This is a genomic window from Flavobacterium anseongense, assembly GCF_021608185.1.
In the GTDB taxonomy this organism is placed as follows: domain Bacteria; phylum Bacteroidota; class Bacteroidia; order Flavobacteriales; family Flavobacteriaceae; genus Flavobacterium; species Flavobacterium anseongense.
The window spans coordinates 57,672-173,014 of record NZ_JAKIHN010000001.1; the positions used below are offsets into that span (position 1 = coordinate 57,672).

A 115,343-nucleotide genomic window follows, 5' to 3' on the forward strand; every position below is an offset into this window, starting at 1 on the left:
TTCAATCGCAACAAACTATAAAAAACAAAAACTGAAAATTGAAGAAATCAATTTCATTTCGAGTTACTATACACAAGATGGAGACAATTCGGCCGTAACGGGTGGTGTTGGAACTGAAAAACTAACCGATATCGCAACCAATCTTGAAGTTATTTTATCGAAAAAAGATAAAAAGAATAACATTCATAGTTTTGATCTCAACCTTGGTGTAGACAGTTATACTTCGGCTTCTTCAGATAAAATTGATCCAAACTCCGTTTCATCAGCCTCTTATCAAGATGTTAGAGTTTATCCTTCTGCCGATTATAATTATACGAATTTGGAAAAGAATTATGGCTTGCATGCCGGCGTTTCTTTCTCAGCTGAGTATGATTATACGTCAATTGGTGCCAATATCGGATTTACAAAAACTTCTAAAGATAAAAATCGGGAGTTTTCAGTAAAGGGAATGGCATTTTTTGATACCTGGAAAGTAATCCTGCCCATTGAACTGAGGAACAATCCATCAGATAACGAAGCCGATCATTTGGATACAAAACCAAGGACTTCCTATAACTTAGGATTAACTTTGTCCCAAGTCATTAATAAGAAATTTCAAATTGCACTCTTAGCAGATTTAGGCTATCAGGAAGGATTATTAGCAACCAAATTCAACAGGGTTTACTTTGATAACCTGAGTGTAAACTCGGAAAAATTGCCTTCAAACCGTATTAAAATTCCGGTTGGTTTAAGAGCAAATTACTTTTTAAATGATCGAATTATTCTGCGTACTTTTTACAGATACTATTATGACAACTGGGGAATTAATTCACATACAATTAGTTTGGAACCAAGTATTAAATTAACCGCGTTTTCTTCCTTGTCATTGCCTTATCGTTTTTATGCCCAGAGTGAAGCCAAATATTTTAAGCCAATCTATCAGCATCAGGCAATTGATGAGTTTTACACCAGCGATTATGATTTGTCTAAATTCAGCAGTAATATGATTGGATTAGGCTATCACTTAACCGATAGTGATAAAGGTATTTTTAATATAAAACGAATACATAGCCTGGAATTGCGATATGGTTACTACACCCGAAATAATGGTCTGGATTCTCATATCATTACGTTAGCATTGCAGTTTAAGTAGTTAGCTTAAATATAAATTACAAAGTTAAAAGTATACTGATTTCTGCTTTTAACTTTGTAACTTAGCTACTTTGCAACTCAGCTACTTCAAAAATGAAATTCCAAGTCGTATCCGATTATAAACCTACCGGCGATCAACCACAAGCTATTGAGAAGCTTTCCAACGGAATTCTCAATAATGATAAATACCAGACTTTATTGGGTGTTACCGGTTCGGGGAAAACGTTTACCGTTGCTAATGTGATACAAAACATTGACAAACCAACTTTAGTTTTGGCACATAATAAAACTTTGGCAGCCCAATTATATTCCGAATTCAAACAGTTTTTTCCAAATAATTCGGTGCAGTATTTCGTTTCTTACTACGATTATTACCAGCCTGAAGCTTTTATTCCGGTAACGGGAACGTATATCGAAAAAGATTTATCCATCAATGCCGAATTAGAAAAGCTGCGTCTGAGCACAACTTCTGCCCTGCTTTCAGGTCGTCGTGATATTATTGTGGTTTCTTCGGTTTCGTGTTTATATGGAATTGGAAATCCGGTTGAATTTCAGAAAAATGTAATTTCGATTGCCAAAGGAGAAGTCATATCGCGTACCAAATTATTACACCGTTTGGTACAAAGTTTATACTCCAGAACCGAAGCCGATTTTACGCCTGGAACGTTCCGAATTAAAGGCGATACCGTTGATGTTTTTCCGAGTTATGCTGATGAACCGTATCGCGTGCATTTCTTTGGTGATGAAATTGAAGAAATAGAAGCCTTTGATGCCAAAAGTTCCAAAGTTTTAGAACGCTACGAAAAACTGAATATTTATCCGGCGAATATGTTTGTAACATCGCCTGATGTTTTGCAGGCTGCGATTTGGGACATCCAACAGGATTTGGTAAAACAAGTCGATTACTTCAAAGAAATCGGTAAACATCTCGAAGCGAAACGTTTAGAAGAACGCACCAATTTTGATTTGGAAATGATACGCGAATTGGGTTATTGCTCCGGAATTGAAAACTATTCCCGCTATTTAGACAGACGTCTTCCCGGAACACGCCCTTTCTGTTTGCTGGATTATTTTCCTGATGATTATTTGATGGTTGTGGACGAAAGCCACGTAACGATTTCTCAGGTTCATGCCATGTATGGCGGCGATAGAAGCCGGAAGGAAAATTTAGTCGAATATGGCTTCCGATTGCCTGCCGCAATGGACAATCGTCCGTTGAAGTTTGAGGAATTTGAAAGCATGCAAAACCAAGTCATTTATGTTTCGGCAACGCCTGCTGATTACGAATTAGAAAAATCTGAAGGAATTTATGTTGAGCAGGTTATTCGTCCGACAGGATTATTAGACCCAATTATAGAAGTGCGCCCGAGTCTGAATCAGATTGATGATTTAATAGAAGAAATTCAGGTAAGATGTGAAGCCGACGAAAGAGTTTTGGTAACGACTTTAACCAAAAGAATGGCGGAAGAACTAACCAAATACCTAACTAAAGTTTCGATTCGTTGTCGCTATATTCATTCGGATGTCGATACTTTGGAGCGTGTAGAAATTATGCAGGATTTGCGTAAGGGTTTGTTTGATGTATTGATTGGTGTGAATTTATTGCGTGAAGGTTTGGATTTACCAGAAGTTTCACTTGTGGCAATTTTAGATGCTGATAAAGAAGGTTTCCTGAGAAGCCATCGTTCGTTGACACAAACCGTTGGTCGTGCCGCGCGTAATGTAAATGGAAAAGCCATTATGTATGCCGATAAAATTACGAACAGCATGCAAAAAACCATAGACGACACCAATTACCGTCGCGAAAAGCAAATTGCCTACAATACTTTGCATAAGTTAGAACCAAAAGCACTGAACAAAAGTTTGGGAAGCGCTTTGGGAAGTAACTCGGTTTCTACACAATACTTTGAAGACAAAATTGCCAAAGCTGCCGAACCCGAAAGTTTGTATTTATCCAAACCTGAAATCGAAAAGAAAATCCGTGATGCCCGAAAAGCGATGGAAAAAGCTGCCAAAGATTTGGATTTTATGCAGGCTGCAAAACTTAGGGATGAAATTAAAAGTTTGCAGGAAAGAATCTCATAAAATAAAAGCCATGACAAAAACTATCTCCTATTTTCTACTTTTAATTTCACTTGGAGTTCATTCACAGGAATTAAAAAAAACTGAAACAAAAAAGAAGAATACAATTTCGGTTGAATTTTATCAGCCTATACAAAATTCGATAAGGGAATTTTACAATGATGATTGGGTAATAAATACTTATCCAACAGAAAAAAACAATTATTCCAGAAGCTCATTTTCAAATGCATTTGGAATCAGCTACGAAAGGATTAAAAACAATGCTGTTTTTAGAGTTCGATTGGGAATTACCATAAGAGACATCAAAGAACACCAGGATTTTGAAACTATAAATACAGCAGATAATTACAGAACAGAAGTCAATCAAAACTTCAAATACAACCAAAACCATATCAATGTTTTTGTAGGTATTGCCAAAAGAATTCATCTGGCCAATAATTTTGATTTTGATTTTGGAATCGACTTAGCTTCTATTTATTACCTGAAAGGAAAAAGCGATTATAGTTATTCTATTTATCAGGAAACCATTTCAGACAACAGCCCTTTGTATGAACAAACAATAACTGTTGATGATAGGATTGGTAATATTTATAGCTTTGGATTAGGTCCGGTTTTTAAACCACAATATAGCATTACCAAAAACTTAGTTGTTTCAGCCGAATTACAAGTCTATTTTATGAAAACATTTACCAATGATAAATCTACAAGGCTTGAGATAAGCGATAGAGTTGTTCCTCAGGAAAACATCACTGAACATGTTGAAATATATGGAGATATAAAATATGATGTAAATCAATGGAATTGGACAAAAGTTTCCCCTTTGATAAGAATTGGGTATCAATTTTAAGCATATGAATTATAATTTCAGAAAAGCTACTTTATTGGAAATCCCTCAAATATGGACTATCATTCAGCAAGCCATTGTCCGCAGAAAAAATGATGGAAGTCAGCAATGGCAAGATGGCTACCCAAATGAAAATGTAATTCGAACAGACATTGCAAAAGGCATAGGTTATGTTTTAAATGACAATGATACAATCGTAGGTTATGCTGCTATTGTTTTTAATGATGAACCTGCTTATCAACATATAAAAGGAACTTGGCTGACCAATGAAGATTTTGTAGTAGTGCACAGAGTTGCCATTTCTGATGCTTATTTAGGGAAAGGTTTGGCACAGAAAATTTTTCTTTTTACCGAAGATTTAGCAATAGATAACAAAATCTACAGCATCAAAGTCGATACTAATTTTGATAACATTCCGATGCTTAAAATTCTTGAAAAATTAGGATATACCTATTGTGGCGAAGTGATATTTAGAGGTGGAATCAGAAAAGCTTTTGAGAAAATAATTAATTAAAACCAAACGAAATGAACAAAAAACCTATTTTAATCGTGCTCGTAATCCTTAATTTCATGGTTCTTCTTGGTCAGCTTTGGCCGGAATTTGCTCCTCCGTTTGCCTCGATAGTAAATATTATTTTCCTGATATTCAGTTTACTTTTCTTTATTGGAGAAATTGTGAGAAAACCCAGAATTTAAGCCTACCGGCTGGATTAATTCAGTTGTTCCTGGAAAACTTCCAATAAAAATTCCGGAGAAATCATTTTGGTTGGTGAATCCTGCATCGCTTTCAAAACACGTTTAATAGCGTGTGGATTTAATCCCATGTTGATGCCAATTTCATGGATTTTGTTTTGTTCACGTTCGTGTAAAACGCCATCACAATGCATGAGTAAAGCCAAACGATAGAATTGTTGGATACGTTCAAACTCCGATTTAATGACAACAGGATATTCTTCCTGATGAAAAAGATTCATAAAATCGCCTTTGTCAACTTGAAGTTCTTCGGCAATCATGGTCAAAAAAAGATACTCTCTTTCATGCAGTCTTCCGTCAATAACAGAAAACGCAATCATTTCGGATAAAAGAGACAATCTTTCTTTGTAATCGTTCATGCTCATATAATTTTTCAGCTAAAATATAATTTTTTGTGAAATACTAATAATTTATTCATTTGAAATGCAATCTTTATGTTTCGTCATACGTTTTAAAAAATGATGAAAGGAATATTTTTGTACTTTTACTTCTTTAAAAAACGTAGTTCATGAATACTTTTAAAATGGCGCTTTTTGGTTTGTTGCTTACTTCTGTAACTGCATTTTCGCAATACAACGATTATTATAACTATAATAGATTAGGGCGCAATAATAGAGATATTGCCAGAGATTACTCAAACACCTCATCACAGCCTTCAGCGGAGCAAATTGAAAAAGCTAAAACTAAAAAAATTGATGAAATAATGGCTAACTTAAAAACGGAGTTAGCATTAGACGAACTTCAGGCTATTGCTATAAGAAATGAAATTGCTTCAAGTATTAAGAACATAGATATTGTCTCTAAAAAGGAATCATCTCAGGAAGAAAAATCAAAAGAAATAAAAGCACTTACGGATAGAACAGAAGCCACTATCAACTCTTATTTAAATCCGGCACAAAAAGAAAAATATAAAGCCTTAATCTCCGAAAGCAAGAGTAGCAAAAAAGACAAAAAAGATAAAAAGAATCGAGGCAATTCAGAAGCTTCGAAAGAACAGAGCGAAGCTAAAGACAAAACGGTCGAAGAATAAATCTAACAATTACCATTTTGAAACAGTTTTCAGCATTCCTTTTTTTATTTGTTCTTTGTACAGCAAATGCACAACAAAGCACAGCCAGTAAGCAAGTTTCTACATTTACGATTGATGCTCCACAACTAAAAATTTCGAAAAAAATTTGGGTGTATTTGCCAAAAAACTATACCACTTCCACCAAAAAATATCCTGTAATATATATGCACGATGGGCAAAATTTGTTTGACGCAAAAACTGCGGCCTACGGCGAATGGAACATAGATGAAACCTTAGACAGCATCAGCGCACAAGTCATTGTAGTTGGCATTGAACATGGTGGCGACAAACGAATAGAGGAATTGACTCCATATAAAAATGCCAAATATGGTGGCGGCAAAGCCGATGATTATTTGGATTTTATTGTCAAAACCTTAAAACCAAAAGTGGATGCAACTTACAGAACCAAAACTAATGCAAAAAACACAGCCATTTTTGGAAGTTCGCTTGGCGGATTGGTTTCGTTTTATGCTGCCATAAAATATCCTGATGTATTCGGAAAAGTGGGTTGCTTCTCGCCTTCTTTTTGGTTTGGTAGAAATGAAATGAATGATTTATTGACGAAAACCAAAGACTTTCATACCAAAGTTTATTTCCTCTGCGGCGATAACGAAGGTGATGATGATGTTATTCGCGATATGAAAAACATAGAACACTGGGTAAACACCAAACGTTGTGAATGCAAAAAACTAAACAAAGAAGTAATCGTCAAAGGCGGACAGCACAACGAAAAATTGTGGCGTGAGAGTTTTAAAAAGGCGTACCTTTGGCTATTCTAAAAAAGTAAAAAATGAATAACAACGATGTCTTTAAAAAACTACGTGTGGCCTTGCAACTTCGTGATGACCAGATTGTAGAAATTATGCAATTGGTAGATTTCAGGATTTCTACGTCAGAGATTGGAGCTTTTTTCAGAAATGCCGATCATCCAAAATATATGGAATGTGGCGACCAAGTGTTGCGCAATTTCCTAAACGGATTGGTAATTCATCTTCGTGGTACGAAAGAAAATCCAAAAAATGCTATGGATGTCATCAGGCAAAATCAGGAAATTGTTAAGAAAAATATAGCTGAAAAATCTAAAGTTGAGTTCAAACCGAAAACAGAATTCAAACCGAAAACGGATTCCAAGAAAAAACCATTCAATCCAAAAGATAAAAAGCAAACGCCAAAAGTTCAAGTTGTTGAAAAGGTTCAATATAAAAACGGAAAAAATAAAAAATAATTTTTTTATATTAGGGTAAAGTATATATTTACTTGTTCTTAAACCAATTAACCAAACCAAAACCAAATGAATTTATTTAGCAAAATTGTAATTGCAAGTTTCGCAATTATATCATTTTCTTGTGATAAAGAAAATGAAACAAATGCTTCTTCAAAAGCTACGACAACTGCTGCCATTACCGCAGTTACTCCAAAGAAATTTTTATTTGATGCTACTAAAGCCGAAACTGCAGGAAATGCGGATTGGGTTTTAGATGCTGATACTTCTCCGCAACGTTTCCCAACTCCGGCACAATCTAATGTTACAGCTACCACTACCGAAAGTTTTTGGCGTGGCGGATTGTCTGCATGGGGAATTGCATTAGCGAAATTAGGACATACAGTAGAAACCTTACCTTCGGGCACAGCAATTACTTACGGTGGAACAGGTGCACAAGATTTAAAAAACTATGATGTTTTTGTTGTGGATGAACCGAATACAAGATTTACAGCTGCACAGAAAACAGCTATCTTAAACTTCGTAAAAAATGGCGGTGGATTGTTCCTGATTGCAAACCATTCTGGTTCAGATAGAAATAATGATGGCTGGGACTCTGCTTCCATATGGAATGACTTAATGACAACAAATTCCGTAAAAACTAATCCATTTGGTATTAGCATTACTTTAAATAATATATCTGAAACTACTTCTAATAGATTGAGTGCAACAACCAACCCTATTTTGAATGGTTCTCAAGGAACTGTATCTCAATTGAAATATTCAAGTGGCGCTACTATATCTATTAACACAACAGCAAATGCAACAGCTCAAGGACTAATATGGAGAGGAAGTTCATCACAAGGTACGTCTAATATTATGTGTGCTACTTCCACCTTTGGAACAGGTAGAGTTGTCGTAATTGGTGATAGTTCACCTGCTGATGATGGAACCGGAGCAAGCGGTGACACACTTTATCCGGGTTGGACAGAATTAGCTTCACACGCAATATTGCATATGAATGCTTCTCTTTGGTTAGCGAAGTTGTAAAAACTTAATTATAAAAAATAAAATCCTGAGCTTTAACTCAGGATTTTTTTATTCTTGTCTTAGCCTTTTTTGTTCTCGTGCCAATAAGGTATTTTTCAACAACATTGCAATAGTCATTGGACCAACGCCACCAGGGACTGGCGTTATATAAGATGCTTTTTTGGAAACCGCATCAAAATCTACGTCACCTGTAATTTTGTAACCTCTTGGATCGGTTTCATCAGCCATACGTGTAATTCCAACGTCAATTACGACTGCATCATCTTTAATCATTTCGGCTTTCAGATAATTAGGAACACCAAGTGCTGTTATGATAATATCTGCTTGAGTTGTGATTTGGGCAATGTTTTTAGTATAGCTATGTGTTAGTGTAACCGTTGAATTTCCCGGAAATCCTTTTCTTCCCATCAAGATGCTCATTGGTCTTCCTACAATGTGGCTTCTACCAATGACAACTGTGTGTTTTCCTTTGGTTTCGACATTGTATCGTTCTAACAATTCCAAAATTCCAAATGGTGTTGCCGGAATAAAAGTGGTCATATCCAAAGCCATTTTTCCGAAATTCTCCGGATGAAATCCATCGACATCTTTACTTGGATCGATTGCCATCAAAACTCTTTGTGTATCAATTTGCTCAGGTAAAGGCAACTGAACGATGAATCCATCAATATTATCATCTTCATTGAGTTCGGCAATTTTTTTAAGCAATTCCGTTTCCGAAGTGGTGCTGGGCATTTTGACTAAAGTCGATTCAAATCCGACTAATTCACATGCTTTTACTTTGCTCCCAACGTAGGTTAAACTCGCTCCGTCATTCCCGACAATAACTGCCGCCAAATGCGGAACTTTTTCTCCGTTAGCTTTCATTTTGTTGACCTCAGCCGTGATTTCGGTTTTGATGTCGTTAGAGATTTTTTTTCCGTCTAATAATTCCATTTTGTATGTGTTGTGTTGTTGTTGTTTATAAAAAAAGACGCGATAAATCGCGTCTCTACTTATTATCTCATTCCGCCCATCATCTTCATCAGATTCTTTCCGCCACCACCTTGCATCATCTTCATCATTTTGCTCATTTGGTCGAATTGTTTCATCAATTGATTTACTTCTTCTATTTTTCTACCCGAACCTTTTGCGATTCTGGTTTTTCTTTTCATATCGATAATAGCAGGTTTGCTTCTTTCCTTTGGTGTCATCGAGTAGATAATGGCTTCAATATGCTTGAAGGCATCATCTTCTATCTCAACATCTTTTAGTGCTTTTCCGGCACCGGGAATCATTCCGACAAGGTCTTTCATGTTACCCATTTTTTTCACCTGCTGAATTTGAGCTAAGAAATCATCGAAACCAAATTCGTTTTTGGCTATTTTCTTTTGGATTTTTCTGGCTTCTTCTTCATCGTATTGTTCCTGAGCTCTTTCTACCAAGGAAACAACGTCACCCATTCCGAGAATTCTTTCCGCCATACGTGATGGATAGAACACATCGATAGCTTCCATTTTTTCTCCGGTCCCAATAAACTTGATTGGTTTATCTACAACCGATTTAATAGAAATGGCAGCTCCACCACGAGTATCACCATCTAATTTGGTTAAAATAACTCCGTCAAAATTTAATCTATCGTTAAAAGCTTTTGCTGTATTCACTGCATCCTGTCCGGTCATTGCGTCAACAACAAACAAAGTTTCCTGAGGTTTTACAGCAGCATGAACATTGGCAATCTCGGTCATCATCTCCTCATCAACTGCCAAACGACCAGCGGTATCTATGATTACTACATTAAAACCATTTGATTTAGCGTAAGCGATGGCTTTAAGTGAAATATCAACCGGGTTTTTATTTTCAGGTTCAGCATATACTTCAACGCCAACCTGACCTCCAACAACCTGTAACTGATTAATCGCCGCAGGACGATAAATATCACAAGCTACTAAAAGTGGCTTTTTATTCTTTTTAGTTTTAAGATAATTGGCTAATTTTCCTGAGAAAGTTGTTTTACCCGAACCTTGCAAACCCGACATTAAAATCACAGTTGGATTCCCCGAAAGGTTAATTCCTGTTGCATCACCACCCATTAATTCGGTTAATTCGTCTTTTACGATTTTAACCAACAATTGTCCCGGTTGTAATGTCGTTAATACATTTTCACCGATTGCTTTTTCTTTAACTTTTGTGGTAAAGTCTTTGGCGATTTTAAAATTAACATCGGCATCAAGCAAAGCACGACGTACTTCTTTCAAAGTTTCGGCTACATTGACTTCGGTAATTTTTCCGTGTCCTTTTAGGATGTGGAATGCTTTATCTAGTTTATCACTTAAATTATTGAACATAGGATGACTTTGCTTTTATGAAGTGCAAATTTAAGGATTTGATTTAGAAATTCTATGATAGAACAAATAAAAAAACCATCCTTTTTGGGATGGTTTTTAACTATTCTTTATTCATTTTCATATCCTCATTAATTCTTTGTAAAGACCAAAACATCTGTTCCGCCATTTCCACCGCTCACATCAATCAAAGAGATTGTTGTTTCTGTATGACTAACGACATCCCAATCATCGGTTAAATCGGCAAAATCGACCGGAGTTGTGAACGCAATATTAAAATCTAAATCACTGCTTGGATTATCATCGTTACTGTCGTCTGAAGTTACCGACCAAGTTCCGGTGTAAGTGTTGGTTCCGTTTGTTGCAGTCAATACATTTCCAGTAGCAAAGGTGAAATTATATCCTGTAAAATGATTGGTTTCATCAGTTCCTGAATCTATGTAACTGGTAACTCTCCATGTGCCACTTCTAGCCGTATTAATCACCGGTGTTGGGTCAGAAGAAGATGAGCTATCATCATCTGAGCTACACATTGAAGCGACATTCAACATAAAAAGGCAAAACAATCCCGGAATTAAAATTAATTTTTTCATATTTTTTAGTTTTTGGTTTTTAAAATTTTGTTTTGAGTGCGACCTCATTTATAGAACAAAAAAAAAACAGAATACCCTACTCAGAAATTCGAAATTTCCGGAAAATTTTCTGCCCTATATTTGATAAAGAATGAAAATAAAAAAACCAGCACAATGGCTGGTTAAAAAGTCTTTTAAAATTGTTACTGACTTACAAAGTAAATTTTAAGATAAAGAAAATCACAAAAAAGATTAAACCCCATATCAGAAACTGATTTACAAAATAATTAATTCTTGCTTTTTTGTTTGAGGCAATGCTTTCTGAGTTATCCTTGAAGTTTTCTTGTTGATTTAAAAACTTCTTATGAAATAATTTCATTTTCAGTTTTAATTTAGTTTTTTGTAAAATTCAAATAGTGATTATCACTTCCGTCACCGCTTTCATCTTTTAATCTTATGCTGGTAGCTGTAAACTCAAGTACTTTCCAACCTTCTTCCATTTCATCTAAAGCAGAACCATCAAAATGTAAATCAAGTCTATGATAACCACCACTTTCATCATGTATGTCCCAATCTCCATCAGTAATAATACTGTTTTTTATCGCAGTACAATTTCCGTTAGGATTAAAAGTAAAATTATAACCATTGTAATAATTCGTTTGGTCATTACCATCTCCGTAATAATACGAAACATACCACGAACCACTGGTCAAAACATCTGACAAGATTAAAGTTCCTGAGCTTGTACTACTACAATCATCGATGACACTTTCTATGGCTGACTCGAGTTGGGAATTATTGGCTACAGTAATAGTATCACCATCCGAATTGGTTAAAGTTATCGGGAACACAAATCCAACTATTTCGCCATCTATCAAATTATTTACAAAAGTATAGAGCTGATTATCATTCTGCAAAGTGACAGAACTTGCCACCTGATTATTAGAATTATAAATGTTAATTGAAATCGGATAATTAAAATTAATACAGGAAATGTTATGATAAAGACTATCATCTCCGTATTCTGCAAGGATAGTTTCAAATTCTGTTTCGTTTGCTACATCATGTTCCTGATAATTTGGATAAACAATCGTAATAGGAAAACCGAAGTGAACTATATCATCATCAGTACTGCTCAGATTTTTTATATCCTGAACTGTTTGAAAATCTGCGGCCGAAATCACATAAACATATTGACCATTAACCGTAACGTGTGCCGGTAATTTTATACTGCAATTACTTGTTCCGTCTAAAACATTATCGTCGGTTGTTTCATATTGAGAAACTCTGGAAATAAGTGATGTAATTGGTGATGATTTTGCAAAACTGTTTTGAGTATTAAGTCTAATAGTTTCTGTTTCGTCCTGACACGAAAAAAAAGCTAACACGAACAAATAAGGCAACAATAAATAACTCTTTCTCATAATATCATAAGCACTTTTGACGTAATTAAAACAAAGTTGCAATAAAAAACCCTACTTAGGAAAAAAAAATTAAATTTAAACTCTCGAAAAATTCAAAAAAATAAATGGAAGAAACCAATTCTAATGGCATCTGTGAAGAATTAATTTTTTCAGGTTTTTTTAAAGCTAACGTAAAATCATTGCGAAATTACTTGTATTTCAAATTTGGAAACGAGGAAAAGGCCAATGATATTACTCAAGATTCCTTTATAAAGCTATGGGAAAACTGTAAAAAAGTACCTTTAGAAAAAGCCAAATCCTATCTATATACTATTGCTAACAATGCTTCATTAAATGAAATAACACATCAAAAAGTAGTTTTAAAATACGCACAAAACAATACAGGCAATGACAAGACTAACTTGAATCCGGAATATTTGTTGGAAGAAGAACAATTCAAACAAAAATTGGAGAAAGCAATAGATAAACTAACCGAAGCACAACGAACTGCCTTTCTTTTGCACAGAATAGAAGGAAAAAAATACCACGAAATTGCAATTATGCTCGATATCAGTGTTAAAGCAGTTGAAAAAAGAATTCATGGCGCATTAGTTTCTCTGCGAACAGAAATCGAACAGTTCAGGTAGGGTTTTTAAAATTTAAAATGTTTTTAAACAAATGAATGCAATGGAAGAAAATTACGAATTAGCAAAATGGTTGGCCGGTGAAATGTCTGAAAAGGAACTAAAAACTTTTCAGGAAACTCCGGAATATGCAACTTACGCCAAAATTGCGGCCTATTCAAGTCAGTTGAAAGCTCCCGATTTTGATGCTGATTTGTTATATCAAAATACCATCGAGCATAAAAAATCGGCACCAAAAGTTATTCCGTTTTATCAATCGAAATGGATGCGAATTGCTGCTGTTTTTATGGTTTTGCTTGGTTTGTCTTTATTCTTCAGAACTACAATTACTTCAACAGAAGTTGCCGAGAACGGTCAGAAAACAACTTTTTCTTTGCCTGATGATTCGCAAATTGTTTTAAACAGCGGTTCTCAAATTCAATACAAAAAATGGAATTGGGATAACAACCGTAAACTGAATTTAGATGGTGAAGCCTATTTTAAAGTAGCGCACGGAAAGAAATTTCAAGTCAATACCACTCTCGGAACGGTTACCGTTTTAGGAACGCAATTTAATGTCAAAGCCCGAAAAAATCGCTTTGATGTAACTTGTTACGAAGGAAAAGTAAAAGTAAACTACAGCAATAAAGAAGTAATTATAACCCGAGGAACTTCGGTAACTTTTGACAACGACTATTTCGATAGAAAAAATATTACGGTTCAAAAACCCGAATGGACAACCAATGAAATAGTTTTTCAAAAAGAAAATCTTCAAAGCATTGTTGATGAATTACAAAGACAATACGGTTGTGAAATTGTCCTAAACTCTAAAGAAAACGCGCAACTTTTCACCGGAACCTTACCAACAAATGATATTAAAACAGCTTTAGATGCTGTGTGTTCTATATTTCATTTAAAAATTTCTAAATTTGATAGCAAGAAAATTATTCTAGTGGATTTTTAATGTCTGTCAAAAAAAAACTCTTTTCATTACTTCTTTTTTTCTTTTTTTTGTTTGCTCATGCACAACAGGAGAAAGGGCTTTTTCCATTAAAAGTAATTTTAGATGAAATCAGTACTCAACATCAAATCAAATTCAATTATATTGACGAAGAGTTAATTATCTATCAAATTGCTCATCCAAAACCAGACTTATCACTTGCTGAAAAAATTATATATATCGAATCCAAAACCGGATTGAAAATCAAAAAAATCAGCGAAAGTTATTATTCCGTTTACAATAATCAAAAGTTAGACAAACCGCTTTGTGGTTATTTGGTCGACTCTGAACTTGGTCTTCCTGTTGAAAATGCCACTATTAAAATTCTGAAGGATAATGTCAGTGTTTTTTCAGATGAAAAAGGCTATTTTGAATTACCGCTTATTTCTGCCAATGCCATTGAAATATCGCATTTAAACTTTGAAAAAAAAGTAATTCCACCAACCGAATTATATGTTTTAGGCTGCCCCAAAATAAAGCTTGTTCCTTTAGTTCAAAAATTAGATGAAATAGTTACACAGCGTTATTTAACAACGGGAATTTCTGTAAAACCAGGCGGATTACTCGAAATTAAACCCCGCAAATTTGGAATCTTACCCGGATTAATTGAACCCGATGTTTTTCAAACTATGCAACAAGTTCCGGGTATTATCAGTGTTGATGAAACTATTTCAAATATCAATGTTCGCGGCGGAACGCATGACCAAAATCTTTTTCTTTGGAATGGCATCAGGATGTTTCAAACAGGGCATTTTTTCGGATTAATATCGGCTTTCAATCCTTCACTAGCCCAAACCATTTCTATTACCAAAAACGGTAGCTCAGCTTTTTTTGGCGAAAGCGTTTCTAGTTTGGTCGATATTTCATCTAAAACCAATACAATTGAAAAAACCAACAGCAGTTTTAGCAGCAATCTTATCAGTGCCGAATTATATACCAAATTAAAGGTTTCCAAAAATGCCAACCTTACTTTGTCCGCAAGACGTTCACTTACCGATTTTTTCAAAACGCCGACTTATCGAAATTATAGTAACAGAATCTTTCAAAATACCGTTATCACTGACTTAAACACTAATGAAATTGTTGATTACAAGAGCAATGTCGAATTTTATTTTTATGATGTTACTACACAATTTCAGCAAAAAATTGGTCTAAAAAACGAATTGAATATTGATGTTATTGCTATAGAAAACACACTAAAATTCAATCAATCCACATCTGATTTGAACAAAAATAGCGCTTTGGAACAGGAAAATTATGGCGCCACCATCCGATGGAAAACCAATTGGAATACAAAACACAATACTGAATTTAAAGGTTATTTTTCGAACTATGATTTGAATTCAATAAACGAAACGCTTGAAAGCAATCAGATTTTGACTCAAAAAAACTTAGTTCTTGATATCGGATTTCAAGTTAGAAATTCAAATGTAATATCAAATAAAATCACTCTTAATTCCGGCTATCAATTCAATGAAATAGGTGTTACTAATTTTGATGAAATTAACCTTCCATTATTCTCAAGAAATATTAAAAATGTATTGTTGACACACGTTGGCGTTGTAGAAGGTGTTTTTGAAACCGAAAATAAAAAGACATTTTTCAGAGGCGGTTTGCGTGCTAATTATTTCGAGAAATTCAGTTTCTTTCTTGTAGAACCGAGAGTACAATTCAATCAGGCATTGACATCTGTTCTGCGTTTGGAAATTTTGGGTGAGCAAAAAAACCAGACACTTTCTCAGGTTATCGATTTGCAGCAGGATTTTTTGGGTGTAGAAAAACGAAGATGGACATTGGCTAACAATTCAACAATTCCCATTCAAAAAAGCAATCAGGTTTCCTTGGGTTTTAATTTTAAAAAGAATAATTGGCTCATAACTCTGGATAATTTTTATAAAAAAATCACAGGAATTACCAGTAACAGTCAGGGTTTTCAGAATCAATTTGAATCGGAAAAAGCAGTTGGCGAGTATCAGATTATTGGCTTAGAATTTTTGATTCAAAAATCTTTTAATCAATTTTATACTTGGCTGAGCTATAGTTATAATGACAACAAATATACTTTTGACCAATTATCGAGTACTTCTTTTCCTAACAATTACGATATTACACATGCCTTTTCCTGGGCCGGAATTTATGAATGGAAAAAACTAAAATTAGCTTTGGGAGCCAAATGGCATAGCGGAAAACCGATTACGACACCAACGTCATTTACAGTATCAAATACTAATCCGGTAATTAGTTATAATTCGCCTAATAATTCCAGATTGAAGGATTATTTTCAGGTTAATTTTTCAGCTTCTAAAGACTGGAAATTTAAAGATACTATGACTTTGCAAACCTCGTTATCGGTTCTGAATCTGCTCAATACCAGCAATAGTCTGAATCGTTTTTATAGAGTAAACACTGCAGACAACTCGGTAGAAAGCGTTGATACTTATTCACTTGAAATGACACCAAACTTTAATGTAAAGTTCAGTTTTTAGTATAAAAAAGGTTGGAAAATTCCAACCTTACTTTTTACATTCTTTCCGGAACTTCTATTCCGAGTAGCTTGAATGCTGATTTTATAGTATCGGCCACTTTTTGGGAAAGCTGCACTCTGAAAACTTTCTTCGAGAAATTTTCTTCTCCCAAAATAGAAACCGATTGATAAAACGAATTGTATTCTTTCACCAATTCATAAGTATAATTGGCAACCAATGCCGGCGAATGATTATTGGCAGCGTTTTGAATTACTTCGGGATAAAGTTCTATTTGTTTTAGTAGTTCTTTTTCTTTTGGATGCAATTCTGTTGGGTTGTTTACACTATTCAAATCGAAATCTGCTTTTCGTAAAATCGACTGAATTCGGGCGTAAGTATATTGGATAAACGGACCTGTATTTCCGGCAAAATCAACTGATTCTTCAGGATTAAAAAGGATTTGTTTTTTTGGATCGACTTTCAAAATATAATATTTCAGAGCGCCAAGACCAATTGTTTTGAAAAGTTTTGCTTTTTCTTCTGTTGAATAGCCTTCTAATTTTCCTAATTCGGTTGAAATTCTTCCGGCGGTTTCTGTCATTTCTATCATCAATTCATCGGCATCAACAACAGTTCCTTCACGGGATTTCATTTTTCCTGATGGCAATTCCACCATTCCGTATGACAAGTGAAATAAGCTTTCAGCCCAATCAAATCCGAGTTTTTTCAGAATTAAAAATAAAACTTTAAAGTGATAATCCTGCTCGTTTCCTACGGTGTAAACCATTCCGCCAACATCGGGAAAATCTTTGACACGCTGAATTGCTGTTCCGATATCCTGAGTCATATAAACCGCTGTTCCATCAGAACGCAATACAATTTTTCGGTCTAAACCATCAGGTGTCAAATCAATCCAAACTGAACCATCAGGATCTTTTTCAAAAATACCTTTTTCCAATCCGAATTGCACGACTTCTTTTCCTAATAGATAAGTATTGCTTTCGTAATAATAAGAATCGAAATCGACACCTAAATTTTTATACGTTTGAGCAAAACCATCGTAAACCCATTGGTTCATTGTTTTCCATAGTTGGATAACTTCAGGGTTTCCGGATTCCCAGTCGAGCAGCATATGTTGCGCTTCCTGAATAATCGGAGCTTGCTTTTTGGCTTCGTCTTCGGTTTTTCCTTGAGAAATTAATTCAGCTATTTGAGTTTTATATTCCTGGTCAAATTTCACATAAAAATTTCCAACCAGTTTATCTCCTTTCAAGCCGGCACTTTCAGGTGTTTGCCTGTTTCCGAATTTTTGCCAGGCCAGCATCGATTTACAGATGTGAATTCCACGGTCGTTTATGATTTGGGTTTTATAGACTTTTTTGCCTGAAGCTTTTAAGATTTCGGCAACGGAATATCCTAAAAGATTATTACGAACATGTCCAAGATGTAGTGGTTTATTGGTGTTTGGCGAAGAATATTCAACCATTATTGCCTTATCATTTGGCGAAACAGATACAAAACCGAAGCTCTGATTATCTTTTATTTCATTAAAAAAGTTAAGATAATAAGCGTCAGAAACCACAATGTTTAAAAATCCTGATACAACATTAAAGCGGATAACTACATCAACATTTTCAACTAAATAGTTTCCGATTTTAGTTCCGATTTCTATTGGGTTGCCTTTGATAACCTTTAATAGTGGAAAAATAACCATTGTAATATCGCCTTCAAATTCTTTACGGGTGATTTGAAATTCAACTTTGTCAATTGAAGCATCAAATAATTGTTGCGTTGCTTTTTGAATCGGTAAAGTAAGAATTTGCGAAAGCTTCATGGTAATTTCATTTAAGTTGGCAAAGATAAACATTACAAAATAATTTTAATAGTAAGAACAATTTATAAAAACAAGTGTCATAAAATCTGTAGGAAAATTAATTTTGTAAGTATTTTATTCATTAAAATATAAATATTATGTATTTCATCGATATTATTTGCTTTTAAACGATATTTGTATCAATATTTGCTTTGTCAAAATCCCCAGATTATGAAAAAGTTATTACTCTTAACCTCAATCATGCTATCTACCATTGGCTTTTCCCAGCCAATCACGGTAAGCACAACCAGTTACACAGTGCCCCAATTGGTAAACAATGTTTTAATTAATTCACCTTGCGTAAACGCTACGAATATAACGTGGAGCACGGGAACAAATTTTGGTTCTTCTAATGGAATTGGTTTTTTCCAAAACACTAATCCAGGCTTTCCAATGCAAAGTGGCGTTGTTTTAAGTACCGGAAACGCATTGAATGCGGCTGGTCCAAATACATCGTTGCTAAATGATGGCTCGGCTGCCTGGCCTGGTGATACTAATTTAGAAGCAACATTGGCAGCAGCAGGAATTTCGATGACATCGAAAAATGCTTCTGTTTTGGAATTTGATTTTACACCAATTTCTTCAAATTTTAGTTTTGATTTTATTTTTGCTTCTGAAGAATATGGAAATTTTCAATGTTTATATTCTGATGCTTTTGCCTTTTTATTGACTAATATGACAACCGGTGTAACCACAAATTTAGCTGTTGTCCCTAGTACAAATACACCTATATCAGTTGTTACCATTAGAGATTTCTCATATAACTCTTCTTGTCCATCAGTAAATGCTAATTATTTTGGTGCATTTAATGGTGGTTCCGGCGCGGCAAATTCAGCTACTAATTTTAATGGTCAAACTAAAGTTTTAACAGCTGCAGCTTCACTAACTGCCGGTGTTCCTTATCATATTAAATTAGTAATTGCCGATAGATCAGACCCACAATCAGATTCATCAATATTTATTTCCTCTGACAGTTTTAATATTGGTCAAGACGTATTAGGTTTAGATTTGACCATTGCTGGTGGTAACGCATTATGTTATGGAACAAGTCATACTTTAGATACCGGATTAAGCACATCTAATCACACGTTTGTTTGGAAAAGAAATGGTGCTGTTTTACCTGGTGAAGTTGGTCCGACTTTAACGGTTAATCAAGCTGGTACTTATGAAGTAACTTATACTAATATTTTTAGTACCTGTTTACCTGTTACCGATTCAGTTGTTGTTGAATACTATCCTCAAATAACTTCACCAAATCCGAATAATCTTTACAAATGTGATTCGGGTGCTTCTTCCTATACTTACAATTTAGATTTAAATACAACAAGAGTAAAAACAGGTTTAGATCCATTGACTAGCGTTACCTATTTTTTATCTCAAAGTGACGCAGATAATAATGTAAACCCACTTCCTTTGATGTATAACAGCCCAAGTGGACAAACAATTTATGTTAGAATTCAATTACCAAACAGCAGTTGCTTTATTGTTAAATCTTTTCAATTGCTGGTATCTCCTGGTCCAGTTGCTAATACTGCGCCAAATTTAACATCATGTGAAATTACGCGAGGTCAGAATAGAGCTCGTTTTAGTCTGGAGCAGCAAACAGCTGTAATTCTAAATGGTCAATCTGCAACTATTAATAATGTCACTTATTACACATCATTAAATGATGCTAACAATGGGATTAACAGTATAACCGGTACAAGTTCATTTGTCTCTTATGGTCAAACTATTTATGTGAGAGTTCAAAATGTTAGTGACTCCTCATGCTTTAGCATTACAAGTTTTGACCTTATTGTTAATCCGTTGCCTCTTGTAGATGTTCTTGAAGATGTATTAGTTTGTACAGGTTATACTTTACAGCCTTTAACTAACGGAAACTATTTTACGTTAATAAACGGTGGAGGAACTCCATTACATGCCGGAGATGTAATTACAGTAACATCAACTATATACATATATAATCAGCCCGGAGGGCCAGGCAGTTGTGGAGCCAATAGCTCTTTTAAAATTACTATTGTAAATGAAACCGATTTAACACCTCCAAATGTAACAAGTTGTGGTAATTATACATTGCCAAGTTTAGAGTACGGAAAATATTATACAGCACCAGGCGCTACAGGTACAGAAATACCTGCTGGAACTGTAATAACTTCATCGCAAACAATATATTATTATTTTATTACCGAAACACCTCCTATTTGTAACGTTGATTCTAGTTTCACAGTTACAATTGTTCCCAATCTTGAAGTTGGCACTCGATCAGATGTATTTGAATGTACTTCATATACTTTACCTTCTTTATCTTTAGGTAATTATTTTACAGGATCTGCAGGAACAGGAACTCAATTAGCAGCAGGAACTGTTATAACAACCAGCCAAACTATTTATGTTTATGCATCTACAAGTGGGACAACGCCATGTAGTGATGAAGATGCTTTTGATGTCTTTATTGGAATACCTCAACCGGCTGATATTTCACAATGTAATGGCTATACTTTACCTGCACTTCCTATAGGAAACTATTATACAGGTCCAAATGGAACCGGAACTCAAATCCCTTCCGGTACTGTGATAAATGATAATTCTACCATTTACATCTATGCGCAAACAACAAGCGGAACCGGTAATTGTACTGATGATTTACATTTTACACTAACTTTTGCTCAACCTCAAATAGATACTTTATCGGATGTTGCTGTTTGTGAAACTTATACTTTACCTACACTAACAAATGGCGAATACTTTACCGATGTCGAAGGTGGCGGAACAATGCTATATCCTGGCGATGTCATCCTTTCAACACAGACAATCTATATTTTTAAAAGATTAAATGCAACTTGTTTTAATCAAAATAGTTTTACTGTTACTATTAACCCATTACCTGCTATTGACTCTCGTTCGGATATTGATATTTGCGACCAATATGTATTGACACCTTTGACAGTTGGAGATTATTACACCGGACCTAATGCAACCGGAACATTAATTGCGCCAAATACTGTTATAACTTCTTCACAGGAAATTTATATTTATGCCATTTCGAACACGACACCGGCTTGTAGCATTCAGAATACTTTTCAAATAAACATCTTTTCAACAACTGCTGATTCAATGCCGAACGTTACAGCCTGTGATAGCTATACTTTACCTGCCTTAACCCCTAACAATCGCTATTTCACTGCCTCTGGTGGACCAAACGGCACCGGAACAGAGATTCCTGTTGGTACTACAATCACTTCAAGTCAGACTATATATATATATAAAGAATCTTTAATCAGAACCTCTTTTTCATGTCTTGATGAAACCTCATTTACAGTAACTATTAATAGCACTCCGGTAATTCCTCCTATTGCCAATGTCCAAGTTTGTAATTCCTATACTCTGCCTCCTTTGGCTATTGGTGATTACTATACAGATATAAATGCATCCGGAACTTTACTACACGCAGGTGATGTTTTGACTTCTTCACAAACACTATATATTTATGCACATACTGCAACTTCACCTGATTGTTCAAGTGAAAGACGTCTAACAGTTACTATATATAACGTAGATGAATTGCCAAATGTTACTACTTGTGAAAACTATACGCTACCAACTTTGACTGTAGGCAGATTTTTCACCGGTCCAAATGGAACAGGATCAATGCTGGCTTCTGGCTCAGTTGTTAATACCTCTATGACTGTTTACGTCTATGGCTCATCTCCTTTTGACCCGAAATGTAGTGATGAAACATCATTTACAGTGACTATTATTGATACACCTGTCGCTAATTCTGTTCCTGCAAGTTTGAGAACTACATGTGATACAGATGGTACTAATGATGGAATAGTTAGTTTTAACTTGTCGACCTTATCAGCTGCAATTCTCGGAACTCAAACCGGGTCTGAATTTAGTGTTACTTATTATGAAAGTCTGGCAAATGCAACAACGGCTACTAGTCCGGTAACAACCTCTACTCAAACGCTTGTTTACACTAGAGTGAGTAATTCATTAGCACCAAATTGTTATGATGTAAAACCGATAACTATTATTGTAAATAAACTTCCGGAACCAACACCTGCTGATGGAATAATTTGTATAGATAGTGAAACCGGAGCATTACTAAACGCCTATACAATATATAGTGGTTTACCAACAGCAACGCATAGATTTGTTTGGACAAATGAAGCCGGAAATACAGTTGGAACCGCAAGCAATTATCAGGCAACTTTACCCGGAGTATTTACTTTAGTTGCGACAACTAATGCTACAGGTTGTGCTTCAGAACCCGTAAGTGTTACTGTTTCTCCATCTGAACCGGCTATCGTAACCTATGAGGTTAGTGAAGATTTTGCAGACAACCAATCTATTACAGTAACGGCAACAGGTCAGGGAAATAATTTTGAATACCAATTAGATAATGGTCCGTTTCAGGACAGTAATGTTTTTGAAAATGTTTCATCCGGAATCCATACAGTAACCGTTAGAGATAAATATGGTTGTGGAAGCACTTCTATTCAAGCTTTGGTTGTAAACTATCCAAAATACTTTACTCCAAATGGTGATGGATACAACGACTCTTGGAATATTCAAGATTTATCAGGACAATCAACTGCCAATATTACAATTTATGACCGCTACGGTAAAATACTTACCCAAATAAAACCAAATAATAGTGGCTGGGACGGAACGTATAATGGTCGCTTAATGCCTTCAGACGATTATTGGTTTAGTGTTTCTTATACCGATGAAAATCAGGTTGACCAGGAATTTAGAGCCCATTTCGCCATGAAGCGATAACCTACATAATACCTACTTTATTAAAACTCCTGAAAATATTCAGGAGTTTTTTGTTAAAATATGTAACAAGTTAAAACTTTTAAAGTCTACTTGTACATTAAATAAATTATCATCAATACATCATGAAGTTTAAAATCTTACTACTTTGCTTACTAAGCACCATTTCTTTTCTGCATGCTCAAACCTCAAATCAAGGAACATTCGCATTGGGAAGTATTTCAGGAAAAGTAATCGACAAAAATTCAAAAGAACCTATTCCTTACGTTAATGTTAGTGTTAAATTAGACGGAAAAGTTATTACCGGTGGAATTACACAAGACAATGGAAGTTTTTCAATAAAAAACCTTGAACTAAAAGAGTATGTTGTAGAGTTCCTTTTTATGGGTTACAAAACACAAACAGTCACTGCAAATTTAAATGACGCTACTAAAAACGTTAATCTAAATACTATTTCACTTGAAGAAGAAGCTGTACAACTTAAGGACGTTGAAATTGTTAGCGAACGTTCCACTGTTGTTCAAAAAATAGACCGAAAAGTAATCAATATTGGAAAAGATTTGATTGCTTCGGGAAATACCGCTTCCGAAATCATGAACAATATTCCAACCGTTAGTGTCGACCCACAAACAAAGGAACTTAGTTTAAGAGGAAACTCTAATGTAAGAGTTTTGATTGACGGAAAACCATCTAACATTGATGCAGCACAACTGTTACAACAAATTCCATCTTCTTCCATCAAACAAATCGAATTAATTACGAATCCTTCGGCTAAATACAATCCGGAAGGAATGAGCGGAATTATCAATATCATTTTACATAAAAACTCTCAGGAAGGCTTTAACGGAAGTATCAATTCAGGTGTTACTTTTGGTATAACTCCAAAAGTAAATTCTGCTTTGAATCTTAACTATAAAGTGGGGAAAGTAAATTTCTACACCAATTATGGTTTCAATCACGGGAAAAATGAGAATCATGGTTATATTGATAGTTTCAGACCTACATTAGAAAACCATCAGGATTTTGGCGGTTCTAATCTGAACACTTCACACCTGATTAAATTAGGAATGGATTATTATATCAATGAAAAAAATACCATTTCTTTTTATACCAGCCAAAACATTGTAAATGGCGGTGGTATTGGTTTCACGAATGTTGATTATGAAAATTTACTTCTAAGAAGTTCCAGACAAACTTCTGATTCTGATACTGAAAACTATACACAAACTTATGACCTAGCCTATAAGCACGACTTTACTAAAAAAGGCGAAACATTAGATTTTCAGGCTAACTTTTCAAATACTAAAAGCCCGGAAAATACAGATTATAATTTTGCACAAACCAACCCAACTTCAACAAGATTCACCAATAACGACATCGAACGCGATACAGATTATTTACAAATCAACTTTGATTATGTGAATCCGTTATCTGAATCGGTTAAATTGGAAATTGGTGCCGAAACACGTCTTCAAAAAATCACAAACGATTTTGATGAAACTATCAGCGAGCCTTCAGCATCCTACAACAGACAAGGAAATTCTAATTTTGAATTCACCAGAAACATCCATTCGTTTTATACTAATATAGGAAAACAATGGAAAAAATGGAGCGTTCAAGCCGGTGTACGTTTAGAGCAATATGAAATAGACGGCGATTTTGAAAATGTTGTTACTTCATCAAATCCAACTGAAAACATTAACGACCAAAGTACCATCAAAGACGATATCTTTTCGGTATATCCATCTTTGTTTTTCAACTACAAAGCGAGTGATAAAGACTCTTTTAATTTCAACTTTTCAAGACGTGTTGACCGACCAAGTATCGGACAAATAAGCCCAATCAGAGAATGGACAACACCATTAGTAGAATCAAGAGGAAATCCTGCTTTAGAACCACAGTTTACCAATTCATTCGAAGTAAATTATACCAGAACTACCAAAATAGGTTCGGTTACCTCTGGAGTATTCTACAGACAAATTAATGATGAAATTGGTAGAATTATATACAAAAACCCGGACAACAACAATCAGGATATTATCTCTTATGACAATTTTGATGACAATCACACTGTTGGAGCGGAAGTTTCTGCAAATTTGAAATTAGCCAAATGGTGGTCTGTAAATGCCAGTACTGATGCTTACTTCAAAACCGTTAGAGGAACTGTTCAAAATGCTAACTCCGGTTTACAAGAAAGAGCTGAAGCAGATGTAGTTATTTTCAATGCCCGAATGAACAATAACTTTGTGGCAACAAAAAAATTGAGATTCAATTTATTTGCCATGTACAGAGGAAAAGATCTAGGTTTACAATTCGAAAGAAAACCAATGTACAGAATGGATGTTGGCTCAACTTACACCATCCTTAAAGGAAAAGGAAGCATTACAGCCAGAGTAAATGATGTTTTTGAAACCATGAACTTCGCCTTTGACGGAAGCATTCCTTATCGTCAGGTGGGAGCATTTTACTGGGAAAGCCAAACTTTCTACCTAGGATTTAATTATATGTTTGGTGGTGGCAAAAACAGCGCAATGCAGCGTAAACAAAGAGATCAAAATGAAACACAAGGCGGTGGTGGCCTTTTATAAATATCACAAATTATTTGAATAGTTAGAAACGAAAAAGCCATCCGTAAAAAAATGGCTTTTTTTATTTTTAAGGAGCACAGCATCCGCTACTTAAGGACGCTCACTCCCGCTATCCGCGCTACACGGTAGCTTGCTCCTATCAGGGCTAAAGACAACTTACCACTTAATTATAGCACTTGCCCAGGTAAATCCACTACCAAAAGCAGCCAAAACAACGGTATCACCTTTCTTTATCTTTCCTTGTTCCCAAGCTTCAGTCAAAGCAATCGGGATAGAAGCTGCCGTTGTGTTTCCGTATTTCTGAATATTATTAAAAACCTTGTCATCACTTAAACCAAATTTCTTTTGGATAAACTGTGAAATCCTCAAATTCGCCTGATGCGGAATCAACATATCTATATCAGACACCTCTAAATTATTCGCCTGTAATCCTTCGTTAATCACTTCACTAAAACGAACCACCGCATTTTTGAAAACAAATTGTCCGTTCATATATGGAAAATAACTTTCATCATCCGGATTGTTATCTGCCAAAATATCTGTAACCCATCTTCCTCCCATTCCCGGAGCTAAAACTGCCAATTCCTTAGCATGTTCTCCTTCTGAATGCAAATGTGTGGAAAGAATTCCGCTATCGTCATCGCTTCTGCTCAATACTGCTGCTCCTGCTCCATCTCCAAAAATCACCGAAACAGCTCGACCTCGATCAGTCATATCCAATCCAAGTGACTGCACTTCGGAAGCAACGACCAAAATGTTTTTATACATTCCGGTTTTAATAAATTGATCCGCCACAGAAAGTGCATAGACAAAACCCGAACATTGATTCCGAATATCTAAAGCGCCAACAGTTTTTAAACCCAATTCCTTTTGCAAAGCAACGCCCGGCCCCGGAAAATAATAATCGGGAGAAATGGTGGCGAAAACTATAAAGTCGATATCGTCATACGAAATTTTGGAGCGTTCAATAGCAATTTTCGATGCTTTTACACCCATTGAGGTTGTCGTATCCTGACCGCGAACAATGTGTCTTCTTTCCTGAATCCCTGTTCTTTCCTGAATCCATTCATCATTAGTATCCATTATTTTGGATAAATCATCATTGGTAACTACATTTTCCGGAACATAAAATCCTAAACCTGATATTTTGGAATGAAACATATTTTCTATTTAATTGTTAAAAAACGTTATGCTAAATTAAACATTTTTAAGGCTTCTTTCTCAAGTAAATTTCACTGCCTATTGAAACCTCAACCTCGCTTTCAAAAAATATATTTTTATTGTTATGAATAGCTTCAATCAGATAATGGTTTCCCAAAAAATATGCATTAGTTACTACAACATTAAGCTTTGATTTTTCGACAATCATCAATTGATTTGGATAGACAAGTGCTGTTTTTCCATCAATTTCAATTTCATTTACATCGCCAAAAAGAGAAGCAATGTATTTGTTTTTTGGATTGTCGTAAATATTTTTTGGGCTTCCTTCATCGATAATTTTTCCATCTTTCATAACCAAAACGTCATCCGCAAAAGAAAGTACATCCGAACTGTCATGTGTAGCAAAAATAGTAGTGATTTGTTTTTCTTTTAAATACCCAAAGAGTTTTCGACGCAAACTATTTTTTCTGAAATTATCAATATGACTAAAAGGTTCATCTAACAATAAAACTTCGGGTTCAAGTGCTAAGACTCTTGCTAATGCTACGCGTTGCATCTGTCCGCCACTTAAATTTTTTGCTTTTATATTGGCATACTCCGTCATTTCGACAATTGCTAATAGTTCGGCAACACGCTCATTTTTTTGTTCGGGATAAAAATTCGAAAGGTATTTGCCTACATTTTCGGCTACGGTAATAAATGGCATTAAGTCAAAATCCTGTGCCAAGTATTTCATGAAATCCATTCCGGGAATAAGATTGTATTTTGGACCTAAAACTTCGGTATCATTCCAAAATAATTGCCCTTCATCTAAATCATACAATCCATAAATAAGTTTCAGCAATGTACTTTTCCCGCAACCACTTTCTCCAATAATTGCCATGTTTTTCCCTCTCTCTAATTCAAAAGAAATGGAGTTGATGGTTGGTTTTTCCTGATAAGAAAATGAAATGTTGCTGACGTTTAGCATAGTTTTACTTGATTTACAAAATTGAACAATCTAAAATGAAATAAAAAATATATTTGACAAACAGTTTATGATTCTCAATGCTATTTTTACACAAGTGATAGATTTTAGCTTGTTTTATTATGCATTTTATGAAATTAGATTTACTTTTACATACCCGTTGTCGTTTAATTTAGAGTGACTTATGAAATTGAAAATCTACATATATATCTTTTTACTTTTAATAATAAATGCATCTTATGCTCAAGTCGGCATTGGAACTACATCTCCAAACGCCTCTTCTATGCTGGACATTACTTCAACCAATAGCGGTCTGTTAATTCCGAGGGTTGCTTTAGTAAGTGCCAGTGATGTGACAACAATTACTACACCTGCAACTTCCTTATTAGTTTACAATTCTGGTTTTGCTCCAAATGGTTATTATTATTGGAATGGTTCGCTTTGGGTTCAATTAGCTGTTGGCTCCAATACAGATTGGTCACTAACCGGAAATACAGGAACAAGTTCTTCTACAAATTTTTTGGGAACTACTGACGATGTTGATATAGTTTTTAAAAGATTTAATGTCAGAGCCGCATTTATAGGAAATCCGAATACTACTTCAGGAAATATGAATACTTCATTTGGAGCCAATTCATTATTGAATCCTTCAGGAACAAGGAATGTAGCCGTTGGAACCAATGTCTTGCCTTCCAACAGTACCGGAAACAGAAATACCTCCGTTGGAGAACGTTCTATGTTTACAAATACTACCGGCTCTTTTAATACCGCTTTTGGTGCAGGCACACTTTTTTCAAATCAAAGTGGTGATTTTAATACTGCTATTGGAAGACAATCTTTAACGAGCAATGCTTTTGGATTATATAATACAGCTCTGGGTAATGATTCCGGTTATAGTTTGACTAATGGAAGTAATAATATTTTTATTGGATACCGAGCAGGTTATAATGAAACCGGAAGCAATAAACTTTATATAGAATATGCTAACTTAACTACCGATTCGAGTCAGAACAATGCCATAATTTATGGAGATTATGGAGTTTCACCAAAAGTTTTAAGGGCTAATGCACAACTTCAGGTTGGAAATCCTTCTGTATCCGGTTATTCTTTCCCCACAACAAGAGGAACTGCTGGACAGGTTTTACAAACAGATGGTGCTGGAGCAACAAGTTGGGCATCGGCTTCCTCTAATGACTGGGGTATTTTGGGAAATTCAGGATTGTCCGGTACCACAAATTTTTTAGGAACAACTGATGCCGTTGATGTAGCTTTTAGAAGAAGTAATGCCGCTGCGGGTAAGATTGGAGCCACAAGCACTTCATTTGGTGTTGGCGCATTGAATTCAGGAGTAGCTACTAATAGTACCGCTTTTGGTAACAACGCCTTATCTGTCAGCACAGGAAATAACAATGTTGCAATTGGTCAAAATGCATTACAAAATTCTGCTTCAACTGCACAATGGAATACCGCCGTTGGAACAAATGCTTTAAGGGGAATCAATAATGCTGCTGCACAAGACAATGTGGCAATTGGTTTTGAAGCCATGGGATTAGGCACAGGAAATATTAGTAATACTACTGCTGTTGGTTCAAAAGCGATGCAAAATAGTACAGGTGCAAATAATACCGCTGTTGGTAATTTTGCACTTGCCGGTGCGGCTGGTACACAAACCGGAACAGAAAATACTGCAATTGGAATAAGTTCCATGAGGGAAAACGTTAGTGGTGCTTCAAATACCGGAGTTGGTTCCGGTTCTCTCCAATTTAACCAATCAACAAGTAATAATGTAGGTATTGGCTTTAGAGCATTAAGATCAGGTGGAGGAAATTCTGTAGCTGTTGGAAATAATGCCCTTCTATCAAACACAGGTGCTAATAATACAGCATTGGGTCACCAAGCATTAGGTGCTATAACTAACGGTACAGGAAATGTCGCTATAGGTAATCTGGCCGGGTCATCAGAAACTGGCGCAAGTTCCAATAAATTATATATTGAAAATTCTAATGCTGACGCTTCAAATGCGTTGATTTATGGTGAATTTGATAATAATATTGTTAGGGTAAATGGTACTCTACAAATTAGCAATCCTGCTTCTGCTCCGGGATATGCTTTACCAAATGTCAGAGGAACTAATGGACAAATATTACAGACAAATGGTGCCGGAACAACATCATGGGTTGACGGAACTACTTTATCTATTACTGAAACAGACCCACAAGTTTCATCGGCAACTTCAAATGTTGTCCCAAAATGGAACGGAACTACTTTAGTTGATGGTGTAATGATAGATAACGGAACCAATGTTGGTGTTGGAATAACACCTTCGGTAGGAAATAAATTGGAAGTTAATGGTAAAACTAAAACTACTAATTTTCAAATGACAACTGGCGCAACGGCTAACTATATATTACAAAGTGATGCAACAGGTAATGCTTCATGGGTTAATCCAACTACACTAACTATAACAGAAACTGACCCTCAAGTTTCATCGGCAACTTCAAATGTAGTCCCAAAATGGGATGGCACTACTTTGGTTGATGGCGTGATGACCGACGACGGAACTAATGTCGGAGTTGGAGTTACTCCAAGTGTAGGAAATAAATTGGAGGTAAATGGAAAAACAAAAACCACCGATTTTCAAATGACAACAGGTGCGACTGCTAATTATGTACTTCAAAGTGATGCTTCGGGAAATGCTTCTTGGGCACTGCCAAACAACACACTTTCTGTTGTGAGAACAAATTTAAGTGGCGCACAATCTTTAGGAACCGGAGGTTGGCAACTAGTGAATTTCAACACCATAGTTTTTGATTCAAATACTGAATTTAACACAGGAACCAACAGATTCGTGGCTGCAAAAACAGGATATTATGAAGTAAATGCCGGTTTTCACACCGACAATCAAAGCAACACGCAATTCTACTCTATTGGTGTTTATAAAAATGGTTCATTGTACCAACAAAACTCAGGCAATCATTCGAATCTTGGTCCGGTATCCAGAACTATCAACTGTATTGTTTCTCTAGGTGCAGGAGATTATATAGAAATTTATGCAGAAAACTACCAATCCGGAGTTAACATAGATTCCTATATAGGGAAGACTTTTTTTGAAGTAAAACAGATTAGATAAAAAAATAAGAGCAAAACTTATATAAAAAGAATCGCTCTTATTCACCTAACCAATAACATTTTATTATTCAATATATTTCTCGAATGACTTAGTATCAATTCGTGCTTTTAAATCGTGTAATAAATTATATAGCCCAAAAAAAGTTCTGTTGATGTATAAAAAATGTTTTGAACCTCTATTCCCATTCATTTTTCGCAATTGTGAATCTTTTGCAAACTCTTCTCCCATTTTAGCAATTTTCCCAAAGAAGTCTTCATCAGAAAAATCAAAATAATCGCCATGAAATGGTTTGGTAAACAAACTCAGTAATTCATGAAATATTTTCGTAAAATAAGCCATTTCATTTTCTGAATCATCTGCTCTCAAAATTTCTAATTCATATAATTTTTCGACAAACAATTTCGGATTATCAATAATTTCAGGTTTTGCCAATTCGAAATAGGGAATATAAAATTCCTCCGGAACCTTCTTCATACATCCAAAATCTATAGCTACCAAATTAGAATCGGAATCAATCAAAAAATTTCCGGGATGCGGATCAGCGTGCACTTGTTTTAAATGATGCATTTGATACATATAAAAGTCCCAAAGTGCCTGTCCTATTTTATCACTTTTAACTCTATCTTCATTATGTGCAGTAAATTCGGAAAGGTGTTCGCCTTCAATCCATTCCATGGTTAAAATCTTTTCAGATGATAATTCAGGATAATATTTTGGGAAACGCAAATACTCAATTTTTCCACACAGAGCTGAGACTTCTAAACTTTGTTTTAGTTCTAAAACATAATCTGTTTCTTCTAATAGTTTGTCTTCAACTTCTTTGAAATACTTCTCAGAATCTTTACCTTTTAGATTAAACATTCTTGTTGCAAAAGGCTTTACCAAAGCCAAATCAGAACTTATACTATCCGAGACTCCCGGATATTGAATTTTCACAGCAAAATTTTTCCCATCTTTGGTTGCTTTGTGTACCTGACCGATACTTGCAGCATTCGTGGCATCCGGAGTGAAGGTGTCAAATATAGCTTCCGGATATTTACCTAAATATTTTTTAAATGTTTTTCGAACCAATGGCGCTGACAATGGCGGCACTGAAAATTGCGACAACGAAAATTTATCGACATAGGCTTGAGGCATAATACTTTTATCCATACTAAGCATCTGAGCTACCTTCAAAGCACTTCCCTTCAGGTTTTTTAAACCATCGTAGATATCGTCGGCATTGTTTTCATTTAATTTATCTCGATTCAGATTCGGGTTAACTATTTTTTCGCCATAATAAGCAACATAGTTTCCACCTACTTTAATGCCGGTTTTGACTAATTGTCCGGCACGTTCTAACTTTCCTGTTGGAATTTTATCTAATGTTTTCATTTATGCTGAATTAATTTCAGGATTATTGCATTTTTTCTTTCCAAAGGAATTTACCCAAATCAAATAAACTTTCTAAAGGCTTAGTATCTAATAAATCAACAACCGTATTCACTGATTTCTCAATCAAAACATCTGTTTTTTCAAAACCTTTTGATGTATCATCAATCCAAAATTTCAATAAAAATAAGAACTGAAGCCATGCACCTTCAGAGAAAACGGGTTCGGTTACTTTCGCTACTTTCCCGAAAGGCTCTGAAGGTTTTGACTTTATTTTAGTTACGATATACTCTTTAAAATGGTTTCGAAAAGTGGTCAAACTCTTTAAATTCTTTAGTCCTTCCTTATTTTCTTTTAAAGAAAACAAAATATAACTTCTGTTAAGAGTGAGTATCTCAAACAACGTAAAGTAAAGAGTAAGTAATTTGTTTTTATCGGAATAGGTTTCAAAAGTTGGTTCCTTTTCAATAGTGTCTACTGCATTTTCAAAAAACTTTACCCATATATCTTGCTTTAATGCATCAACAGAACCAAAAAAAGAGTAGAAATCACTTTCTTCTATATTGTGTTTTTTGCAAAAAGCAAAAACGTTTTTGGGCGCTTCATTCATTTCTAAAACATCATTCATATACAAGGAAATAATCTGAAGATCATTCAACTGCTTTTTCTTTGCTTGTGTTGTTTTTGTTGTTGCCATACTGTCTCTAATTTATTAGAATGTAAAGTTACAAACTGTTTAATAATTATTACAAATACTTAAACAAAAAGTTTTGTTAAAGTTTGTGCAAAAAAAAACGTCCATTTGTAATGAACGTTTTTTTTTATATTTTAAAACCGAGAATTATTTCCCAGCTTCTTTTTGAGCATCTTGCACCATTTTCTCATTGGCAGTAATAGCAAATTCTACACGACGGTTTTGACTTCTTCCTTCCGCAGTATCATTCGTAGCAATCGGATCGGCTATTCCTAAACCTGTGGTTGTAAAACGACCGGCACTAATTCCTTTTCCGGCTAAATAACTTTTAACCGAAGCCGCTCTTTGCCCTGAAAGCGTTAAATTATATTCAGGCGTTCCCGTACTATCTGTATATCCATAAATTTGAATGTTAGTATCAGGATATTGATTAAAAACCGGAACCAATTTATCTAAATTAGCTTTTGCTGCTGCAGTTAAAGTTGATTTATTCGTATCAAAACGAACAGCGTTTTCGCCTAATACTAATTTAATTCCTTCTCCAACTCTTTCTACTTGTGCGCCAGGTAAAGCCGTCTCGATTTCACGAGCCTGCTTGTCCATTTTGTTTCCAATTACTCCACCGGCAACGCCACCAATTACACCGCCAAGAACAGCACCAAGTGCGCCATTTCCTCCTTTACCGATATTATTCCCTAAAACCCCACCAATTATAGCTCCACCAACTGCGCCAATTGCAGCACCACGTTGCGTTTTATTTGTATTTTTTACTGCTTCACAACTCGTAAAAATCGTTGATAGCATCAGTAAACCAGTCAATAAAATTGTACTTGTCTTTTTCATATTTTTTAATTTAATCGTTCAAATTGATATACAACATCTGTTAATTTTCCCGCAACATTAATTTTGTCAATAAGTTGGAAAGAGTTTTCCGTTTGATTGGCAACTGTCAAAACATAACCGGTCTTGATTGTTTTTGCTTTAGCTTCATCCAGAATTTTTAAAACAAACTGCCCTTCATTATTAATAAACCAAGTAATTGGTGTACTGTAAGCTGTACATTTTGGACTGTTTAAAGCAAAATTCCCTTTGTTGTTGTTAGAAATAAATTTCCATGTACTTCCGATAAAACATTTTGAATCGGCCAAATCGAACGAAGTAACTTTAATTACATCTGAACCCGGATAAGTGACTGCCGAAATTTGCCAATTCCCTTTAATAGCAACTTGAGAATTTAAATCTCTCTTCGTACTTGTTGCCGAATTTGACTTACAGGATAAAACCAAAACGGATAATAAACTTATTAAAATAATTTTTTTCATTCCTATAAAAATTTAGAATTAATTACTGCAAATATACGTCGATTTTTACTTTGGGATTTACAATATATCGTAGAATTGTTTCAGAATTACTGTAGAATTGTTACTACGTCAATTTGTCATAACTTTTACAATTGGTATTAGTTTTGACTAGTCAGGTTTAAAAATCGTTTAACCCGCCTGCCGGCTGGCTGGCATAAAAAATATAAATATGACAACAGGAAAAATTAATGTATCCGTAGAAAACATCTTTCCATTAATTAAGAAGTTTTTATACAACGACCACGAAATTTTCTTGCGTGAATTAGTATCAAATGCCACTGATGCTACACTAAAATTAAAACATTTAACCAGTATTGGTGAAGCCAAAGTCGAATATGGCAACCCAATTATCGAAGTTAAAATTGACAAAGAAGGCAAAAAACTCCACCTCATCGATCAAGGTTTAGGAATGACAGCCGAAGAAGTTGAAAAATACATTAACCAAATTGCTTTTTCAGGTGCCGAGGAATTTCTTGAAAAATATAAAGACTCTGCCAAAGATTCAGGTATTATCGGTCATTTTGGACTTGGATTTTATTCCGCATTCATGGTCGCTTCAAAAGTGGAAATTATCACCAAATCATACAAAGACGAACCGGCTGCACATTGGACATGTGACGGAAGCCCTGAATTTACTATAGTTCCATCTGACAAAACTGAGAGAGGAACCGAAATCATCCTTCACATAGCTGAAGATTCATTAGAATTTTTAGAAGAATTTAAAATCCGTGAATTGTTGACCAAGTATAATAAGTTCATGCCGATTCCAATTAAATTCGGAACAAAAAAAGAAGCATTGCCAAAACCTGAAGATGCTCCTGATGATTATAAAACTGAATACAAAGAAGTTGACAACATCATCAACAACCCAACACCGGCTTGGACAAAACAACCGGTTGATTTAACAGATGAAGATTATAAAAACTTCTATCATGAATTGTATCCAATGCAGTTTGAAGAACCTTTGTTCAACATTCATTTAAATGTAGATTATCCTTTCAATCTGACCGGAATTTTATATTTCCCAAAAATGTCAGCCGATTTGCAGCTGCAAAAGGACAAAATTCAAATGTATCAAAACCAGGTTTTTGTAACTGATAATGTTGAAGGAATTGTACCTGAATTTTTAGTGATGTTGAAAGGTGTGATTGATTCTCCTGATATTCCGTTGAACGTTTCGCGTTCAGGTTTACAGGCTGATAGCAATGTGAAGAAAATCTCGAATTACATCACAAGAAAAGTAGCCGATAAATTGAAATCATTATTCACCGAAAACCGTGAAGATTTCGAGCAAAAATGGAATGACATCAAAATCGTATTGGAATACGGAATGCTTTCGGAACCAAAATTCTATGAAAAAGCAGGAGATTTCATTTTGTATCCATCGGTTGACAATAAGTACTACACTTTGGCTGAATTAAAAGAAGCTATTTCGGCAAACCAAACCGATAAAAATGGAAAAACCGTTGTGTTATATGCTTCCAACAAAGAGGCGCAACACGGTTATGTTGAAATCGCCAAAGAAAAAGGATATGAAGTTTTATTATTGGATTCTCCAATTGTGTCACATTTGATTCAGAAACTGGAAAGCGATAACGAGAATTTGACTTTCGTTCGTGTCGATTCTGACCACATTGATAAACTGATTCAAAAAGAGGAAACTCAAATTTCGAAATTATCAGAAGACGAATCAACACAATTAAAAACCGTTTTGGAAGAAATTGTACCAAAAGCAAATTATTCGGTTCAACTAGAACCTATGGACAGCACTGCAGCACCATTCATCATCACGCAACCTGAATTCATGCGAAGAATGAAAGAGATGAGTCAAACCGGTGGCGGTGGAATGTTCGGCATGGGTAATTTCCCTGAAATGTATAATTTGGTGGTTAATACTAATTCCGAATTAGCAACGACAATTCTAAACACTTCCGACAAATCAGCTCAGGAAAGTTTGGTAAAACAAGCTTTAGACTTAGCAAAAATCTCGCAAGGATTATTGAAAGGTGAAGAGTTGACTGCTTTTGTGAAAAGAAGTTTTGAACTTATAAAATAGTCCTTCGACAAGCTCAGGACAACATAAGATTAAAGTATTAAGACCTGTGAGTGAAAGCTTGCAGGTTTTTTTATATTTTAGCTAAAGTTAAATCAGTCAAAATGAAAAAAGTATTCTTATTTCTAATCCTTATCCCTTTTTTGTCATTTGCCAAATTTTATAAAGGAACAGTGAATTACAATGATGGCACAACCAAAAAAGGTTTTATTGAATTGCCTGATAATCCAACTGAACAAAAATTAAAATTCAGAAGCGAAGAAAATGGCAAGACCGAAAAGTTGAGTATTGATGAAATTGCCGGATTTGATATTGTAAACAATCAAGATATAACCATCAATTTTATATCAATCTATCTCGCATCCGGAAGATTATTCTCAGGTAAAAATTATAAGATTGACAGCAAAAAATCTTGGGTAAGAGTTGAAAAAGTTGGAAAAAAAATAGATTTGGTTTCCGCGTATTATACTTCGTCTGCCGTATTGGGCGCAGCGGGACAAACTTCATCGTCAGGAAGAATGCTGTATTTACGCAGACATGAAAATAATTTTGCTCTTATTTTAATTCCCATAAATGAATACGGATTAGGTGTAGATGTAAATTATTATAGTACGGTTATGAAAATCTTAGGCTATCATTTTGAAGATGATTGTCCAAAAGTATTGCCCTTAATTACCAAAGAGAGACTAAAAAACGAAGGCTTGGGAGTTATCGTTGACTTGTTCGATGAAAACTGTGGCGCTAAATAATTTAACTAATAAATTGTAATTCAAATGACTTTAAACATCGAAACTCCGGCATTACTCTTCTCGGCAACTTCCCTGATTTTATTGGCCTATACCAATCGGTTTTTAACTATTGCCCAAATCGTGCGTAGCCTTAAAAAACATTACGACGAAGTACATACGAAAAGCATTTTGCTGCAAATCAAAAATCTAAACCTGAGACTTTCACTCATTCGATACATGCAACTTTTTGGAGTTTTGTGTTTGTTTCTTTCGGTGTTTGCGATGTTATCGTTATTCCTAGAACAACAGACTATGGGCATTTACCTTTTTGGTGCAAGCTTATTGACTTTACTTATTTCACTTGGAATATCTTTTTGGGAAATCAGTATTTCGGTTACTGCATTGCGACTTCATTTAAGTGATTTGATGGAAGGTGAAGAAGAAAAATAATTTTACTATTTTTGAATAAAACCAAAGACCATGAAATTCCAACTCGAAAGAATACTTCTCTTTAGCGATGCTGTCTTTGCCATCGCCATTACCTTAATGATTATTGAAATAAAGCCACCACATCTCGAACATGGAAGTACGTTTTGGCAAGGCTTTAGCGCCTTTCTAAAGCTGAGTCCCATCATAATGGGAACTGTTCTTAGTTTTTATCTCGTTGGTTTGTTTTGGTATCGGCATCATGACCTGATGAAGCATTTGGTAAACTGTGATGGTAAATTTTTAGCCCTTAATTTAAGTTTATTGCTTGCTGTTGCTTTCATTCCGTTTTCCACTGCTTTCGTTTTCGAGAACGAACCCTCACCTTTTCCTCTATTGATTTACAATATGAATTATGCCATAGCCTCGCTACTTTATTACAAACTATGCAGCTATGCTTTCAATCCTAACCATAATCTTGCTAGTTCAGATGTTTCTGTAGAAGTCAGCAAAATGAAAAGGGAAACCATTTATTCACTGGGAGTTTATACGCTAACTACAATACTTGCCTTTTTTACACCTTTGGCTCCAATTGGATACGCCGCTTTTGCATTTCAGCATAAGGTGGTAAATAGAAAATAAAAAACCGTCTCGTTAAATAAAACGAGACGGTTTTTAATTTATTTCTAAAAATTACTTGCTCAAGTACATTTTACGTCTCGAATACAATTCGTAAAACTGATCGTCTTTCAAATCATCTATGAACAAAATGCTTTCGCCTGTTGATTTCATTTCCGGACCAAGTGCTTTGTTTACATCTTTGAATTTACTGAAAGAGAAAACAGGTTGCTTAATCGCAAAACCTTTTAATTTTGGAGTATAGGTAAAGTCGGTTACTTTGTTATGACCAAGCATTACTTTTGTGGCATAATTTACATAAGGTTCGCCATACGCTTTTGCAATAAAAGGCACTGTTCTCGAAGCTCTTGGATTGGCCTCAATGATGTAAACGATATCGTCTTTTATGGCAAACTGAATATTGATTAAACCAACAGTTCTCAACGCTAATGCGATTTTCTTTGTATGGTCTTTGATTTGCTGCATAACAAATTCACCCAAGTTAAACGGCGGTAATGTTGCGTTACTATCGCCCGAATGGATTCCGCAAGGCTCTATATGTTCCATGATTCCGATGATGTAAACATTTTCTCCATCGCAAATTGCATCGGCTTCGGCTTCTATCGCTCCGTCTAGATAATGGTCCAATAGCAATTTATTTCCTGGAATATTTTTCAGCAAATCGATAACATGCTCTTCCAATTCTTGTTTATTAATGACAATCTTCATGCCTTGTCCGCCTAAAACATAGGATGGACGAACCAATAACGGAAAATCTAAAACATCTGCCAATGCTGAAGCTTGGTCTGCATTTTCAGCAATTCCAAATTGTGGAAATGGAATTTTTAGATCGGTTAACAATTCTGAAAATCTTCCTCTGTCTTCGGCTAAATCTAAGGCATCAAATGAAGTTCCGAGGATTTTTATTCCGTATTTTGATAATTTATCAGCCAATTTCAATGCAGTTTGTCCTCCTAACTGAACGATAACACCTTCAGGTTTTTCATGTCGAATGATATCATAAATATGCTCCCAAAAAACAGGTTCGAAATATAATTTATCTGCCGTATCAAAATCGGTGGAAACGGTTTCGGGATTGCAGTTAATCATGATGGTTTCGTAACCACACTCTTTGGCTGCTAAAACACCGTGAACACAAGAGTAATCAAACTCAATTCCCTGTCCGATTCTGTTTGGTCCTGAACCTAGAACCACCACTTTCTTTTTATCGGTAACAATGCTTTCGTTGTGAACATAACGTTCTCCATTGGCAGTTTCAATTTCAGCTTCAAAGGTTGAGTAATAATAGGGTGTTAGCGCTTTGAATTCGGCCGCACAAGTGTCAACTAATTTATACACCCGCTTGATGTTCATTTCATCGCGCAATTTATTCACTTGGCTTTCCAAACATTTTAGCATGTGAGCAATTTGTCGGTCGCCGTAACCTTTTTGCTTAGCTTCCAATAATAATTCTTTTGGAAGATTGGTAATGTTATATTTTGAAATCTCTTTTTCTATCGTATATAATTCTTCGTATTGCTTCAAAAACCACATATCAATTTTAGTGATTTCATGGATTCTGCTTAATGGAATTCCCATCGCAATCGCATCATAAATCACGAAAACTCTGTCCCAACTTGCATAGGTAAGCTTCTCGATAATTTGCTCGTAATTTTTGTGCCCTTTTCCGTCAGCACCAAGTCCGTTGCGTTTTATTTCTAATGATTGCGTTGCTTTGTGCAAGGCTTCCTGAAACGAACGCCCAATTCCCATAACTTCACCAACTGATTTCATTTGAAGTCCTAAAGTTCTGTCTGCACCTTCAAATTTGTCGAAGTTCCAACGTGGGATTTTTACGATTACATAGTCTAAAGTTGGTTCGAATAAGGCTGATGTTGATTTTGTAATTTGATTTGGCAATTCATCTAAGTGATATCCTAAAGCTAATTTAGAAGCTACTTTCGCAATTGGATACCCTGTTGCTTTTGATGCTAATGCTGATGAACGCGAAACTCTTGGGTTGATTTCAATCGCAACGATATCCTCCTTTTCATCAGGTGAAACAGCGAATTGTACGTTACAACCACCGGCAAAATTCCCAATGGAACGCATCATCAAAATCGCCATATCACGCATTTTTTGGAAAGTTGTGTCCGATAAGGTCATTGCTGGTGCAACGGTAATCGAATCTCCTGTATGGATTCCCATTGGATCCATATTTTCGATAGAACAGATGATTACTACGTTGTCGTTTTTATCGCGGAGTAATTCTAATTCGTATTCTTTCCAACCAAGCAAAGCTTTGTCAATCAAAACTTCGTGGATTGGTGACATTTCTAATCCATAGGTTAGTTTTTCGTCGAATTCTTCTTTGCTGTGTACGAATGCTGCTCCGGTTCCACCAAGCGTAAACGATGGACGGATTACTAACGGAAACCCAAATTCCTGTGCAATTTCTTTTCCTTTTAAGAATGAGGTTGCGGTTTTGGCTGGTGCGGCCGGTACGCCAATTCTTTCTAACAATTGCTTGAATTGTTCTCTGTCTTCGGTAATGTTGATGGCGTTAATATCGACACCTATTAGTTTTACTCCGAAGTCTTCCCAGATTCCTTTTTCGTCCGCTTCCAAACAAAGGTTCAATGCTGTTTGTCCACCCATTGTTGGCAGCACCGCATCAATTTGTGGATGCTCTTTTAGGATTTGGATGATTGATTTTGTAGTTAATGGCAATAAGTAAACATGATCGGCCATACTTGGATCGGTCATAATCGTTGCCGGATTGGAATTGATAAGGATTACTTCTATTCCTTCTTCGCGGATTGAACGTGCTGACTGGGAACCGGCATAATCAAATTCGCATGCTTGTCCGATTACGATTGGACCTGAACCTATGATTAAAACCGATTTGATTGAATTGTCTTTGGGCATTGTAGTTAGTGTTGTAAGTTATGTGTTATAAGTTGTATGTGTTGTGCATGCTTTTGTTTCTAGCCCCGATTGCAGCGGAAATCCTTTTTATTTTTTCTTTAAAAATAAAAAGATTGCAGTGGAAAGCGGGAAATAGCTCCTAAAAATTATCAATATTTATGAACAAGTTCAAAAAAAAGCCGCTACTAATAAAAGTAACGGCTTGATATTGATTAATTGCTAATCATTATTTTTTGTGTCTTGGTTCAGAAGATACAGTCAATTTATGTCTTCCTTTTGCTCTACGACGCGCAAGGACTTTTCTTCCATTTGCAGAAGCCATTCTGTCCATAAATCCGTGTTTATTTCTTCTCTTTCTTTTCGATGGTTGAAACGTTCTTTTGCTCATTGCTTTGTATCTTTAAAATCGTGTACTATTCTCTTTTAATTTGGTTCTTTCAAAACCGAGTGCAAATATACAACGATTTTTATTTCCTGCAAGTAGTTTTTTAAAAATATTTTCAATTCAATTTATTACCTTTGCGGCACAAAAATTATAACTTATGTTTCACAGATTTATCAAATTAATTATAGCGGCATTATTAGTAGCAACAGCCATTTGGCAGTTTTCGGAAAGCAATATTGGTAACGGAATCTTTTTGATTCTGCTCACGGCGGTTCCGATTTTCCTTTATTATAAAAATGAATACATTCTTTTGGCCTTTTTAAAATTGAGAAAACAGGATTTTGCAGGTGCGAAAGTTTGGTTAGATAAAATTAAAAATCCTGAGACTGCTTTGGTGAGAAAGCAACAAGGTTACTACAATTATCTTCACGGTTTGATGATGTCGCAAACGAATATTCATCAATCGGAGAAATTTTTTAAAAAAGCGGTTGAATTGGGTTTGAGTATGGATATGGATTTGGCTGTAGCCAAATTAAATTTAGCCGGAATTGCCATGTCGAAAAGACGTAAATTGGAAGCTACAACTTTATTAAACGAAGCCAAAAAGTTGGACAAACAAAATATGCTGAATGATCAGATTAAGATGATGAAGGAACAGATGAAGAAAATTTAGTGTTCGGTATGCAGTAGCAGTTGGCAGTATTATCCTTAAATAAAAACGTCCTGAAATTCTCAGGACGTTTTTTATGACTTAACCAATCAGTTGGGCGTATAAATCTTCTTTTTCGTTTAGATATCTGTATTCAAAGCCGTGATCCTGCATTCTTGATTTTATAGCATGGACATCTTCTTTATTTTTTAGTTCTAAACCTACTAATGCCGGCGCGATTTCTCTGTTGTTTTTTTTAGTAAATTGGAAAAAAGTAATGTCGTCGTCCTTGCCCAATATCTTGCTTACAAACTCTTTCAGAGCGCCGGGACGTTGCGGAAATTGTATCATGAAATAATGTTTTAGACCTTCGTATAAAAGCGAACGCTCTTTTATTTCCTCTGTTCTTTCGATGTCATTATTGCTTCCACTAACGATACAAACTACATTTTTCCCTTTTATTTCTTCCTTATAAAAATCTAATGCAGCGATTGAAAGTGCACCAGCCGGCTCAACAACCATGGCTTCTTCGTTATATAATCGCAAAATGGTCGTGCAGACTTTACCTTCAGGAACGAGTACAACATCATCAAGATTCGCTTTGCAAATTTCAAAATTTAACTGCCCAACCTGCTTTACAGCGGCGCCATCAACAAATTTATCGATAGTCTCTAAATACGTATTTTGGCCGTTAGCAATGGAAGTTTTCATCGCGGGTGCACCTAATGGCTCGACACCAATGATTTTAGTTTTGGGACTTAATTCGGCAAAAACAGTAGAAAGTCCGGCTGACAATCCGCCACCGCCAATAGGAACAAAAACATAATCTATTGGTTTTTTTGTAGCTTCTAAAATTTCTAAACCTACTGTTCCTTGCCCAGCGATAACTTTGATATCTTCAAAAGGATGAATGAAAACTTTATTGTTCTCGTTGGCATTCTTTATGGCTTTGGCGTAAGCATCATCAAAAGTATTTCCAGTCAAGACGATTTCTACAAATGATTTTCCGAACAATTGCACTTGTTTAATCTTTTGTTTCGGAGTGGTTCTCGGCATGTAAATAATGCCATTTATTTGGAGTAAATTACATGAATAAGCAACGCCTTGAGCATGATTTCCAGCACTGGCACATACGATCCCCTGCTTTTTTTCTGCCTCAGAAAGTGAACTCATTTTGTTGTAAGCACCACGAATTTTATAGGAACGAACCACCTGCAAATCTTCTCTTTTTAGAAGAATTGTAGCTTCAAATTCATCCGATAAATTTAAGTTTTCAGTCAATGGCGTAACCTGAACGACTCCATTTAACTGATTTTTTGCTTGTGCTATTTCCTGAAATAAATTCATGATTTCTCCTATTTGGATTTCTTATTCTACAATTTTTTTCATTGCTGTCATGGCGTTACGAAGTTCGGCACCACAAATTTCAATGGAATGATTTCTAATGGCTGCATTAATTTTTACCAATTCGAAATTATCTGTGGTAGCATTTTTATCAGCGTTGAAGTTTTTTCCAATTAAATTGGTATCGACTTTTTTCATAAAATCAGCTAATAACGGTTTGCAGGCGTGATCAAATAAATAGCAGCCATATTCAGCTGTATCCGATATTACACGGTTCATTTCGAATAATTTTTTTCTGGCTATTGTATTTGCGATAAGCGGTGCTTCGTGCAATGATTCATAATAGGCTGATTCATTTTTAATTCCTGCAGAGGTCATAGTTTCATAAGCCAATTCAACTCCAGATTTTACAAAAGCAACCATCAAAGTAGCGTTGTCAAAATATTCCTGTTCCGGGATTTCCATTGTTCCGGCAGCGGTTTTTTCGAAATGAGTTTCGCCTGTAGCTTCACGCCAAGTCAGTAGATTTTTATCTCCATTTGCCCAATCTTCCATCATGGTTTTAGAAAATTCACCCGACAAAATATCGTCCATATGCTTTTTGAACAAAGGCGTCATAATCGTTTTTAGTTCATCAGCCAATTTAAAAGCTTCTATTTTTGCCGGATTTGAAAGACGGTCCATCATGTTCGTAATTCCGCCTATTTTCAAAGCTTCAGTAATTACTTCCCAACCGTATTGCACAAGTTTTGAAGCATAGGAAGCATCAATTCCTTTTTCTATCATTTTGTTAAAACTCAAAATCGAACCTGTTTGCAGCAAGCCACAAAGAATGGTTTGTTCTCCCATCAAATCCGATTTTACTTCGGCCACAAACGATGATAATAAAACACCCGCTTTGTGTCCGCCTGTTCCAACGCAATAGGCTTTTGCGATTTCCAAACCATCACCATTTGGATCGTTATCCGAATGCACCGCAATTAATGTTGGTACACCAAAACCACGTAAATATTCGGCACGAACTTCTGACGCTGGTGATTTTGGAGCAATCATAATAACAGTTAAATCTTTACGGATTTGCATTCCTTCTTCCACAATATTAAATCCATGTGAATAAGATAAACAGGCACCTTGTTTCATCAAAGGCACAATTTTATTGATAACCGGAGTGTGCTGCTTATCCGGAGCCAAATTGGAAACCAAATCGGCAGTTGGAATAATATCTTCAAAAGTTCCTACTTCAAATCCGTTTTCGGTAGCATTAACATACGAAGCTCTTTTGTTGTCAATAGCTTCCTGACGCAAGGCATACGCCACGTGAAGCCCACTATCGCGGAGATTTTGTCCTTGAGCTAAACCTTGAGCACCACAACCAATGATGACTATTTTTTTACCATTTAATTTTGAAACTCCGTTTGCAAATTCGCTGCTTTGCATAAAATCACATTTTCCTAATTCCTGAACTTTTAAACGATGAGGAAGTGAATTGAAATAATTTGACATTGTTTTTATAATTTGCTTTAAGCTTTATGCAATAGGCTTTAAGCGGTTAGTATTAGATTTAATTTTTAAGTATTACTATTTTACATTTCGAAAATCATGCTCTTATGATTCAAAAATTCGTTGTTTATTGGTTTTTTGGTTGGATCATTTCTCTCCATATCCAAAACTTTTTTGTGAACACCTTCACTTGATTTTATAATGGCAATTCGAGAGCTTTTTACAAATTCTATCAAGCTGTATTTTGATAATTCGGTTAATAAATTATCGACTTCATCGTCTTGTCCTGTAGTTTCAAAGACGGTATAGTCATCCCGAATAACTACTGCTCTTGCTCCAAATTCCCTAAGCAACCGCTCCACCTTTACCTCTCTCATTATAACGGATGTCGGAACTTTATAAAGTGCTATTTGTTGCCAGATAATTTCATCATTGGTGTTGTAAAAAACCTTGAAAACTTCAACATTTTTTTCTAACTGACGAACAATATTTTTAACTACAGTTTCTGTTTCTCTAATTACAATTGTAAATCGGTAGATGTTTTCTATTTCGCTTGGCGAAGAATTAAAACTGTCCAAACTTATTTTTCTTCTTGAAAAAATGATGGCAATTTTATTGAGCAATCCAACTTGATTTTCGGTATATACGGTTAATGTGAATTCCTGTTTCATAATACAATTTTTAAATTTCTTCTTTGCTCAAAACGATTTCGGCAACTCCTTTTCCTTGCGGAACCATTGGAAACACATTGTCTTCGTGCAATACAGCAACTTCTAATAGAAACGAACTCGGATTATCCAACATTTGTTTCAAACCTTCGCGAAGTTCTTCCCGTTTCGAAATTTGTCTTCCGTCTATATTGTACGCTTTCGCTACCTGAACAAAATTTGGGCTGTGAATATCGGTAAACGAATAGCGTTTTTCATGAAATAGTTCCTGCCATTGACGTACCATTCCAAGATAGCTATTATTGAGAATTAAGATTTTTACGTTTGGCTGAAACTGCATTATTGTTCCCAATTCCTGAATATTCATTTGCGCTCCGCCATCTCCCATAATAGCTATAACCTCACGTTCAGGCGCTCCGAGTTTTGCTCCAATTGCAGCTGGTAGTGCATATCCCATCGTTCCTAAACCACCGCTTGTAATATTGCTTCGGGTTTTATTTTGCTTTGAATAACGACAAGCCACCATTTGATGTTGCCCAACATCGGTTACAATTACAGCTTCACCATCAGTTAACTCATTAAGAACTTTTATCACTTCACCCATTGTCAAACCGCCTTCGGTTGGATTGAGTTCTTTTTCTATTAACGTTATGGTTTCTTTTTCTTTTTTAATTTCAAATTCTTTGAACCATTCCGGGCGAGGTTTAGTTTCAATTAAATTAGTAAGCAAAGGCAAAGTTTCTTTACAATCGCCCCAAACAGAAACTGTCGTTTGTACGTTTTTATCAATTTCTGCCGGATCAATATCTAAGTGAATAATTTTTGCTTGCTTGGCGTATTTATCTAATCTGCCGGTTACACGATCATCAAATCGCATTCCGACAGCAATTAAAACATCGCATTCATTTGTTAAAAAATTAGGGCCGTAATTGCCATGCATCCCCAACATACCAACACCTAACGGATGATCTGTTGGAATTGCACTCATTCCCATAATTGTCCACGCGGCCGGTAAATTCCCTTTTTCAATAAAATTTTGAAACTCCTTTTCCGCATTTCCTAAAATGATTCCCTGACCAAATACTACAAATGGTTTTTTAGCCTCATTGATTAATTTTGCCGCTTGTTCTATATATTCAGGTCTGACAATAGGATTTGGTCTGTAACTTCTAACATGAATACAAGGTCTGTAGCCAATATAATCGAACAATTGCAATTGTGCGTTCTTCGTGATGTCTATTAAAACCGGTCCGGGACGACCACTTTTAGCGATATAGAATGCTTTAGCAAGTACTTCCGGAATTTCATTAGCGTCTGTAATTTGATAATTCCATTTTGTGATTGGCGTAGTGATGTTAATTATATCTGTTTCCTGAAAAGCATCAGTTCCCAATAAATGGGCAAAAACCTGACCCGTAATACAAACTAGCGGTGTGGAATCTATCAAAGCGTCTGCCAAACCTGTAACCAAGTTTGTTGCTCCGGGACCGCTTGTTGCAAATACAACTCCTGTTTTTCCGCTAACTCTTGCATAACCTTGTGCAGCATGAATGGCACCTTGCTCGTGACGAACCAAAATGTGATTTAGCTTTTCATTAAAGTCAAAAAGAGCATCATAAATTGGCATGATTGCTCCTCCGGGATAACCAAAAATAGTAGTTACGCTTTCAGATAATAAAGCATCAATTACGGCCAAACTTCCTGTGGTAGAAATAGGTTGTCTTCCTGCTTTTTCGATTTTATCTAATTCTAATGTTTTCATAGTTTTATTTTTTAATCTTCATCGGTAACACAACCTTCTGAAGCGTCTTTAACCAATTTTACGTATTTATAAAGCACTCCGTTTGTCACTTTTAAAGGAGGAATGACTAGTTTTTTTCTTCTTTCTTCCAACTCAGCATCGGAAACTTTTAAATTAATAGCGTTTGTGACCGCATCAAGTTCGATAATATCGCCATCATTAACGAGAGCAATATTTCCTCCATCGAAAGCTTCCGGTGTGATATGACCGACGACAAATCCGTGGGTTCCACCGCTAAATCTTCCGTCGGTAATTAGAGCAACACTTTTTCCTAAACCTGCACCAATAATGGCAGATGTTGGCTTAAGCATTTCGGGCATTCCCGGACCGCCTTTTGGACCAACATATCTGATGACAATTACATCACCCGCTTGTATTTTTTTATCTTCAATGCCTTGAATAAGTTCTTTTTCACCATCAAAAACTTTGGCTGGTCCCACGAATTTTTCACCTTCTTTACCTGTAATTTTTGCTACAGAACCTTTGGTTGCCAGATTTCCATATAAGATTTGAAGATGCCCGGTTTCTTTAATCGGATTTTCGATAGGACGAATTATATTTTGATCTTCAAAATCAATTTCAACCACATTTTCTAAATTTTCGGCCAATGTTTTTCCGGTAACGGTTATGCAATTTCCGTGAAGCATTCCTTTGCTCAACAAATATTTTAAAACCATTGGAACGCCTCCTTTTTCGTGGAGATTTTGCATTAAATAATTTCCGCCTGGTTTGAAATCAGCTATCAATGGTGTTTTGTTGCTGATTCTTTGAAAATCGTCCTGCGTAATTTTAACACCAACGCTTTTCGCCATGGCGATAACGTGTAAAACCGCATTTGTACTTCCGCCAAGTGCAATTAACGTGGTAACTGCATTTTCAAAAGCTTCAAATGTCATAATATCTTTTGGACAAATATTTTTTTCTAACAGTAGTTTTATATAATGAGCAGCTTGCTTGCATTCTTCAATTTTTTCATGGCTAACAGCCGGATTAGAACTCGAATATGGCAAACTCATTCCGAGCGCTTCAATAGCGATTGCCATTGTATTAGCAGTATACATTCCGCCACAGGCTCCAGCACCAGGGCAGGAATTTTTGATAATTCCTTTAAATTCTTCTTCGGATATTTTTCCGGCTATTTTTTCACCCAAAGCTTCGAAGGCGGAAACGATATTCAAATCTTTTCCTTGGTATTTGCCCGGAGCAATGGTTCCACCATATACCATTATTGACGGTCTATTTAATCTTCCCATGGCAATTATAGAACCCGGCATATTCTTGTCGCAACCCGGAATGGCAATTACGCCATCATAATAATGTCCGGCAACAACACTTTCAATACTATCCGCAATGATTTCACGACTTACTAAGGAAAAACGCATTCCATCTGTACCGTTAGTAATACCGTCGCTAATTCCGATAGTATTAAAAATCAATCCCACCATTTCATTTTCATTTACCTCAACTTTGATATAAGAAGCCAAATGATTGAGGTGCATATTACACGTATTTCCATCGTAACCCATTGAAGCAATTCCGATAAATGGTTGCGCCAATTGCTGGTCGTTCAATCCTATTCCGTACAACATTGCCTGAGCAGCAGGTTGTGTTGGATCTTGAGTTACCGTTTTACTGTATTTATTTAATTCCATTAGTAGTTTGTTTCTTGTAATTCTTGTTGCTTTAAGCTCAGTAAATTTATAAATGAAATGTATTTTTATAATATCTGCATTTATTTTTTTTACAGTATCCGATTAATTTTTTATTAGGATAATTAATTGATATTCATTGTTTTAAATTTATTTTTTTACGACGTCAATTACTTAATTATTAACTTCATTTTTCTTCTGAACTTAGAATAAATGTCATTTACAAAAGGTTTTTATCAACATTGTATTAAATAAAAAGACCTCCCAAATAATTTAGGAGGTCTTTTTATTTACAACTAACAAAATCTCCTATCCAAATTTTGGAATGATAATAATTGAGACAATGTTAATAATGTTCGTATCTGAATACATCTTTTTATTTTTGAATTTATATACTCATTTATAAATATATAAAATAATTTAATTAAAAATTAATAACCCGAAAGCGGAATTTCTATTTCGTATTTTTTCTTGGATGGATTGAGCAATTTTTTGTCGCGCAACCAAGGGTTATGGATTTTTAGAATTTTATAATTGATGCCTTGTGTTTTGGCGAAATTAGCTAAATCGTTGATGGTACTGTCGACTTCTATTTTTTTAAATGGAATTCGTGCATACAAATCACTTTCATAAATATTAAACCCATAAAGAGCTGGGTTTTTCATTATTTCCTTAAGTGCTAAAATTCTAAAAACATAGCGTGCCGTTTCTTCGGTCAAACCTAAATCGTAATAATTGGAAACTTTTTGTTCCTCAATTCTTTTACCAACTCCGGACATTCCTCCGTTATAGGATGCTGCTGCCAATGTCCAGGAACCAAATTTTTCTTTGGCTGCCAATAGATATTTACAAGCTGCTTCGGTTGATTTCTCTAAGTGATAGCGTTCATCTACAAGTTCATTAACTTCCATGCCTTTTTCTTTGGCAGTATCAGGCATAAACTGCCAAACTCCTTTAGCTCCCGAAGGTGAAGTTGCGTTTACAAGACCACTTTCGATTACGGCAAGGTATTTAAAATCATCGGGCACTCCATACTTTTGCAGGATTGGTTCGATTACAGGAAAAGCTCTGTTAGCTCTTCGAATTATTAAAACAGTCGTCGCATCTAAATTAGCATTGATAAGTAATTCTCTATCTAATCGTTCTCTAACGTCACTTATTTGTAGTGGAGCACTTTCTCCTGCAAAGTCAACCGCAGTTGGAAAATACATTGGAGTTCCTTCACGTAATAATTTTTCTTTATTGTCTCCAGCTATTCCAAAAATCATCATTCCGGAAATCAAAATTACTACGAATGTCGATAATAGGGCTTTATTCGTTTTCATAACTGTAGGATTTAATTTTTGATCATTCATATTGGTAAAACTACAAAAATCGGTACAAAATCAATTATTATCTAACATAATTTTAGGCAAATTTTCGTTAAGCCATTTGTATTTTGTCAGAATCATAATGTGCGTTCCGTCTTTAACTTGGATACTTTTTTTAATATGTTTTATTGGGAAAACCTCATCCGCATCGCCATGAATATGAATAATTTCATTGTCAATTTCAGTTCGATTCCAATTGATTATTTGTTCAATTGCCCAGTCTAAATACACTTTATCCCGAACGGAAAGGAACTTTTCATACAACTTTATTCGTTGTTTTAAAATAGAGGAACCAAAAGTGAATTTGGCTAAAAGTTCAATGTTTTCAAATAGTTTCGTCGGAATCAGTTTGTAGGCTTTAGTTGACTTGGCAACCTTAAAACGTCTTGGAAATTCTACATTAGACTTGACACTCGAAATGATAATTACCTTTTTGGGATTTACAAATGGTTTCATTTCCTGAACCAAAATACCACCAAAAGAAACTCCAACTAAAATAAAATTTTCATGTTTTATGTTTAATGCCATTCGCTTTGCGTACTCTTTCAACGATTCATTTTTATTGGGTAAAACCCATTCTAATAAATGTATTTCGAAAGTTTCTGACGGTAAATGAATTCGCTCAAAAATACTCGAACTTGCCGCCATTCCAGGCATAAAATAAACGTGAATTTTAGTCATTTTTTAACTCGAAACTGGTTAATTATTAGTAACTTTGTATAAAAATAATCCTTTTTATTTACTTGATTTATGGAAGCGACAGTAATTTTAGAAAAAATTGAAATTAAGGATAACACCTTTGCACGACAATTTGAGACTTTGGTAGATGGAAAATTAATTTCTGTAGAATATTCATTTCAGGAAAAAAAGATTTTCTTAACGCGAATAAATGTTTTTGATGGTTTCGACAACGAGGAATTCATTAATAATTTGCTAAAGAACATTATGGAAATAGCCTATGAACGCAAGTTAAAAGTAGTTCCAATTTTACCAAAAATTGCACTTTTCTTCAGAAAGAATTCTTGTTACAGAGATTTACTTCCTCCGGGAATTAAAATATAATATAAGGTTACCAATGATGAAGGAGTTTCAGATGAAGCTCCTTTTTTTATTATATTTATCGAATGAATGCAGAAACACTTCGTGAGGGAATTATTGATTTCTTTGAAAATATCGAGAAGTATTATGGCAGCAAAACAGAAATAACACAAGGATTATTTTCTGAATTGGATAATCATAATGCTCATTTAACGGCGTGGAATTTATCCGAATTCGAATTGGTTCGCTCAGCTTATCGAAACAGCGGAGACAAATTTATGCTGGAAGGCAAAGGAAGTTACTTCGAAATTTCAGCAGAACGAATTATCGATTTTAAGAAAACAGGTCGGAATAAATTTGAGTTTATCGAGCAATATAGTGAAATCGTTTTTAGGATTACTAAAATCAGGTTTCATTATAAATATTAGACTTCTACTTTCAGGAATTCCATTCTCACACTACCGTCTTCATCAATTTTTGACAAATTGACTTCATGCAATGTGTTTATCAATTCCGGATTCCATGGTGCTTTTACTTTTACATAGTTTTCAGTAAAACCGTGAATGTAACCTTCTTTATTTTCGCCTTCAAAAAGTACTGTTCTATTACTTCCAATCTGACTTTCATAAAAAGCACGCCGTTTCTTAACCGATAATCCTCTAAGCATTTTACTTCTTTTGTTGCGGACATTCATTGGAACAACATCTTGCATTGCAGCCGCTTCGGTGTTATCTCTTTCGGAGTAAGTGAAAACGTGTAAATACGAAATATCCATTTCGTTTAAGAAATTATACGTTTCTAGGAAATTTTCATCAGTTTCGCCCGGAAAACCAACAATCACATCAACGCCAATACAGGCATGAGGCATGACTTCACGGATTTTATTTACTCTGTCTGTATAAACTTCACGAAGGTAACGACGCTTCATTTTTTTCAGAATCTCATTGCTCCCGCTTTGTAACGGAATATGAAAATGTGGCACGAACGTTCTGCTTTGCGATACAAATTCGATGGTTTCGTTTTTCAAAAGGTTGGGTTCGATAGATGAGATTCGGAGTCTTTCAATGCCTTCTACTTCATCCAAAGCCTGAACTAAATCCAGAAAAGTATGTTCGTGTTTTTTATTTCCGAATTCACCTTTACCGTAATCACCAATATTTACACCTGTCAAAACGATTTCCTTGATTCCTTGTTTTGAAATATCGGAAGCATTTTTCAGCACATTATCTAAAGCATCACTTCTCGAAATTCCACGTGCTAACGGAATCGTGCAATAGGTACATTTATAATCACAGCCATCCTGAACTTTCAAAAAAGCACGCGTTCTGTCACCAATAGAATAACTTCCAACATAGAAATCGGCTTCTTCGATTTCGCACGAATGCACTTCGCCCATATCATTTTTGGACAAGTCATTTATATAATCGGTGATTTTGAATTTTTCTGTCGCACCCAAAACCAAATCCACACCATCAACAGCAGCCAATTCTTCAGGTTTTAATTGCGCATAACAACCAACCGCAGCAACGAATGCTTTTTCGTTGAGCTTCATGGCTTTTTTAACTACTTGTTTGAATTGTTTATCGGCATTTTCAGTAACCGAACAGGTATTTATCACATAAATATCGGCTACTTCTTCAAAATCGACGCGGTCAAAACCTTCGTCCTGAAAATTTCTCGCAATGGTTGAAGTTTCGGAGAAATTTAATTTGCAGCCTAAAGTATAAAAGGCGACTTTCTTTTTGTTTTCCATAATTCACTCCAATTAATGAAATCGTTGTCAAAAATTGAGAGCGCAAAGATAGTTTAATTTGGTTATTTGTTAATGCGGTTATTTGATGATTTTCAAAACCAATCTATTCTTTTCTGAATTTTTTTGTAATTTCAAAAACGTGTTCTAAAATTTTTGCATCTTCTTCTGAGAATTCTACCTGACGACGCGCCATTACTATTTTAGCAGTTTGAAACGCTTTTGAAGTTAAATATGTTGTGAATCCAGAAGCTCCGCCCCAAGAAAAACTCGGCACAAAATTACGTGGAAAACCAGCTCCAAAAATATTAGCAGAAACACCAACAACAGTTCCTGTGTTGAACATGGTGTTGATTCCACATTTGCTATGATCTCCCATCATCAGTCCACAGAACTGCAAACCGGTTCGGGCAAAACCTTCGGTTTCATAACTCCACAATCGCACTTCTTCATAGTTGTTTTTCAGATTTGAATTATTGCTGTCGGCGCCAATATTACACCATTCACCCAAAACAGAATTTCCTAAAAATCCGTCATGACCTTTGTTCGAATAGCCCATCAAAACCGAATTACTCACTTCACCTCCAATAACAGAATGTGGCCCAACAGTTGTTGCTCCGTAAACTTTAGCTGCCAATTTCACTCTACCCGATTCGCACAAAGCAAATGGTCCGCGAATTACTGAACCTTCCATAATCTCCGCATTTTTTCCGATGTATATTGGTCCGGTTGAAGCATTCAGTGTTACAAATTCGAGCTTTGCTCCTTCTTCTATAAATATATTTTCAGGCGAAAGTACATTAACGCTTTTAGGGATAGGTTGCGAATGCCTGCCTTCGGTAATCAACTCAAAATCTTCGCGTAAAGCAGCATCATTTTTAGCAAAAATATCCCAAGTGTTTTGCACAGTTAAACATTCTTCACTGAATTCGACTATCTCATAACTATCAAAATCGACTTCCTCCTGCGTATCATTTGTGTAAAAAGCGATTACTTCATCACCTTGAAAAATAGCTTGGTTTTTTTCTAAACTTTTCACCATTTCAGAAAGAATGTCATTTGGCAAAAAAGAAGCATTAATCATAACGTTGTCTTCCATTTCTACCATCGGAAACTTTTCTGAAAGATATTCTTCGGTCAATGTTGTCGTCGTGTATCCTAAATATTTTTCCCATTTTTCACGAATAGTTAAAATTCCGATGCGAATATCAGCAACCGGTCGTGTGAATGTAAAAGGTAAAAGTGCGTTGCGAACTGTTCCGTCAAAAAGTATGTAGTTCATTGTGAAGGTTTATAAGTTTATGAGTTTATAACTCTCTTCAAAAGTACAAAGATTAAACAAATAAAAAAACCACTCACTTGCGTGAATGGTTTTGATAAAATTTGAACACTAAAACTATTATTTACCGTGTTTAGCGTATTTAGTTTTGAATTTATCAATACGTCCTGCAGTATCGATAAGTTTAGATTTACCTGTGTAAAAAGGATGAGAAGTTCTGGAAATCTCCATTTTGAATACTGGGTATTCAACACCTTCGTGTGTGATTGTTTCTTTTGTTTCTACTGTTGATTTAGTGATAAAAACATCATCGTTTGACATGTCTTTAAAAGCAACTAATCTGTAATTTTCTGGGTGAATTCCTTGTTTCATTTTGTAAATCTTTTATTGTTATGAAGTAGTTTTGTTTTGAAGCTTTCATTTTTGAAAGGTATAAACTAGCTACAGCTTTTATTGTTCCTTTTTTAATTAGAGTGTGCAAAAATACAACTATTTTACAAAAATCAAAGCGATATGTAACTTTTTTTAATTGTTTTGTACTTACCGAAAAGTAATTACGGAATTACTATATTTGTTAACTAATCAAAACCTAAACATTATGAATGAAATTATTAAGAAAAACGGCGTTAGCTTTGGACTAATCTTCGGATTATTTTCGGTTCTATTAACAACAACTTTATACCTGGTTGATTTAGAATTATTTACAAGCTCATGGATTGGAATAATCTCAGTTATCATTTCAATATCAATTGGAGTAGTCCTAATTACCAAAACAAAAAAACAGTTAAACAACGTACTCACTTTTAAAGAAGGATTTACTGTATATTTTATTGCAGCCGCAATAGGTAGCACTATATCGACTCTATTCAATTACATTCTTTTCAATTTTGTTGATCCGGGAGCGAAAGAAACCATAAAAGAAATTACCTTAAAGTATACATCAGATATGATGGCAAAATTTGGTGCACCGGCAGATGCTGTAAATGAAACTATGAAAAAACTAGCAGAAACAGATAATTTTTCTTTGGGCAACTTGGCAATGGGATTAGCTTTTAGTCTTGTTTTTAGTGCTCTTTTCGGATTAATTTTGGCTGCCATTTTCAAATCTAAATCACCTTCATCACAAGGATTATAAATGAATTTATCCATAATAATTCCACTTCTTAACGAACAGGAATCTTTACCCGAATTGCACCAATGGATTGTCAAAGTAATGACAACCCACAATTATTCCTATGAAGTAATCTTTATAGACGATGGTAGTTCGGATGAGTCGTGGCAAATTATTGAACAACTTTCAAAAGAAAATCCAAACGTAAAAGGACTTCGTTTCCTTACCAATTTTGGCAAATCACAAGCCTTGCATGCCGGTTTTGCCAGAGCCAAGGGCGACGTAATCATTACAATGGATGCAGATCTACAGGATAGTCCGGAAGAAATTCCGGATTTATATAACATGGTTTTGAACCAAAACTACGACTTGGTTTCGGGCTGGAAAAAGAAACGCTACGATTCGGTTGTTGGCAAAAATCTGCCTTCGAAATTATTTAATTGGGCTGCACGAAAAACTTCGGGTGTTCAGCTTAATGATTTCAACTGCGGATTAAAGGCCTATAAAAGCGTCGTTATCAAAAACATAGAAGTTTCGGGCGAAATGCATCGTTACATTCCGGTTTTAGCTAAAAATGCTGGATTTAAAAAAATAGGCGAAAAAGTTGTCATCCATCAGGCACGAAAATACGGTGAATCAAAATTTGGCATGAACCGTTTTATAAATGGTTTCTTAGATTTGATTACCATTTGGTTTTTATCAAAATACGGAAAACGTCCGATGCATCTTTTTGGCGCACTTGGCGTTATAATGTTTATCATCGGTTTTTTAGCAACTTTTTTGATTATCGGAATCAAACTGATGAAATTATTTGTTTTCCATGAACCGACTATTTTAGTTGCTGCAAATCCCCTTTTCTACATCGCTTTAACGGCAATGATTATTGGTTCACAATTATTCTTAGCCGGATTTTTGGGTGAAATAATTTTGAGAACAAAGAACAACGAAGAGCGCTATAAAATTTCTAAAGAAGTGAATTTGTAATTCTGCTTCAGACTACAATTAAAATTAAGATTATGCATATCGAAAAAAACATATTAGACAAAGTAAACGAATGGCTTACGCCGACATTTGATCAAAAAACACAAGACGAAATCACAGAAATGATGACTTCTTCTCCAAAAAATCTGGAAGAAAGCTTCTATAAAAATTTGGAGTTTGGTACTGGTGGAATGCGTGGAATAATGGGCGTTGGAACCAATCGCATCAACAAATATACGCTTGGAAAAAACACTCAGGGTTTATCTGATTATTTAAAAAGATCGTTTCTTGGTGAACAATTAAAAGTAGCTATTGCTTATGATTGCCGACACAATAGTGATACTCTGGCTAAAGTTGTTGCTGATGTTTTTTCAGCAAACGGAATTCAGGTGTATTTGTTTTCAGAAATGCGTCCAACTCCTGAATTATCTTTTGCAGTCAGACATTTAAATTGTCATGCGGGAATTGTTTTAACAGCTTCTCACAATCCACCCGAATACAACGGATACAAAGTATATTGGCAGGATGGAGGGCAAATAGTTCCACCAAATGATGCTGAAATTGTTCAGGTAATTGAAAACCTCAAATACAGTGAAATCAAATTTGACGCCAACGAAAATCTGATTGAATATATTGACGTTGCCGTAGATGAAGCTTTCGTAAATTCTACTGTTGACAATGCAAGTTTTAACACTTCGGCGGAAGCCAGAAAGAATTTAAAAATTGCTTACACTTCGTTACACGGAACTTCCATCAAAATGGTTCCGAAAGTATTGGAAAAAGCAGGTTATACCGATGTAAATATTGTTCCGGAACAAGCAGAACCAAACGGAAATTTTCCAACAGTAGTTTCTCCAAATCCAGAAGAACCGGAAGCATTGACTATGGCTTTAGCCTTGGCAGATAAAATAAATGCGGATATCGTTTTTGGAACTGATCCGGATAGCGACCGTCTTGGCGTTGCAGTTAGAAATAACAAAGGCGAAATGCAGTTGTTAAATGGAAACCAAACGATGGTTGTTATGACGCATTATCTATTGGATCAATGGAAAAAAGCCGGAAAAATTAACGGAAAACAATTCATTGGTTCAACAATAGTTTCAACACCAATGATGTTGGAATTGGCTTCGGCTTATGGAGTTGAATGCAAAGTTGGTTTAACCGGTTTCAAATGGATTGCCAAGTTTATCAGAGATTTTCCTGAACTTAAATTTATTGGCGGTGGCGAAGAAAGTTTCGGCTATATGGTTGGTGATGCTGTTCGCGATAAAGATGCTGTTGGTGCTATTTTACTAATGTGTGAAATTGCGGCTCAAGCCAAAGAAAAAGGAAGTTCAGTGTACAAAGAATTGGAACAAATGTATGTCGACTTTGGTTTCTATAAAGAACATTTAATTTCGATTACCAAAAAAGGAATAGAAGGCGCAAACGAAATCAAGCAAATGATGGTTGACATGCGTGAAAACCCGGTTTCTGAAATTAACGGGCAACGTGTGATTATGGTTGAAGATTACCAAAACTCGACAGCGAGAAATCTATTAACCAATGAAACCGAAACCTTATTCATTCCAAAATCGGATGTGTTGATTTATTATTTGGAAGACGGCTCTAAAATTTGTGCACGTCCGAGTGGAACAGAGCCAAAAATCAAATTCTATTTTAGCGTAAATACTGCTATTGAAAATGTGGATGAAATTGCAGCAGCTGAAGCATTTTTGGATACTAAAATCGCAACTATAATTTCAGAAATGCAACTGAACTAATGGATAATAATCTCAAAAAATTAATCCCTTTTGCTTTAAAGTATAAGAAGAACGTCATTTTAAATATTGTCTTCAATATATTTTATGCCTTATTTTCAACGCTGGGAATGGTTTCTATAATTCCAACTTTGAAAGTTCTTTTCAAAGAAACGGAACAAGTTACCGTTCATCCAACGTATAAAAGCATTGGCTATTTGGGTAAATATGGAGAAGATTTATTGAATTATTATATCACGAAATTATCTTCAGAAAAAGGTGAAGAATACGCCCTTTTACTTGTAGTTTCGATTGTAATTGTAATTTTTTTACTGAAAAATATCTTTAATTATTTGGCTTCTTTTCATGTAACACGATTGAGAACAGGCGTTTTAAAAGACTTGCGTGAAAAGTTATATAAAAAAATTATCCATCTTCCGGTTTCCTATTATTCTGATGCCCGAAAAGGAGACGTCATGTCGAGAATGCTCGGCGATATCAATGAAGTTCAGAATTCCTTTTTCCAGGTTTTAGAATTAGTTGTTCGCGAACCTTTGACTATCATCTTTTCGATTGTAGCGATGTTGGCTATTAGTACAAAATTGACGCTATTTGTTTTTATTTTTATTCCAATTTCAGGTTTAATTATTTCCAGAATCGGGAAAAATTTAAAAGCTAAATCTACACGAGCTCAACAGGAAACAGGTTATTTCATTTCAATTTTAGATGAAACGCTTGGCGGAATGAAAGTTGTAAAAAGTTATAATTCAGAAAATCTTTTTATTTCTAAATTCAATGCTTCTGTTAAAAAATTACAACAGTTATCTAATAGTATTGGGAACAAAAGCAATTTGGCTTCGCCTATGAGTGAATTCCTCGGCATATTAACTATAGCTGTACTTTTATGGTATGGGGGTTATATGGTTTTGGTGGATAAATCCTTGGCAAGCACAGCGTTCATTGGATATATTGCTTTGGCTTACACTATTCTGACTCCGGCAAAAAATATTTCAAAAGCATCGTATCAGGTAAAAACAGGTTTGGCTGCTGCTGAAAGAGTCTTCACTTTGATGGAAGAAGAAAATACCATTACATCAAAAGAAAATGCAATCCATAAAGAAACTTTCGAAACCGGAATTTCTATAGAAAACATCAACTTCAAATACCATGAAGAAAATGTATTAAAGGACTTTTCGCTTCAGGTTCCAAAAGGAAAAACAGTAGCACTTGTTGGACAATCCGGAAGTGGAAAAAGTACGATTGCTAATTTACTGACCCGTTTTTATGACGTTAACGATGGCAGAATAACGATTGACAACGTTGACATCAAAGATATGGATTTAGTCTCGCTTCGCAGCCTTATGGGACTAGTGACACAAGATTCAATATTATTCAACGACACCATTAAATCGAATATTTCCTTAGGAAAACTTGATGCTACTGACGATGAAGTTATAGCTGCTTTGAAGATTGCGAACGCATATGAATTTGTAAAAGAGTTACCTGAAGGAATCTATACGAACATTGGAGACAGCGGAAACAAGCTTTCGGGTGGACAAAAACAAAGATTGTCAATTGCGCGTGCGGTTTTGAAAAATCCACCAATTATGATTTTGGACGAAGCTACTTCGGCATTAGATACCGAAAGTGAAAGATTGGTACAAATCGCTTTGGAAAACATGATGCAAAACCGAACATCTATTGTGATAGCACACCGTCTATCAACCATTCAAAAAGCAGATATCATTGTGGTAATGCAAAAAGGAAGGATTGTAGAACAAGGAAACCACGATGAACTTTTAGCCAAAAACGGAACCTATTCTAAATTGGTTTCGATGCAGTCTTTTGATTAATTAAACTGGCTTGTAACTACTTACTTTCCAATCTTTATCCGATAAATTCACTGAATGATACTGAAGATTATCTTCGGCATCAAACTCACCATTTTTATTAGTATCTTCAATAGTTCTGAAGTAAAGAATGTTTTTTGATTCGATAATTTTCCAATCGATTAATTCCTGAAAATCGACAGAAAGCTTGGTAAATTTTTGACCTGAAACTGTGCTTATGTACAACGATTTTATATCGTTGCTGTCCAACTTTCCGTCTTTGTTGGTATCCATATCAGCCAAAGAATAGACTAATAATTGTTGCTTACTTTTATCGGAAAAAGTCTTTAAATACGTAGCCGTTTCAATTAAAATTGGCTTGTCTGTCAAAGCATAAATCGTATCCTTCCCTATTTCCTGAAACTTCAAATTCTTTAAATAGCCTGTAATTTGGTATTCACCATAATTGGAAACTGTAAAACTTACTTCCGAATCTGATGAAGATTTAATTCCTTTTCCTTTGCCTGATATTACACCTATCGGATGAATTAAAAAATTAGTTCCTTCCATATTGATAGGTAAATCGGCAACCTCAATTTGATTGGTATCAACAACTACTTCAGATTTTACTTTTGAAGTTGTTTCGTAAGTTACTTTGGGTTTTTCAACTGCTTCTTTTTTACAGCTTATAAAAAGTCCAACCAAAACCAAAGCGATATAGAAAAAGGAATTTTTCATTTTCATAAATTTGATTCTCAAAATTAGTGAATTATTTCTACAATCTCGCGGTCAGTTTAACATTGAAAACTCTCGTCGTCATATAGTTTGGAATTCCGTATTGATTTTTGCTATACACATCGCGAACCCAAGTGTTGGTGATCGCATTCTGATTATTGAACAAGTTGTAAATTTCAAATCCAACCGATAAATCTTTCCATTTCTTTAACCAATGTCCGTCAGGTCTTTCGTTGTTTCTTTCGGTTAGGACATACGAAAACCCAACATCAGCACGACGATAATCACGCAAACGAGTTTGGTATTGGTAGGAATCGGCATAAGAAGGCGAACCTCCGGGTAAACCGGTGTTATAAACCAAATTCAGATACAATTTCATATTCGGAATATTAGGCATATAATCCTGGAAAAGAATACCAACTTTCAATCGCTGATCGGTTGGTCTGGCTATATAGCCTTTGTCGTTAATGTTTTCTTCAGTTTTCATGTAACCAAAACTCAACCAGGATTCGGTTCCGGGAACGAATTCACCATTTAATCTCATATCCAAACCATAAGCATACGCAACCGCATCATTATTGGCACGGTAACGAATTCTAACATTTTCAAGTGTATAGCTATTGACATCAGTCATCGTTTTATAATAAGCTTCTGTAACCAATTTAAACGGACGATTATTCATTTTGAAATTATAATCATTGCTCAACACAAAATGTATGGATTGTTGTGCTTTAACATTTGGCCTAACCGTTCCTAATGAATCTCTCAACTCACGATAAAATGGCGGCTGATGATAATAGCCAACAGACAATCTGAATAACATATCTTTCTCCCAATCGGGTTTTAATGCGAACTGTGCTCGTGGACTAAAAACAGTTTGTCTTTTTGCATTTGTAATACCATCTCCGGAAACCAACCAACTATGAAAACGAGCACCGGCAGTAACCCAGAATTGACTTTCTCCGATTTTAGTTTTGGTGTTCCATTGTGCAAATCCTGAGAATCTATCGATATCAACAAAATTTGTCGCTCTGACATTCTGATAAGGAACTAGTGGACCAACATAAGGATTGTAAGGTTGTTGATTTGGAAAATCTAAATGAGGTGGATTGATATGAAACCCGGCCGAATCAATAACTTCCCATTCTACTATTCGGTCACGAATGTTTTCACGAGTATATTTAAAACCCCAATCTATTTGATGCTTTTTGCTGTTGATAAAATGAGTTCCTTTGATTTCCGCATTTACGATTAAGGCATCCAAATCGTTTCGGGCGTGGTTTAGTTGTGTTCCGATGCCACGATTAAAAGTAACTTCTCCTAAAGTTTCTGAACCAATATTCGTATCCACTTCTCCTAAAAAGTAGGCTGCATAAATATCAAAATATTCTTGTTCCTGTGTGTGATAAACGGAACCTATAAGTCTGAAAGTATTATTTTCGTTAGGAGCATAATTGGTTTTCAGCGCACCAAAAAGTGTTTGGTATTTATCTTTTTCCTGACCTTCATAAAACACCTGCAAGGCAATTGGTTCGTCGATAGTTCCAAAATTGGTTTGACGAGTTAAGGGTTGGTAATTGTATTTGTTTTGGGAAATATTACCTAAGAAACTGAAATGCCATTTTTTATTTGGACTGAAATTTACATTCGTTTGCACATCAGCATAGGTTGGTCTGTAGTTGGTTTGTGTTTCCTGACTGTTTACCAAAAGTGAATTATCTCGGTAACGGACTCCGGTAATGGCTGACCATTTTTTATTTTTAGATGCTGCTTCTGCAGTCAAGCTTCCGCCAAGGAAACTCGCTTCGGCTGCTAAACCAAACTTGGTTGGTTTTCTGTAAGTGATATCCAAAACAGAGGATAATTTATCACCATATTTTGCCTGAAATCCACCGGCAGAAAAGTCAACATTCTGAACCATATCGGTATTGGTAAAACTCAATCCTTCCTGTTGTCCGGAACGAATTAAGAATGGACGATAGACTTCAATTTCATTTACATAAACTAAATTTTCATCATAATTCCCACCACGAACGGAATAGGTTGTACTCAATTCGCTGTTAGAATTTACCCCCGCGAATGTTTTTAAAACACTTTCAATTCCGGCATTCGCACTGGGATTTTTTCGAATTGTTTCCGGTTCAATTGATGTAATTCCCTGCACTCTTCTTCTGCTGCTTGTAATAACAACATCATTCAGTTGCTCTGCTTTGTCGGTCATTACAACGTGAAATTCAAAATTTTCACCAGGTTTTAATTGCAATGAAGCTGTAATGTTTTTCAGCGTTTTGTGTGTAAATACAATGACTATTTTTTGATTGGCCGGAACTGTTAATTCATAAAACCCACTTTCATTAGTTGTCGCCGTTTTGGTTTGATAACTTACGTTAACGCCTTCAACAGGTTTATTGTTTTCATCGAGAACAATTCCGGCAACTTTAGCGGTTTGATTTTGTGCAAATGCAATGATGCTTATTGTAAAAAAAAGGAGCGTAAAAAGGAATCTATTTGTTTTCAAATTATGGCATTAAGGTTTTTGACTTCTAAAAAATTGTGTTTCAAAGATAGTAGAATTTCCAACATTATCGATAATGACAACTTTTAAATCGTTTTTTCCTTCGGCAACAATGCCATCTGAAAAACGATGAATTAGCTTTTTGATTTTGTATTCATATTCCAACAAAATCCATTTTCCATTCAAATAGCCATCATAACTTTTAATTCCGGATAAGTCATCGGAAATCGTGAATTTTAATTCATTTAAATTGCTAATCCATTTTCCGCCAATGCGCTTGTCCGATTTTATTTTTGGGGGCACACCATCTTTTATAAGCTTGTATTCGCCCAAATATTTGGTGTAAATAGTAAACGAGTTTTTATAGCGTTTAGTATTGTAATAATTGATTTTTTTTCCATCAACCAAACCGATAAACATTTTTTCCCGGTCTTTTTGAGGTACAATACTGTCTTCAAAAGTGATTGAAAAATTAGTAAACGCAGGAACTATATCTTCATGAAGTTTTAGCGTTCCTTTTTTCACTTCAAAATTCATATAAAAATCATCGTAAAAAGTATTTGCCGGAAAATTGACCGTAACATTTTCGAGCGAAAAGATATTCTCCTTTTTGGCTTTTACAAAATATTTAGACGTTATAGGCACTTCCGCAATTTTTGCAGGCGAAGCCGAAAATTGAATTGGAATATAAATTTTAGCAATATTTTCGCTGAAATCGGCGACTTCTATTCTATACGACTGTGTTATATTACTTGAAACTGAAATGATTCCGTTGTTTGAACCCTGTTTTATAATGCTTAACGGATAAGGATTTTTCATGAATAATTCCTGAACGCGTTGTCCCAGTTTTTTATAACGTTCATAATCAATCAAAAGATTGACAAATCGGGTTTCATCAAAAGCAAATGTGTTAAATTGAAATCCGAAATCACTTTTGCCGTTAAGAAATGTCTGCACTCTGAAAATTCCATTCGAATTCCAGGAAACATCGTCATAATCAAAAGTTGTGATTCCGAAACCAATTTTGCCTGTTGCCGAAATTTTTTCTGCTATATAAGTTCCGTCATTCTGCAGAGATAAATTTACCGAAATCGGTCTTTTGGATTCATTTACAATGCTGTTTTCATCTAACGGATAAACCCACAAACTACTTATTGCCGGACGTTTTGAATCGGTTATAACCGTGTCAAATCCAAAATATAACGGATTGATAATTTTTTCGGATTGGGTATCCCGAATTTCAAAATGAAGATGCGGCCCATCAGAACCACCGGTATTTCCGGAAACTGCAATGATATCACCTTTTTTAACAATTAAATCAGTTGGAGTTAGAGCAACATCAATCTCATAGGATTTGGCTTTGTATTGCTCTTTTTTAATCCATTTTTCAATTTCTCCGTAACCCGATTGCAAATGTCCGTAAACGGTTGTGTATCCATTTGGATGCGTGATGTAAATCGCTTTTCCGTATCCAACTTCTGAAATTTTTATTCGGGAGACATAACCATCTGCGGAAGCGTAAATAGACAAACCTTCTTTTTGCTGCGTTTTACAATCGAAACCCGAATGAATATGATTGGAGCGCAATTCACCAAAATTTCCCGAAAGTTGAATCGGAATGTCGAGTGGTGAGCGAAAATACTCTTTTGGATATTGGGTTTGTCCAAAAGCTACTACCGAAAACAGCAAAAAATATCCAATTTTTTTCATAAAAACCTTTTCAGCTAAGGTAATAAAAAGGGTACGTAAATAATTACAACAAAAGTGTATTTTATAATCTGTTAAAAAACAAATTATTACCATATTAAGTAAGCAATAGAAAGAAATAATTGTCAAAACTATTGTACAACCGAAATAGAATCCTAACTTTGTGAAGTAAGTAATGAATAAAGTAATTCATGAGTGAAATTGCAGAAATAATTGATTCTGTTGAAAATAGAATAGCAAAACTTTTTACTAAAATAAATAGTTTAGAGCAAGATTCTGCTTCAATCAAAGAGGAATTAGTTAAAGCTGCTGCGGTGATTCAAAAGCAATCGGATGAGATTGCCGCTTTGAAATCGGAATGCGAATCTCTCAAAATGGCTAATTCATTATTAGGCGGTGAAGAAAATAAACGAGATACAAAGCTTAAAATAAATTCATTAATCCGAGAGATAGATTATTGCATTGCGCAATTATCAGACTAAAACATGGACGATAAGCTTAAAATAAAATTATCAATTGCAGACAGAGTTTATCCATTAACGGTTGACTTGTCACAGGAAGAAGGACTGCGAAGTGCTTCCAAAAAAATTGATGCTATGATTAAGCAATTCGAAGAAAACTATGCGGTTCGCGACAAACAAGATGTATTGGCCATGTGTGCTTTGCAGTTTGCTTCGCAGGTAGAGCAAAAGCAAGTTGACAGTTCTATTGACAGTAAAGATCTTGAACGATTGAAAAAAATTAATGATTTATTATTCGATTATCTCGAAAAAAAATAACGTTCTTATCACATAGGATTACAATACCGCCTACATTAGATTTTAATTGGTAAACTCAACACTAACAAATTAGAATGAGCCAGTCATCGTTACTAAAGCACGCCACTTTATCGTGGATCCTTGACCAACGAGTTAGCTCAAAACTTGTCTTTTCGAGTTTATGCATTCACCTAATGTAGGCTTTTTTTATATATAAACTAAAACAAAAAATGGAAACTCTACTAATTATAATTGCGCTGGTAGCGGGAATTGCCGGAGGTTTTGGAATTGCAAAATTCCTTGAAAAAAGCAACATCTCCAACATGGTAAAAAATGCCAAAAAAGAAGCTGCATCAATTTTAAAAGATGCCAATCTTGAAGGCGAAAACATCAAGAAAGACAAGTTGCTTCAGGCAAAAGAAAAGTTTTTAGAATTAAAAGCTGAACATGAGCAGGAGATTTTAAACAAAGACAAAAGAATTGCTGAAGTAGAAAAAAGAACACGTGATAAAGAATCACAAGTTTCAAGTGAATTGGCAAAAGCTAAAAAAGTAAACGACGACTTCGAAGCAAAAACAGCAGAATACAACTCGAAAATTGAGTTGTTAGAAAAGAAGCAGCAAGAGCTTGAAAAACTTCATAAGAGTCAGGTGCAACAGCTTGAGGTTATCTCCGGGCTTTCGGCTGAAGATGCTAAAGAGCAATTGGTGGAAAGCTTAAAAGCGGAAGCCAAAACTAAAGCTATGTCGCATATTCAGGATACTATTGAAGAAGCAAAATTAACGGCGCAACAAGAAGCTAAGAAAGTCATCATCAACACCATTCAACGTGTTGGAACGGAAGAAGCAGTTGAGAATTGTGTTTCTGTTTTTAATATTGAATCGGATGACGTTAAAGGAAGAATCATTGGTCGTGAAGGAAGAAACATTCGTGCACTGGAAGCGGCAACCGGAGTTGAAATTATTGTTGATGATACACCGGAAGCTATTATCCTTTCCTGCTTTGATCCTGTGAGAAGAGAAATCGCCCGTTTGTCATTACACAAATTAGTAACTGACGGTAGAATTCACCCAGCTAGAATTGAAGAAGTTGTTGCCAAAACAACTAAACAAATCGAAGAAGAAATTGCCGAAGTTGGAAAACGTACGGTAATCGATTTAGGAATTCACGGTTTGCATCCTGAGTTGATTAAAGTGGTTGGTAGAATGAAATACCGTTCTTCATACGGACAAAACTTATTGCAACACTCGCGCGAAGTTTCTAAGCTTTGCGGAATCATGGCAGCTGAATTAGGCTTGAATGTTAAATTGGCAAAACGTGCCGGTTTACTTCACGATATAGGAAAAGTGCCTGATGCGGAAAGCGATTTGCCACACGCATTATTAGGAATGCAATGGGCTGAAAAATATGGTGAAAAAGAAGAAGTATGTAACGCCATTGGAGCCCACCACGATGAGATAGAAATGAAATATTTAATTTCTCCGATTATACAGGTTTGTGATGCTATATCAGGTGCAAGACCAGGCGCAAGACGTCAGGTTTTGGATTCGTACATCCAAAGATTAAAAGACTTAGAAAACATCGCATTTGGCTTTAATGGTGTTAAAAATGCTTATGCTATACAAGCCGGACGTGAGCTTCGTGTAATCGTTGAAAGCGAAAAAGTAAGCGATGAAAATGCAGCAAGTCTTTCGTTTGAGATTTCACAAAAAATTCAAACTGAAATGACTTATCCTGGTCAGGTTAAAATTACCGTAATCCGTGAAACCAGAGCAGTAAATATTGCGAAATAGTAATCTATTATAATAAAAAAAGCGACCATTTGGTCGCTTTTTTTATAGATTAAAGATTGATTTTATATTATCAACAGTCATAGGTTTCAGATAATAATCATGTATTAAATCTTTAAAATCACTGGCTCTGCTTCTATCTTCACTATTATCCGAAGAACTGATGACATAAATAATAATTTCTTTTTCCAAAAGATTTCTAATCGATTTAAATTCTTCTAAAAACTGCCAACCGTCTAAAACCGGCATGTTAATATCTAAAAGAATTAAATCGGGGGGATTTTCTCCGGCTTTTAATTTACTTTTAATTCCTTCAATGGCTTCTAAACCATTTTCAAAAAAGGCGGGATTTATATCTACATTACTGATTAGTAATAACTTCCTGATAAGGAAGTGGAATATCTTATCATCATCAACAACAAACACGTTGCTAAACTTCATTTTAAAACAGATTTGGGGTTAATCTTATATTTTTTTGGCAGAAACAAAAATAGAAATTAATACCAAAAATCAAATTTTTCTGGGATGAAATTTATTGATGATTTGTGTTAAATGTTTTCTGTCCAAATGAACATAAATTTCGGTTGTGGTAATAGATTCGTGACCAAGCATCATCTGTATTGAACGTAAATCTGCTCCATTTTCGAGCAAGTGCGTTGCGAATGAATGTCTTAAAGTATGCGGACTGATTGATTTTTGCAGATTGATTTTGACTGCTAATTCTTTAATAATTGTAAAAATCATTGCTCGTGTAAGTTGTTTACCTCTTCTGTTTAAAAACAAGGTATCTTCATGTCCTTTTGCTATTGACAAGTGATTTCTTATATTGTTTCTATAGATTTCAATATACTTTTGAGTCGCCTTTGCTATGGGAACAAAACGCTGTTTATTTCCTTTTCCGGTGATTTTGATAAAGCCTTCATCAAAAAACAAATCCGAAATCTTTACCGAAATAATTTCAGAAACCCTAAGTCCACAACCGTATAAGGTTTCCAGAATGGCTCTATTTCGTTCACCTTCCGGTTTGGATAAATCGATGGCTGCGATGAGATTGTCAATATCTTCTAACGATAAAGTGTCTGGAAGTTTTCGTCCAATTTTTGGTGCTTCTATCAACTCCATTGGATTGTCTGTCCGATAATCTTCAAAAATAAGATAGGAAAAAAAACTTTTTAAGCCCGAAATGATTCTGGCTTGTGAACGGGCGTTGACTTCTTTAGAAACCGCATATATAAATTGTTGTATGGTCTCTTCGTTTATTTTTTCGGGAGAAACTGTTATCTCATTTTCGAGTAAAAACTTAGTCAATCGTTCCAAATCGAAACTATAATTTGCAACGGTGTTTTTTGACAAACCCCGTTCAATTTTAAGATAGGATTGAAAACTTTTGATATAACTGTTCCAGTTCATGAGGCAAAGTAACGAAATGTATGGCTATAAAAAAACCGCGCCTTTGGCGCGGTTTAAATCTGTATGCTCTAAACTAATTACAGTTTGTAGATCAAACCGAAAGAGATAGAAGATAAATCAAGACCTAAATTAAATCCTGTAGTTTTATCAGCTCCATTTCCACCGTTATCATTTGAAGAATAACCGAAACCACCCCAAGATGAAGTAATTGCGAAGTCATTAGACACGAAATAGTGTAATCCTAATGGAATGTTAAGTCCAATTTCTTTGAAAGTAGCATCACCAGCTCCATTGTCATACTTAGTTGACATGTAAGATAAGTTAGCACCTACAGAAAGAGAAAATTGACTTGCCGGAGTCCAGAAATATTTAGCACCTGCTGCAATTCCGAAACCTGAAGTTTTCAATTCATTACCTGCACCATCGTCTTCTTTACCAGACATGAAAGACAATTGTCCTTCAATTGCGATGTTGTCATCAATGAAATAACCAATACCTGGAGCTAATGTAAAACCATCAGTTTTAGCATCACCTTCTTTTACGCTAGAAAATCCAGCAGTACCAGTTAAATACAAATCTCCATTAGAGAAACCAGCTCCTCCTTCTTTTTTGTCTTGTGCATTAGCAAACGTCAACGCGAATACTGCAGCTACTGTTAAAATAATTTTTTTCATGTTTGTTTAATTTTAAAATTAATATGAACAAATTTATAAGTAATCCTTTTCTATCAACGTAATCCAATATTACAGTTATTAACAATTTTATTAACAAAAAATAAATTTAATTATTTACTTTCCAGCGTTTTAAGCCTATTTTAGGCTGTTAACAAGAATTTTGTGTTTTTTAGATTTTCGATAAATCTATAAACAAAGAGCATTTTTCCTATTAATAATTGCTTTTTTAACACAAAACAAAATGCTTATTTAAACTGATTATTCCTATTTTTACAGAAACATACATCAATATGAAAATAATCATAATTAACGGTCCAAATCTAAACTTGTTAGGAAAGCGTGAGCCTGAAGTTTATGGCAACATGACATTCGATACTTTTTTTGATGAGTTGAAAAAGAAATATCCGAGCATTACCCTTTCGTATTTTCAAAGTAATATAGAAGGTGAACTGATTGACAAAATCCAGGAAGTTGGGTTTTCTTATGACGGTATCATTCTTAATGCTGCAGCATATACGCATACCTCTGTTGGTATTGGCGATGCTGTAAAGGCTATTGCAACTCCGGTAATAGAAGTTCATATCTCCAATACTTTTTCGAGAGAAACTTTTCGTCATCAGTCTTTTATTTCTCCTAATGCCAAAGGAATCATTATTGGTTTCGGTTTGAAGAGTTATGAATTGGCTTTGCAGTCGTTTCTATAATACTATTTACCTATATATGCTACTTAAAAAATCCCTATCGCTTTTATGCCTTTTGTTAACTTTAAATGTTGCTGCTCAAATAAAAGGAACCGTTACCGACGACAAAGGAAATCCGTTACCATTTGTAAACATCTTTGAAGAGAATACCTATAACGGAACCACTACAAACGACAAAGGAAAATTCACCTTAAATGTAAAAGGCGAAAACCCAACGATTATCTTTCAGTACTTGGGCTATAAAACCGTAAAAAAATCAATTACAAAGAATGAGTTTACTGAAAATTTGAGTATCACTCTGACTGAAGAGAACATTACGTTAAAAGAAGTTGTCATCAATCCGAAAGACAATCCCGCGAATGAGATTATTCGAAATGCGATTAAACATAAAAAAGAAAACTCGGAAAAAACAGCCCGATTCAAATCTGATTTTTATTCACGCGGCATTATCCGATTAAAAGATCTTCCAAAAACCATCATGGGACAAAAACTTGATATGTTTGACGAAATATTAGATTCTACCCGTAGCGGAATTATTTATCTGTCGGAAACCGTTTCCAAAATAACATTCCAAAAACCCGATAAAATGAAAGAAGTCATCGTGGCTTCTAAAGTAAGCGGCAAAGACAACGGGTTTAGTTTTAACAATGCGGCTTCGGTGAATTTTGATTTTTATGAAAACTATCTTCCGTTTGAAATTAATGTCGTTTCTCCAATTGCCGATAATGCTTTCAACTATTATAAATACAAATTTGAAGGTTCGTTTTTTACCGAAAACCGTCAGCAGATTAATAAGATAAAAGTAATTCCACGGCGCGAAACCGAACCGGTTATGGAAGGCTACATTTATATAGTCGACGATTCCTACTCTATTTATGCTACTGATTTATCCATAAAAGGAAATCAAATGCAGTCTCCGGCGATAGACAAACTAACTTTGAAACAGAGCTACAGTTATAATGCTAACAATAAAATTTGGGTAAAAAACACACAGACACTTGACTTCGTTGCCGGAATGCTCAGCATCAAAGTCAACGGACGATTTACTTATGTGTATTCTAATTTTGAATTTGAAAAACAATTTGACAAAAAAACTTTTACTAACGAAATACTGTCATTTCAGGAAAATGCCAATAAAAAAGAAGATTCGTTTTGGAACACTATTCGACCTGTCCCATTAACCGAAGAAGAATCGACCGACTATGTGAAGAAAGACATTTTACAAACCAAAAAGAAATCAAAAGTCTATTTAGATTCGATTGATGCCAAACACAATAAATTCAAAATAACCGATATCCTTAATGGCTACAGCTATAACAACTCGTTTAAAAAATGGTCGTTTAATTATGACTCGCCATTTACATCGATTGCTTTCAACACAGTTCAGGGTTGGAATGCCAACATCGGATTATCGTATGTTAAGCGAAATGAGGAAAAGCGGACTTACACTAGAATCAGCTCCAAATTTGACTACGGTTTTTCGGAAGAAAAGATAAGAGCAACTGCCAATTTCACTCATAAATTCAACAATACCAACAACAGTCTTTTGTATTTCAATGGTGGAAGTTCTGTTAATCAATTTAATGCGAGCAATCCGATTTCAAATATTGTAAATACGGTCAGCACTTTGTTTTTCAAAAATAATTTTATGAAACTCTATGAAAAGAATTTTGTTTCAGGATTTTTTGGAAGAGAAGTTGTCAATGGGTTTTATATGAATGTTGGCGCCGAATATGCCGAAAGAAAACCGTTATACAACACTACCGATTATACGGTTATAAAAAATGATGATTTATACACATCCAATAATCCGCTTTCGCCAAATGATGAAACTTCAGCAGCCATAAGCAAACACAATTTGGTTAAGACTAATGTGCTGATGCGATTTCGTTTCGGACAAAAATACATAACGCGACCTGACGGAAAATACAATATCCCAAATGACGATTATCCGGCCTTGTCTTTAGGTTATGAAAAAACATTTGCTGCTACCGATAAAAATTATGAATATGATTTTATTGCTGCTCGAGTAAATTATGATGTGACTTTGGGCAATAAAGGAACTTTACAAATGGCTTTCAAAACCGGAAAATTCTTTAATGCTGACAATATTTCCTTTGTTGATTTTAAACATTTCAACGGAAACCAAACTCATATCGGGCAATCTGAAAGTTATACTAATGTGTTTAATTTATTGCCCTATTACACTGCAAGCACCAATGACAGTTATAGTGAAACGCATATTGAGCACAATGATAAAGGGTATTTTATGAATAAAATTCCGTTGCTAAAACACCTTCAATCACAATTGGTTTTAGGCTTTCATAATTTGGCTGTTCCCGACAGAAAACCATATCAGGAGTTTTCGGTTGGATTAGACAATCTTGGATTTGGAAAATACCGTTTATTCCGTGTAGATTATATTCGTTCGTATCAAAACGGATATCAAGGCGATGGCGTTATCTTTGGATTGAAATTTTTAAATGTGCTTGAATAAATAATTAATAAAAAATGTTTACACATCAGGGTAAATCGAGAACATTGACGCACAATTTGCGTATTGCATCTTTGCTTTCGTTTGTTGCAGGAATTGTCAATGTTGCCGGATTCCTTGCAGTTACAAAACTGACTACAAATGTAACCGGACATTTTGCCTTTTTTGTTGACGAAGTTTTCAAGTTGAATTTTTGGAATGGATTTATTTATTTTTTATATATCTTTTTCTTTTTTCTGGGTTCTTTTGTTTCGAGCTTTCTGGTAGAACTTATTTCACAAAAAACAGAAAGGAACATCTATATTTTTCCAACATCAATTGAAATTTTGATATTGATTTTACTTGGATTCTTTGGTGGAAAATTAATAAACTCCAATCCCAACTTCATTGCATGCAGTTTGCTGTTTGCAATGGGTTTACAGAATTCATTGGTAACTAAAATATCAAACGCCACCGTAAGAACTACACATTTGACAGGACTTTTTACCGATTTGGGAATAGAATTATCGCAATTGTTTTTCTATAAAAAACCCGAAATGAAGCAAAAGTTGTATTCTTCAATTAAATTGAGATTAACAATTATAAGCTTCTTTTTTATCGGTGGAATTATCGGTGGAATATTTTATGGAAAAATTCAGTTAATGGTACTTTTTATCGCAGGTGTCGCATTAGTAATTGGTTTAATTTATGACAATATAAAACTAAAAATACGATTACTGAATCGAAAATACAATCATTAAACGAAAATCATGAAGAAAATAATACTGATAATAGCTGCCTTACTATTTGCATTGTCAATTTTTATTTCGCTTATGCCTATTGATACTTCAGAAGAAAAGAGCATTGATTATTTAAAAAACACATCATAACCAAAACGAATCAGTGTTCCGATTACGACTATCAAAAAGAAAATCCGAATAAATCCGTTTCCTTTTTTGATGGCAAGTTTGGCACCAATCCAACCACCAATAGCATTGCAAATCGCCATCGGAAGTGCGAAAGCCCAAATGATTTTCCCTTTTAAAACAAACAGGCAAATCGAACCAAAGTTGGTTGCCAGATTAATCATTTTGGCATTTGCCGAAGCATTTAGAAAATCAAAACCCAAAACGCTTACAAAACCTAATACAAGAAAGCTTCCGGTTCCCGGACCAATAAAGCCGTCATAAAATCCAAGGACGATACTCATGCAAACAGCTAATAGGAGTTGTCGCTTAACCGTATGCTCTTTCACCTGATGAATTCCGAAGTCTTTTTTGGTAAATGTATAAATAGCTATCAAAGTCAAAACCACCAAAAGTAGTGGTTTCATAAAATCGTTATGTACTTTAGTCAGCAAATGAGAACCTAAAAAAGCAGAAGCAAAAGCCACAATTGCCATTATGGAAAGCAACTTCCAATTCATATCCACTTTTTTCAAATACTGATTAGCCGCAAAACTAGTTCCACTAAAAGCCGGAATTTTTAACGAGCCTATTATAGAGGATACAGCAAGGTTTGGCATTAAAATCAAAGCTACCGGAGTTTGGATCAATCCGCCGCCGCCAACTATAGCGTCAACGAATCCGGCAAAGAAAGATGCAATACAAAGAAGTATTATGATATATGTTTCCATAGCTTTTTAAATTCCAAATAAAAAATCCAAATAAATCCAAAAAAGAAATTCCAAATTCCAATTGCGATAAATTTTGGAATTTGGAATTTTATCTATTGGGATTTATTTTATTTATACTCTCACAATATTGGCGCCAAGCGCGCGAAGTCTTTCGTCAATACGTTCGTAACCTCTGTCAATTTGTTCAATATTTTGAATTGTTGAAGTTCCTTTGGCAGAAAGCGCCGCAATCAGCAATGAGATTCCAGCACGAATGTCTGGTGAACTCATTACAGTTGCTTTTAATTGTGATTGGAAATTATGTCCCATAACTACAGCTCTGTGTGGATCACACAACATAATTTTGGCACCCATATCGATTAATTTATCCACAAAGAACAAACGACTTTCGAACATTTTTTGGTGTATTAACACATCGCCATTAGCCTGCGTTGCCACAACCAAACAGATACTCAATAAATCAGGTGTAAAACCTGGCCAAGGAGCATCGGCAATAGTCAATATAGAACCATCAATATCTGTTTTTACGGTATATCCTTTGGTATGCGCCGGAATATAAATATCGTCTCCTTTTCTTTCTAAAGTAATTCCAAGCTTTCTGAACACATTCGGAATAACACCAAGATTGTCCCAGGAAACATTTTTAATCGTAATTTCGCTTCTTGTCATCGCCGCAAGGCCAATCCATGAACCAATTTCAATCATATCAGGCAGGATTCTGTGTTCGCAACCACCTAATTTATCAACACCTTCAATCGTCAATAAGTTAGAACCAACTCCAGTGATTTTGGCTCCCATTGAATTCAACATTTTACACAATTGTTGTAGATAAGGTTCACATGCAGCATTATAAATTGTAGTGATTCCTTCGGCCAAAACAGCAGCCATAACAATGTTTGCCGTTCCGGTTACCGATGCTTCATCAAGCAACATGTGTGCACCTTTTAATTTCCCTTTGGTTTCAACACCATAGAAATGGTCTTCTCTTTCGTAACGGAATTTAGCGCCAAGATTTATAAAACCTTCAAAGTGGGTATCTAATCTTCTTCTTCCAATTTTATCGCCACCTGGTTTTGGAATATAGCCACAACCAAATCGGGCCAAAAGCGGTCCAACAATCATAATCGAACCTCTTAAACTTCCGCCTTCTTTTTTGAAAGCTTCGGTTTTTAAATAATCAATATTTACTTCATCGGCTTGAAAAGTGTAATCTCCTACTCCGTTTTTTTGAATTTTCACACCCAAATTCCCAAGTAAAACTATTAGTTTATTAACATCTATAATATCCGGAATATTTGTAATCCTAACCTTTTCTGAAGTTAATAATGCAGGGCATAAAACCTGCAATGCTTCATTTTTTGCACCTTGTGGCTGTACATCACCTTTTAATTGGATTCCTCCTTCAATTTTAAAAGTTCCCATATGTTTTTTTAAGGTTCTGAGGTTCTGAGGCTCTGAGGTTCTGAGGTCTTAGAGCCTTAGAACCTTAGTGCCTTAGCACCTTTATTTCTGATTGTTATTATTTTTCTTTATAAATGGCTTCTTACCGTTTTTAGTTTTAATCTTCGGATTAGAAACCGGCATGTTTTTATTGGACATTTTTTTATTGGTACGCATCAAATCGGTTGTAGTTAGCAACTCTTCGGTGCTTTGCAGCAGATTTAATTTTCCGCCGGATAATTCGTAAAGATGCTCAAAAATAACAGTATCTGTAACCGTATCTTTATTCCAACTTAAATAGGATTTTTTCATGTGATTGGCAATCACTTTAACTAAAGCATTTTTCATTTCTCCCTCTTCCCAACTGTTAGCCACATCAATCATGTACTTAATGTTGTTTCCATAAAAACGATATTTCGGATTTTTTTGTGGATAGGCTAATCTTTCCGGTTTCAGATGAATTACATCTCTGGTCGGAATTGGATATGGCGAATCGACATCCAACTTAAAATCAGACATGATAAAAATCTGATCCCACAATTTATGTTGAAAATCTGGCACATCACGCAAGTGTGGGTTTAAACTTCCCATGACCTGGATAATGTATTTTGCTACCTGATTGCGCTTCTCTCTGTCTTCAATAACCGTTGCCTGGTCAATCAGTTTCTGCAAATGGCGACCATATTCAGGAATGATTAAATGCGGTCGTTCTCCATTATATTCCAAATGATGAACTACCTCGTTTGCATTTTCTTTTATATATTTTTCTGGCATTATAATGATATTATTCCTTCGATAGAAGACACTTCAATATATTTTTCGATAACATGTTCCGGACTTTCCATCATCACGTTTATTGAAACACTGGTGTATTTTGCGTTTTTTGATTGCTTGGTTTGAATTACAGCACCGATATTGTCAAAAGCATTTTCTACTTCTTCAATTTTTTTTGGACTTGTTGGCACAATAAACTTATACAAATACTCACTTGGCCATACCGAAGTCGTGCTTAATTCTTCTTTCAATCTGATATAAAACTCTTCTGTCTTCTTATCCATTTTTAAACAAAATAAAAGCAAATATACAGTATTGATTTCAGAATTTAGAATTGGATTCTATGATTTCAAAAAAATAATTTTTAATCCTAAAAATAAATCCAAATTCAATTTACATATTCTAATTAGTTTCAATAAATTTGCCCTTCATTTCAAAAATTTTGGAAAAAGAAATTATAGTTATTATAGGCGGTCCCGGAACCGGAAAAACAACCATTATAGACGGATTATTATCCAAAGGATATTGTTGTTATCCTGAAATTTCACGCGAAATAACTTTAGAAGCTAAAAAACAGGGAATTGAACAATTGTTTCTTGAAAAGCCTTTGTTGTTTAGCGAATTACTTTTAGAAGGAAGAAAAAAACAGTACAAAAGCGCCATTGCCGAACCACATCCAGTAGTTTTTATCGACCGCGGAATTCCGGATATTTTAGCTTATATGCATTATATAGGCGACAGTTATCCTGCCTTTTTTGACGAAGCCTGCAGGGAACACAAATATTCCAAAATTTTTATACTTCCGCCTTGGGAAGAAATATATGAAAGTGATGAAGCCCGTTATGAAAACTTTGAACAGGCCAAATTAATTTACAACCATCTTACCGAAACCTATCAAAAGTATGGGTATGACCTCATAGAAGTGCCACGCGGGACTGTTGATGAGCGCATTGAGTTCATATTTAAACATCTGTGATAATACACTTTTACTGTACCTGCAACCCAATCTTATTTTATATCTTTGATACAATAACAACTTGTCAGCCTGAGCGCTTCATGAAGTTTCGGGATAAGACATAATAGTCATCTTTTGAATAAAGCTTTAGAAATCCTTCAACAATACTGGAAGCACGATACTTTTCGTGCTCAACAGGAAGATATTATCGCTTCTGTTTTAGACGGAAAAGACACTTTTGCGCTGATGCCGACCGGAGGTGGAAAATCGATATGTTTTCAAGTGCCGGCAATGATGCAGAAAGGAATTTGTTTAGTGATTTCTCCATTGATTGCTTTGATGCGTGATCAAGTACAAAACCTTCAAAAAAAAGGAATCAAAGCCATTGCTTTAACCGGTGGGATTTATCACGATGATATTATTGATTTGCTGGATAACTGTCAATTCGGGAATTATAAGTTCCTTTATCTTTCTCCTGAAAGACTGCAAAACGACTGGATTTTAGAACGGATAAAGAATCTGCCGATAAACCTCATCGCCATTGATGAAGCGCATTGTGTATCGCAATGGGGACACGATTTTCGTCCAGCTTATTTAAAGATTGTTCAATTAAAAGAATATTTTCCGAAAGTTCCTTTTTTGGCTTTGACCGCTTCGGCAACTTCGAGAGTTAAAGAAGATATCATCACCCAATTAAAACTCAGTACACCGCAAGTTTTCTCAAAATCATTTTACAGAGAAAATATTGCCTATATGGTTTTTGAAACCGAAGACAAACTAAATCTTTTACAGCAAATTCTACAAAAGAATCCACAACCTTCTATCATCTATGTGACCAACAGAAAAAGTTGCCTGGAAACAGTGAATCAGTTGGAAAGTCTTGGTTTTACTGCAACTTATTATCATGGTGGATTGACATCTAAAGAGAAAGAAAAACACATGAAACTTTGGATGGAAGAAAAAGCACAGGTCATGGTTGCCACGAATGCTTTCGGAATGGGGATTGACAAGGCCAATGTAAAAACCATCATCCATTTACATTTGCCTCAAAATTTGGAAAACTATTATCAGGAAGCTGGACGTGCCGGAAGAAATGGTGAAAAAGCATTTGCCGTTTTGCTCAATAATCCTTCCGATATTTTTCATGCCGAACAGCAGTTTTTAAGTGTGTTACCGGATAAGGCTTTTTTGAATTTAGTCTTTTCCAAACTTTGCAGTTATTTTCAGATTGCTTACGGCGAAGGAATTGACGAACAGTTCAGTTTTAATCTGAATCAGTTTTGTGCGAAATATAATTTCCCGATTTTGAAAACCTATAATGCGTTACAGTTTTTGGACAGACAAGGCGTGATAACTTTATCTCAGGAATTTTCAGAAAAGATTACAATTCAGTTTACTATTCCATCGAAAGAAGTGATTCGATATATGAGTTTGAATCCGAATGATGAAGAAATTATGCTTACCATTCTTCGAACTTATCCGGGAATCTATGATATGCAAACCGCTTTTAATCCGACTTTGATTGCCAAGAAATCGAATAGTACTGAAAAAGAAGTGCTTTCGCTTTTGCAGAAACTAAACGAAAAACAAGTCATCGATTTGATTGCCAAAAACAATGATGCCACGATAACCTTTAATGAAGTTCGCGAAGATGAACGTACCATCAATAGAGTATCAAAACATCTGGAAACACAAAACAAATTAAAGACAGAACAACTGCAAGCAGTATTATATTATAGTAAGGAAACTAAAACCTGCAAACAGAAATTGCTTATGCAGTATTTTGGAGAAACTATAAAAGATGATTGTGGTGTTTGCTCCTATTGCATTTCCAAAAACAAAAAGAAGCAAAATCCGGAAGCGGTTTCTGAAAAAATCATAGCATTGCTCAAAATACAGGACTTCAATTCAAGAGATATTCAAAAGTTGACTAAACTTTCGAAAGACGATGTTATCTTTGCGCTTCAAAACCTTTTAGAAAAAGATACGATAAGTATCAAATCGAATAATTTATATTCATTAAAGAAGATACTGAACTAAATTCAGCATTATATGGAAAAGTTGCGCATTGTTTTTATGGGAACACCGGAATTTGCTGTTGGCATTTTAGATACAATAATCAAAAACAATTATGAAGTTGTTGGTGTCATTACTGCTGCCGATAAACCTGCCGGTCGTGGCCAAAAAATTAAATATTCGGCTGTAAAAGAATATGCTTTAGAACACAACCTGAAATTATTACAACCAACTAATCTTAAAGACGAAGCTTTTTTATCGGAATTAAAATCGCTTGAAGCCAATCTGCAAGTTGTGGTTGCTTTTAGAATGTTGCCCGAAGTAGTTTGGAAAATGCCAAAATTGGGAACCTTTAATCTTCATGCATCGTTGTTACCAAACTATCGCGGTGCGGCACCAATTAATTGGGCTATTATTAATGGAGAAACAAAAACCGGAGTTACTACGTTCTTCATTGATGACAAGATTGATACCGGTGCGATGATTTTGAATAAAGAAATCAACATCAGTCCAAATGAAAATGCCGGAGAACTTCATGACAGGCTGATGGTTTTAGGAAATGAAACTGTTGTCGAAACTTTGACTTTGATTGAAAAAGGAAATGTCGTTACTACAATTCAACAGGATAATCCGGAAATTAAAACAGCTTATAAGCTCAATAGAGAAAACTGCAAAATTGACTGGGCAAAACCGGCAACTGAAATTCATAATTTGATACGCGGATTATCACCTTATCCTACGGCTTGGTCTTTCATTAAAGATAATGAGCAGGAATGGAATGTGAAAATCTACGAGGCAAAGATTATTTCTGAAAAACATTCTTATAATATTGGACAAATTATTACTTCTAAAAGGGAAATTAAAATTGCCGTCAAAGATGGTTTTATAGCAATATTGAGCATCCAATTTCCGGGGAAGAAAAAAATGCAGGCAAATGAACTCCTAAACGGCATTACATTTTCAGAAAGAGCGCAAGCAGAATAAGGACTCGGGGCTCTTTTTGAATAAAAAAATCGATAAAACACACAGGTTTATCAACAAATAAACCAAGTTATCAACAAATATTTGAAAAAAACCCGAAAACGCTTGTGCAGTAAGGAATTCCTATTAAATTTGTTATCATTAACAAAATGTTTAACCAACAATTAATAACTAACATTATGAACAAATCAGAATTAATCGATGCGATTGCAGCTGACGCAGGAGTAACAAAAGCAGCAGCAAAATTAGCTTTAGAATCATTTTTAGGAAATGTAGGCAAAACTTTGAAAAAAGGCGGAAGAGTATCTTTAGTAGGATTCGGATCTTGGTCAGTATCTAAAAGAGCTGCAAGAGATGGAAGAAACCCTCAAACAGGAAAAACTATCAAAATTGCTGCTAAGAATGTAGTTAAATTCAAAGCAGGAGCAGATTTAGACGGAGCAGTAAACTAATAATTTAGTTCTTCTGATATACACAAAGGCCATTCGCAAAACGAATGGCTTTTGTGTTTTTAGCTTTCAAAAATTTGGAAAATCATTTTTTTTTTAGCAACTTTATTAAAAATTAATTCGAAATGATTGCAGAGAAATTAGAAAAAGGACATTTGTTAATAGCCGAACCGTCTATTATTGGTGACTTGTCTTTTAATAGATCCGTGATTTTGTTGGCTGACCATACTTCTGAAGGTTCAGTTGGATTCATTTTGAACAAACCACTTAAATACACTATCAAAGATTTACTTCCTGAAATTGAATCCAATTTCAAGATTTATAATGGTGGTCCTGTAGAGCAGGATAATTTATATTTTATTCATAATGTTCCCGATTTGATTCCGAATAGCATTGAAATTTCTAAAGGAATATTTTGGGGTGGTGATTTCGATTTTACTAAAGAATTAATTAATACCGGAGTTATAAAGAAAAAAAACATCCGCTTCTTTTTGGGATATACCGGTTGGGATTCGGAACAACTGGAAAATGAGATGCATGCCAACTCATGGATTTTGATAAAAAATAATTACGAAAACAAAATTCTGGGAAAAGCATCTGTGGATTTTTGGAAAGAGAAAATCGTTGAATTAGGTGGCGATTATCTTATTTGGTCTAATGCTCCGGAAAATCCTATATTAAATTAAACTTCAATCAAAACATTCAATTTTTCCAATAACTGATTTGCTAACCGAACTTCAAATTCTTTTTTACGATATTTTGTGATTGGTTGAATTCCGACAATAACATTAGTTATAAATAATTCGTCTGCTTTTTGTAAATCAAAAGGAGAAATAACGGCTTCTACAGCTTCGATTGAATCAAGCTGTTTTGCTATTGCAATAATCTGTTTTCTCATTATTCCATTCAGACAACCTTCTGAAATTGGCGGTGTTATTAACTTGTTTCCCATCAACATAAACAGATTGCCGTTTGCAGCTTCAATTACATTTTTGGTTTCATTAATAAGTAAGGAAGAATCGAGTTGATTTTCTTTGGCAAAAATACTTGCTGTAACATGCGTAATCTTATTAGCTGTTTTTAATGTTGAAAGTAATTGCTTCGGAACTATAAAATCTTTGTATAAATCAACTTCAAATTGACTTTTAAGAATTTTATATTTTATGTTTTCAAGTTTTGTTGCCTGAATAACAAATGAAATTGAATTATCCGTTGGTAAATAAAATCCGCCTTCATTTCTAAAAACAGTAAATCTTACTCGGGCAGAATCTTGGATATTCATTGCCTGAACCAGTTTCAAAATTTGCTCCTCGAGATATTCCATGGTAAATGACATCGGGATTTCCATTCTGACAATTCTCATGGAAGCCATTAACCGAAAATAATGATCTTCAAAAAATAGTATTTTATTGTTTACGATTTTCAAAGTTTCAAAAACGCCATCACCGTATAAGAATGACCTATTTGAAACTGTTAACTGTAAATCCGAATCCTGAAAGTCTCCATTAAAATTAATCATAAAAAAATCCCTTCTCGTTTTTAGTACGAGAAGGGACAAATATAACTTTTAAAAAATTAATTTTAAATAGAACCTATTACGTGTTTTAAATCGGAAATTTGATTTTCCCATAATAATCTTGATTCGTCTAATTCTCCTTCTTCGGCAAAATCAACTACCATTAAAGAAACATCTTTCGTGATTTCATCTTCTAAAATTCTCAATTCAAAATAATATTCTGTATCTTTCTTATCATCATCAACCCATTTGAATTTTACTTTCTCTCCAGTTTTTTTGGATGCCAAACGTGCGTTTTCTTCAAGATCATCCCAAGTAAAAGTAAAAAACTCACCTCTTGAATTAACGTTATCCGCAAACCATTCCTGCAAACCGGATGGTGTCGAAATATATTGATAGAGCAATTGTGGTGATGAGTTTAAAGGGAACTCTAGTTCATAACGTATTTTATTATCCATAATCTGAGGAATTTTTTGGGAAATATATAGAATATAAAACCAAAAAAAAAACGTTTTTTAAAAATAAAAAAAATAAGCACTTTAAGTTTGTACCCAATAATATTAATTTTATATTTGCACCCGCATTCAGGGATTGCAATAGTAGGCGAGGTAGCTCAGTCGGTTAGAGCGCAGGATTCATAACCCTGAGGTCGGGAGTTCAAATCTCCCTCTCGCTACGAAACAAAAAGGTTTGGATATTTTCCAGACCTTTTTTTATTCTACAATTTTAACATTTCCCATCCTTTTCCTAACAAACTGATTTACAACTTAAAAAAGTTGAGGCTTAAATTCTCTGAAAAATTTAATTTTGTAAGTTTTATACTTAATATAAAATACAAAACATGCATTTCATCGATTTTTTTGTGCTTTTTATCGATTATATTAAAAGAATATCTAGTTTTGAAATGTCAAATAAACAGAATGAAGATTAAAACTTCATTTAAATAATAAATCATAATACCCTAAAGTTATGAAAAATTTATTACTTAAAGCAGAAAAGAAATGTGTACTACTAATAACCATATTATTATGTGGTTTTGGTTATGCGCAAACAACAAGAACCTACACAACTTCAGGAACTTTCGTAGCTCCTGCCGGAGTAACAACTATCCAAGTCGATGCTTATGGTGCCGGTGGTGGTGGTGGTTATGGTGGAACATCAAATAAAGATGGCGCTGGTGGTGGTGGTGGTGGTGGTTTCTCAAGAAACACCACAGTAGCCGTAACTGCCGGAACAACTTATACAATAACTATTGGTGCTCAAGGTATTGGAGCCACAACTAGTGGAACACCGAATGGAACTTCAGGTGGCAATACTACCGCTGTTTTTGGAGGAACAACTATTACCGCTAATGGTGGTATTGGTGGTTTTGGTTATTCAAATGGTGGTGCTGGTGGTTCAGCCGGAACTGGTTCAACACGTAATGGTGGTGCTGGTGGTAATGGACTAAATGGTGCTGGTAGCGGCGGCGGCGGCGGCGCTGGTGGAACAACAGGTAACGGTGGTAACGGATCTGTACCAACAGGAGGAACTGCCGGTGGTGGTAATGCGGGTGCCGGTGGTAATGGAACAACTTCTAATGCTGCTGCAGGTTCATCTTCACTTACCAATTATGGTGGTGGTGGTGGTGGTGGTACCAAAAACTCTGCTGGAGGAAATGGTGCTCCAGGATATGTAATAATAACTTATACTTGTCCTACATATGCGCTAACAAGTGCTACAACATCTAATAGTCCTTTATGTACTGGTTCATCAGCTTTAGTTACTCTTAATTCTTCATCTTTAGCTTCCGGAACGTATACTGTAACTTACAATCTTAGTGGTGCAACTACAGCAACGGGAAATACTGCTTCAATGACATTTACTGCAGGTAGCCCAGGAACAGGAACATTTTCAACATCAGTTTTAAATAATGGTTCAACAACTGTAACTATAACCAATTTAGCATCTTCATATTGTACTAATAGCATTAGTTCATTTAATACTACAAACGTAACGGTTAACCCTGCTCCAACCTCTAATGCGGGAACAGCAATTGTAGCATGTTCAACTGACATTGCTATTCCGGTAACTACAGGTTCAAGTGCTACTAATTATACAACAGTAACATGGACATCAAGCGGTACAGGTACTTTTGCCAATGCAAATTCTTTAACAACTTGTACATACACTCCTAGTGCATCCGATATATCGACTGGTATAGTAACCTTAACTCTGACCGTTTCAAATCCTGGTTGTGCTGACGCAACCTCAACTAAAACCCTAACATTAAGAGCTGCGGCTATCGCTATTGCCGGAACAGCTATTGATATTTGTTCAAGTACAAGTGCAGTTAACATTACTGCGGGTGCTAGTGCTACAAACTACACCTCAGTTCTTTGGACATCAAGCGGGACTGGTTCCTTTTTAAATGATACTTCACTAACAACTTGTATCTATTTTCCTAGTGCATCCGATATCGCTGCTGGTAGTATTACTTTAACATTAACTGTAAACGGGAATGCTCCTTGTGGCAGTACCATATCTACAAAAACATTAACCATAAGTAGTCCAATGACTGTAGATGCAGGTGCTGATATTAATACTTGTTCAATTTCAGCAATTAATATCACTGCCGGTTCTAGCGTTACTAATCAAACAAGTGTAGCTTGGACTTCAAGTGGTACCGGTACTTTTGCAAATGCTAATTCATTAACAACTTGCACTTATACTCCAAGTGCTCAGGATATAATTGACGGAAGTGTAACTTTAACTCTTACGGCTTATAACCAAGGTTGTCCTATTGAAAAAGCATCAAAAACATTAAGTATACAGGCACCTTCAACTGCTAATGCCGGAACAGCTTTGACAACTTGTGCGACAGCTGGTGCAATAAATATAACAGCAGGATCTAGTGCTGCAAACTATGCCTCAATTGCCTGGACATCAGATGGAACAGGAACTTTTACAGATGCAGATTCATTAACCTTGTGCACGTACACTCCTAGTGCTGATGACATTACTGCTGGTAGTGTTGTATTGACATTAACTGTAACAGGGAATGCACCTTGCGGAGATGTTACTTCTACAAAAACACTAACCATAAGCAGCCCAATGACTGTAGACGCTGGATCTAATGTAGAAACATGCTCTACTTCTGGTGCCGTAAATATTACAGCAGATTCTAGTGCTAGTAATCAAACCCTTGTAACTTGGACTTCAAATGGAACAGGAACTTTTGTTGATGCTAATTCTTTAGCAACTTGTACCTATACTCCAAGCGCAGCTGATATTTCTGCAGGAAGTGTAATCCTTACACTTACTGCTTCAAACTCTGGTTGTTCTGATGAAATTGCAACAAAAGTATTAACTATTATACCTGATGCTACTGCCATAGCAGGATCATCAGTTAGTATGTGTTCAACTGATGGCTTTGTAAATGTAACGGCTGGTTCTAGCGCTTCTAACTATAGCTATACAAATTGGTCATCAAACGGAACTGGTTATTTTTCCGATGCTGATTCTCTAACACTATGTACTTATACTCCAAGCGCAGATGATATTACAGCCGGTAGTGTTATTATTACATTGACTGCCTATGGGAATTCACCTTGTTCAAATACAACATCAACAAAAACATTAACTATAAGCAGCCCAATGACTGTAGATGCAGGATCTGATTTTTCAACTTGCTATGCTGCCGGGGCAATCAATATTACTGCTGGAGCTAGTGCTGCCAATCAAACAACTTTATTGTGGTCTTCAAGTGGCTCTGGTACTTTTGCTAATGCAAATTCATTGACAACATGTACCTATACTCCTAGTGTTGCTGATTTAACAGCAGGAAGTGTAATTTTTACACTTTACGCGACAAACGCCGCTTGTGCTGATGCTTTTGACACTAAAACTGTGAGCTTTAGTCAACAACCAACCGCTGTTGCCGGAACTGTAATAAACACTTGTTCTACTAATGGTGCTGTAAATATTACTGCCGGTTCTAGTGCTACTAATTATACTTCTGTAACCTGGACATCAAGCGGAAGCGGAACTTTTACTGATGCAAATTCTCTTACTTTGTGTACTTATACTCCAAGTGCTGCTGATATAACTGCCGGAAGTGTAATATTAACTCTTACAGTTACAGGAAATGCTCCTTGTGCAGATGTTACTTCAACAAAAAATTTAGTTATTAGTCTTGGACCAAATGCTGTGGCCGGTTCAAATTTCTCAACTTGTTATTCTTCAGGAGCAATCAGTATTACTGCTGGTTCTAGTGCTGCTAATCAAACAAGTGTGACATGGACTTCAAATGGTTCTGGTACTTTTACTAATGCTAATTCTTTAACCACTTGTACCTATACTCCAAGTGCTGCTGATATAACAGCAGGAAATGTAATTTTCACACTTACTGCTTCAAATGCAGGGTGTGCTAACGCTACTGACACAAAAACGCTTACTATTAGCTCACTTCCAACTGCAATTGCCGGAACAGCAATAAACACTTGTTCTAGTTCTGGTGCAGTAAATATTACTGCCGGTTCTAGTGCTACTAATTATACTGCTATCGCTTGGACATCAAATGGAACCGGTACATTTACTAATGCCAATTCATTAACAACATGTACCTATACTCCAAGTCCTGCTGATATAACGGCTGGTACTGTAATATTAACACTTACTGCTACCGGAAATGCTCCGTGTGCGGATGTTACTTCAACAAAAAATCTAACAATTAGCCTTGCACCAACAGCTGTGGCTGGTTCAAATTTTTCAACTTGTTATTCAGGTGGAGCAATCAGTATTACTGCAGGTTCTAGTGCAACTAATTATACTGCTGTTACTTGGACATCAAACGGAACAGGTACATTTACTGATGCCAATTCTTTAACGACTTGTACCTACACTCCAAGTGCAGCTGACATAACAGCAGGAAATGTAATTTTCACACTTACTGCTTCAAATGCAGGTTGTGCTAATGCTACTTCAACAAAAACACTAACTATTAGTTCGCTTCCAACGGCTGTTGCCGGACCAGCTATAGACACCTGCTCTTCTACTGGTGCCATAAACATAACTGCTGGCTCTAGTGCTACAAACTATACTTCTATTGCTTGGACATCAAGTGGAACAGGTACTTTTACAAATGCGAATTCTTTAACAACTTGTACTTATAATCCTAGTGCTGCTGATATTACTGCAGGTAGTGTAACTTTAACTCTAACTGTTAGTGGAAATGCACCATGTGCTACTGTTACTAACAATAAGACACTAACGATCAGTAAGGTAATGACTGCAGTAGCAGGCCCAGCATTTACAGCATGTTCTTCTAATACAGCAATTGTAGTTACAACAGGTTCTAGTGCGACTAATCAAACTCTTGTAACTTGGACATCAAGTGGAACTGGTACTTTTACTAATCCAAATTCATTAACAACATGTACTTATACTCCGAGTGTTGCTGATACAACAGCCGGAAGTGTGACTATATCTTTAACAGCATCAAATACTAGCTGTCCAACTGTGACATCTAATAAGACCTTAACTTTTGTTGCAGCTCCAATAGCAGATGCAGGTTCAGATATCGCTACATGCTCTACTTGTGGAACTGTAAATATTACGGCTAACTCAAGTGCTTCAAATTATACTTCTATTGTTTGGACATCAAGTGGAACTGGTACTTTTACAAATCCAACTTCTTTGACAACTTGTACATATACTCCGAGTGCTGCTGATATTACAACCAGTTTGGTTCAAGGAGGTATAACGTTAACTTTAACAGCTACAGGAACTTCTCCGTGTACAACATCTGTTTCAACAAAAGTATTGGCAATTACCTCACAAACATTTACTTCATCAGGTACTTTTACTGTTCCTGCAAATGTTTACCAAGTGACTGTTGAAGCTTGGGGCGGCGGCGGAAAAGGTGGTGACGGATTGAACGTAGGTAAAGTTGGTGGCGGTGGCGGTGGCGGTGCTTATGCTTTAAAATCTATTGCTGTAGTACCTGGAACAACTTATACTGTAAATGTTGGATTAGGAGCAACAGCATCCGGGATAGATGGCGGTGACTCTTGGTTTATCAATACTTCTACTTTCCTTGCAAAAGGTGGTAGTACAGCCCTTGATAATGCCGTTACCGGTGGTGCAGGTGGTAGTACCGCGGCATGTATTGGAGATGTACTTTCAAGAGGTGGGAATGGTGCAAGCGGTGTAACCGGATCTTATGGTGGTGGTGGTGGTGCCGGTGCAGAAGCCGGAGAAAATATGGGTGTTGATGCAACAAATAACTTAGGAGCAATTGCAGTCTGCAGTGGCGGAAATGGTGGAAATGGATATACTTCTCAAAACGGTGACGGATTAACCGGAATTGCTCCGGGTGGCGGTGGTGGCGGTGGCCGTAGAAATGGAAACAATGGCGTAAACCAAGGTACCGGTGGTCCTGGTGCTGATGGAAAAGTGGTGATAAAATGGCCGGTAAATGCAATGCTTCCATCATTAACGTATGCTCCTGGTGGAGTAACATCTAATTTACAATTATGGTTGCGTTCTGACTTATTAAACGGAACTACAACAGTGGCTGACAATACTGCTGTTACAACTTGGTATACTCAAGCAAGAGGAGCTAATGCAATTAAACCTGTAGCTGTTGGAGCTCCCGTATATCGTAATAATGCAGCTTACAACATCAACTTTAACTCGGTTGTTGATTTTACAAATCCATACAATACACCTTCAAATGTTTATACGGATTTGAGTAGTTCAAGACAATATTTAAAAGGTACAAATGGATATTATTCAGAAGATACTTTTGTTGTTGTTGTTCCTGATGTTACTGTAACTTCAGCATTAAACAGCATGGATGTGTTTGCCGGGAAAAGTTCTCCTTGTGCTCAAAATGCAAAGTCAGGTATAACTTATGGTAATGTTGATACTCGTTTTACTAATGAAGTTCTATCTTATACTTCAGGTACAACAACATCATACGGAAATGCTCAAGTTAGTACAACCACATCCTACAACAGCCCTGGAATTATAAACGTAAGAAATAATTCAGGAAACACCGGAATGCAATTATATTACAATGCAAATAACATTGCTACTACCGAAGTTAATGCTTCTAAACACAGAAATATCTATGATAGCCAATATTGGATTGGAAGAAGTGAAGCCTGGGACGGAAGTTTAGACGGAAGAATTGCCGAAGTTATTACCTATAGCTCCAGAAAAAACGATACTACCGAAAGAAGCAAAATTGAAAGTTATTTAGGTATTAAATATGGTATAACTTTAGGAGTAAACGGTACTTCTCAAAACTATCTTGCTTCTGATGGGACTGTAATTTGGGATGCAACTGCTAATGCAGGTTATAACTATGACATTGCAGGAATTGGAAGAGATGATGTTGAAAAACTAAATCAAAAACAATCTAAAAGCGTTAACGCTAATTCTAATTTAACTATTGGATTAGGAACAATTGCTACGACAAACACTGCAAACACCAATGCATTTGATGCTGATAAAAAGTACTTGATTTGGGGTGATAACGGTGGAAACATGAACGACTCCGGAACCGATTTAACCATAACTTTTGGTGGTACTTCCAGTGTTACAACACTAACAGACATCCCAAACAAAAAATGGAAAATTGTTGAAAACGGTGGTGACATCGCAACTACAAAAGTTGCTATCCCAACCACAGCATTTGCAAGTTTACCAGCTTTAACCGGAAATGATGCTTATGTGATGATTGTTGCTTCTGATGCTGCTTTTACAACTAATTTGGAAACAATATTTTTGACAACTAATGGTGCTAATCAGGAAACTGATTACGACTTTGACGGAACTAAATTCTTCACATTTGGAGTTGCTCACGAAAGTATTTATTCAAGACATTCAACCTATGACGGAGTTGACGATGTTATGAAAGTTGGTAATGCTAACAACTTAAACAGTACATTCTCAATGATGACATGGGTTAGACCAACTGGTGCAAATACTTTAGCAAACGATAGAACAATTGTATCTAAATATAATGGAACATCTGGCTTTAGAGTTTACTTAAATTCAAGTAACAGAGTTGTTGTTACTTGGGCTGGTGGAACTACTTTGACTTCAGCTACTGCTTTACCAAGTGCTGAATGGCATAATATTGCTATCATTTACTCAAGTGGTTCTATCAAACTTTATATTGATGGTGTATTAGATTCAACTGTTGCTTCTGCAGCTCCGGTTTCAAGTACAAACACATTCTCAATTGGTGCTGAATACAGATCTAAATCAGATACACGTAATTTCTTCAAAGGAGATATTGATGAGTTCAGATTATGGGATAAAGCGATAACGTTAACTGAGTTGAAATTTGTAATGAATCAGGAAATCCTTCAAAACGGTACTGGTACTAAAGGTGCAATTTTACCAACAACGATAACTAAAAATGACATTAGCACTTTAAACTGGAGCAATCTTCAGGCGTATTATTCAATGAACTCTTTCATTGGAACACACATCAATGACGATTCTCAAAACAGCAATAGAGGAAATGTATTTTCACCAAATAAAACAACTATAACAGTACAGTCTTCTCCACAACCATATGAAAGTTCAGCAGATGGTTCATGGTCCAGCACAAGTACTTGGTCAAACGGAACTATCCAACAATTGCCAAATAGTCTTTCAATTGTTGACGGAGTTACTGCTATCGACTGGAACATTGTTAAAACAAACAATAATGTTGGTTCTACAGGAAACAAAACAGTACTTGGATTATTTGTTAATGCCAATACTTTAAGTGCTACAAATGATACAAAAATCGAAGTATCTCACTATTTAAAAATTGATGGTAAACTGGATTTAGTTGGAAGATCTCAATTAATTCAAACTACTAATTCAGATTTAGATGTGACTAGTGCCGGTTCTTTAGAAAGAGACCAACAAGGTCAGTCTAACAAATATAACTACAACTATTGGTCTTCTCCTGTGAGTTCTATTAATAATACAACTATTAATCACGGATTTACAGTAGCCGGAGTTATGAAAGACGGAACTAATGTTAACAACCCACAAAACATGCTATGGACAACTGGAGTAAATGGTTCTCCAACATCGCCTATAACATTGAGTAGTTATTGGATCTTTAAATTCCAAAACTCTTCAAATTCATATGCAAACTGGGCAGCTGCCGGACCAAACGGAGCATTATTACCTGGTCAGGGATATACAATGAAAGGTTGTGGCTCTGCTGCATTAGATCAAAACTATGTATTTGTTGGTAAACCAAATAATGGTACTATCACTTCAACTGTTGGTCCTGGTAACCTAAACCTTTGTGGTAATCCTTATGCTTCTGCTATTGATGCCGATAAATTCATTGACGACAATGCAACTAGTTTAACCGGAACATTATATTTCTGGGAACATTACAGTACAAATACAGCTCATGCTACTATTCAGTACCAAGGTGGTTATGCAACCTATACAAAAACAGGTGGAACTGCTCCGGTAGCTCCAGCCGGAATAAGCGGATTAGGTTCAAGTAGTAAAGTGGCTAAGAGATTTATCCCTGTTGGACAAGGATTCTTTGTAACTGGTTCAGCAAGCGGTGGAACAATAACATTCAACAATTCACAAAGATTGTTCGTTAAAGAAACTGATGCTACATCATTCACCTTATTCAAAACAGCAAATGCAACTGTGGCTAATACAGTTGACCAGGAATATAACAATGCATCTGACAGCGTTGTAGAAGAGCAGTTTGCTAAATTAAGATTAGGATATAATTCTGCTGATAACTATCACAGACAAGTGTTGTTAGGCTTTATGAATGAACATGCAACAGCAGGTTATGATAACGGATATGATGCACTAAGCATTGAAACGCTTACTAATGACATGTACTTTATAAATGGAACTAATAAATTAAACATCAGTGGTGATGGTTACTTTAACGTAAACAACATCTATCCATTAGGAGTTAAAAATGCAGTTGCTGGTAATGTTAGCTTTGTTGTAGACGGAAAAGAGAATTTTGATGCTGCTCAGGAAATATACATTTATGATAATGTAACTTCAATCTATCACAGCATTAAAGATCAAAACTTCCAAATCAATTTACCGGCTGGAACTTATGAGTCAAGATTCTCATTAAGATTTACAAATGGCACTACAGCACTTGGAACAACTGAACATACTGATGCAAACCATGGAATCAGCGTGATACATTCTCAAGGTAACAACGTGTTAAACATCAAAAACGAGTTGCAGGAAGTAAACGTGAAATCAGTTTCATTATACAACTTATTAGGACAAGAAGTACAGTCTTGGAAAATGTATAACCAAAATCAAACTGATATGCAACTACGCATTGGTGATTTAAGTTCTGGAACGTATATCGTAAAAGTAATCACTGATGGTGGCGATGTAACTAAAAAAATAATAATAAAATAACATCTTGTGCTGCTGTTTATTTGACACTAAATCTGCTTTTTCTACAAGAAAAAAACCCTGCTTCGGCAGGGTTCTTTTATTTTTATAATTAGGAGCACAACGTTTCCAATATTTCAGAACAATCCTCCCGCTTTCCGCGCTACACGGTAGCTAGCTCCAATCGGGGCTAAAGAGAACTAACCGAGTTTCTTAACAAGATTTTCAAGATTTACCTGAAGTTGCTCTCCGGTTTGAATATCTTTTAAAGTAAAATTCGAACCAACGATTTCCTTAACCACAAACGGAATTCCTCTGCGCTCAGCATGCTTAAATTGCTTGTCAATCTTTGCTGCGTCCGGATACATTTCGGCTTTAATGTTATGATTGCGAAGTGCCGTAACAGCTTTCATAGCTTCAAAAGTCTGGCTTTCGCCAAAATTTAAAAACAGTACTTTAGTAGCTGTAGTAACCGTTTCCGGAAATAAATTCAGTTCTTCTAAAACCAAATAAATTCTATCCAACCCAAACGAAATTCCAACGCCACTCATATCTTTCAAACCAAAAATTCCGGTCAAATCATCATATCTTCCACCACCGCCAATAGAACCCATAGCAACTTCTTTTGGTGCAGCAACTTCAAAAATAGCTCCGGTATAATAATTTAATCCGCGAGCCAAAGTCACATCCAAATCTAAAATCGCTTTTTGCAAACCAAGTTTAGCTACGTTGTCACAAATGAAACGCAGCTCTTCAACACCTTTTTTCCCTTCTTCAGAAGCCGAAAGTAATTGGGTTAGTTTTTCTAGTTTTTCCTGGATGGTTCCGGTAAAGCTGAACAACGGCTGTACTTTGACCAAAGCCGCTTCTGAAATTCCTTTTTCTAGCATTTCATTTTTAACGCCTTCCTCTCCTACTTTGTCGAGCTTGTCTAAAGCTACAGTAAAATCAATCAATTTATCCGAAGCACCAATTACTTCAGCAATTCCCGATAATATTTTTCTGTTATTAATTTTTATAGTAACACCATTCAGACCTAAATCTGCAAAAACCGAATCGTACAATTGCACCAACTCGACTTCCTGCCATAAAGATTTTGAACCAACCACATCGGCATCGCACTGATAAAACTCTCTGAATCTTCCTTTTTGTGGACGGTCAGCACGCCAAACCGGCTGAATCTGATACCGCTTAAACGGAAACTCAATCTCGCTTTGGTGTTGCACAACATATCTTGCAAAAGGCACGGTTAAGTCGTAACGAAGCGCTTTTTCAGAAATCTTACTAGTCAGTTTTTTACTGTCTAATGATTGCAATTCTTCAGCCGAAACTTTATCCAAATAATCACCCGAATTCAAAATCTTAAAAATCAAACGGTCACCTTCTTCCCCATATTTTCCCATCAAAGTATCGGAGTTTTCAAACGAAGGCGTTTCGATTGGCTGATAACCAAACTTCTCAAAATGATGTCTCATCACCGAAATAATATAGTTACGCTTAGCAACCTCTGCCGGTGAAAAATCTCTTGTCCCTTTTGGAATACTTGGTTTTGATGCCATGTTTATAATTATTTAATGTGAAAATGTGGTAATGTGAAAATTAAAAATCATTGTTACATTAATAAATTGTTACATTGACACATTACTTCCGCAAATATCTTATTTTTTAAAACTATTTCCACAACTATATAAATATTCTTGTAACAAATCATTTATTTTAGTGTCAAATTTGCGTTATGCTTGGAATAGGATTATTTAGAGAGAATGTAAAAATCGCGTTAGGTTCCATCCGAACGCAGTTGCTTCGTACCACTTTGACCGTTATTATTATCGCGATTGGAATTACAGCTTTGGTTGGAATTCTAACTGTGGTTGCAGCTTTCGAAAACAATTTGAGCTCCACTTTTGCCTCGATGGGTTCTAATACATTCAACATTAATCAATACCAAAATACCTTGCGTGGAGGTGGCGGAAATGAAATAGAAAAAATAAATCCAATCATCACTTATCCCGAAGCCAAAGCTTTTAAAGAAAAATACAACTACCCGATGACACAGACTTCGTTGTCATTCATGGCTACTTCAAATGCTGAGGTGAAATTTGAAAATCAGAAAACAGACCCCGAAATTACAGTTCTTGGTGTTGATGAATATTATATGACAAACTCAGGTTTGGAAGTTACCCAAGGTAGAGATTTCAACAGTTTTGATATTTCAAACAATGTGTATTCCTGCATCGTAGGTTCTGATTTTGCTTCAAAAGGTTTACTCAAAGATGTCAATCCAATCAATAAAATACTTTCTATTCGTGGTGCCAAATTCAAAGTAATTGGTGTCTTAAAAGAAAAAGGTTCCACTTTTGGCAACAGAAGAGATTTGAGAGTTATGATTCCGATTCAAGTTGCACGTTCCTTATTTTCGCAACCCAACATCAATTACTCGTTGAGCACTATGGTTCAAAAAACGGAATTGCTCGATGCCGCAATTGACAATGCTGTTATTACCATGCGCAAAGTCAGAAAACTAAATCCGGTTGAAAAAGATAATTTTGGTATTTCAAGAAGCGATGATTTAGTAAACAGAATTGCCAGCATCACTGATTTCCTAGGGGTTTCAGCTTGGTTGATTGGTATAATTACCATATTGGGTTCGTCGATTGCCCTAATGAATATTATGATTGTTTCTGTAACCGAAAGAACCCGTGAAATTGGTGTTAGAAAAGCACTCGGAGCCAAAAAAAGCGCTATCGCTATTCAGTTCTTTATAGAAACAATAACCGTTGGACAAATTGGTGGAATTTTGGGGATAATTTTGGGGATTTTAGTCGGTTTCGGAATTTCATCCCTACTCGACCTGAAATTTGTGACTCCATGGGGCGCTATTTTTGCTGCCTTTGTAACCAGCTTTATTGTTGGTTTAGTTTCCGGATTATATCCTGCAATAAAAGCTTCTCAGCTTGATCCGATTGAAGCGTTGCGCTATGAGTAAGTGTTCAGTCTCAGTCTCAGTTTTCAGTATAAAACTCCGTGAATCTCTGTGACACGAGTCCGAAGGACGAACAGACGAAGTAAACAAAAAAATCATTGTTTTTCAGCAGATACGATTCTGTTATTTTGATAAATATCTTTTATCAATTTGACATTTTTAAACCCAAAATTCTCAACTAATTCAATCGTTTCTTTACCAAGATATTGATTAATTTCAAAATATAATTTCCCGTTTGAATTTAGATTTTTCATTGCCAGTTGACAAATTTTCCGATAAAAAAGCAAAGCATCTGTATCTTCAACAAACAAAGCCAAATGTGGTTCATACTCTAAAACATTAGGTTTGATTTCGGCTTTTTCCAAATTTCGAACATAAGGCGGATTAGAAACGATGATGTCAAATTGCTGTTCTAAATCGTCTGTTTCCAATATATTCTTCAGAAGAAAAATAACGTTCGTATCATTGATTTCTGCATTTTTTTTGGCTGTTGCCAAAGCTTTATCAGAAACATCAATCGCAAAAACTTCAGCATTTGGAAGATTTTTGGCTAACGAAATTGCAATACAGCCGCTACCCGTTCCAATATCAAGGATTTTAACTATTCTCTTTTCCCTATTCCCTTTTCCCTCTTCATCAATAATCAATTCAACCAACTCTTCCGTTTCGGGTCTTGGAATCAACGTATTTTCATTGACTTCAAATCGCAAACCATAAAACTCAGTTTCTCCTAAAATATATTGAATCGGTTTTTGAGTTTTCAAATCAGAAGCTATATTTTTCCATTGTTTTAAATGAATGCCATCCATTATTATTTCAGGATTTAGCGCTAAATCAATTCGTTTTAAACTGTGAATCTTATCCAAAATGATATAGAAAAAACTATCGATTTCGGGTTCGTCATAAATCGATTGCAATTCTGCTTTGAAAATATCTTTGTAGTTTTTGATCAGCATTTGGAATTTATCCCTAAACTTCGGGATTGGAATTTAAATTTTTTATCATCCAAACCGGACAAGTTGTATGACCTGTATTTCCCATTGGTGTACAAAGGTATTCAAAACCGGCTTTTTTGTATAGATGTTGTGCGGTTAGCATTTCAGGTAAGGTTTCTAAATAACATTTTTCATATCCTAAATTAGTTGCTTCCAGCAAACATTTTTGTATCATTTGAAACCCAATTCCTTTGCCTCTGGCTTCTTTGAGAAAATACATTTTTTGCAATTCACAGATGTTTTCAGTAGAATTTTCCAATTGCGAAACGCCTGCGCCTCCAACAATTCTACCTTCATTTTCAACAACAAAATAAGTTGCACGCAGTTTGTCATAAGTTTCAAACATAAAGTCCAATTGCTTGTCAGCAAAAGCAGTTCCGGTTTTCGGATAATTATCTGTGATAAAAACTTCCCGAATTACCGCTGCGATTTGTTGGTTATCTTCCTTTTTGATTTCTCTTATTACGATGCCTTTCATTCTAAAAGTAATGTCTTATTTTTGTGATGTGAAGATACATGAAATATATATAAAACGCTGCATCCAATTGGCCAAAAATGGCTTGGGAACAACCTATCCAAATCCGATGGTTGGCAGTATCATTGTATACAATAATGAAATCATTGGCGAAGGTTGGCACCGAAAATCGGGCGAAGCTCATGCCGAAGTCAATGCTATAAACTCGGTAAAAGACAAATCATTATTAGCAAAAGCTACCATTTATGTTTCGCTCGAACCCTGCAGTCATTTTGGAAAAACACCACCATGCTGTGATTTAATTATCAAACATAAAATTCCAAATGTTGTGATTGGAACTATCGATCCAAATAGCAAAGTTTCTGGAACAGGAATAAAGCGTTTACAGGAAAATGGTGTAAATGTAACAGTTGGGATTTTGGAAAAGGAATGTATCGAATTGAATAAAAGATTCTTCACTTTTCACAACAAAAAACGACCGTATATCATACTAAAATGGGCAGAAAGTCAGGACGGATTTATTGCTCCATTGACTAAAGACAAGAAAGAACCAATTTGGATTTCCAATGAATTTTCGAGACAATTGGTTCACAAATGGCGAAGCGAAGAACAAGCAATTTTAGTCGGAACCAAAACAGTCATTGATGATAATCCAAAATTGGATGTTCGCGATTGGTCTGGTGAAAATCCAACCCGAATTGTTTTAGACAAAAGTGGTAAAATTGACAAAAACTATTATGTAAAAGATGGTCAAATTAAGACTATCATAATAACCGAGCAAGAAAATTTAACATTTACTGAAAATTATATTTATGAAAATGCTATCTTTGATACTAAGCTAACCAAAACTATTGCCGATGTTTTATACAATCACGGCATTCAATCTATAGTAATTGAAGGCGGAAAACAAACGCTTCAAAGTTTTATAGACAATAATCTTTGGGATGAAGCCAGAGTTTTTATAGGTAATACTCATTTGAAAAGTGGCATTAATGCCCCAAGCTTAAATGGAAATTGCCAAGTAAAAACCATAAAAGACGACCAACTTAAACTTTTTTTCAACCATGATTAACGCTATAATTTTCGATTTTGGAGATGTTTTCATTAATCTCAATAAAGAAACATCCGTTGAAGAGTTTAAAAAGTTAGGATTGGATGGTCCGAATGAAGATTTGGTAGCACATAATGATTTATTCGAGAAAGGAAAAATTACCGAACTCGAATTCATTAATGCCTTTTCAAAGTATATTCCGAATGCTAGCATCGAAGAAATAATAAAAGCATGGAACTCTATAATTGGTGATTTCCCGCTGGAAAGGCTGGAGTTTTTACAAATGCTTTCATCCAAGTATCGTCTGTTTTTGTTAACCAATACTGATTCGATTCACATTAGTCGTTTTGAACATAAAGTCGGCATGTCTTTTTACACGGATTTTTATCGTTGTTTTGAGAAAGTATATTACTCCTATGAAATGGGAATGCGAAAACCCGAACCTGAAATTTTCAACGTTATACTGCGCAAACACGATTTATCTCCGAAGCGAACTTTGTTTGTTGATGATAAAAAAGATAATACCGACGCAGCAGCATCGCTGGGATTACACGTTTGGAATTTAAAAGTTGGTGAAGAAGATGTTGTCGATTTGTTTGACCAAAAGCACCTGCCGTTGTAAATTCAAAAAAAAAGAAATTCCAAAATCCAACTGAATATTCTGGTTGCGAAAATAATCTATTCAACTATTGGAATTTGGCATTTAAGTATTGTGAATTAAGATGACAGACACTTTTAAAACCATTGCTATTCCTTCAAAAGAAATTCTTTATAAAGAAAAAAACAGCAAGTTTTTTGGCTATGCCTTTCCAATTACTTCGGAAGACGAAATCAAATCTCATTTAGAACTTTTACGCAAACAACACTCTGGCGCCGGTCATTTTTGCTATGCTTTTCAACTCGGAACCGAAACTGTTTCTTTTCGCGCCAATGATGATGGTGAACCAAGCAATTCAGCAGGAATGCCTATCTACGGACAGATTCAGTCATTTGGTTTAACTAATGTTTTAGTAGTTGTAGTTCGATTTTTTGGCGGCGTAAAATTGGGTGTTGGAGGATTAATTTCAGCATATAAAACTGCCGCGCAAATGGCTTTAGAAGAAGCTGAAATCATTGAAAAAACTATAGATATTCATTTTCTAATTTCCTTTGATTACAAAAATATGAACAAAGTAATGCGAATCATAAAAGAGAAAAAGGTAGAAATAATTTCACAGCAAATGGATGAAAGCTGTAAAATTGAAATCAGCATCCGAAAAAAAAATGCCGAAATTATTTTCGACATTTTCACCAATTTATTTGAGATTGAGATTAAAAAAATTTAATCATTCATAACATCCAAAATGTATTGTGGCGGCGCAATAGGTTTTCCTGAATTTAAGTCCACAAAAACCAACAAAAAATATGCAGTTGTTAACAACTCACCACTTTCATTACGAATTTCGCAATCGAATTCTACCTTCACAGTCGTTTGACTTTTGAACTTGGTTATCACTGTAAGTAAATCATCATAACGTGCTGGTTTTTTGTAATTTAAAGTCATAGAAACTATTGGAAGAGCAATTCCGTTCTCTTCGAGCGATTTATATGAAATCCCTTTGTTTCTAAGCCATTCCACGCGTCCCATTTCAAAATATGGAATATAATTGCCATGATAAACCACACTCATTTGGTCGGTTTCAGAGTAACGTACTCTAACTTGAATTTGATGTTCTTTCATCTGATATTTTTGCATTTAATCTATATTTGATTTTTTCTTTACAACAATATTTTTAAAAAATCAATGCGATTTTAATTTTTTTTAACAAATTTTATTCACATATTTGTTACCCCGAAAAACATGAAAAAATTCTATGTTTTTTTATGTTAAAAACTAAATAACTAATTACATTAATTCAAACTAAATATGAGCAAAACTGCGCAATCGGTGTGGGAAAACTGTCTGCTATTTATAAAAGACAATATTCAAGAGCAAGCTTTCAAAACTTGGTTTGAACCGATTAAGTCAGTTGAACTAACTGATAACGCACTTTACATTCAGGTTCCAAGTAAATTCTTTTACGAATGGCTTGAAGAACACTATGTAAAATTACTGAAAGTAGCGTTAACTAAAGAGCTTGGAAAAAACGCAAAGTTACTCTATAAAATTAAAATGGAGAACACTTACGGAAATAAACAACCATTTACTGAACAATTGCCAAGTGCTCACCGCAGTCCAATAAAATCGCAAGATGTTGACGCACCGTTTAAAAACCTAAATCCTGAATTAAAAAATCCGTTTGTAATTCCGGGAATTAGAAACTTAAAAATTGAGTCGCAACTTAATCCAAATTACAGTTTTGACAATTTCCTTGAAGGTGATTCTAACCGTTTAGCGCGATCGGCCGGTATGGCTGTTGCCAATAAACCAGGCGGAACATCATTCAATCCGTTATTAATTTTTGGTGGAGTTGGTTTAGGAAAAACCCATTTAGCGCACGCTATTGGTGTTGAAATAAAAGATAAGTATCCAGAGAAAACCGTTTTATATATTTCGGCTGAAGTTTTCACACAACAATATATTGATTCAGTTAAGAAAAATAACAGAAACGATTTTATTCATTTCTATCAATTGATTGATGTGTTGATTATCGATGATGTTCAATTCCTATCCGGAAAAACAGGAACACAAGATGTTTTCTTCCATATTTTCAACTATTTACACCAAAACGGAAAACAAGTAATTCTTACTTCTGACAAAGCACCTGTTGACATGCAGGACATCGAACAACGTTTGTTGTCTCGTTTCAAATGGGGCTTGTCTGCCGAATTGCACCAACCGGATTACGAAACCAGAATTTCTATCTTAAAAAATATTTTATATCGTGACGGCGTTGAAATGCCTGATGAAATTATAGAATATGTGGCTAGAAATATCAAGTCAAACGTTAGAGAATTAGAGGGTGCTATTATTTCGTTAATCGCTCAAGCTTCTTTTAACAAAAAAGAAGTGACTTTAGATTTGGCAAAAAATGTAGTTGAGAAGTTTGTCAAAAATGTAAAAAGAGAAATCTCAATTGAATACATTCAAAAAGTGGTTTCAGATTATTTTCAATTAGATTTAGACACTTTACAATCTAAAACCAGAAAGCGCCATGTTGTTCAGGCTCGACAATTAGCCATGTTTTTTGCAAAGAAATTTACGAAGTCTTCTTTGGCAAATATTGGCTCGCAAATTGGAGACAGAGACCATGCCACCGTTCTTCACGCATGCAAAACAGTTGACAACTTAGTTTCGACTGATAAACAGTTCAAAAAATTTGTAGAAGATATTCATAAAAAATTATCGCTATAATTCCTTTTTGAGTAAGTTTGCGCTTTAGAATTATACACTATGCCCGTTAAAATTTTAATGGTTTGTTTAGGAAACATTTGCCGATCACCATTGGCAGAAGGGCTTCTTGCGGCTAAACTTCCTCCAAATAAATTTATAGTTGACTCTGCCGGAACAGGAAATTACCATATTGGTAAACAACCAGACCAACGTTCAATTATGACGGCTCAAAAAAATGGCATAGATATTACCAATCAAAAAGCAAGACAGTTTACACCGAAAGATTTCGAAGAATTTGATTATATCTATGTTATGGATAATTCGAATTATGACGATGTAATTGAATTGGCCAAAAAGGAAGAGCACAAACAGAAAGTGCAACTAATTCTGAATGATTTGTTTCCCGGTGATAATGTAGATGTTCCAGATCCTTATTACGGATTACAAAATGGTTTTGATATGGTTTATGAAATGCTTGATGAAACCTGCACTATTTTAGCTAAAAAACTAATAGAGAAGCATCCATGAAGCCAGTTACGCTAAAAGGCAAACTCTACTTAATCCCAACTACATTGGGAGAAATGAATCCACATGATGTTTTACCCCAAACCGTAAAAAGAGCCATAGATTTTATCGACGATTACATTGTTGAAAACGAAAAAACAGCTCGAAAATTCATCAAATCTATTCATCCTGAAAAAGTTCAAAACAGTTTACGGATTTCTTCTCTCAACAAACGAACGGATGTTTCCGAATACAAACCAATGATTGCACCTTGTCTTAATGGCTTAAACGTAGGTTTGATGAGCGAAGCCGGTTGTCCCGGAGTTGCTGATCCCGGCGCCGTTATTGTAAAAATCGCTCACGAAAATGGAATACAGGTCGTCCCTTTAGTTGGTCCTTCTTCTATCCTACTAGCAATGATGGGTTCGGGAATGAACGGTCAGAGTTTTGCATTCAACGGTTATCTTCCTATTGATAAAGGAGATAAAAAAACAGCTTTGAAGAACTTTGAAAATCTGTCGAGTACAAAAAATCAATCCCAGATTTTTATTGAAACTCCGTATAGAAACAATAAATTGTTAGAAGATTTACTGCAAATATTACAGCCCAACACACATCTTTGCATCGCAACTGATATTACTTTGCCAACCGAATTCATCAAAACGCATCGTGTGGCTGACTGGAAAAAAATAAAGGTTGACCTGCATAACAGACCAACCATTTTTATTATTCACAAAATGTAATTATTTTACTTTCGCGTTTTTGATAGCCAGAATCCCGGAGGTTTCAAACCCTCCAAAATCTTTCATATACGTTTTAACCGAAGTTCCGTAACCGTCTTTGCATTTTTTCTCACCATTAGAATTCAAAAATCGTTTTACCGAACCTGAACCACCTAAATGCGCCGCAGCTAAAATACCTGACTCTGTTATTTTAACACCGTCAACTATTTTACCTTCATAATAAGCTATATAATCCTTCAAATCATATTTATTCTTAGAAAGTAATGCTACGAAAGCTTTTTCTTGAAGTCTTGGATTATTCATAAAAGCAACGCTGTCTTCAATACCAATAGATTTTAAAGTCTCTATTCCGAATTGGTATTTCCCCATATAGCCCAAAGTATTTACTTTACCATATTTACCTTGTGACTCTTTATGAGCAACTGCTTCCTTAAAGCCAATAAAATACCTGCCCGTAAATGGGACTTTTAATTTAAAATAATCTATGCTGTTTTGAGAAGGAAAAACATACGACTGTTCTTCATTTTCATCAGCAAATAAGTAACTGCTGATTTGGGAATTGTAAGGTTTAAAACCTGAGCTTATGAAAGCTACTGTTAGTAGGATTGTTGTGTAAAAAATTCCTTTTTTTATCATCAAATGTTATTTCTCAAGCGCTGTCACCGACATTGATATTTACGGGTGCAAATATACAACTTATTTTATAAAATTGAATATCAAGTAGTTAAACTGCATTAAAAGTAGATAAAGTGCAGTTTTGTTCCGCCTGAACCCTTGATTTCAAACGTTGGAGCCGGAATCTTGATTGAATTAAAAATTGTTAAAATTGTCTTAACAAAATGTGATTTGGTTTCAATTTTTGTCAAATCAACGTCAAGCGAGAGGTAAAATTGACGGTATCTTTTACTTTCCGGAAGAAAAACGGTGTTGACTAATTCTTCATTTCCTGTAATCATTCCTTCCGCGCCATAACCCACAGCAACATTCAGCCATTTTGGAATTTTAGAAGATTTTGCAAATGAATAAATATTGGCTGACAACCAATACGTTTGTCCATTATAATCTTTCAGAATTTGCTCTTGAACTGAGCTCCCTAAAACATTTGGTCTCGCAGAAGCGTAGGGCGTTGTATGAAAAGAAAATTTAGGAACAATTCGCTGTTCTTTCCAAAGTAATTCTTGAGAAACAAATAAGGCTGTTCCGGAAATATTAGCAGCAACATCTCCAAGAGAAGCTCCCCAATTTGCCGAATAACCATCGAAAACCTCAACGGTTGTCAAAAAAGCTAAACCTAAAGTCGAGCCATAAATCAGTTGACTTTTTTGATTTGCTCCTGACCATTTTAAAGCATTCGCTCCAAAACTTCCTAAATGATAGGCTGAAAAAACGTGCCCGGCTTTATCCATTTGAAGCCATTCGGCATTGTCATTTGTAAAATGTAAATTAGAACGAGGATAATCGGCATACCAAATTTGATTCAAGCCAATCAAAGCTGCTGAACCAATAGCTGCTTCTGAAATTACAAGTGTTTTGAGTCGCTTTTTATTTAAAGTATCCGAAGGTTTTAGAAAATTTTCAATGGAATTTTGAGCAACTGTAATTTGGCAACACCAAAAAAACAAAAGTGTGACTATGCTTTTGGCTGCTTTCAAAATTATCTGTTTGTGCCTTGTTTGTTGAGCCAATCTGCGTATTTCTTAGCATTCACCTGGTGTTCCTCATAAGTGGAAGCAAAAACATGATAGCCAAATTTTTCAACGCTTGCGCAGAAATAAATATAATCGTGTTTCTCCGCATTCAGAACCGCATCAATCGCATCAACATCAGGCATTGCAATTGGTCCGGGTGGCAAACCTATATTCTTATACGTATTGTATGGTGAATTGATAAACAAATCGTTATATAAAACGCGTTTGATGACTTGTTTAAAATCATTGTCACGCAATTTCAAAGCATAAATCACCGTTGGGTCAGCCTGCAAAGGCATTCCTTGATTCAATCTGTTGAGATAAACGCCGGCAATTGTTGGTCTTTCGCTTTTCTTCACTGATTCTTTATGGACAATTGAAGCTACTGTAATTACCTGAACCGGAGTTAAATTCAAAGCCGTAGCTTTTGCAATTCGCTCTTTTGTCCAAAAGCGATTGTATTCGTCAAGCATTTTGTTTCTGAATTTTTCTGCGGTAATATTCCAATAAACTTCATAAGTATTTGGCAAAAACATTGAAAAAACATTGTCTTTGGTAAAACCGTTTTTTTGTAAAAAAGTTGTGTCACGAAAAGTTGCTAGGAGTTTTGTAGTATCAGGTTCTATTTGAGAACTTAGGCGTTCACATAGATTTTCCAATCTTTCCTGATTGTTAAAAGCCAATTTCACGGGAATATTTCTTCGCATAGCGGCTACCAATTGAAAAGCACTCATACCTTTCTTTAGCAAAAATCGTCCGGCTTTTACATTTTCAGGATACGAACGACGTTTGGCGATAAACTCAAAGCTATTCATGTTTTTTACGAATGGCGAAAGTATCTTTTCAACATCCTGATAGGTTGAACCTGTTGGAACTTCAACATATATTTCTTCTTTGTCAAAATTTGTATCTGAAGTGAAAAACTTGATGTAAATAACCGCTACAAAAACAAGGAAAACGATTCCTGAAATCTTGATAATTTTATTTCTATTCAAAACAATTTATTTTTTAATTAACTGAAAAACCGCTTCATCGTGAAAAGCATTATTGGTAAAATTCCAATCCTTCTTAACACCTATTTTTTGAAATCCAAATGTAGTAAAAAGCGATTCACTGACTTTATTTTCTATTCCGATATTTGCGTATAATTGATGTAATTGCAACTGTTGAAAAGCATAATTAATGACTAAACCCAAAGCTTCTTTTCCGAAACCATTATTTCTATCGATTTCATTTTGGATGATTATTCCAATTCCGGCTCGTTTATTTTTGGCGTCAAAATCGAATAAGTCAATCAATCCAACAGCTTCAGAATTTCCTTTTTTGCAGATAGCCAATCGCAATTGCTTGGCTTCATAAATGTCCTGATGTGCATTTTCGAGATATTGCCTAATCAGGAATTTGCTATATGGAGTAATCGTATTGCTGACTTCCCAAATGCTTTCATCATTTTCTATAGCATAAACAAACTCTAAATCTTCGGGTTCTAGCGCGCGTAAATAGATATTTTGTCCTTGTAGTGTTACCATTCTATTTCGCCTTCAAAAACAAAAGTTGCCGGTCCTTTTAGGAAAACATTTGTATAGACATTTCCTTCTTTCACAAAAGAAACTTCGAGTTTTCCGCCTTCGACATCTAATTTTATGTGATTGGAATTTGTCTTTCCGATAGCATTCATTGCTATTGCCGCAGCAGTTGCTCCGGTTCCGCAAGAATACGTTTCATCTTCAACGCCGCGTTCGTATGTTCTCAAACGGAAATGATTGTCATCTATTTGCTTTACAAAATTCACGTTGCTTCCTTCTTTTCCGTATAAATCAGAATAACGGATTGCTGCTCCAATGCTCTTTACATCATAATTATCCAAATCATTAACCAGCATCACGTGATGTGGCGAACCTGTATTTAGAAAAACATAATCGCTTTCAATTTTTACTTCATGAACATCTTTCATCCCCAAAGAAATGATTCCATTTTCAAAAACATAGGCATGATGCAAACCATCTGTTGCCAGAAAAGTAGTTTGGTCATTAATGATATTCAAATTTTTGGCGAAAGCTACAATACATCTGCCGCCATTGCCACACATCGAACTTTGATTGCCATCAGAATTGTAATAAACCATACGGAAATCGGTTTCAATATCGTTCTCTAACAGTATCAGTCCGTCAGCTCCAATTCCGAAGCGTCGGTCGCACAATTTTTCGATGCGTTTGACATCAGTTTTCGGAAAGTTTTCCTGACGATTATCAATAAAGATAAAGTCATTTCCTGTTCCTTCGTATTTGTAAAAAGTGAATTGCATAGCGTGGTTTACTCCCACAAATATAGCAAATATTAAGATTAACTTAAAAATTGTTAAACGAGCGTTAAACCGATTATTGAAAAAAAATAAATTTTTAATTTTACTTTCAAATAATTTAAAAAGTTAATGATTATGAAACGATTATCAAGCTTATTTTTGATTTCTTTATTGAGTGGTGCAACCACACTTGGTGCTTACAAATTATTTGTTGAAGAAAAGAACAGTCGCGATTCGATTGTAACAACAGCGTCAAACAATTATGGCAGAACTGTTGGATTATCAGCCGAAGCAATTGATTTTACTGCAGCTGCAGAAAATACTGTTCACACTGTTGTTCACGTTAAAAATGTTTCTGTAAGAACTGTTTATAATCCAATGCTTCAATGGTTTTACGGAACCAATGGCGGTCAGCAACAAGAACAAGTAGGAACAGGTTCGGGCGTTATCATTTCGGAAGATGGTTATATCGTAACCAATAACCATGTAATCAAAGATGCTACTGAACTTGAAGTTACCCTTAACAACAACAAATCATACAAAGCAAAACTTATCGGAACAGATTCAAAAATGGATATTGCTTTGTTAAAAATCAATGCCGATGAAAAATTACCTTATTCTACGTTTGCCGATTCTGATCAGGTAAAAGTTGGCGAATGGGTTTTGGCTGTTGGAAATCCATATAATCTTAATTCTACTGTTACCGCAGGAATTGTTTCGGCAAAAGCAAGAAATTTAGAAAATAACGGCATTCAATCATTCATTCAAACCGATGCAGCTGTTAACCCTGGAAATTCTGGTGGCGCTTTGGTTAACACTCGTGGTGAATTGATTGGTATTAACACGATGATTTCTTCTCCGACAGGAAGTTATGCCGGTTATTCATTCGCCGTTCCATCAAATATTACCCGTAAAATTATTGAAGACATAATGGAATTCGGAAATGTACAACGTGGTATTCTTGGCGTTGAAGGTGGTGAATTAAACAGTAAAGCTTCAAAAGAATTAGGTATAGATGACACCGAAGGTTTCTATATTAATAAAGTAACTAAAAACTCAGGTGCCGAAAAAGCAGGTTTGAAAAGAGGCGACATCATCAAAAAATTAGACAGCCAAAAAATTAACACCTTCTCTGAACTTTCAGGATACATTAGCACTAAACGACCAAACGATAAAGTGCAGGTAACTTTCCTTAGAGACGGAGAAACTAAAACAGCATTGGTTACTTTAATCAAAAATGATGTTTTCACTACTGAATTTAAAGGATTGGAATTAGAGAATATCGATGCTTCGGATAAGAAAAAGTTCAAAATTGGCTATGGTGTACGCATCAAAGAAATCAACAACGACAATTTGAGACCATATTATGATCAATTAAAAGGAGGCATTATTCTTTCGGTTGATAATGTGAAAGCTACTGATGTGGAAACTATTTCAAGCTTTTTAAATAAAAAAGACGAAAATCAAAACATCAGCATTCAAATGCTTAACAAAATTGGGCAAATCATCCAAGTGATTTTATAAGATTAAAAGGTTAATATTGATTAAAACCAGTTCATTATTTTGGACTGGTTTTTTTGTTTAAAAAAAAGTAGCGAAATCGTTTTCGTGGAAGACTTCTATTTTATACTTTTGCGCAAAATTAAATCAGGATTCTGAAATGAATTCAGAATAAACACACAACTAAACACTTATTTATTTTTATGGACAGTAACAAGTTATACGAGAAGGAATTATCTTTTCAGGCTGACAGACGTAAAGCAGGCGTTGAATTAATTAAAATTATCAGCGATTTGTGGTATGACAAATCAATCGAGTTGGTTCTTTTCAGAAATCAATTAATTGACAGAAACGTAAGCGACATTATCAACTTTCACGAATATGCCGGAGAGTTTGTTCAAAAACCAATCAACATTTTTGATTCTGTAGAAATTGCCCGTTCAATTCAAAATCTAGATTTACCGCCATCCCGAATTGATATTGGAAAATTGACTTACGAGTACCATCTTGAAGATAATAAGTATCATGACAGTCGCGCTTTTGTTATTGACAAATTAAAAAATGCTAAAGATTTTAAAAACTTAAAACCAAAAGATGTTGTCTTGTATGGTTTTGGTAGAATTGGCCGATTGTTAGCTCGTGAAATGATGAGCAAAATGGGCAAAGGACAGCAACTTCGTCTTCGTGCTATTGTAACCCGTGACCGAAATGATGCTTCCTCTTTAGAAAAAAGAGCTTCGTTATTACGTTATGATTCTGTTCACGGAGATTTCCAAGGTTCGGTTGAAGCCGATGCTGAAAACAATGCCTTAATCATTAACGGAACTACTGTTCATGTTATCACTGCTTCCGGTCCTGAAGAAATTGATTATACAAAATACGGAATCGAAGATGCGTTGTTGATTGATAACACCGGAGCTTTTACAACCGAAGAACAATTGAAACGTCATTTAACTTCAAAAGGAGTTAGCAAAGTATTACTGACAGCGCCAGGAAAAGGAGTTCCTAATATTGTTTACGGAGTAAATCACAACGATCATAATCCGGATAAAGTTGCTATTTTTTCTGCGGCTTCTTGTACAACCAATGCTATTACTCCGGTTTTAAAAGTGGTTGAAGATTCACTTGGTGTGGTAAAAGGTCATATTGAAACAATTCATGCCTATACCAATGACCAAAACTTGGTTGACAACATGCACAAAAAATACCGTCGTGGTCGTGCGGCAGCCTTAAATATGGTAATTACCGAAACCGGTGCGGGAACTGCTGTTGCCAAAGCACTTCCAAGTTTAGCCGGAAAATTAACTTCGAATGCTATTCGTGTTCCTGTGCCAAATGGTTCTTTAGTTGTCATGAATTTAGAAGTTGGTAAAGTGACTTCAATTGAAGAAGTAAATAAAATCATGAAAGAATATGCTTTAGAAGGTGAGCTGGTAGAACAAATCAGGTATTCTTTGAACAACGAACTGGTTTCTTCAGATATTGTTGGCACAGCACAACCTTCGATTTATGATAGTAACGCTACTATCGTTTCGGGTGATGGAAAAAATATCGTGCTTTATGTTTGGTATGATAATGAATATGGATACAGCCATCAGGTGATTCGTTTGGCAAAATATATAGCAAAAGTAAGACGCTATACTTATTATTAATAGTTATTAATTCAGTAGGGTAAAGTCCGTTTGGTTTGTTTTAAACTAAACGGATTTTTTTTTGTTTTGAACATTATTTGTTAATAAATGTATTTTGTATCAAATTAATTATTATTTTTCGCCCCTAATTTACCCCCAAATAAATTATAACTTATGAAGAAAGTGTTTTTTAGTCTACTGATTATGAGTTGTTTTGCCTTTAGTGAAGGTGATCCAAAAGTAGAAACTTATAGTTATGGCCACAACGGAATGGAGTTTGTGGCGCGTTCCGCAGAAGGAATGATTATCGTAAGCACCTACAATTCCAAAATGACAATTCGTCAAGACATTGCTTATAAAATTTACCAATTATATGCTAATGATAGACTGACAAGTGGACCAAAAACGACCATTTGTGGAGATGAAGCTGATGTGACTGGAAAGTGTGTAATCAGAAAAAAAGACAACCTTGTTTCCTTAGACTTTTATTACGAGTTGGTAGAATGGAAATCAGGATTAAAAGAAATTTATAAAAAGAAAAAGTAGATAAAAAAAATGCTCAACAAATGTTGAGCATTTTTTTATAAATCTATCTTAAGAATTAAGCTTTTCCGGCTGCAATAAGGTTCAGCGCAGAACCAGCTACATACCAACCTATTTGACTATCGTTGTATGTATGATTCGCCAAGATTACATCTTTCGAACCATCAGCATGAACAAATTCTAATGACAATGGTTTGCCCGGAGCAAATTCGGTTAAGTCTAGGAAATTTATAGTATCGTTCTCCTGAATTTTATCATAATCTGCTTCGTTAGCAAATGTCAACGCTAACATTCCTTGTTTCTTCAAATTCGTTTCGTGAATACGTGCAAACGATTTTACCAAAACAGCTTTTACTCCCAAAAATCTTGGTTCCATGGCAGCATGTTCTCTTGAAGACCCTTCCCCATAATTATGATCACCAACAACAATTGTTGGAACTCCAGCTGCTTTGTATGCTCTTTGCACCGCTGGAACTGCATCGTATGCGCCGGTTAATTGGTTTTTAACTTTATTCGCTTCCTGATTGAAAGCATTCACTGCACCAATCAACATATTATTAGAAATATTATCTAAATGCCCACGGAAACGCAACCATGGTCCAGCCATAGAAATATGATCTGTCGTACATTTTCCGAAAGCTTTGATAAGTAATTTAGCTCCCGATATATTCTTTCCGTCCCAAGCATCAAATGGTGCTAGCAATTGTAATCTGTCTGAAGTTGGGGAAACCACAACTTGTATGTTGCTTCCATCTGCTGCCGGAGCTTGAAAACCTGCATCTTCAACATCAAATCCTCTTTTTGGCAACTCATCCCCGTGTGGTGGATTTAGTTTTACTGCTTCACCATTGTCATTCAATAAAGTGTCCGTAATTGGATTAAAACTCAAATCTCCCGAAATTGCTAAAGCAGCAACCATTTCCGGTGACGTTACAAAAGCATGTGTATTTGGATTTCCATCGGCACGTTTAGAGAAGTTTCTATTGAATGAATGCACGATAGTATTTTTTTCCTGTTTATCAGCACCAGCTCTATCCCATTGTCCTATACATGGACCACATGCGTTGGTAAACACTTTGGTTCCCATTTTCTCAAAAGTAGCAATGATGCCATCTCTTTCGATAGTATATCTGATTTGTTCCGAACCTGGATTGATTCCGAATTCTGCTTTTGGAGTGATTCCGTGAGCGACAGCTTGTTCTACAATTGATGCGGCACGTGCCATATCTTCGTATGATGAATTGGTACAAGAACCGATTAATCCCCATTCAATTTTTAATGGCCAACCGTTAGCAGCAGCTTCCTCTTTCATTTTTGAAACCGGAGTTCCTCTGTCTGGCGTAAATGGTCCGTTGATGTGTGGTTCTAATTCTGATAAATTGATTTCGATAACCTGATCAAAATATTGTTCCGGATTTGCATACACTTCAGCATCACCAGTTAAATAATCAGCTACTTTATCTGCAGCATCCACAATATCTTGTCTATCGGTCGCAGCCAAATACCTTCTCATTGAATCATCGTAACCAAAAGTTGAAGTTGTTGCTCCAATTTCGGCACCCATATTACAGATAGTTCCTTTTCCTGTACAAGACATATTGGTTGCGCCTTCACCAAAGTATTCAACTATAGCTCCGGTTCCACCTTTTACGGTAAGGATGTCTGCAACCTTTAAAATTACATCTTTTGGCGCAGTCCAACCATTTAATTTTCCGGTCAATTTTACTCCGATTAGTTTTGGAAATTTTAATTCCCATGACATGCCCGACATTACATCAACAGCATCAGCACCACCAACACCAATAGCTAACATTCCTAATCCACCGGCATTTACTGTATGTGAATCTGTTCCAATCATCATTCCACCCGGAAATGCATAGTTTTCTAAAACGATTTGGTGAATAATTCCTGAACCTGGTTTCCAAAAACCAATTCCATACTTATTTGATACTGAAGAAAGAAAATCGAAAACTTCTTTAGATTGTGAATTGGCAACAGCTAAATCGGTAGTAGCACCAACTTTTGCCTGAATTAAGTGGTCACAGTGAACGGTTGTTGGAACCGCAACTGTCTTTTTTCCGGCGTGCATGAATTGCAATAATGCCATTTGTGCGGTTGCGTCTTGACAAGCAACTCTATCGGGAGCAAAATCAACATAATCCTTTCCGCGGGAAAAAGCTTGTGTTGGATTTCCTTCCCATAAATGTGAGTATAAAATCTTTTCAGAAAGTGTCAATGGACGACCAACTAACTCACGCGCTTTGTCTACACGCTCTGCCATTGTTCCATAAACTTTTTTAATCATTTCAATATCAAAAGCCATAGTGTATTGGGTTTAATTATTTGCAGGGCAAATTTACGAAAACGATGTACGTCTAAAAAGTTTTTAATAAAATATATTGATTTCGAATGCTATTTTGCGAAATGATAATTTTTGCTATAGCTTTTTTACAAATACTTTAATGAAAGTAGCGTAAAATGAATATTCTTAATTCTTATCCCTTAAATTCATCATCGGTTTTTCATAAAAACGGTAAAAAAGATAGCTTACAAAAACTGTCATCGAGAGATAAAATGCTGTTATCAAGTGAAGTTGCACTAAAGAGGTTGTCTCTTTATCAACAAACAACATCAATAACTGCATGATTACACTATAGTGAAGCAGATAAATTGAATAGGAAATTTTACTGATAAATTCTATTGGTCTTTTTACAAGCTGCATTGACGTTTCCATTTGAGAAAATAAAGGAACAAAAAAAGCAATAGAAAATGATGCTAACGGAAGATAGACTACATTCCAGACAAATGGAAATGTCTCCGGAAGAATCCGTAAAATCCCCATTCCGAAATACATAAACATCATAATTATACCGCCAATAAAGGCAAATGAATATTTGAACTTGCTCCAGTTTTTTTCATAATTAATACTAATCCAACTGCATAAAACGCCCATAAAAATAGCATCCAATCGGTAAATCATAACCGATTTCAGCGAGACATTCCACTCATCAAGCGTGGTAGTTTGTGTATTGATTTGGTAGGCAATTTTAAATCCAATAAATAACGTTATCAATGACAATACAATTACAAAAAAGAAACGGTTTTTGTTTTTTGGTTTAAATAAAAATGACAATGCTAGAAGCGAAATCGGCAAAACTATATAAGCCCATTCTTCAACGGATAAGCTCCACGATTCAGGGAAGAAAGTTGACATTTTGGAGAAGCCATTTTGGAGAAAAACAAAATACAATCCCAATTTAGGCATTGAATAGCCTAATGAAGTTGTAATTATTATATTGATAATCAGTATCAGAAAATAATTGGGCAATGTTCGAAACCATCTTCTTTTAAGGAAATACAAAGCGCTTTTTATGGTGTAATCATCCTTGATGTAAATGCCGTATAATATTCTTCCAATCAAAAAACCGCTTAAGACAAAGAAGAACTCAACGCCTAAAAATCCGAATAGCGCGAAAAGCTGCCTAATTATTCCGTCATCCGGATTATAAATCCAAAGTATATGCGAACACAAAACCATGCAAATCGCCATGGCTCGCATTAAATCTAATCCAAAAACTCTGGGGTTGTTATTTGTCATTCAACTTTAAATTTTTAGCTCTGAATTCGTTAATTGGTTTTTCGAAATAGGTGTAAAAAAGATAGCTCAACCCAACTGTAATTGACACATAAAAGAAAGCAAAAATATTCAATTGCCATAAACCTAAATCAGTAGTATCGATAAAATATTTCATCAGAAAAAGTACAATACTGTAATGCACTAAATAAATGGAATAGGCAATATTGCAAATAAAAGTAATGCCACTTCCAATGTTTTTTGATGGTGTTTCCCAACTCAATAAAAATGGAACAAACATGCAAATAGCTATTGAAAGTAATGGCAAACATAAAATATTCCAAAACCAGGATGCATTGGTTAACCTTAATTTAAATACTATTATACACAAGAACAATGTTATGAAAATTAAAATCCCAACTGCAAAAAACAGCTTTCGTTTTGATATTATAAATTCCTTATAATTTTGATAGAAATAGCCCAAAAGCACTCCAATCAAAACTGAATCAATTCTATAAATCACAACCGCGCGAATATCAAAACTCCATTTTGTCAATGACAAATTAGTAGAATGAATGTCATAATATAATTTTGAAAGAAGTGTAAAAGCAATAAGCCCAACAACAACCGTTAAAAATAAAACCTGTTTAGAAGCTTTAGTGAATGACTTTGAAATAGCTAACAATAAAATGACCACGAAAATGTACCCCATTTCTTTGACAGGTAAACTCCATGATTCAGGAAAAAAAGCCGGAACAGGAGAACTAAAATTTTGTATCAATAAAGGATATTTCCAAACTTCGGAAACAGAAAAACCAAACAA

The 115,343-nt window shown here is 35.3% G+C and carries 95 protein-coding genes, 1 tRNA gene and 1 other RNA gene (2 of these 97 cut by a window edge); 49 read left to right on the top strand and 48 right to left on the bottom strand.

The features are described 5' to 3' along the window. The 4 genes from L1S35_RS00305 to L1S35_RS00320 form a co-directional block, all read left to right on the top strand. Positions 1-1,132: the 3' portion of a DUF3570 domain-containing protein gene (locus L1S35_RS00305; RefSeq protein WP_236395689.1), read on the top strand. 71 nt of this gene lie to the left of the window's left edge; the window shows 1,132 of its 1,203 coding nt (coding positions 72-1,203); its start codon lies beyond the left edge, outside the window; the stop codon is at positions 1,130-1,132. Positions 1,133-1,224: 92 nt separating this feature from the next. Then, positions 1,225-3,216 carry an excinuclease ABC subunit UvrB gene (uvrB, locus tag L1S35_RS00310; protein ID WP_236395691.1) on the top strand — a complete coding sequence of 664 codons (1,992 nt, stop codon included), beginning with the start codon at positions 1,225-1,227 and terminating at the stop codon, positions 3,214-3,216. A 10-nt stretch (positions 3,217-3,226) separates the two neighbouring features. Continuing rightward, entirely contained in the window at positions 3,227-4,060 is an 834-nt protein-coding gene (locus L1S35_RS00315) for a hypothetical protein (RefSeq protein ID WP_236395692.1), read from the top strand. A gap of 4 nt (positions 4,061-4,064) precedes the next feature. Beyond that, the gene (locus L1S35_RS00320; RefSeq protein ID WP_236395694.1) at positions 4,065-4,571 is read left to right on the top strand and encodes a GNAT family N-acetyltransferase; all 507 of its coding nucleotides are present in this window, start codon (positions 4,065-4,067) and stop codon (positions 4,569-4,571) included. A gap of 196 nt (positions 4,572-4,767) precedes the next feature. Here the strand turns inward: L1S35_RS00320 and L1S35_RS00325 are convergent, their stop codons facing one another. Further along, positions 4,768-5,169, bottom strand: coding sequence for an excinuclease ABC subunit B (locus L1S35_RS00325; RefSeq protein WP_236395696.1), 402 nt, complete (start codon positions 5,167-5,169; stop codon positions 4,768-4,770). A gap of 149 nt (positions 5,170-5,318) precedes the next feature. Here L1S35_RS00325 and L1S35_RS00330 point away from each other — a divergent pair, with 149 nt between their 5' ends. The 4 genes from L1S35_RS00330 to L1S35_RS00345 all read left to right on the top strand — a co-directional run bounded on the left by L1S35_RS00330 (position 5,319) and on the right by L1S35_RS00345 (position 8,130). Beyond that, on the top strand, positions 5,319-5,840 hold the full coding sequence (locus L1S35_RS00330; RefSeq protein WP_236395698.1) for a hypothetical protein: 522 nt from the start codon (positions 5,319-5,321) through the stop codon (positions 5,838-5,840). A 14-nt stretch (positions 5,841-5,854) separates the two neighbouring features. After that, positions 5,855-6,658 carry an alpha/beta hydrolase gene (locus L1S35_RS00335; RefSeq protein WP_236396467.1) on the top strand — a complete coding sequence of 268 codons (804 nt, stop codon included), beginning with the start codon at positions 5,855-5,857 and terminating at the stop codon, positions 6,656-6,658. Between the two features lie 11 nt (positions 6,659-6,669). Then, positions 6,670-7,104, top strand: coding sequence for a DUF1456 family protein (locus tag L1S35_RS00340; RefSeq protein WP_236395699.1), 435 nt, complete (start codon positions 6,670-6,672; stop codon positions 7,102-7,104). Positions 7,105-7,170: 66 nt separating this feature from the next. Continuing rightward, a complete protein-coding gene (locus L1S35_RS00345; protein WP_236395700.1) occupies positions 7,171-8,130 on the top strand; it encodes a hypothetical protein in 960 nt (319 codons plus the stop codon). A gap of 48 nt (positions 8,131-8,178) precedes the next feature. Here L1S35_RS00345 and L1S35_RS00350 read toward each other — a convergent pair whose 3' ends face one another. The 4 genes from L1S35_RS00350 to L1S35_RS00365 form a co-directional block, all read right to left on the bottom strand. Next, complete coding sequence (locus L1S35_RS00350) at positions 8,179-9,066, bottom strand: bifunctional 5,10-methylenetetrahydrofolate dehydrogenase/5,10-methenyltetrahydrofolate cyclohydrolase (protein WP_236395701.1); 888 nt, start codon at positions 9,064-9,066, stop codon at positions 8,179-8,181. A gap of 62 nt (positions 9,067-9,128) precedes the next feature. After that, positions 9,129-10,457, bottom strand: coding sequence for a signal recognition particle protein (gene ffh, locus L1S35_RS00355; protein ID WP_236395702.1), 1,329 nt, complete (start codon positions 10,455-10,457; stop codon positions 9,129-9,131). A gap of 128 nt (positions 10,458-10,585) precedes the next feature. Further along, positions 10,586-11,047 carry a hypothetical protein gene (locus tag L1S35_RS00360; protein WP_236395703.1) on the bottom strand — a complete coding sequence of 154 codons (462 nt, stop codon included), beginning with the start codon at positions 11,045-11,047 and terminating at the stop codon, positions 10,586-10,588. Between the two features lie 371 nt (positions 11,048-11,418). Continuing rightward, complete coding sequence (locus L1S35_RS00365) at positions 11,419-12,450, bottom strand: hypothetical protein (RefSeq protein WP_236395704.1); 1,032 nt, start codon at positions 12,448-12,450, stop codon at positions 11,419-11,421. A 104-nt stretch (positions 12,451-12,554) separates the two neighbouring features. On the opposite strand from L1S35_RS00365, the gene L1S35_RS00370 reads away from it, so the two are divergent. The 3 genes from L1S35_RS00370 to L1S35_RS00380 are packed head-to-tail and all read left to right on the top strand — an operon-like array spanning position 12,555 to position 16,538. Then, complete coding sequence (locus L1S35_RS00370; RefSeq protein WP_236395705.1) at positions 12,555-13,076, top strand: RNA polymerase sigma factor; 522 nt, start codon at positions 12,555-12,557, stop codon at positions 13,074-13,076. 40 nt (positions 13,077-13,116) lie between these two features. Continuing rightward, positions 13,117-14,016, top strand: coding sequence for a FecR family protein (locus L1S35_RS00375; protein WP_236395706.1), 900 nt, complete (start codon positions 13,117-13,119; stop codon positions 14,014-14,016). Next, positions 14,016-16,538, top strand: coding sequence for a TonB-dependent receptor (locus L1S35_RS00380; protein WP_236395707.1), 2,523 nt, complete (start codon positions 14,016-14,018; stop codon positions 16,536-16,538). The genes L1S35_RS00375 and L1S35_RS00380 overlap by 1 nt, the downstream gene beginning before the upstream one ends. Before the next feature lie 34 nt (positions 16,539-16,572). Here the strand turns inward: L1S35_RS00380 and argS are convergent, their stop codons facing one another. Next, the gene (gene argS, locus L1S35_RS00385) at positions 16,573-18,351 is read right to left on the bottom strand and encodes an arginine--tRNA ligase (protein WP_236396469.1); all 1,779 of its coding nucleotides are present in this window, start codon (positions 18,349-18,351) and stop codon (positions 16,573-16,575) included. A gap of 210 nt (positions 18,352-18,561) precedes the next feature. Here argS and L1S35_RS00390 point away from each other — a divergent pair, with 210 nt between their 5' ends. Further along, positions 18,562-23,175, top strand: a complete 4,614-nt coding sequence (locus tag L1S35_RS00390; protein ID WP_236395708.1) for a T9SS type B sorting domain-containing protein — start codon at positions 18,562-18,564, stop codon at positions 23,173-23,175. 122 nt (positions 23,176-23,297) lie between these two features. Next, positions 23,298-25,760 (top strand): TonB-dependent receptor, encoded by a 2,463-nt coding sequence (locus L1S35_RS00395; RefSeq protein ID WP_236395709.1) that lies wholly within the window; start codon positions 23,298-23,300, stop codon positions 25,758-25,760. Between the two features lie 156 nt (positions 25,761-25,916). On the opposite strand, the gene L1S35_RS00400 is transcribed toward L1S35_RS00395, so the two are convergent. Then, positions 25,917-26,921: a 3-oxoacyl-ACP synthase III family protein gene (locus L1S35_RS00400; RefSeq protein ID WP_236395710.1), complete on the bottom strand. Its 1,005-nt coding sequence runs from the start codon at positions 26,919-26,921 to the stop codon at positions 25,917-25,919. Between the two features lie 46 nt (positions 26,922-26,967). Next, entirely contained in the window at positions 26,968-27,891 is a 924-nt protein-coding gene (locus tag L1S35_RS00405; RefSeq protein WP_236395712.1) for an ABC transporter ATP-binding protein, read from the bottom strand. 181 nt (positions 27,892-28,072) lie between these two features. Between L1S35_RS00405 and L1S35_RS00410 the strand changes: the two genes are divergently transcribed. Next, complete coding sequence (locus L1S35_RS00410) at positions 28,073-31,018, top strand: beta strand repeat-containing protein (protein WP_236395714.1); 2,946 nt, start codon at positions 28,073-28,075, stop codon at positions 31,016-31,018. 63 nt (positions 31,019-31,081) lie between these two features. Here L1S35_RS00410 and L1S35_RS00415 read toward each other — a convergent pair whose 3' ends face one another. From L1S35_RS00415 to L1S35_RS00430, 4 genes are all read right to left on the bottom strand, one after another. Beyond that, entirely contained in the window at positions 31,082-32,392 is a 1,311-nt protein-coding gene (locus tag L1S35_RS00415; RefSeq protein WP_236395716.1) for an ABC1 kinase family protein, read from the bottom strand. Positions 32,393-32,414: 22 nt separating this feature from the next. Beyond that, complete coding sequence (locus L1S35_RS00420; RefSeq protein ID WP_236395718.1) at positions 32,415-33,086, bottom strand: TetR family transcriptional regulator C-terminal domain-containing protein; 672 nt, start codon at positions 33,084-33,086, stop codon at positions 32,415-32,417. A gap of 144 nt (positions 33,087-33,230) precedes the next feature. Continuing rightward, entirely contained in the window at positions 33,231-33,926 is a 696-nt protein-coding gene (locus tag L1S35_RS00425; RefSeq protein WP_236395720.1) for a YiaD family glycine zipper/OmpA-like lipoprotein, read from the bottom strand. A gap of 5 nt (positions 33,927-33,931) precedes the next feature. Continuing rightward, positions 33,932-34,405 (bottom strand): lipocalin family protein, encoded by a 474-nt coding sequence (locus L1S35_RS00430; RefSeq protein ID WP_236395722.1) that lies wholly within the window; start codon positions 34,403-34,405, stop codon positions 33,932-33,934. A 208-nt stretch (positions 34,406-34,613) separates the two neighbouring features. On the opposite strand from L1S35_RS00430, the gene htpG reads away from it, so the two are divergent. The 4 genes from htpG (at position 34,614) to L1S35_RS00450 (ending at position 38,293) form a co-directional block, all read left to right on the top strand. After that, positions 34,614-36,500 (top strand): molecular chaperone HtpG, encoded by a 1,887-nt coding sequence (gene htpG, locus L1S35_RS00435; protein ID WP_236395723.1) that lies wholly within the window; start codon positions 34,614-34,616, stop codon positions 36,498-36,500. Between the two features lie 101 nt (positions 36,501-36,601). Beyond that, positions 36,602-37,246, top strand: a complete 645-nt coding sequence (locus L1S35_RS00440; protein WP_236395724.1) for a hypothetical protein — start codon at positions 36,602-36,604, stop codon at positions 37,244-37,246. Between the two features lie 24 nt (positions 37,247-37,270). Beyond that, the gene (locus L1S35_RS00445; protein WP_236395725.1) at positions 37,271-37,675 is read left to right on the top strand and encodes a DUF2721 domain-containing protein; all 405 of its coding nucleotides are present in this window, start codon (positions 37,271-37,273) and stop codon (positions 37,673-37,675) included. A 30-nt stretch (positions 37,676-37,705) separates the two neighbouring features. After that, the gene (locus tag L1S35_RS00450) at positions 37,706-38,293 is read left to right on the top strand and encodes a TMEM175 family protein (RefSeq protein ID WP_236395726.1); all 588 of its coding nucleotides are present in this window, start codon (positions 37,706-37,708) and stop codon (positions 38,291-38,293) included. Positions 38,294-38,344: 51 nt separating this feature from the next. Here the strand turns inward: L1S35_RS00450 and carB are convergent, their stop codons facing one another. Both carB and rpmH read right to left on the bottom strand, forming a co-directional pair. Beyond that, positions 38,345-41,197: a carbamoyl-phosphate synthase large subunit gene (carB, locus tag L1S35_RS00455; protein WP_236395727.1), complete on the bottom strand. Its 2,853-nt coding sequence runs from the start codon at positions 41,195-41,197 to the stop codon at positions 38,345-38,347. 226 nt (positions 41,198-41,423) lie between these two features. Then, entirely contained in the window at positions 41,424-41,585 is a 162-nt protein-coding gene (gene rpmH / locus L1S35_RS00460) for a 50S ribosomal protein L34 (protein ID WP_008464848.1), read from the bottom strand. Between the two features lie 154 nt (positions 41,586-41,739). On the opposite strand from rpmH, the gene L1S35_RS00465 reads away from it, so the two are divergent. Beyond that, entirely contained in the window at positions 41,740-42,255 is a 516-nt protein-coding gene (locus tag L1S35_RS00465) for a DUF2892 domain-containing protein (protein ID WP_236395728.1), read from the top strand. Positions 42,256-42,333: 78 nt separating this feature from the next. Here the strand turns inward: L1S35_RS00465 and ilvA are convergent, their stop codons facing one another. The 7 genes from ilvA to L1S35_RS00500 form a co-directional block, all read right to left on the bottom strand. After that, positions 42,334-43,578: a threonine ammonia-lyase IlvA gene (gene ilvA / locus L1S35_RS00470; protein ID WP_236395729.1), complete on the bottom strand. Its 1,245-nt coding sequence runs from the start codon at positions 43,576-43,578 to the stop codon at positions 42,334-42,336. Between the two features lie 21 nt (positions 43,579-43,599). Further along, positions 43,600-45,078, bottom strand: coding sequence for a ketol-acid reductoisomerase (gene ilvC / locus L1S35_RS00475; protein WP_236395730.1), 1,479 nt, complete (start codon positions 45,076-45,078; stop codon positions 43,600-43,602). Positions 45,079-45,158: 80 nt separating this feature from the next. Then, complete coding sequence (gene ilvN / locus L1S35_RS00480; protein ID WP_236395731.1) at positions 45,159-45,746, bottom strand: acetolactate synthase small subunit; 588 nt, start codon at positions 45,744-45,746, stop codon at positions 45,159-45,161. A 10-nt stretch (positions 45,747-45,756) separates the two neighbouring features. Continuing rightward, positions 45,757-47,505, bottom strand: a complete 1,749-nt coding sequence (gene ilvB, locus L1S35_RS00485) for a biosynthetic-type acetolactate synthase large subunit (RefSeq protein ID WP_236395732.1) — start codon at positions 47,503-47,505, stop codon at positions 45,757-45,759. A gap of 11 nt (positions 47,506-47,516) precedes the next feature. Further along, positions 47,517-49,196, bottom strand: a complete 1,680-nt coding sequence (ilvD, locus tag L1S35_RS00490; protein ID WP_236395733.1) for a dihydroxy-acid dehydratase — start codon at positions 49,194-49,196, stop codon at positions 47,517-47,519. Between the two features lie 428 nt (positions 49,197-49,624). Next, positions 49,625-50,518, bottom strand: a complete 894-nt coding sequence (locus L1S35_RS00495; RefSeq protein ID WP_236395734.1) for a lytic transglycosylase domain-containing protein — start codon at positions 50,516-50,518, stop codon at positions 49,625-49,627. Positions 50,519-50,578: 60 nt separating this feature from the next. After that, positions 50,579-51,244, bottom strand: coding sequence for an alpha/beta hydrolase (locus tag L1S35_RS00500; protein WP_236395735.1), 666 nt, complete (start codon positions 51,242-51,244; stop codon positions 50,579-50,581). A gap of 69 nt (positions 51,245-51,313) precedes the next feature. On the opposite strand from L1S35_RS00500, the gene L1S35_RS00505 reads away from it, so the two are divergent. Further along, positions 51,314-51,625: a GNAT family N-acetyltransferase gene (locus tag L1S35_RS00505; RefSeq protein WP_236395736.1), complete on the top strand. Its 312-nt coding sequence runs from the start codon at positions 51,314-51,316 to the stop codon at positions 51,623-51,625. Between the two features lie 62 nt (positions 51,626-51,687). Beyond that, a complete protein-coding gene (locus L1S35_RS00510) occupies positions 51,688-52,029 on the top strand; it encodes a hypothetical protein (RefSeq protein WP_236395738.1) in 342 nt (113 codons plus the stop codon). Here L1S35_RS00510 and mtaB read toward each other — a convergent pair. The 3 genes from mtaB to L1S35_RS00525 all read right to left on the bottom strand — a co-directional run bounded on the left by mtaB (position 52,026) and on the right by L1S35_RS00525 (position 55,002). After that, positions 52,026-53,354, bottom strand: a complete 1,329-nt coding sequence (gene mtaB, locus L1S35_RS00515) for a tRNA (N(6)-L-threonylcarbamoyladenosine(37)-C(2))-methylthiotransferase MtaB (protein WP_236395741.1) — start codon at positions 53,352-53,354, stop codon at positions 52,026-52,028. The two genes, L1S35_RS00510 and mtaB, sit on opposite strands and share 4 nt — an antisense overlap. A gap of 103 nt (positions 53,355-53,457) precedes the next feature. Next, positions 53,458-54,633 (bottom strand): GlmU family protein, encoded by a 1,176-nt coding sequence (locus L1S35_RS00520; protein ID WP_236395743.1) that lies wholly within the window; start codon positions 54,631-54,633, stop codon positions 53,458-53,460. 117 nt (positions 54,634-54,750) lie between these two features. Further along, complete coding sequence (locus tag L1S35_RS00525; protein WP_236395745.1) at positions 54,751-55,002, bottom strand: type B 50S ribosomal protein L31; 252 nt, start codon at positions 55,000-55,002, stop codon at positions 54,751-54,753. 226 nt (positions 55,003-55,228) lie between these two features. Here L1S35_RS00525 and L1S35_RS00530 point away from each other — a divergent pair, with 226 nt between their 5' ends. Genes L1S35_RS00530 through L1S35_RS00545 form a run of 4 tightly spaced genes read left to right on the top strand, consistent with a single transcriptional unit; the run spans position 55,229 to position 60,314 of the window. Next, entirely contained in the window at positions 55,229-55,765 is a 537-nt protein-coding gene (locus L1S35_RS00530) for a DUF4199 domain-containing protein (protein WP_236395746.1), read from the top strand. Beyond that, positions 55,766-56,725, top strand: a complete 960-nt coding sequence (locus tag L1S35_RS00535) for a glycosyltransferase family 2 protein (RefSeq protein ID WP_236395747.1) — start codon at positions 55,766-55,768, stop codon at positions 56,723-56,725. It begins immediately after the preceding gene. A 32-nt stretch (positions 56,726-56,757) separates the two neighbouring features. Next, complete coding sequence (locus tag L1S35_RS00540) at positions 56,758-58,485, top strand: phospho-sugar mutase (RefSeq protein WP_236395748.1); 1,728 nt, start codon at positions 56,758-56,760, stop codon at positions 58,483-58,485. After that, on the top strand, positions 58,485-60,314 hold the full coding sequence (locus L1S35_RS00545; protein ID WP_236395749.1) for an ABC transporter ATP-binding protein: 1,830 nt from the start codon (positions 58,485-58,487) through the stop codon (positions 60,312-60,314). The genes L1S35_RS00540 and L1S35_RS00545 overlap by 1 nt, the downstream gene beginning before the upstream one ends. Here the strand turns inward: L1S35_RS00545 and L1S35_RS00550 are convergent, their stop codons facing one another. From L1S35_RS00550 to L1S35_RS00560, 3 genes are read right to left on the bottom strand one after another with little or no spacing between them, the layout of a single operon-like run. Beyond that, positions 60,315-61,028, bottom strand: coding sequence for a hypothetical protein (locus tag L1S35_RS00550; RefSeq protein WP_236395750.1), 714 nt, complete (start codon positions 61,026-61,028; stop codon positions 60,315-60,317). A 37-nt stretch (positions 61,029-61,065) separates the two neighbouring features. Continuing rightward, positions 61,066-63,543 (bottom strand): TonB-dependent receptor, encoded by a 2,478-nt coding sequence (locus tag L1S35_RS00555; protein ID WP_236395751.1) that lies wholly within the window; start codon positions 63,541-63,543, stop codon positions 61,066-61,068. A 9-nt stretch (positions 63,544-63,552) separates the two neighbouring features. Beyond that, on the bottom strand, positions 63,553-65,250 hold the full coding sequence (locus L1S35_RS00560; protein ID WP_236395752.1) for a M23 family metallopeptidase: 1,698 nt from the start codon (positions 65,248-65,250) through the stop codon (positions 63,553-63,555). Positions 65,251-65,438: 188 nt separating this feature from the next. Here L1S35_RS00560 and L1S35_RS00565 point away from each other — a divergent pair, with 188 nt between their 5' ends. From L1S35_RS00565 to rny, 4 genes are all read left to right on the top strand, one after another. Beyond that, positions 65,439-65,729, top strand: a complete 291-nt coding sequence (locus tag L1S35_RS00565) for a coiled-coil domain-containing protein (RefSeq protein ID WP_236395753.1) — start codon at positions 65,439-65,441, stop codon at positions 65,727-65,729. Positions 65,730-65,732: 3 nt separating this feature from the next. Then, the gene (locus tag L1S35_RS00570; RefSeq protein WP_236395755.1) at positions 65,733-66,026 is read left to right on the top strand and encodes a cell division protein ZapA; all 294 of its coding nucleotides are present in this window, start codon (positions 65,733-65,735) and stop codon (positions 66,024-66,026) included. A gap of 53 nt (positions 66,027-66,079) precedes the next feature. Beyond that, positions 66,080-66,186: non-coding RNA, 6S RNA (gene ssrS / locus L1S35_RS00575), on the top strand. 49 nt (positions 66,187-66,235) lie between these two features. Beyond that, a complete protein-coding gene (gene rny / locus L1S35_RS00580) occupies positions 66,236-67,798 on the top strand; it encodes a ribonuclease Y (RefSeq protein ID WP_236395757.1) in 1,563 nt (520 codons plus the stop codon). 42 nt (positions 67,799-67,840) lie between these two features. On the opposite strand, the gene L1S35_RS00585 is transcribed toward rny, so the two are convergent. The 3 genes from L1S35_RS00585 to L1S35_RS00595 form a co-directional block, all read right to left on the bottom strand. Continuing rightward, positions 67,841-68,236, bottom strand: coding sequence for a response regulator (locus L1S35_RS00585; RefSeq protein WP_236395759.1), 396 nt, complete (start codon positions 68,234-68,236; stop codon positions 67,841-67,843). A gap of 69 nt (positions 68,237-68,305) precedes the next feature. After that, complete coding sequence (gene xerD / locus L1S35_RS00590; protein ID WP_236395760.1) at positions 68,306-69,205, bottom strand: site-specific tyrosine recombinase XerD; 900 nt, start codon at positions 69,203-69,205, stop codon at positions 68,306-68,308. A 77-nt stretch (positions 69,206-69,282) separates the two neighbouring features. Beyond that, entirely contained in the window at positions 69,283-69,879 is a 597-nt protein-coding gene (locus L1S35_RS00595) for an outer membrane beta-barrel protein (RefSeq protein WP_236395762.1), read from the bottom strand. Between the two features lie 290 nt (positions 69,880-70,169). Between L1S35_RS00595 and aroQ the strand changes: the two genes are divergently transcribed. From aroQ to L1S35_RS00610, 3 genes are read left to right on the top strand one after another with little or no spacing between them, the layout of a single operon-like run. Next, a complete protein-coding gene (gene aroQ / locus L1S35_RS00600; RefSeq protein ID WP_236395763.1) occupies positions 70,170-70,583 on the top strand; it encodes a type II 3-dehydroquinate dehydratase in 414 nt (137 codons plus the stop codon). Between the two features lie 16 nt (positions 70,584-70,599). Next, positions 70,600-73,077, top strand: a complete 2,478-nt coding sequence (locus L1S35_RS00605; RefSeq protein ID WP_236395764.1) for a DUF5686 and carboxypeptidase regulatory-like domain-containing protein — start codon at positions 70,600-70,602, stop codon at positions 73,075-73,077. Positions 73,078-73,091: 14 nt separating this feature from the next. Then, positions 73,092-73,814, top strand: a complete 723-nt coding sequence (locus tag L1S35_RS00610) for a YoaK family protein (protein ID WP_236395765.1) — start codon at positions 73,092-73,094, stop codon at positions 73,812-73,814. A gap of 107 nt (positions 73,815-73,921) precedes the next feature. Here L1S35_RS00610 and L1S35_RS00615 read toward each other — a convergent pair whose 3' ends face one another. From L1S35_RS00615 to L1S35_RS00630, 4 genes are all read right to left on the bottom strand, one after another. Continuing rightward, complete coding sequence (locus L1S35_RS00615; protein WP_236395766.1) at positions 73,922-74,689, bottom strand: sulfite exporter TauE/SafE family protein; 768 nt, start codon at positions 74,687-74,689, stop codon at positions 73,922-73,924. A gap of 111 nt (positions 74,690-74,800) precedes the next feature. Further along, a complete protein-coding gene (gene murA / locus L1S35_RS00620) occupies positions 74,801-76,111 on the bottom strand; it encodes a UDP-N-acetylglucosamine 1-carboxyvinyltransferase (protein ID WP_236395767.1) in 1,311 nt (436 codons plus the stop codon). Between the two features lie 81 nt (positions 76,112-76,192). Continuing rightward, entirely contained in the window at positions 76,193-76,903 is a 711-nt protein-coding gene (locus L1S35_RS00625) for a DUF4290 domain-containing protein (protein WP_236395768.1), read from the bottom strand. After that, on the bottom strand, positions 76,903-77,187 hold the full coding sequence (locus L1S35_RS00630; RefSeq protein WP_136150549.1) for a DUF493 family protein: 285 nt from the start codon (positions 77,185-77,187) through the stop codon (positions 76,903-76,905). The genes L1S35_RS00625 and L1S35_RS00630 overlap by 1 nt, the downstream gene beginning before the upstream one ends. Before the next feature lie 158 nt (positions 77,188-77,345). On the opposite strand from L1S35_RS00630, the gene L1S35_RS00635 reads away from it, so the two are divergent. From L1S35_RS00635 to L1S35_RS00655, 5 genes are all read left to right on the top strand, one after another. After that, entirely contained in the window at positions 77,346-77,879 is a 534-nt protein-coding gene (locus tag L1S35_RS00635) for an AAA family ATPase (RefSeq protein ID WP_236395769.1), read from the top strand. 114 nt (positions 77,880-77,993) lie between these two features. Further along, the gene (locus L1S35_RS00640; protein WP_236395770.1) at positions 77,994-79,898 is read left to right on the top strand and encodes a RecQ family ATP-dependent DNA helicase; all 1,905 of its coding nucleotides are present in this window, start codon (positions 77,994-77,996) and stop codon (positions 79,896-79,898) included. A gap of 12 nt (positions 79,899-79,910) precedes the next feature. Continuing rightward, positions 79,911-80,858, top strand: coding sequence for a methionyl-tRNA formyltransferase (fmt, locus tag L1S35_RS00645; RefSeq protein WP_236395772.1), 948 nt, complete (start codon positions 79,911-79,913; stop codon positions 80,856-80,858). Between the two features lie 146 nt (positions 80,859-81,004). Then, positions 81,005-81,307, top strand: coding sequence for an HU family DNA-binding protein (locus L1S35_RS00650; RefSeq protein WP_255700811.1), 303 nt, complete (start codon positions 81,005-81,007; stop codon positions 81,305-81,307). A 122-nt stretch (positions 81,308-81,429) separates the two neighbouring features. After that, positions 81,430-81,990, top strand: a complete 561-nt coding sequence (locus tag L1S35_RS00655) for a YqgE/AlgH family protein (RefSeq protein WP_236395775.1) — start codon at positions 81,430-81,432, stop codon at positions 81,988-81,990. On the opposite strand, the gene L1S35_RS00660 is transcribed toward L1S35_RS00655, so the two are convergent. Next, the gene (locus L1S35_RS00660; RefSeq protein WP_236395776.1) at positions 81,987-82,823 is read right to left on the bottom strand and encodes an aminotransferase class IV; all 837 of its coding nucleotides are present in this window, start codon (positions 82,821-82,823) and stop codon (positions 81,987-81,989) included. The genes L1S35_RS00655 and L1S35_RS00660 overlap by 4 nt on opposite strands. A gap of 62 nt (positions 82,824-82,885) precedes the next feature. Further along, the gene (locus tag L1S35_RS00665; protein WP_236395777.1) at positions 82,886-83,278 is read right to left on the bottom strand and encodes an START-like domain-containing protein; all 393 of its coding nucleotides are present in this window, start codon (positions 83,276-83,278) and stop codon (positions 82,886-82,888) included. Between the two features lie 144 nt (positions 83,279-83,422). Here L1S35_RS00665 and L1S35_RS00670 point away from each other — a divergent pair. Beyond that, positions 83,423-83,496, top strand: a tRNA-Met gene (locus L1S35_RS00670). Between the two features lie 293 nt (positions 83,497-83,789). Next, positions 83,790-93,242, top strand: a complete 9,453-nt coding sequence (locus tag L1S35_RS00675) for a T9SS type A sorting domain-containing protein (protein ID WP_236395778.1) — start codon at positions 83,790-83,792, stop codon at positions 93,240-93,242. 176 nt (positions 93,243-93,418) lie between these two features. Here the strand turns inward: L1S35_RS00675 and hisS are convergent, their stop codons facing one another. Next, on the bottom strand, positions 93,419-94,777 hold the full coding sequence (gene hisS / locus L1S35_RS00680; protein ID WP_236395779.1) for a histidine--tRNA ligase: 1,359 nt from the start codon (positions 94,775-94,777) through the stop codon (positions 93,419-93,421). Positions 94,778-94,953: 176 nt separating this feature from the next. On the opposite strand from hisS, the gene L1S35_RS00685 reads away from it, so the two are divergent. Beyond that, the gene (locus L1S35_RS00685) at positions 94,954-96,204 is read left to right on the top strand and encodes an ABC transporter permease (RefSeq protein ID WP_236395780.1); all 1,251 of its coding nucleotides are present in this window, start codon (positions 94,954-94,956) and stop codon (positions 96,202-96,204) included. Positions 96,205-96,296: 92 nt separating this feature from the next. On the opposite strand, the gene prmC is transcribed toward L1S35_RS00685, so the two are convergent. Beyond that, positions 96,297-97,157: a peptide chain release factor N(5)-glutamine methyltransferase gene (gene prmC, locus L1S35_RS00690; RefSeq protein WP_236395781.1), complete on the bottom strand. Its 861-nt coding sequence runs from the start codon at positions 97,155-97,157 to the stop codon at positions 96,297-96,299. Positions 97,158-97,170: 13 nt separating this feature from the next. After that, a complete protein-coding gene (locus L1S35_RS00695) occupies positions 97,171-97,674 on the bottom strand; it encodes a GNAT family N-acetyltransferase (protein WP_236395782.1) in 504 nt (167 codons plus the stop codon). 28 nt (positions 97,675-97,702) lie between these two features. On the opposite strand from L1S35_RS00695, the gene ribD reads away from it, so the two are divergent. The 3 genes from ribD to L1S35_RS00710 all read left to right on the top strand — a co-directional run bounded on the left by ribD (position 97,703) and on the right by L1S35_RS00710 (position 100,047). Next, on the top strand, positions 97,703-98,743 hold the full coding sequence (gene ribD, locus L1S35_RS00700; protein ID WP_236396471.1) for a bifunctional diaminohydroxyphosphoribosylaminopyrimidine deaminase/5-amino-6-(5-phosphoribosylamino)uracil reductase RibD: 1,041 nt from the start codon (positions 97,703-97,705) through the stop codon (positions 98,741-98,743). Continuing rightward, positions 98,736-99,344 (top strand): HAD family hydrolase, encoded by a 609-nt coding sequence (locus L1S35_RS00705; RefSeq protein WP_236395784.1) that lies wholly within the window; start codon positions 98,736-98,738, stop codon positions 99,342-99,344. Before ribD ends, L1S35_RS00705 begins: the two co-directional genes overlap by 8 nt. Positions 99,345-99,444: 100 nt before the next feature. After that, the gene (locus L1S35_RS00710; RefSeq protein WP_255700813.1) at positions 99,445-100,047 is read left to right on the top strand and encodes an IMPACT family protein; all 603 of its coding nucleotides are present in this window, start codon (positions 99,445-99,447) and stop codon (positions 100,045-100,047) included. On the opposite strand, the gene L1S35_RS00715 is transcribed toward L1S35_RS00710, so the two are convergent. Next, on the bottom strand, positions 100,044-100,442 hold the full coding sequence (locus tag L1S35_RS00715) for an acyl-CoA thioesterase (RefSeq protein ID WP_236396475.1): 399 nt from the start codon (positions 100,440-100,442) through the stop codon (positions 100,044-100,046). The genes L1S35_RS00710 and L1S35_RS00715 overlap by 4 nt on opposite strands. Before the next feature lie 186 nt (positions 100,443-100,628). Between L1S35_RS00715 and dnaA the strand changes: the two genes are divergently transcribed. From dnaA to L1S35_RS00730, 3 genes are read left to right on the top strand one after another with little or no spacing between them, the layout of a single operon-like run. Further along, complete coding sequence (dnaA, locus tag L1S35_RS00720) at positions 100,629-102,056, top strand: chromosomal replication initiator protein DnaA (RefSeq protein ID WP_236395786.1); 1,428 nt, start codon at positions 100,629-100,631, stop codon at positions 102,054-102,056. Positions 102,057-102,095: 39 nt separating this feature from the next. Continuing rightward, positions 102,096-102,563, top strand: a complete 468-nt coding sequence (locus L1S35_RS00725) for a low molecular weight protein-tyrosine-phosphatase (protein ID WP_236395788.1) — start codon at positions 102,096-102,098, stop codon at positions 102,561-102,563. After that, positions 102,560-103,282: an SAM-dependent methyltransferase gene (locus L1S35_RS00730; RefSeq protein ID WP_236395790.1), complete on the top strand. Its 723-nt coding sequence runs from the start codon at positions 102,560-102,562 to the stop codon at positions 103,280-103,282. The genes L1S35_RS00725 and L1S35_RS00730 overlap by 4 nt, the downstream gene beginning before the upstream one ends. Here L1S35_RS00730 and L1S35_RS00735 read toward each other — a convergent pair whose 3' ends face one another. From L1S35_RS00735 to dapF, 5 genes are all read right to left on the bottom strand, one after another. After that, complete coding sequence (locus tag L1S35_RS00735) at positions 103,283-103,918, bottom strand: peptidoglycan-binding protein LysM (protein WP_236395793.1); 636 nt, start codon at positions 103,916-103,918, stop codon at positions 103,283-103,285. It abuts the gene before it with no gap. Positions 103,919-104,016: 98 nt separating this feature from the next. Then, the gene (locus L1S35_RS00740) at positions 104,017-104,934 is read right to left on the bottom strand and encodes a DUF2279 domain-containing protein (protein ID WP_236395795.1); all 918 of its coding nucleotides are present in this window, start codon (positions 104,932-104,934) and stop codon (positions 104,017-104,019) included. Between the two features lie 2 nt (positions 104,935-104,936). Continuing rightward, entirely contained in the window at positions 104,937-105,965 is a 1,029-nt protein-coding gene (gene mltG / locus L1S35_RS00745) for an endolytic transglycosylase MltG (protein ID WP_236395797.1), read from the bottom strand. A gap of 6 nt (positions 105,966-105,971) precedes the next feature. After that, positions 105,972-106,499, bottom strand: coding sequence for a GNAT family N-acetyltransferase (locus tag L1S35_RS00750; RefSeq protein ID WP_236395799.1), 528 nt, complete (start codon positions 106,497-106,499; stop codon positions 105,972-105,974). After that, positions 106,493-107,275 carry a diaminopimelate epimerase gene (dapF, locus tag L1S35_RS00755; protein ID WP_236395801.1) on the bottom strand — a complete coding sequence of 261 codons (783 nt, stop codon included), beginning with the start codon at positions 107,273-107,275 and terminating at the stop codon, positions 106,493-106,495. Before dapF ends, L1S35_RS00750 begins: the two co-directional genes overlap by 7 nt. Before the next feature lie 132 nt (positions 107,276-107,407). On the opposite strand from dapF, the gene L1S35_RS00760 reads away from it, so the two are divergent. The 3 genes from L1S35_RS00760 (at position 107,408) to L1S35_RS00770 (ending at position 110,949) form a co-directional block, all read left to right on the top strand. Further along, on the top strand, positions 107,408-108,796 hold the full coding sequence (locus L1S35_RS00760) for a trypsin-like peptidase domain-containing protein (RefSeq protein ID WP_236395803.1): 1,389 nt from the start codon (positions 107,408-107,410) through the stop codon (positions 108,794-108,796). Between the two features lie 179 nt (positions 108,797-108,975). Beyond that, positions 108,976-110,424, top strand: coding sequence for a glyceraldehyde-3-phosphate dehydrogenase (locus L1S35_RS00765; protein ID WP_236395805.1), 1,449 nt, complete (start codon positions 108,976-108,978; stop codon positions 110,422-110,424). A gap of 153 nt (positions 110,425-110,577) precedes the next feature. After that, positions 110,578-110,949, top strand: coding sequence for a hypothetical protein (locus tag L1S35_RS00770; RefSeq protein ID WP_236395807.1), 372 nt, complete (start codon positions 110,578-110,580; stop codon positions 110,947-110,949). A 55-nt stretch (positions 110,950-111,004) separates the two neighbouring features. On the opposite strand, the gene L1S35_RS00775 is transcribed toward L1S35_RS00770, so the two are convergent. From L1S35_RS00775 to L1S35_RS00785, 3 genes are all read right to left on the bottom strand, one after another. Continuing rightward, entirely contained in the window at positions 111,005-113,269 is a 2,265-nt protein-coding gene (locus L1S35_RS00775; RefSeq protein WP_236395809.1) for an aconitate hydratase, read from the bottom strand. Between the two features lie 165 nt (positions 113,270-113,434). Continuing rightward, the gene (locus tag L1S35_RS00780) at positions 113,435-114,544 is read right to left on the bottom strand and encodes an acyltransferase family protein (protein ID WP_236395810.1); all 1,110 of its coding nucleotides are present in this window, start codon (positions 114,542-114,544) and stop codon (positions 113,435-113,437) included. Then, positions 114,534-115,343: the 3' portion of an acyltransferase family protein gene (locus L1S35_RS00785; RefSeq protein ID WP_236395811.1), read on the bottom strand. The gene runs 327 nt beyond the window's last position; only the last 810 of its 1,137 coding nucleotides appear in the window; its start codon lies off the right edge, out of view; its stop codon occupies positions 114,534-114,536. Before L1S35_RS00785 ends, L1S35_RS00780 begins: the two co-directional genes overlap by 11 nt.

What these genes read in the sequence shown, in the direction of transcription:
- uvrB (WP_236395691.1), top strand. Translation starts at nt 1,225, where the DNA reads ATGAAATTCCAAGTCGTATCCGATTATAAACCTACCGGCGATCAACCA.
- L1S35_RS00315 (WP_236395692.1), top strand. Translation starts at nt 3,227, where the DNA reads ATGACAAAAACTATCTCCTATTTTCTACTTTTAATTTCACTTGGAGTT.
- L1S35_RS00320 (WP_236395694.1), top strand. Translation starts at nt 4,065, where the DNA reads ATGAATTATAATTTCAGAAAAGCTACTTTATTGGAAATCCCTCAAATA.
- L1S35_RS00325 (WP_236395696.1), bottom strand. Translation starts at nt 5,169, where the DNA reads ATGAACGATTACAAAGAAAGATTGTCTCTTTTATCCGAAATGATTGCG.
- L1S35_RS00330 (WP_236395698.1), top strand. Translation starts at nt 5,319, where the DNA reads ATGAATACTTTTAAAATGGCGCTTTTTGGTTTGTTGCTTACTTCTGTA.
- L1S35_RS00340 (WP_236395699.1), top strand. Translation starts at nt 6,670, where the DNA reads ATGAATAACAACGATGTCTTTAAAAAACTACGTGTGGCCTTGCAACTT.
- L1S35_RS00345 (WP_236395700.1), top strand. Translation starts at nt 7,171, where the DNA reads ATGAATTTATTTAGCAAAATTGTAATTGCAAGTTTCGCAATTATATCA.
- L1S35_RS00350 (WP_236395701.1), bottom strand. Translation starts at nt 9,066, where the DNA reads ATGGAATTATTAGACGGAAAAAAAATCTCTAACGACATCAAAACCGAA.
- ffh (WP_236395702.1), bottom strand. Translation starts at nt 10,457, where the DNA reads ATGTTCAATAATTTAAGTGATAAACTAGATAAAGCATTCCACATCCTA.
- L1S35_RS00360 (WP_236395703.1), bottom strand. Translation starts at nt 11,047, where the DNA reads ATGAAAAAATTAATTTTAATTCCGGGATTGTTTTGCCTTTTTATGTTG.
- L1S35_RS00365 (WP_236395704.1), bottom strand. Translation starts at nt 12,450, where the DNA reads ATGAGAAAGAGTTATTTATTGTTGCCTTATTTGTTCGTGTTAGCTTTT.
- L1S35_RS00370 (WP_236395705.1), top strand. Translation starts at nt 12,555, where the DNA reads ATGGAAGAAACCAATTCTAATGGCATCTGTGAAGAATTAATTTTTTCA.
- L1S35_RS00375 (WP_236395706.1), top strand. Translation starts at nt 13,117, where the DNA reads ATGGAAGAAAATTACGAATTAGCAAAATGGTTGGCCGGTGAAATGTCT.
- L1S35_RS00380 (WP_236395707.1), top strand. Translation starts at nt 14,016, where the DNA reads ATGTCTGTCAAAAAAAAACTCTTTTCATTACTTCTTTTTTTCTTTTTT.
- argS (WP_236396469.1), bottom strand. Translation starts at nt 18,351, where the DNA reads ATGAAGCTTTCGCAAATTCTTACTTTACCGATTCAAAAAGCAACGCAA.
- L1S35_RS00390 (WP_236395708.1), top strand. Translation starts at nt 18,562, where the DNA reads ATGAAAAAGTTATTACTCTTAACCTCAATCATGCTATCTACCATTGGC.
- L1S35_RS00395 (WP_236395709.1), top strand. Translation starts at nt 23,298, where the DNA reads ATGAAGTTTAAAATCTTACTACTTTGCTTACTAAGCACCATTTCTTTT.
- L1S35_RS00400 (WP_236395710.1), bottom strand. Translation starts at nt 26,921, where the DNA reads ATGTTTCATTCCAAAATATCAGGTTTAGGATTTTATGTTCCGGAAAAT.
- L1S35_RS00405 (WP_236395712.1), bottom strand. Translation starts at nt 27,891, where the DNA reads ATGCTAAACGTCAGCAACATTTCATTTTCTTATCAGGAAAAACCAACC.
- L1S35_RS00410 (WP_236395714.1), top strand. Translation starts at nt 28,073, where the DNA reads ATGAAATTGAAAATCTACATATATATCTTTTTACTTTTAATAATAAAT.
- L1S35_RS00415 (WP_236395716.1), bottom strand. Translation starts at nt 32,392, where the DNA reads ATGAAAACATTAGATAAAATTCCAACAGGAAAGTTAGAACGTGCCGGA.
- L1S35_RS00420 (WP_236395718.1), bottom strand. Translation starts at nt 33,086, where the DNA reads ATGGCAACAACAAAAACAACACAAGCAAAGAAAAAGCAGTTGAATGAT.
- L1S35_RS00425 (WP_236395720.1), bottom strand. Translation starts at nt 33,926, where the DNA reads ATGAAAAAGACAAGTACAATTTTATTGACTGGTTTACTGATGCTATCA.
- L1S35_RS00430 (WP_236395722.1), bottom strand. Translation starts at nt 34,405, where the DNA reads ATGAAAAAAATTATTTTAATAAGTTTATTATCCGTTTTGGTTTTATCC.
- htpG (WP_236395723.1), top strand. Translation starts at nt 34,614, where the DNA reads ATGACAACAGGAAAAATTAATGTATCCGTAGAAAACATCTTTCCATTA.
- L1S35_RS00440 (WP_236395724.1), top strand. Translation starts at nt 36,602, where the DNA reads ATGAAAAAAGTATTCTTATTTCTAATCCTTATCCCTTTTTTGTCATTT.
- L1S35_RS00445 (WP_236395725.1), top strand. Translation starts at nt 37,271, where the DNA reads ATGACTTTAAACATCGAAACTCCGGCATTACTCTTCTCGGCAACTTCC.
- L1S35_RS00450 (WP_236395726.1), top strand. Translation starts at nt 37,706, where the DNA reads ATGAAATTCCAACTCGAAAGAATACTTCTCTTTAGCGATGCTGTCTTT.
- carB (WP_236395727.1), bottom strand. Translation starts at nt 41,197, where the DNA reads ATGCCCAAAGACAATTCAATCAAATCGGTTTTAATCATAGGTTCAGGT.
- rpmH (WP_008464848.1), bottom strand. Translation starts at nt 41,585, where the DNA reads ATGAGCAAAAGAACGTTTCAACCATCGAAAAGAAAGAGAAGAAATAAA.
- L1S35_RS00465 (WP_236395728.1), top strand. Translation starts at nt 41,740, where the DNA reads ATGTTTCACAGATTTATCAAATTAATTATAGCGGCATTATTAGTAGCA.
- ilvA (WP_236395729.1), bottom strand. Translation starts at nt 43,578, where the DNA reads ATGAATTTATTTCAGGAAATAGCACAAGCAAAAAATCAGTTAAATGGA.
- ilvC (WP_236395730.1), bottom strand. Translation starts at nt 45,078, where the DNA reads ATGTCAAATTATTTCAATTCACTTCCTCATCGTTTAAAAGTTCAGGAA.
- ilvN (WP_236395731.1), bottom strand. Translation starts at nt 45,746, where the DNA reads ATGAAACAGGAATTCACATTAACCGTATATACCGAAAATCAAGTTGGA.
- ilvB (WP_236395732.1), bottom strand. Translation starts at nt 47,505, where the DNA reads ATGAAAACATTAGAATTAGATAAAATCGAAAAAGCAGGAAGACAACCT.
- ilvD (WP_236395733.1), bottom strand. Translation starts at nt 49,196, where the DNA reads ATGGAATTAAATAAATACAGTAAAACGGTAACTCAAGATCCAACACAA.
- L1S35_RS00495 (WP_236395734.1), bottom strand. Translation starts at nt 50,518, where the DNA reads ATGAAAACGAATAAAGCCCTATTATCGACATTCGTAGTAATTTTGATT.
- L1S35_RS00500 (WP_236395735.1), bottom strand. Translation starts at nt 51,244, where the DNA reads ATGACTAAAATTCACGTTTATTTTATGCCTGGAATGGCGGCAAGTTCG.
- L1S35_RS00505 (WP_236395736.1), top strand. Translation starts at nt 51,314, where the DNA reads ATGGAAGCGACAGTAATTTTAGAAAAAATTGAAATTAAGGATAACACC.
- L1S35_RS00510 (WP_236395738.1), top strand. Translation starts at nt 51,688, where the DNA reads ATGAATGCAGAAACACTTCGTGAGGGAATTATTGATTTCTTTGAAAAT.
- mtaB (WP_236395741.1), bottom strand. Translation starts at nt 53,354, where the DNA reads ATGGAAAACAAAAAGAAAGTCGCCTTTTATACTTTAGGCTGCAAATTA.
- L1S35_RS00520 (WP_236395743.1), bottom strand. Translation starts at nt 54,633, where the DNA reads ATGAACTACATACTTTTTGACGGAACAGTTCGCAACGCACTTTTACCT.
- L1S35_RS00525 (WP_236395745.1), bottom strand. Translation starts at nt 55,002, where the DNA reads ATGAAACAAGGAATTCACCCAGAAAATTACAGATTAGTTGCTTTTAAA.
- L1S35_RS00530 (WP_236395746.1), top strand. Translation starts at nt 55,229, where the DNA reads ATGAATGAAATTATTAAGAAAAACGGCGTTAGCTTTGGACTAATCTTC.
- L1S35_RS00535 (WP_236395747.1), top strand. Translation starts at nt 55,766, where the DNA reads ATGAATTTATCCATAATAATTCCACTTCTTAACGAACAGGAATCTTTA.
- L1S35_RS00540 (WP_236395748.1), top strand. Translation starts at nt 56,758, where the DNA reads ATGCATATCGAAAAAAACATATTAGACAAAGTAAACGAATGGCTTACG.
- L1S35_RS00545 (WP_236395749.1), top strand. Translation starts at nt 58,485, where the DNA reads ATGGATAATAATCTCAAAAAATTAATCCCTTTTGCTTTAAAGTATAAG.
- L1S35_RS00550 (WP_236395750.1), bottom strand. Translation starts at nt 61,028, where the DNA reads ATGAAAAATTCCTTTTTCTATATCGCTTTGGTTTTGGTTGGACTTTTT.
- L1S35_RS00560 (WP_236395752.1), bottom strand. Translation starts at nt 65,250, where the DNA reads ATGAAAAAAATTGGATATTTTTTGCTGTTTTCGGTAGTAGCTTTTGGA.
- L1S35_RS00565 (WP_236395753.1), top strand. Translation starts at nt 65,439, where the DNA reads ATGAGTGAAATTGCAGAAATAATTGATTCTGTTGAAAATAGAATAGCA.
- L1S35_RS00570 (WP_236395755.1), top strand. Translation starts at nt 65,733, where the DNA reads ATGGACGATAAGCTTAAAATAAAATTATCAATTGCAGACAGAGTTTAT.
- rny (WP_236395757.1), top strand. Translation starts at nt 66,236, where the DNA reads ATGGAAACTCTACTAATTATAATTGCGCTGGTAGCGGGAATTGCCGGA.
- L1S35_RS00585 (WP_236395759.1), bottom strand. Translation starts at nt 68,236, where the DNA reads ATGAAGTTTAGCAACGTGTTTGTTGTTGATGATGATAAGATATTCCAC.
- xerD (WP_236395760.1), bottom strand. Translation starts at nt 69,205, where the DNA reads ATGAACTGGAACAGTTATATCAAAAGTTTTCAATCCTATCTTAAAATT.
- L1S35_RS00595 (WP_236395762.1), bottom strand. Translation starts at nt 69,879, where the DNA reads ATGAAAAAAATTATTTTAACAGTAGCTGCAGTATTCGCGTTGACGTTT.
- aroQ (WP_236395763.1), top strand. Translation starts at nt 70,170, where the DNA reads ATGAAAATAATCATAATTAACGGTCCAAATCTAAACTTGTTAGGAAAG.
- L1S35_RS00605 (WP_236395764.1), top strand. Translation starts at nt 70,600, where the DNA reads ATGCTACTTAAAAAATCCCTATCGCTTTTATGCCTTTTGTTAACTTTA.
- L1S35_RS00610 (WP_236395765.1), top strand. Translation starts at nt 73,092, where the DNA reads ATGTTTACACATCAGGGTAAATCGAGAACATTGACGCACAATTTGCGT.
- L1S35_RS00615 (WP_236395766.1), bottom strand. Translation starts at nt 74,689, where the DNA reads ATGGAAACATATATCATAATACTTCTTTGTATTGCATCTTTCTTTGCC.
- murA (WP_236395767.1), bottom strand. Translation starts at nt 76,111, where the DNA reads ATGGGAACTTTTAAAATTGAAGGAGGAATCCAATTAAAAGGTGATGTA.
- L1S35_RS00625 (WP_236395768.1), bottom strand. Translation starts at nt 76,903, where the DNA reads ATGCCAGAAAAATATATAAAAGAAAATGCAAACGAGGTAGTTCATCAT.
- L1S35_RS00630 (WP_136150549.1), bottom strand. Translation starts at nt 77,187, where the DNA reads ATGGATAAGAAGACAGAAGAGTTTTATATCAGATTGAAAGAAGAATTA.
- fmt (WP_236395772.1), top strand. Translation starts at nt 79,911, where the DNA reads ATGGAAAAGTTGCGCATTGTTTTTATGGGAACACCGGAATTTGCTGTT.
- L1S35_RS00650 (WP_255700811.1), top strand. Translation starts at nt 81,005, where the DNA reads ATGTTTAACCAACAATTAATAACTAACATTATGAACAAATCAGAATTA.
- L1S35_RS00655 (WP_236395775.1), top strand. Translation starts at nt 81,430, where the DNA reads ATGATTGCAGAGAAATTAGAAAAAGGACATTTGTTAATAGCCGAACCG.
- L1S35_RS00660 (WP_236395776.1), bottom strand. Translation starts at nt 82,823, where the DNA reads ATGATTAATTTTAATGGAGACTTTCAGGATTCGGATTTACAGTTAACA.
- L1S35_RS00665 (WP_236395777.1), bottom strand. Translation starts at nt 83,278, where the DNA reads ATGGATAATAAAATACGTTATGAACTAGAGTTCCCTTTAAACTCATCA.
- L1S35_RS00675 (WP_236395778.1), top strand. Translation starts at nt 83,790, where the DNA reads ATGAAAAATTTATTACTTAAAGCAGAAAAGAAATGTGTACTACTAATA.
- hisS (WP_236395779.1), bottom strand. Translation starts at nt 94,777, where the DNA reads ATGGCATCAAAACCAAGTATTCCAAAAGGGACAAGAGATTTTTCACCG.
- L1S35_RS00685 (WP_236395780.1), top strand. Translation starts at nt 94,954, where the DNA reads ATGCTTGGAATAGGATTATTTAGAGAGAATGTAAAAATCGCGTTAGGT.
- prmC (WP_236395781.1), bottom strand. Translation starts at nt 97,157, where the DNA reads ATGCTGATCAAAAACTACAAAGATATTTTCAAAGCAGAATTGCAATCG.
- L1S35_RS00695 (WP_236395782.1), bottom strand. Translation starts at nt 97,674, where the DNA reads ATGAAAGGCATCGTAATAAGAGAAATCAAAAAGGAAGATAACCAACAA.
- L1S35_RS00705 (WP_236395784.1), top strand. Translation starts at nt 98,736, where the DNA reads ATGATTAACGCTATAATTTTCGATTTTGGAGATGTTTTCATTAATCTC.
- L1S35_RS00710 (WP_255700813.1), top strand. Translation starts at nt 99,445, where the DNA reads ATGACAGACACTTTTAAAACCATTGCTATTCCTTCAAAAGAAATTCTT.
- L1S35_RS00715 (WP_236396475.1), bottom strand. Translation starts at nt 100,442, where the DNA reads ATGAAAGAACATCAAATTCAAGTTAGAGTACGTTACTCTGAAACCGAC.
- dnaA (WP_236395786.1), top strand. Translation starts at nt 100,629, where the DNA reads ATGAGCAAAACTGCGCAATCGGTGTGGGAAAACTGTCTGCTATTTATA.
- L1S35_RS00725 (WP_236395788.1), top strand. Translation starts at nt 102,096, where the DNA reads ATGCCCGTTAAAATTTTAATGGTTTGTTTAGGAAACATTTGCCGATCA.
- L1S35_RS00730 (WP_236395790.1), top strand. Translation starts at nt 102,560, where the DNA reads ATGAAGCCAGTTACGCTAAAAGGCAAACTCTACTTAATCCCAACTACA.
- L1S35_RS00735 (WP_236395793.1), bottom strand. Translation starts at nt 103,918, where the DNA reads ATGATAAAAAAAGGAATTTTTTACACAACAATCCTACTAACAGTAGCT.
- L1S35_RS00750 (WP_236395799.1), bottom strand. Translation starts at nt 106,499, where the DNA reads ATGGTAACACTACAAGGACAAAATATCTATTTACGCGCGCTAGAACCC.
- dapF (WP_236395801.1), bottom strand. Translation starts at nt 107,275, where the DNA reads ATGCAATTCACTTTTTACAAATACGAAGGAACAGGAAATGACTTTATC.
- L1S35_RS00760 (WP_236395803.1), top strand. Translation starts at nt 107,408, where the DNA reads ATGAAACGATTATCAAGCTTATTTTTGATTTCTTTATTGAGTGGTGCA.
- L1S35_RS00765 (WP_236395805.1), top strand. Translation starts at nt 108,976, where the DNA reads ATGGACAGTAACAAGTTATACGAGAAGGAATTATCTTTTCAGGCTGAC.
- L1S35_RS00770 (WP_236395807.1), top strand. Translation starts at nt 110,578, where the DNA reads ATGAAGAAAGTGTTTTTTAGTCTACTGATTATGAGTTGTTTTGCCTTT.
- L1S35_RS00775 (WP_236395809.1), bottom strand. Translation starts at nt 113,269, where the DNA reads ATGGCTTTTGATATTGAAATGATTAAAAAAGTTTATGGAACAATGGCA.
- L1S35_RS00780 (WP_236395810.1), bottom strand. Translation starts at nt 114,544, where the DNA reads ATGACAAATAACAACCCCAGAGTTTTTGGATTAGATTTAATGCGAGCC.